This window comes from Pseudoflavonifractor sp. MCC625 (assembly GCF_018784545.1).
Classification (GTDB): Bacteria; Bacillota; Clostridia; order Oscillospirales; family Oscillospiraceae; genus Pseudoflavonifractor_A; species Pseudoflavonifractor_A gallinarum.
Map to the genome: position 1 here is coordinate 224,715 of NZ_WQOJ01000005.1, position 84,364 is coordinate 309,078.

General features: G+C 63.9%; 71 protein-coding genes, 1 tRNA gene and 1 other RNA gene (1 of these 73 running past the window's edge). 29 read left to right on the forward strand and 44 right to left on the reverse strand.

Annotation, left to right across the window (positions count from 1 at the left end; genetic code table 11):
• From GPK94_RS01605 to GPK94_RS01630, 6 genes are all read left to right on the forward strand, one after another.
• Positions 1-2,773: the 3' portion of an acyl-CoA dehydratase activase gene (locus GPK94_RS01605; RefSeq protein ID WP_215654096.1), read on the forward strand. It extends 164 nt beyond the left edge of the window; only the last 2,773 of its 2,937 coding nucleotides appear in the window; its start codon lies beyond the left edge, outside the window; it ends in the stop codon at positions 2,771-2,773.
• Between the two features lie 28 nt (positions 2,774-2,801).
• Positions 2,802-4,121 (forward strand): 2-hydroxyacyl-CoA dehydratase, encoded by a 1,320-nt coding sequence (locus GPK94_RS01610; protein ID WP_101692747.1) that lies wholly within the window; start codon positions 2,802-2,804, stop codon positions 4,119-4,121.
• Between the two features lies 1 nt (position 4,122).
• Positions 4,123-4,656, forward strand: coding sequence for a GNAT family N-acetyltransferase (locus tag GPK94_RS01615; RefSeq protein ID WP_101692746.1), 534 nt, complete (start codon positions 4,123-4,125; stop codon positions 4,654-4,656).
• Positions 4,657-4,844: 188 nt separating this feature from the next.
• Positions 4,845-6,203: an MATE family efflux transporter gene (locus GPK94_RS01620; RefSeq protein WP_235964289.1), complete on the forward strand. Its 1,359-nt coding sequence runs from the start codon at positions 4,845-4,847 to the stop codon at positions 6,201-6,203.
• Between the two features lie 37 nt (positions 6,204-6,240).
• Positions 6,241-7,056 carry a hypothetical protein gene (locus tag GPK94_RS01625; protein ID WP_215654098.1) on the forward strand — a complete coding sequence of 272 codons (816 nt, stop codon included), beginning with the start codon at positions 6,241-6,243 and terminating at the stop codon, positions 7,054-7,056.
• A 265-nt stretch (positions 7,057-7,321) separates the two neighbouring features.
• Entirely contained in the window at positions 7,322-9,703 is a 2,382-nt protein-coding gene (locus GPK94_RS01630) for a phosphoketolase family protein (RefSeq protein WP_215654185.1), read from the forward strand.
• A 74-nt stretch (positions 9,704-9,777) separates the two neighbouring features.
• Here the strand turns inward: GPK94_RS01630 and GPK94_RS01635 are convergent, their stop codons facing one another.
• Complete coding sequence (locus GPK94_RS01635; RefSeq protein ID WP_215654100.1) at positions 9,778-11,151, reverse strand: MATE family efflux transporter; 1,374 nt, start codon at positions 11,149-11,151, stop codon at positions 9,778-9,780.
• Positions 11,152-11,494: 343 nt separating this feature from the next.
• Here GPK94_RS01635 and GPK94_RS01640 point away from each other — a divergent pair, with 343 nt between their 5' ends.
• Positions 11,495-12,082 (forward strand): DUF3793 family protein, encoded by a 588-nt coding sequence (locus GPK94_RS01640; RefSeq protein WP_193538039.1) that lies wholly within the window; start codon positions 11,495-11,497, stop codon positions 12,080-12,082.
• 33 nt (positions 12,083-12,115) lie between these two features.
• A complete protein-coding gene (locus GPK94_RS01645; RefSeq protein WP_186963727.1) occupies positions 12,116-12,541 on the forward strand; it encodes a flavodoxin in 426 nt (141 codons plus the stop codon).
• 467 nt (positions 12,542-13,008) lie between these two features.
• On the opposite strand, the gene GPK94_RS01650 is transcribed toward GPK94_RS01645, so the two are convergent.
• From GPK94_RS01650 to GPK94_RS01730, 17 genes are all read right to left on the reverse strand, one after another.
• Complete coding sequence (locus GPK94_RS01650) at positions 13,009-14,169, reverse strand: MFS transporter (RefSeq protein WP_215654102.1); 1,161 nt, start codon at positions 14,167-14,169, stop codon at positions 13,009-13,011.
• 123 nt (positions 14,170-14,292) lie between these two features.
• Positions 14,293-14,448 carry a hypothetical protein gene (locus GPK94_RS01655; protein WP_180956920.1) on the reverse strand — a complete coding sequence of 52 codons (156 nt, stop codon included), beginning with the start codon at positions 14,446-14,448 and terminating at the stop codon, positions 14,293-14,295.
• Between the two features lie 16 nt (positions 14,449-14,464).
• Positions 14,465-17,221: a magnesium-translocating P-type ATPase gene (gene mgtA, locus GPK94_RS01660; RefSeq protein WP_215654104.1), complete on the reverse strand. Its 2,757-nt coding sequence runs from the start codon at positions 17,219-17,221 to the stop codon at positions 14,465-14,467.
• A gap of 297 nt (positions 17,222-17,518) precedes the next feature.
• Complete coding sequence (locus tag GPK94_RS01665; protein WP_193538045.1) at positions 17,519-18,010, reverse strand: winged helix-turn-helix domain-containing protein; 492 nt, start codon at positions 18,008-18,010, stop codon at positions 17,519-17,521.
• Positions 18,011-18,050: 40 nt separating this feature from the next.
• Positions 18,051-20,711: a magnesium-translocating P-type ATPase gene (gene mgtA, locus GPK94_RS01670; protein WP_215654106.1), complete on the reverse strand. Its 2,661-nt coding sequence runs from the start codon at positions 20,709-20,711 to the stop codon at positions 18,051-18,053.
• A gap of 129 nt (positions 20,712-20,840) precedes the next feature.
• Positions 20,841-21,794 carry a D-2-hydroxyacid dehydrogenase gene (locus tag GPK94_RS01675; protein ID WP_215654108.1) on the reverse strand — a complete coding sequence of 318 codons (954 nt, stop codon included), beginning with the start codon at positions 21,792-21,794 and terminating at the stop codon, positions 20,841-20,843.
• Between the two features lie 176 nt (positions 21,795-21,970).
• Positions 21,971-22,801, reverse strand: a complete 831-nt coding sequence (locus GPK94_RS01680; RefSeq protein ID WP_215654110.1) for a Cof-type HAD-IIB family hydrolase — start codon at positions 22,799-22,801, stop codon at positions 21,971-21,973.
• A complete protein-coding gene (locus GPK94_RS01685) occupies positions 22,802-23,749 on the reverse strand; it encodes a transketolase family protein (RefSeq protein ID WP_101692734.1) in 948 nt (315 codons plus the stop codon).
• Between the two features lie 3 nt (positions 23,750-23,752).
• The gene (locus GPK94_RS01690; protein ID WP_101692733.1) at positions 23,753-24,598 is read right to left on the reverse strand and encodes a transketolase; all 846 of its coding nucleotides are present in this window, start codon (positions 24,596-24,598) and stop codon (positions 23,753-23,755) included.
• Positions 24,599-24,779: 181 nt separating this feature from the next.
• Positions 24,780-25,376 (reverse strand): cytidylate kinase-like family protein, encoded by a 597-nt coding sequence (locus GPK94_RS01695; RefSeq protein WP_101692732.1) that lies wholly within the window; start codon positions 25,374-25,376, stop codon positions 24,780-24,782.
• Between the two features lie 116 nt (positions 25,377-25,492).
• Entirely contained in the window at positions 25,493-26,212 is a 720-nt protein-coding gene (gene sigE, locus GPK94_RS01700) for an RNA polymerase sporulation sigma factor SigE (protein WP_101692731.1), read from the reverse strand.
• Positions 26,213-26,249: 37 nt separating this feature from the next.
• Positions 26,250-27,098: a sigma-E processing peptidase SpoIIGA gene (locus GPK94_RS01705; protein ID WP_346727969.1), complete on the reverse strand. Its 849-nt coding sequence runs from the start codon at positions 27,096-27,098 to the stop codon at positions 26,250-26,252.
• A gap of 451 nt (positions 27,099-27,549) precedes the next feature.
• A complete protein-coding gene (gene dapF, locus GPK94_RS01710) occupies positions 27,550-28,347 on the reverse strand; it encodes a diaminopimelate epimerase (RefSeq protein ID WP_346727970.1) in 798 nt (265 codons plus the stop codon).
• Positions 28,348-28,359: 12 nt separating this feature from the next.
• Positions 28,360-28,908 (reverse strand): ANTAR domain-containing protein, encoded by a 549-nt coding sequence (locus GPK94_RS01715; RefSeq protein WP_101692728.1) that lies wholly within the window; start codon positions 28,906-28,908, stop codon positions 28,360-28,362.
• A gap of 31 nt (positions 28,909-28,939) precedes the next feature.
• Entirely contained in the window at positions 28,940-30,271 is a 1,332-nt protein-coding gene (gene glnA, locus GPK94_RS01720; RefSeq protein ID WP_101692727.1) for a type I glutamate--ammonia ligase, read from the reverse strand.
• A 135-nt stretch (positions 30,272-30,406) separates the two neighbouring features.
• The gene (locus GPK94_RS01725) at positions 30,407-31,009 is read right to left on the reverse strand and encodes a histidine phosphatase family protein (RefSeq protein WP_186963735.1); all 603 of its coding nucleotides are present in this window, start codon (positions 31,007-31,009) and stop codon (positions 30,407-30,409) included.
• Between the two features lie 10 nt (positions 31,010-31,019).
• Complete coding sequence (locus GPK94_RS01730; RefSeq protein ID WP_215654115.1) at positions 31,020-31,922, reverse strand: multidrug resistance efflux transporter family protein; 903 nt, start codon at positions 31,920-31,922, stop codon at positions 31,020-31,022.
• Between the two features lie 260 nt (positions 31,923-32,182).
• Here GPK94_RS01730 and GPK94_RS01735 point away from each other — a divergent pair, with 260 nt between their 5' ends.
• The 3 genes from GPK94_RS01735 (at position 32,183) to GPK94_RS01745 (ending at position 35,457) form a co-directional block, all read left to right on the forward strand.
• Positions 32,183-33,874: a glutamine--tRNA ligase/YqeY domain fusion protein gene (locus tag GPK94_RS01735; protein WP_101692724.1), complete on the forward strand. Its 1,692-nt coding sequence runs from the start codon at positions 32,183-32,185 to the stop codon at positions 33,872-33,874.
• A 69-nt stretch (positions 33,875-33,943) separates the two neighbouring features.
• Positions 33,944-34,972, forward strand: coding sequence for an aminotransferase class I/II-fold pyridoxal phosphate-dependent enzyme (locus tag GPK94_RS01740; RefSeq protein WP_215654117.1), 1,029 nt, complete (start codon positions 33,944-33,946; stop codon positions 34,970-34,972).
• A 20-nt stretch (positions 34,973-34,992) separates the two neighbouring features.
• Positions 34,993-35,457 carry a phosphate-starvation-inducible PsiE family protein gene (locus GPK94_RS01745; RefSeq protein WP_215654119.1) on the forward strand — a complete coding sequence of 155 codons (465 nt, stop codon included), beginning with the start codon at positions 34,993-34,995 and terminating at the stop codon, positions 35,455-35,457.
• Positions 35,458-35,501: 44 nt separating this feature from the next.
• On the opposite strand, the gene GPK94_RS01750 is transcribed toward GPK94_RS01745, so the two are convergent.
• Positions 35,502-36,599: a helix-turn-helix transcriptional regulator gene (locus tag GPK94_RS01750; RefSeq protein ID WP_215654121.1), complete on the reverse strand. Its 1,098-nt coding sequence runs from the start codon at positions 36,597-36,599 to the stop codon at positions 35,502-35,504.
• Positions 36,600-36,796: 197 nt separating this feature from the next.
• Between GPK94_RS01750 and GPK94_RS01755 the strand changes: the two genes are divergently transcribed.
• Both GPK94_RS01755 and GPK94_RS01760 read left to right on the forward strand, forming a co-directional pair.
• Positions 36,797-37,342, forward strand: a complete 546-nt coding sequence (locus GPK94_RS01755) for a sigma-70 family RNA polymerase sigma factor (protein ID WP_252192477.1) — start codon at positions 36,797-36,799, stop codon at positions 37,340-37,342.
• Positions 37,335-38,468: a hypothetical protein gene (locus tag GPK94_RS01760; protein WP_215654123.1), complete on the forward strand. Its 1,134-nt coding sequence runs from the start codon at positions 37,335-37,337 to the stop codon at positions 38,466-38,468. The genes GPK94_RS01755 and GPK94_RS01760 overlap by 8 nt, the downstream gene beginning before the upstream one ends.
• A gap of 70 nt (positions 38,469-38,538) precedes the next feature.
• Here the strand turns inward: GPK94_RS01760 and GPK94_RS01765 are convergent, their stop codons facing one another.
• Complete coding sequence (locus GPK94_RS01765; protein WP_215654125.1) at positions 38,539-40,530, reverse strand: fructose-1,6-bisphosphatase; 1,992 nt, start codon at positions 40,528-40,530, stop codon at positions 38,539-38,541.
• 239 nt (positions 40,531-40,769) lie between these two features.
• Between GPK94_RS01765 and hcp the strand changes: the two genes are divergently transcribed.
• The 3 genes from hcp (at position 40,770) to gltX (ending at position 44,358) form a co-directional block, all read left to right on the forward strand.
• Positions 40,770-42,410: a hydroxylamine reductase gene (gene hcp, locus GPK94_RS01770; protein ID WP_101692718.1), complete on the forward strand. Its 1,641-nt coding sequence runs from the start codon at positions 40,770-40,772 to the stop codon at positions 42,408-42,410.
• A gap of 48 nt (positions 42,411-42,458) precedes the next feature.
• Positions 42,459-42,731: a TIGR04076 family protein gene (locus GPK94_RS01775; protein WP_101692717.1), complete on the forward strand. Its 273-nt coding sequence runs from the start codon at positions 42,459-42,461 to the stop codon at positions 42,729-42,731.
• A gap of 136 nt (positions 42,732-42,867) precedes the next feature.
• The gene (gltX, locus tag GPK94_RS01780; protein WP_195278901.1) at positions 42,868-44,358 is read left to right on the forward strand and encodes a glutamate--tRNA ligase; all 1,491 of its coding nucleotides are present in this window, start codon (positions 42,868-42,870) and stop codon (positions 44,356-44,358) included.
• A 73-nt stretch (positions 44,359-44,431) separates the two neighbouring features.
• Here gltX and argF read toward each other — a convergent pair whose 3' ends face one another.
• The 9 genes from argF to GPK94_RS01825 form a co-directional block, all read right to left on the reverse strand.
• Positions 44,432-45,352, reverse strand: coding sequence for an ornithine carbamoyltransferase (argF, locus tag GPK94_RS01785; protein WP_101692715.1), 921 nt, complete (start codon positions 45,350-45,352; stop codon positions 44,432-44,434).
• A 47-nt stretch (positions 45,353-45,399) separates the two neighbouring features.
• Positions 45,400-46,578, reverse strand: a complete 1,179-nt coding sequence (locus GPK94_RS01790; RefSeq protein WP_186963739.1) for an aspartate aminotransferase family protein — start codon at positions 46,576-46,578, stop codon at positions 45,400-45,402.
• A 13-nt stretch (positions 46,579-46,591) separates the two neighbouring features.
• Positions 46,592-47,446, reverse strand: a complete 855-nt coding sequence (argB, locus tag GPK94_RS01795) for an acetylglutamate kinase (RefSeq protein WP_101692713.1) — start codon at positions 47,444-47,446, stop codon at positions 46,592-46,594.
• A 20-nt stretch (positions 47,447-47,466) separates the two neighbouring features.
• Positions 47,467-48,690, reverse strand: a complete 1,224-nt coding sequence (gene argJ / locus GPK94_RS01800) for a bifunctional ornithine acetyltransferase/N-acetylglutamate synthase (RefSeq protein WP_193538072.1) — start codon at positions 48,688-48,690, stop codon at positions 47,467-47,469.
• A 66-nt stretch (positions 48,691-48,756) separates the two neighbouring features.
• On the reverse strand, positions 48,757-49,698 hold the full coding sequence (argC, locus tag GPK94_RS01805) for an N-acetyl-gamma-glutamyl-phosphate reductase (protein ID WP_215654127.1): 942 nt from the start codon (positions 49,696-49,698) through the stop codon (positions 48,757-48,759).
• A gap of 96 nt (positions 49,699-49,794) precedes the next feature.
• Entirely contained in the window at positions 49,795-51,180 is a 1,386-nt protein-coding gene (argH, locus tag GPK94_RS01810; protein ID WP_101692709.1) for an argininosuccinate lyase, read from the reverse strand.
• Between the two features lie 97 nt (positions 51,181-51,277).
• Positions 51,278-52,495, reverse strand: coding sequence for an argininosuccinate synthase (locus GPK94_RS01815; protein ID WP_101692708.1), 1,218 nt, complete (start codon positions 52,493-52,495; stop codon positions 51,278-51,280).
• A gap of 266 nt (positions 52,496-52,761) precedes the next feature.
• Positions 52,762-53,466 carry a DUF6320 domain-containing protein gene (locus GPK94_RS01820; protein ID WP_101692707.1) on the reverse strand — a complete coding sequence of 235 codons (705 nt, stop codon included), beginning with the start codon at positions 53,464-53,466 and terminating at the stop codon, positions 52,762-52,764.
• Positions 53,467-53,496: 30 nt separating this feature from the next.
• A complete protein-coding gene (locus tag GPK94_RS01825) occupies positions 53,497-54,804 on the reverse strand; it encodes a hypothetical protein (protein ID WP_215654129.1) in 1,308 nt (435 codons plus the stop codon).
• Positions 54,805-54,998: 194 nt separating this feature from the next.
• Here GPK94_RS01825 and GPK94_RS01830 point away from each other — a divergent pair, with 194 nt between their 5' ends.
• Positions 54,999-55,964 (forward strand): alpha/beta hydrolase, encoded by a 966-nt coding sequence (locus GPK94_RS01830; RefSeq protein WP_215654130.1) that lies wholly within the window; start codon positions 54,999-55,001, stop codon positions 55,962-55,964.
• A 69-nt stretch (positions 55,965-56,033) separates the two neighbouring features.
• Here the strand turns inward: GPK94_RS01830 and GPK94_RS01835 are convergent, their stop codons facing one another.
• From GPK94_RS01835 to GPK94_RS01850, 4 genes are all read right to left on the reverse strand, one after another.
• Positions 56,034-57,452 carry an amidohydrolase gene (locus GPK94_RS01835; protein ID WP_215654131.1) on the reverse strand — a complete coding sequence of 473 codons (1,419 nt, stop codon included), beginning with the start codon at positions 57,450-57,452 and terminating at the stop codon, positions 56,034-56,036.
• A gap of 24 nt (positions 57,453-57,476) precedes the next feature.
• Positions 57,477-57,944 carry a hypothetical protein gene (locus GPK94_RS01840; RefSeq protein ID WP_186963744.1) on the reverse strand — a complete coding sequence of 156 codons (468 nt, stop codon included), beginning with the start codon at positions 57,942-57,944 and terminating at the stop codon, positions 57,477-57,479.
• Between the two features lie 18 nt (positions 57,945-57,962).
• The gene (gene brnQ, locus GPK94_RS01845) at positions 57,963-59,264 is read right to left on the reverse strand and encodes a branched-chain amino acid transport system II carrier protein (protein WP_101692702.1); all 1,302 of its coding nucleotides are present in this window, start codon (positions 59,262-59,264) and stop codon (positions 57,963-57,965) included.
• A gap of 157 nt (positions 59,265-59,421) precedes the next feature.
• On the reverse strand, positions 59,422-59,592 hold the full coding sequence (locus tag GPK94_RS01850) for a 4Fe-4S binding protein (protein ID WP_101692701.1): 171 nt from the start codon (positions 59,590-59,592) through the stop codon (positions 59,422-59,424).
• Positions 59,593-59,801: 209 nt separating this feature from the next.
• On the opposite strand from GPK94_RS01850, the gene GPK94_RS01855 reads away from it, so the two are divergent.
• The 3 genes from GPK94_RS01855 (at position 59,802) to malQ (ending at position 64,381) form a co-directional block, all read left to right on the forward strand.
• A complete protein-coding gene (locus GPK94_RS01855) occupies positions 59,802-62,288 on the forward strand; it encodes an ATP-dependent Clp protease ATP-binding subunit (protein WP_215654132.1) in 2,487 nt (828 codons plus the stop codon).
• Positions 62,285-62,821: a DUF4358 domain-containing protein gene (locus tag GPK94_RS01860; RefSeq protein ID WP_252192478.1), complete on the forward strand. Its 537-nt coding sequence runs from the start codon at positions 62,285-62,287 to the stop codon at positions 62,819-62,821. The genes GPK94_RS01855 and GPK94_RS01860 overlap by 4 nt, the downstream gene beginning before the upstream one ends.
• Positions 62,822-62,893: 72 nt before the next feature.
• On the forward strand, positions 62,894-64,381 hold the full coding sequence (gene malQ / locus GPK94_RS01865) for a 4-alpha-glucanotransferase (RefSeq protein WP_215654133.1): 1,488 nt from the start codon (positions 62,894-62,896) through the stop codon (positions 64,379-64,381).
• Positions 64,382-64,465: 84 nt separating this feature from the next.
• Here the strand turns inward: malQ and GPK94_RS01870 are convergent, their stop codons facing one another.
• The 3 genes from GPK94_RS01870 to GPK94_RS01880 form a co-directional block, all read right to left on the reverse strand.
• Positions 64,466-65,692, reverse strand: a complete 1,227-nt coding sequence (locus tag GPK94_RS01870) for an aspartate kinase (RefSeq protein WP_101692698.1) — start codon at positions 65,690-65,692, stop codon at positions 64,466-64,468.
• Positions 65,693-65,804: 112 nt separating this feature from the next.
• A complete protein-coding gene (locus GPK94_RS01875) occupies positions 65,805-67,007 on the reverse strand; it encodes a homoserine dehydrogenase (RefSeq protein ID WP_215654134.1) in 1,203 nt (400 codons plus the stop codon).
• A gap of 22 nt (positions 67,008-67,029) precedes the next feature.
• A complete protein-coding gene (locus tag GPK94_RS01880; protein ID WP_101692696.1) occupies positions 67,030-67,470 on the reverse strand; it encodes an ACT domain-containing protein in 441 nt (146 codons plus the stop codon).
• Positions 67,471-67,647: 177 nt separating this feature from the next.
• Between GPK94_RS01880 and ytvI the strand changes: the two genes are divergently transcribed.
• Entirely contained in the window at positions 67,648-68,718 is a 1,071-nt protein-coding gene (ytvI, locus tag GPK94_RS01885; protein ID WP_215654135.1) for a sporulation integral membrane protein YtvI, read from the forward strand.
• A 63-nt stretch (positions 68,719-68,781) separates the two neighbouring features.
• Here the strand turns inward: ytvI and GPK94_RS01890 are convergent, their stop codons facing one another.
• Positions 68,782-71,421 carry a transglycosylase domain-containing protein gene (locus GPK94_RS01890; RefSeq protein ID WP_215654136.1) on the reverse strand — a complete coding sequence of 880 codons (2,640 nt, stop codon included), beginning with the start codon at positions 71,419-71,421 and terminating at the stop codon, positions 68,782-68,784.
• 286 nt (positions 71,422-71,707) lie between these two features.
• On the opposite strand from GPK94_RS01890, the gene GPK94_RS01895 reads away from it, so the two are divergent.
• Positions 71,708-72,007: a DUF1292 domain-containing protein gene (locus GPK94_RS01895; RefSeq protein ID WP_101692693.1), complete on the forward strand. Its 300-nt coding sequence runs from the start codon at positions 71,708-71,710 to the stop codon at positions 72,005-72,007.
• A gap of 33 nt (positions 72,008-72,040) precedes the next feature.
• A non-coding RNA gene (ssrS, locus tag GPK94_RS01900) (6S RNA) lies at positions 72,041-72,242 on the forward strand.
• A 78-nt stretch (positions 72,243-72,320) separates the two neighbouring features.
• Here ssrS and GPK94_RS01905 read toward each other — a convergent pair.
• Both GPK94_RS01905 and GPK94_RS01910 read right to left on the reverse strand, forming a co-directional pair.
• Positions 72,321-72,875, reverse strand: a complete 555-nt coding sequence (locus GPK94_RS01905; RefSeq protein WP_215654139.1) for a phosphatase PAP2 family protein — start codon at positions 72,873-72,875, stop codon at positions 72,321-72,323.
• An 81-nt stretch (positions 72,876-72,956) separates the two neighbouring features.
• On the reverse strand, positions 72,957-73,478 hold the full coding sequence (locus GPK94_RS01910; protein WP_215654141.1) for a DUF4330 family protein: 522 nt from the start codon (positions 73,476-73,478) through the stop codon (positions 72,957-72,959).
• A gap of 157 nt (positions 73,479-73,635) precedes the next feature.
• Here GPK94_RS01910 and csaB point away from each other — a divergent pair, with 157 nt between their 5' ends.
• The 4 genes from csaB (at position 73,636) to GPK94_RS01930 (ending at position 78,813) form a co-directional block, all read left to right on the forward strand.
• On the forward strand, positions 73,636-75,888 hold the full coding sequence (csaB, locus tag GPK94_RS01915; RefSeq protein ID WP_215654143.1) for a polysaccharide pyruvyl transferase CsaB: 2,253 nt from the start codon (positions 73,636-73,638) through the stop codon (positions 75,886-75,888).
• Entirely contained in the window at positions 75,885-76,970 is a 1,086-nt protein-coding gene (locus GPK94_RS01920; RefSeq protein ID WP_346727971.1) for a glycosyltransferase, read from the forward strand. Before csaB ends, GPK94_RS01920 begins: the two co-directional genes overlap by 4 nt.
• Positions 76,971-77,036: 66 nt before the next feature.
• The gene (locus GPK94_RS01925) at positions 77,037-78,062 is read left to right on the forward strand and encodes an inorganic phosphate transporter (RefSeq protein ID WP_101692689.1); all 1,026 of its coding nucleotides are present in this window, start codon (positions 77,037-77,039) and stop codon (positions 78,060-78,062) included.
• A 91-nt stretch (positions 78,063-78,153) separates the two neighbouring features.
• On the forward strand, positions 78,154-78,813 hold the full coding sequence (locus tag GPK94_RS01930) for an HAD family hydrolase (RefSeq protein ID WP_215654200.1): 660 nt from the start codon (positions 78,154-78,156) through the stop codon (positions 78,811-78,813).
• A gap of 320 nt (positions 78,814-79,133) precedes the next feature.
• On the opposite strand, the gene GPK94_RS01935 is transcribed toward GPK94_RS01930, so the two are convergent.
• Positions 79,134-79,778 carry a flavodoxin family protein gene (locus GPK94_RS01935; RefSeq protein WP_101692688.1) on the reverse strand — a complete coding sequence of 215 codons (645 nt, stop codon included), beginning with the start codon at positions 79,776-79,778 and terminating at the stop codon, positions 79,134-79,136.
• A gap of 167 nt (positions 79,779-79,945) precedes the next feature.
• On the opposite strand from GPK94_RS01935, the gene ypeB reads away from it, so the two are divergent.
• Positions 79,946-81,316: a germination protein YpeB gene (gene ypeB / locus GPK94_RS01940; protein WP_252192479.1), complete on the forward strand. Its 1,371-nt coding sequence runs from the start codon at positions 79,946-79,948 to the stop codon at positions 81,314-81,316.
• Between the two features lie 6 nt (positions 81,317-81,322).
• Here ypeB and GPK94_RS01945 read toward each other — a convergent pair whose 3' ends face one another.
• The 4 genes from GPK94_RS01945 to GPK94_RS01960 all read right to left on the reverse strand — a co-directional run bounded on the left by GPK94_RS01945 (position 81,323) and on the right by GPK94_RS01960 (position 83,652).
• On the reverse strand, positions 81,323-82,600 hold the full coding sequence (locus GPK94_RS01945; protein WP_101692687.1) for a replication-associated recombination protein A: 1,278 nt from the start codon (positions 82,598-82,600) through the stop codon (positions 81,323-81,325).
• A 13-nt stretch (positions 82,601-82,613) separates the two neighbouring features.
• Positions 82,614-83,009 carry a DUF2500 domain-containing protein gene (locus tag GPK94_RS01950; protein WP_215654145.1) on the reverse strand — a complete coding sequence of 132 codons (396 nt, stop codon included), beginning with the start codon at positions 83,007-83,009 and terminating at the stop codon, positions 82,614-82,616.
• Between the two features lie 177 nt (positions 83,010-83,186).
• A tRNA-Gln gene (locus tag GPK94_RS01955) sits at positions 83,187-83,260 on the reverse strand.
• Between the two features lie 236 nt (positions 83,261-83,496).
• Positions 83,497-83,652 (reverse strand): hypothetical protein, encoded by a 156-nt coding sequence (locus tag GPK94_RS01960; RefSeq protein WP_180956830.1) that lies wholly within the window; start codon positions 83,650-83,652, stop codon positions 83,497-83,499.
• Between the two features lie 182 nt (positions 83,653-83,834).
• Between GPK94_RS01960 and nrdR the strand changes: the two genes are divergently transcribed.
• Positions 83,835-84,290: a transcriptional regulator NrdR gene (nrdR, locus tag GPK94_RS01965; protein ID WP_101692686.1), complete on the forward strand. Its 456-nt coding sequence runs from the start codon at positions 83,835-83,837 to the stop codon at positions 84,288-84,290.
• Positions 84,291-84,364 lie beyond the last annotated feature (74 nt).

Genomic DNA, 84,364 nt, shown 5'->3' on the forward strand with positions numbered 1-84,364 from the left:
GCAGGTCAAGCTGGTCATCACCGGCTCGGCCGGCCTGGGCGTGGCCAAGGCCAGCAACATCGATTTCGTGCAGGAGGTCTACGCCACCGCCGCCGCCGTCCGGGAGTACTACCCCGCCACCGACGCCGTCATCGAGCTGGGCGGCGAGGACGCCAAGATCATCTTCTTCGGCGGCGCCCTGGAGGAGCGCATGAACGGCTCCTGTGCCGGTGGAACGGGTGCCTTCATCGACCAGATGGCCACCCTGATGAACGTCACCGCAGACGAGCTGGACCGGCTCTCCCTCCAGCATGAGAAGATCTACCCCATCGCCTCCCGCTGCGGCGTGTTTGCCAAGACCGACATCCAGCCCATCCTCAACCAGGGCGGGCGGAAGGAGGACGTGGCCGCCTCCATCTTCCAGGCCGTCGTGGACCAGACCGTGGCCGGCCTGACCCAGGGCCGGGAGCTCAAGGGGACCATCGTCTTCCTGGGCGGCCCCCTGCACTTCCTCATGGGCCTGCGGGAGCGCTTTGTGGAGACCCTCCACCTGGACGGGGAGCACGCCATCTTCCCCGAGGACGGCGACTGCTTCGCCGCCATCGGCGCGGCCCTCTGTGCCGACGAGTACCGGGAGCGCCCCTTTGAGGAGGTCCTCAAGCTGCTGGAGGAGAGCGTGGACGCCAAGACCACCGTGGACACCATGCCCCCCCTCTTCACCAGTGAGGCCGACTACGCCGCCTTCCTGGAGCGCCACAACGCCAACCACCCGCCCAAGGCCGACCTGGAGACCTACGCCGGACCCGCGTGGCTGGGCATCGACGCCGGCTCCACCACCACCAAGATGACCCTCATCACGGCGGACGGCGGACTGCTCTACACCTACTACCACTCCAACCAGGGCAACCCCGTGGCCATCGTGCTGGAGCAGCTGCGCAAGCTCTACGAGCTGTGCGGGGACCGCATCCAGATCAAGGGCGCGGCGGTCACCGGCTACGGCGAGGCCCTCATCCAGAACGCCTTCCGCTGCGACCTGGGCCTGGTGGAGACGGTGGCCCACTACAAGGCCGCCGCCCACTTCAACCCCGACGTGGACTTCATCATCGACATCGGCGGCCAGGACATGAAGTGCTTCAAGATCCGCAACGGCGCGGTGGACTCCATCATGCTCAACGAGGCCTGCTCCTCCGGCTGCGGCTCCTTTATCGAGACCTTCGCCAAGGCCCTGGGGTATGACATCGCCTCCTTCTCCAAGCTGGGGCTCTTCTCCCCCCGGCCGGTGAACCTGGGCTCCCGGTGCACCGTGTTCATGAACTCCTCCGTGAAACAGGCACAGAAGGACGGCGCCAGCGTGGAGGACATCAGCGCGGGACTGTCCATCTCCATCGTGAAGAACGCGGTCTACAAGGTCATCCGGGCCGCCTCGGCCGACGACCTGGGCCGCCACATCGTGGTGCAGGGCGGTACCTTCCTGAACGACGCCGTGCTCCGGGCCTTTGAGCAGGAGCTGGGCCGGGACGTGACCCGTCCCACCATCGCGGGCCTCATGGGGGCCTTCGGCGCGGCCCTGGCCGCCCGGGACCTCCATCTGGAGCGCTCCACCCTCTTGACCCGGGAGGATCTGGAGTCCTTTACCCACACCGCCAAGCCCGTCACCTGCGGCCTGTGCACCAACCACTGCTCCCTCACCGTCAACCAGTTTGACGGCGGACGCAAGTTCATCTCGGGCAACCGCTGCTCCCGCCCCCTGGGCAAGGAGAAGACCCAGCTGCCCGACCTGATGAATTTCAAGTACAAGAAGCTCCGCTCCCTCCAGGGCATGGGCGAGGGGGACGGCTCCCGGGGCCGCATCGGCATCCCCTTCGGCCTGAATATGTACGAGAACCTCCCCTTCTGGTTCACCTTCTTCACCAAGCTGAACTTTGAGGTGGTCCTCTCCCCCGAGTCCTCCCGCAAGCTCTACCTGAAGGGCCAGCGCACCATCCCCTCGGACACGGTGTGCTACCCCGCCAAGCTCCTCCACGGCCATGTGGAGGCCCTGGTGGAGGAGGGGGTGGACGCCATCTGGTACCCCTGCATGTCCTACAACAACGACGAGGGCATCGGCGACAACCACTACAACTGCCCCGTGGTGGCCTACTACCCGGAGCTGCTGGCCGCCAACGTGCCCTCTCTGAAGAAGACCCGCTTCCTGGACCCCTATGTGGGCCTGTGGCGGCACAAGGACTTCATCAAGCGGATCTCCGCCCTCATGGAGCGGGAGTTCCAGATCCCCAAGCGGGAGACCCGCATGGCCGCCCAGGCGGCCTACACCGCCTACGAGAACTACCTGGACGTGGTGCGGGAGACCGGCAAGGAGTACATCGAGTACGCCCGGGCCCACGACATGCCCATCCTGGTCATGTGCGGCCGCCCCTACCACATCGACCCGGAGATCAACCACGGCATCAACGACCTCATCACCTCCTTCGGCTTCGTCCTGGTCACCGAGGACGCTCTGAGCTATCTGGAGGGCTACGCCCCCCGGAAGGTGCTCAACCAGTGGACCTTCCAGAGCCGGATGTACAACGCCGCCCGCTATGTGTGCACCCAGGACGACATGCAGGCCATCCAGCTGGTCTCCTTCGGCTGCGGCACCGACGCCATCACCACCGACGAGCTGCGGGACATCCTGGAGGAGGGCGGCAAGCTCTACACCCAGCTCAAGATCGACGACATCAGCAACCTGGGCGCTGTGACCATCCGCATCCGTTCCCTGATGGCCGCCATCGAGGCCCGGAAGGCCCGGCAGTGAACCTCACCCCATCGAAAGGAAGCAAGCTATGGCTGAATTAGTATACGATAAGACCGGGCGGCTCCTCTTCACCAAGGAGATGAAAGAGGAGTACACCCTCCTCATGCCCCAGATGCTCCCCGTCCACTTCGGCATGATGGCCCGCCTGCTGGAGCGGGAGGGCTTCAAGGTGGAGACCCTCAACACCTCCGGCAAGAGCATCGTGGACGCCGGACAGAAGTACGTCCACAACGACACCTGCTACCCCGCCCTCCTGGTCATCGGCCAGCTCATCGACGCCATCCAGAGCGGGCGGTACGACGTACACAAGGTGGCCCTCCTCATCACCCAGACGGGCGGCGGCTGCCGGGCCTCCAACTACATCCATCTGCTGCGCAAGGCCCTCAAGAAGGCGGGGCTGGAGTTCGTCCCCGTGGTGTCGGTCAACCTCTCCGGCCTGGAGAAGAACCCCGGCTTCCAGCTGACCCTCCCCTTCATCCGCAAGGCGGTGTTCGCCATGATGTACGGCGACATCATCGTGCAGACCTCCAACCAGGTCCGCCCCTACGAGGTCACCGCCGGGCAGACCGACGCGGCCATCGAGTCCTGTATGCAGCGCCTGCTGGACGGCATGGACCAGGGCAAGGGCCTCTCCTACCCCCAGATGTGCGAGAACTTCAAGTGGATCGTCCAGACCTTCCGGGACATCCCCGTCCAGGGGGAGCCCAAGGTCCGTGTGGGCGTGGTCGGCGAGATCTACATCAAGTACTCCCCCCTGGGCAACAACAATCTGGAGCAGTTCCTCCTCTCCGAGGGGGCCGAGCCTGTGGTGCCCGGCCTCACCGACTTCATCATCTTCAAGATCAACAACCGTGAGGTGGACGTGGACCTCTACGGCGGCAAGTGGATCAAGAAGAAGGTGTGCGAGCTCTTTGAGAACTATGTGAAGAAGTGCCAGCGGGCCATGATCGCCGCCATGAGCGCGGGCGGCTTCCGGGCGCCGGGCACCTTTGACGACCTGCGCCGCCTCATCCGGGGCTATCTGGGCGAGGGCAACAAGATGGGCGAGGGCTGGCTCCTCACCGCCGAGATGCTGGAGCTCATCCACTCCGGCACCCCCAACATCGTGTGCACCCAGCCCTTCGGATGCCTGCCCAACCACATCGTGGGCAAGGGCATGATCCGCAAGCTGAAGGACGACTATCCCCTGTCCAACATCGTGGCCATCGACTACGACCCGGGCGCCACCAAGATCAACCAGGAGAACCGCATCAAGCTCATGCTGGCCAACGCCCGGGCCCTGGCCAAGGAGGCCGATTCGGCTTCTCACGCCCCGGCCGGGGAAGAGCGGGTACCCGTGGAGGCCTAAGATGGATGAGCTGCACTTTGTGGACGCCTGCACGGAGGAGCACTTCCGTGCCATGAGCGCCATCCATGCCCGGGGCTGGCACGACACCTACCCCGGCTATGTCCCCGAGGACTACCTGCGGGACGTCATCACCGAGGACCACTGGGTCCCCATCTTTCGGGAGGACCACCGCACCGGGAAGTGCCACGGACTGCTCCTCTACCGGGGAGACACCCCGGTGGCCTGCTGCAATTACGGCCCCGCCCGGCTCTCTCTGCCCAGAGACGCGGCCTATTCCGGCTGGGGCGAGGTGTGCTCCTTCTATGCCGAGCCCGCCGAGATCGGCCGGGGCTACGGCTCCATGCTGATGGAGGAGACCCTCCGCCGCCTGAAGGCGGACGGTTTCGCCTCCTGCTTCGTGCTGGTGCTGGAGGAGAACGCCCGGGCCCGCCGGTTCTATGCCCGCCACGGCTTCGCCTGGGACGGCACCCACAAGGACATCCCCTTCCCCCACGACATGATCTGTGTGGACCTGCGGTATACCAGAACCCTGTAAGGGGCCTTCCCGGTTGACTTTTCCTTCCTTTTCCCTTATAATAAACGTGTAAGTTTAAATACTGGCTGTGCTGATTTTGCCCCGTCGTCCCCCCGCACAGCCTGTGACAGAAGCCGGACAGCGGGTTTTCCCATGGAAAGCCCGCTGTTTTTGTCCATCTGTCCCCCAATGGAAAGGAGGATTCCCCCTTGTCTCCCAGCGAAAACAAGATGGGCGTCATGCCCGTCCGTCCCCTGCTGCTCACCATGTCCTGGCCCATGATGCTCTCCATGCTGGTCCAGGCCCTCTACAACATGGTGGACAGCATGTTTGTGGCCCAGCTCAACAGCGATGCCTTCGTGGCCCTCTCCCTGGTCTTTCCGGTGCAGAGCCTGATCACCGCCATCCAGGCCGGTACCGGCGTGGGCGTGAACACCATGCTCTCCCGCCGTCTGGGCCAGAAGCGGCCCGAGGAGGCCAGCGCCGTGGCCTGCCACGGCTATTTCCTCTACTTCCTGTGCTGGGTGGTCTTTCTCACCCTGGGCATGCTCTTTGCCCGTCCCTTTATGGAGCTCTACTCCGATGTGCCCCGGGTCATCGAGTACGGCGTGACTTACCTGCGCATCGTGGTGCTGTTCTCCCTGGGTTCCTGCATGCAGTTTGCCGCCGAGCGGGTCCTCCAGGCCAGCGGCAACTCCATCGGCCCCATGGTGATCCAGGGCGTGGGGGCCATCGTCAATCTGATCCTGGACCCCATTTTGATCTTTGGCCTGCTGGGCTTCCCCCGTCTGGAGGTGGCCGGCGCGGCCATCGCCACCGGTCTGGGCCAGGTGGTGGGCATGGTCATCGGCCTGGTCATGGTGGCACGCAGCCCCATCGTCCACGTCTCCTTCCGGGGCTTCCGCCCCCAGGGGGCCATCGTGGCCGACATCTACCGCATCGGACTGCCCGCCATCGTGATGCAGTCCCTCTTCACCATCATGACCCTGGGAACCAACAAGATCCTGGCCCTCTTCTCGGATACCGGCGTCTTCATCATGGGGGCCTATTTCAAGGTGCAGTCCTTCGTGTTCATGCCCATCTTCGGCATGAACAACGGCCTCACCCCCATCGTCAGCTACAACTACGGGGCCAAGCGCCCCGACCGCATCCGGGAGGCCATCCATTTCGCCCTGCTGATCGGCGGAGGTATCATGCTGCTGGGAACGGCGGTCTTCCTCCTCTTCCCCGGGGCGCTGCTGGGCTTCTTTGACGCCGACGCCGCCACTCTGGCCGCCGGCATTCCCGCCCTGCGCATCCTGTGCCTCTCCTTCCTCCCCGCCGGGATCTCCATCCTGCTCAGCTCGGCCTTCCAGGCCCTGGGCGTGCCCTCCCTCAGCCTGGGCCTGAGCCTGCTGCGGCAGGTCATCCTGATCTTCCCCCTGGCCCTCCTGCTGGGCCTTGCGGCGGGCGCAGGGGCGGTCTGGTACGCCTTTGTCATCGCCGAGGCCCTCCCCTGTATCGGCGCGCTGGTGCTGTATCGCTGGTTTTCCAAGACCAAGATCGACGCGATCTCCTGCCAGCCGTAACACCTGTCTCTTCTTGGATTGTGAGGTTGATTTGTACTTGCGTCATTCCCTTCTCTGCCTGAGCGCCTCCCTGCTCCTGCTCACCTCCTGCGCCGCGCCCACCCCTCAGAGCAGCTTCCCGGCGGCGTCCTCTCCGTCCGCCCCAGCCCAGGACGCTCCCCTGACCGCGGAGACCCTGGACGGGTGCGCCGTCTCCGATCTGGAGACCTTTCTCGCCCTGGACGGCCCCGGCGCCCTCCTGCTGGGCCAGGTCCCCGAGGCCGGACTCACCCTCTACGGGCTCAACCCGGGCCTGGGGGGCGGGGTGATCCTCCGGCAGGAGGAGGACCTCTTCCCCTTTGACCAGCGCTTTCTCCCCGACGAATCGCCCCGCCTCCCCGATCTGTGGTGGGCGGACTTTGACGGGGACGGCTCCTCGGAGCTGGCCGTCAACTATCTGACCTTAAACACCACCGACCAGCACATCTTTGAGCTGCATCTCTACCGCCCGGAGGAGGACGGCTGGACCGACACCGCCCTCCGGGCCGAGGACTGGGTGTCCACCCTGGAGGACACCGTCGGCTATCAGTTCGACCCCATCTCGGGCGGGGTGTCCCTGACCGCGGAGGAGAGCTCCCTCCTCTACTATCTGGAGGATCTGCCCGACCCCGACCCGGCCCAGCCCCTTACCTTCCAGGGGCAGACCTATTTCCGGGAGGAGGACGGACGCATCACCGCGGTCTTCGGCATCGGCCTGCGCCTGTCCGGCGAGGAGGAGCCCTTCTACTTCGCCCGGCTCCTGGCCGACGTGACCTATGACGGTGCCTCCTTCTCCCTGTCCCGCTTCACGCTGGAACCCAGCTACGGCGTATAAGTCTGTACGATATCCATCCCCCTCTGCCCCTCCGGGCGGAGGGGGATATGTCTTTATATGACATTGGCGTTTTTCCCACTCTATGGGCACTTTTGCTGTCCTTTCTCCCGCATTCCCCTCTTTAAATCGTGAACTTTATCCATTTTTCTTGACTTTTTCTCAATTAAGCATATAATAACAGCGTAATAAGCGAAATAAGGAGGTCGTTATCTTGGCTCGAAAGGCAGCAACCACAGCAAAAGCTGTTGCTAAAACATCCACCCGCATGTCAAAGAAGGGGCCCCTCACCCCCGACATGCTGCGTAAGATCGACGCCTATTGGCGGGCCGCCAATTATCTGGCCGCCGGACAGCTCTATCTGCTGGATAACCCCCTGCTCCGGAAACCCCTGCAAAGCGAGCACCTCAAGAAGACCATTGTGGGCCACTGGGGTACGGTGCCTGGGCAGAACTTCATCTACACCCACCTGAACCGCATCATCACCAAGTATGACCTCAACATGATCTACCTCTCCGGCCCGGGCCACGGGGGCAACGCCATGGTGGCCCAGACCTATCTGGAGGGTACTTACAGCGAGATCTATCCCAACATCAGCCAGGATCTGGAGGGCATGAAGAAGCTCTTCAAGCAGTTCTCCTTCCCCGGCGGCATCGCCAGCCACGTGGCTCCCGAGACCCCCGGCTCCATCAACGAGGGAGGCGAGCTGGGCTATTCCCTGGCCCATGCCTTCGGCGCGGTGCTGGATAACCCCACCCTCATTGCCGCCTGCGTGGTGGGCGACGGCGAGGCCGAGACCGGCCCCCTGGCCACCGCCTGGCACTCCAACAAGTTCCTCAACCCCGTCATTGACGGCGCGGTGCTCCCCATCCTGCACCTCAACGGCTTCAAGATCTCCAACCCCACCATCTTCTCCCGCATCACCCATGAAGAGGTGGAGGATTTCTTCAAGGGCTGCGGCTGGACCCCCCGCTTTGTGGAGGGGGACGACCCGGTCAAGATGCACCAGCAGATGGCGGCCGCCCTGGACTGGGCCGTGCGGGAGATCGACCGCATCCAGCAGAGCGCCCGCACCACCGGCGACACCACCCGTCCCCGCTGGCCCATGATCGTCTTCCGCTCCCCCAATGGCTGGACCGGCCCCAAGGAGGTGGACGGCCTGCGGGTGGAGGGGACCTTCCGTGCCCATCAGGTGCCCATCTCCATCGGCGAGGACCACCCGGAGCACCTGAAGCTGCTGGAAAACTGGCTCAAGAGCTACCATCCCGAGGAGCTCTTCGACCGCAACGGCACCCTCATCCCCGAGCTCCAGGCTCTGGCCCCCAAGGGGGACCGGCGCATGGGCGCCAACCCCCACGCCAACGGCGGACTGCTCCTGCGGGACCTGCGCATCCCCGATTTCCGGGAGTACGCCGTGGACGTCCCCGCCCCCGGCGAGGTCAAGGGCGAGGACATGACCGAGCTGGGCAAATTCGTCCGGGACATCCTCAAGCTCAACGCCGAGGCCCGCAACTTCCGGGTCTTTGGCCCGGATGAGACCATGTCCAACCGGCTGGGCGCCGTGTTCCACGAGACCAACCGCTGCTGGAACGCCGAGCGCACCGACCGGGATGAGTACCTGGCCCCCGACGGGCGCATCATGGACTCCATGCTCTCCGAGCACATGTGCCAGGGCTGGCTGGAGGGCTACCTCCTCACCGGCCGCCACGGCATCTTTAACAGCTACGAGGCCTTCATCCGCATCGTGGACTCCATGTTCGCCCAGCACGCCAAGTGGCTCAAGGTCTGCGCCCAGCTCCCCTGGCGGCAGGACATCGCCTCCCTCAACTACGTCCTCTCCTCCAACGTCTGGCAGCAGGACCACAACGGCTTCACCCACCAGGACCCCGGCTTCCTGGACCACGTGGCCAACAAGAAGGCCGACGTGGTGCGCCTCTACCTCCCCCCGGACGGGAACTGCCTGCTCTCCTGCTTCGACCACTGCATCCGCAGCCGGAACTATGTGAACGTGCTGATCACCTCCAAGCACCCCCGTCCCCAGTGGCTCACCATGGACGAGGCCATCAAGCACTGCACCCACGGCATCGGCATCTGGCAGTGGGCCTCCAACGACCAGGGGTGCGAGCCCGACGTGGTCATGGCCTGCTGCGGCGAGACCCCCACGCTGGAGACCCTGGCCGCCGTCACCATCCTGCACAAGTATCTCCCGGAGCTCAAGATCCGGGTCATCAACGTGGTGGACCTGATGAAGCTCCAGCCCCATACGGAGCACCCCCACGGCCTGACCGCCGAGGACTACGACGCCCTCTTCACGGTGGACAAGCCCATCATCTTCGCCTTCCACGGCTACCCCACCCTCATCCACGAGCTCACCTACCGCCGCCACAACAAGCGCCTCCACGTGCGCGGCTACAAGGAGGAGGGCACCATCACCACGCCCTTTGACATGCGGGTCCAGAACGACATCGACCGCTTCCACCTGGTGGAGGACGTGGTCAAGCGTCTGCCCCAGCTGGGCAACCGGGGCTCCTTCCTCATCCAGCTCATGAAGGACAAGCTGGTGGAGCACAAGCAGTACATCATCACCAACGGCATCGACATGCCCGAGGTCCGGGACTGGAAGTGGAACGGCGGCAAGGGGATCTATTGATCTGGATGCCCGCCGGGACAAAATAACAGGCGGGGACGCTCTCCCAAACGGAAGAGCGTCCCCGCCTTTCTTTTTTAGTCGTTCGGCTCCAGCAGCTGCTTGCGGCACCAGCTCCTGCCGTGCCAGCGCCAGAGGAACAGCCCCGCCCGGATCAGCTCATCCAGCGCCATGGCGATCCAGAGCCCGGCCAGGCCCATCCCCCACACCACGCCGAAGAGGTAGCTTCCGCCCACCCCCACGATCCACGCGGCGATGATACAGATGGTGACCGGGAAGCGGATGTCTCCGCAGGCCTGGAGGGCCCGCACCATCACCATGTTGACCGCCCGGCCCACCTCCAGGGGGATCTCGATGAGCATGATGGTCTTGGCCAGGGCCAGGACCTGGGGGTCCGAGGTGAAGATGCGGTAGACCGGCTCGCACAGGACATAGAGCACCACCGAGACCGCCGTGGACACCCCCGTGGAGATGAGCACGGTGGTCTTGACCTGCCGGTCGGTCCGGGCGATCTCTCCCCCGCCCATCAGCCGGGCCACCACCACCTGGCAGGCCTGGGACATGGCTGAGCCGAAGAGGTAGGTCACGTTGGCGAACATGGTGGCGTACACCCGGGTATTGACCACGAAGGCCGGGAACACATTGCACACGGTCTGCACCCCGATCTGGGACAGGTTGTAAGAGACCGACTCGCCCCCGGTGGGGATGCCGATGCGCAGCAGCCGCCGCAGCTCCTCCCGGGGGAAGGGCCGCAGATATTCCAGCCGGAGCACCGGTCCGAAGCGGACGCGGAAGAGGGTGGCGATGATGATCACGCCCATGACCCGGGAAATGCCGCTGGAGATGGCCGCCCCCGCCACCCCCAGGGCGGGCAGCCCCACCGCCGGGATGCCGTTGATGAGGATCGCGTTGCCGCCGATGTTCAGACAGTTCATGACCACCGAGACGGCCATGGTCTCCTTCATCATCTGGCTGCTGCGGAAAAAGGCGGTAAAGGTCAGATAGACCGCCTGAAAGACCATGCCCAGGCCGATGATGCGCATATAGAGGCAGGCCTCTTCAAACATGACCGCCTGGACCCCCATCAGCCGGAAGACCCAGGGGCTGAAGAGCAGCAGGAAGAGGCTCACCGCCAGCCCGAAAACCAGATTGGCGGCCAGGGAGACCGCGTAGATCTGGTTGACCTTTCGGGTGTCCCGGGCGCCGATGTACTGGGAAATCAGGATCATGGAGGCGGTACACACCACGGAAAAGACCAGCAGCAGCAGATTGGTGATCTGGTTGGCGTTTCCGATGGCCCCCACCCCGTTGGGATCGTGCCAGCCCACCATCATCTGGTCGGCGTTGCCCACCATGAGCTGGAGGAGCAGTTCAATAAAAATCGGCCAGGTCAGGGCCAGGATCTGGCCGGCCCCGCCCCGCCCGGATGTACGTTGGGAATCGTGTTTCATAGGGTCATCCTCTCTCAAATCAGGTACCGGACAGAGTCTGGAGGGAGACCTTCGCCCGATGCAGCAGACACTATTATAGAGCCTGCCTTCTCCCCGGTGCAAGGCGGAGAACTGCACACAATTTGCACGCCCCCTCCCCCATCCTTGCACGAGATACACAGAATATCTTTTCTGCGATTTTTGCAGAAACTGAAAAATTACCCTTGACAGATCGCTTCCCCTGTGCTATTCTCATACACGTAGTTAGTCTTAGCTAACTAACAAGTTCCTGGACGGGGGCCATTCCCCCGCTTCTCTTTCCCTTTAAGTTAGCATTAACTAACTATCAAAAAGGAGTGTTACCATGCATCCTCAATCCGCTGCGTTTGAACGGGCCCTCGCCTTTCACTGTGCCCCCGCCCTCTCGGGCGCTGCGCCGGCCAACCTGGTCTCTCTGGCCCGGAGCGAGTATCCGGATCTGCCTGCCCTGCTCGCCCGCTACGGCCGGCGGCTGGAGCCCCTGGGCATCCGGCTCTTCCCCCTGTGCCAGTGTGACCGCCGGTGGCTGCTGCTGGTCTTTCGCCCGGCGCTGCTGCGCCAGGCCCTGGCTCCGGTCCAGGTGCGGGCGTGCCTGCTGCGCTGCGGCTACCCGGCCGGCGGAACCCTGGCGGAGCAGCTGGAGCTGCTGCGGGGCCGGGTCTCCCACGGCGCGGGCTTCCCCCACGAGATCGGGTTCTTCCTGGGCTATCCGCTGGCGGATGTGCTGGGCTTCCTGGCCCTGGGGGGCGAGTGCTGCCGCATGAGCGGATACTGGAAGGTCTACGGCGACGTGGCCTATGCCAGGGGCTGCTTTGCCCGCTTCGACCGGTGCCGGGACCGGCTGTGCCGGGGGCTGGCCGACGGGACCCCCCTGCTGGAGCTGCTGCAAACACAGCGAGCGCAGGCTGCATAAGGATACGCTTACATCAAAGGAGGTCGTTTTGACATGCAAATCGCGGTAATCTACTGGACCGGTTCGGGCAACACGGAGGCCATGGCCCAGGCAGTGGCCGAGGGCGCCCGGAATTCCGGTGCGGATGTATCCCTCTTCCAGGTCTCCGAGCTGACCGCCGCCGACGCCGCCAAGTATGAGCGTCTGGCCCTGGGCTGTCCCGCCATGGGGGCCGAGGTGCTGGAGGAGAGCGAATTTGAGCCCTTCTTCACCGAGCTGGAGTCCAAACTCAGCGGAAAAACAGTGGCCCTCTTCGGCTCCTATGGCTGGGGCGACGGGCAGTGGATGCGCGACTGGCAGGAACGCACCGACCAGTCGGGCGCACAGCTCTGTCAGGACGGCCTGATGGCCCACGAGACCCCCGACGAGGCTGCTCTGGCCCAGTGCCGCTCTCTGGGTGAGGCGCTGGCCAAGTCCTGATTTTCTTCTGTTTTCTCCCTACTCTCTCTTTTCTCCAAACTCTGCGCGGGAAACCCGGGCGGCGGTCTGAGACCTCCGCCGCCCGGGGCCTCCTCCCTCCCACCCAAGTGGGACGCCCGGAGCAGGCGAGCCTATGGGCTTCGGCTGGCCTGTTCCGCGCATCCTCCTTCGGTCTACACCTATTTCTCTCTTTTCTCCAAGCAGCAAACGACAGAAGCAGACTCCCCCCGGTGCTGGGCACACCGGGGGGAGTCTCAACGTGTCGAAAATTTCGACACGCTTCTCAAAAATGCAAGCATTTTTGAGAGGGGATGCAGGCCGCCGCATGCACTCGCTTTACGCTCGCACACTTGCGGCCTGAGAAGTGTTTTTTCCGACGTACACGCCGCCGGAAAAAAACGATTTCACCTTCTTCCGCCATCTACGGACGGCGGAACTCTGCGAGGCGTCAAATCAATCGGTTTCGGTCACTTGACCACTCTGGCGCTCCGACGCAGCTCCCCTACCGCGCACAGCACCACCGCACACAGGCAGAGTCCGCCCCCGGCCAGAAACTGTGCCGCGGCCCCCTCCCCCGGGAAGAGGGGCACAAAGGCCCCCACCAGGTAGGGAGAGAGAAAATAGCCCACGTTCAGCACCGTGAGCACCAGCGCGGTGGCCCCCGGCAGGGTCTTCTGGGGGGCGGTCTCGGTGAGCTCCAGCATCAGGCAGGGGTTGAAGAGGGCGATCCCCGCCGCCGGGGCGCACACCGCCAGGACCGCCGGGAGCAGGCCGATCTGGAGCCCGGCCAGCAGGTAGCCCCCGCCCATGATCCCAAGGGCCCAGGCAAAGGTATACCGCCCCGTCCGACGGTAGATGGGGCCGAACACAAAGGCCAGCAGCCCCGAGAGCACCGAGGCCACCGCCGTCACGATCCCCGTGAGCTGGGCGGTCCCCAGCCCGTACCCCTCGATGTAGAGGGAGGCCTGGGTCACATTCACATAGTAACACACCGCAAAGACAAAGCCGATGACACTCAGGCGCAGGATGGCGGGGACGTTCCACCCCTCGCATCCGCCGCCCGGCTGTCCCTCGCGCCGCCCTTCCACCGCATCGGTGGGCAGCAGGCGGATGGTCAGCACCAGGGGAATCAGATTCAGAGCGAAGAGGAGGTACACATTGTACCAGTGCAGGTCGGCCAGCACTCCTCCGGCCAGCACCACCGCGATGCGTCCCAGCTGCATGATCCCGGCGGTGGCCCCCATGATCCGGCGGCGCTCCTCCCCCTCGTAGTACATGCTCACCAGGAGCGGATAGAGGGTGGAGCCCATGCCGTAGGCAATGCCCATCATGGCACTCCCCACCAGCAGCACCGGCAGGCAGGCCCGCCCCACATAGCTCAGCGCGCCGCTGAACAGGTAGATGGAGAGTCCGGCCACGGCCAGGTGCTTGCGGGCAAAGAAGCGGGTCAGCAGCGGCACACCCAGGATCCCCGCAATGCCCATCAGGTTGGGCAGGGTCAGCAGGAGCTGGAGCACCGGCTCGGGCACCCCTGGAAAGGCGCTCAGCAGTCCGCTGACCGCCACCGAGGGGGCCAGATAAATCAAATTGACAAAGCAGATGGCATAGATGGGGAGCTTGCGTCTCATAGCAGTCGTCCTTTCTGACAGGTGAAGTGTTATTATATCCCACCCATCCAGGAAAGGCAAGGAAATCTTCCCCTTCTGCCCGCAAACATGCGCCTGCCGCAATCTTGCGGCAGGCGCATTCTTTTAATCTTCCTTCTTTTTTCTGGTCCAGAACAGCAGGTTCATGCCGATCACCACCAGGGCCGTGGCCGCCATGGCGGCCCAGAAGCCCAGGTTGATGCCTGCCCACTCGGTGGTCCCGAACAGGTCGAGCCAGAGCTTTGTCCAGTGGATGGTCATAGCGCTTCCTCCTTTTTCACAGCAGCTCGCCGTAATGGCGCACATAGGCTTTTTTCAGGCTGGTGGCCAGCATCATATAGAGCACGATGCAGGGGATCAGATAGGCAAAGTACGCCGCCGGAAGGGCCACCAGACCCAGCAGGGTACCCAGCTTCGTAAAGGGAATCACGGTCAGCACCGCGATCCCGGTAAAGGTCAGCAGCGTCACCCCGGCGGAGGCCCGGCTCTGGAGGAAGGGCAGCTTGGGGGTGCGGATCATGTGGATGACCAGGGTCTGGCTCCACATGGACTCCACGAACCAGCCGGCGTGGAACATGGCGGCATAGGTCTGCTGCATCCCGGCCAGCTCCGCGCCGCTGTAATAGGCGGGGAGGTCGTTGTACAGAATCCCGTGGGAGACAAAGAGCGGACAGAAGACAAAGTACAAAAAGGCGTAAGTGGTCCAGTCAAAGATGGAGCTGGTGGGCCCGATCCACAGCATGAACTTCCCGATGCTGGAGGCGTCCCACTTGCGGGGCTGAGCGATGAACTCCTCGTCCACATTGTCCCAGGGGATGGCGGTGCAGCTCAGGTCATAGATCAGGTTGAGCAGGATCAGATGGATGCTCTCCATAGGCAGGAAGGGCAGCAGGGCCGAGGCCGCCAGCACGGAAAACATGTTCCCGAAGTTGGAGGAGGCCGTCATCTTGATGTATTTGATCATGTTGGCGTAGGTCTTGCGGCCCTCCACGATCCCCCGCTCCAGCACCATCAGGTCCTTTTCCAGCAGGATGATGTCGGCCGACTCCTTGGCGATGTCTACCGCCGTATCCACCGAGATGCCGATGTCCGCTGCCTTCATGGCGGCCGCGTCGTTGATGCCGTCGCCCAGGAAGCCCACCGTGTGGCCCCCCTGCCGCAGGGCGGAGACCACCCGGGCCTTCTGGTCGGGGGAGAGCTTGGCGAAGATGTCAGTGTGCTCGGCCGCCCGGACCAGGGCCTCGTCGCTCATCCGCTCCACATCGGAGCCCAGCAGCATCTTGCTGCCTCGCAGGCCCACCTGCTTGCAGATGCAGCGGGTCACCCGCTCGTTGTCCCCGGTCAGGATCTTGGTGGTCACGCCGTGGTCCTTGAGGGCCCGGATGGCCTGGGCGGTGGACTCCTTGGGCGGGTCCAGGAAGGCCAGGTAGCCCATGAGGACCATGTCCCGCTCCTCCTCGGCGTGGTAGGTATCCACCCGCTCCACCATCTTCTGGGCCAGGGCGATGACCCGCATCCCGTCCTCGTTCAGGCGGTCCACGGTCTCCAGGATCTCCCGGCGGGTCTCCTCGGTGAGGGGGCGGATCTCCCCCCGGTACTCGGTCCAGGCGCAGACGGCGCACATCTCCTCCACCGCGCCCTTGGTGATCATCTGGCGCTTTCCGCTCAGATCCTCCACCACCACGGAGAGGCGGCGGCGGGTGAAGTCAAAGGGGATCTCATCCACCTTGCGGTACCGCTGGGACAGGTTGACCAGCTGGGGCTGGGAGGCCTCTTCCTCCTCGGTGCGCTCGATGATGGCCACGTCCATCAGGTTGCGGTAGCCCGTCTGGAAATAGCTGTTCAGATAGGCGTGGCGCAGCACTCTGGCGTCCTCCTTCCCGGACACGTCCATGTGGTATTCCAGCACCACCTTGTCCTGGGTCAGCGTCCCGGTCTTATCGGTGCAGAGCACATCCATGGCCCCGAAGTTCTGGATGGAGTTGAGGTTTTTCACGATGGTCTTTTCCTTGGACATGGAGACCGCCCCCTTGGCCAGGCAGGTGGTCACGATCATGGGGAGCATCTCAGGGGTCAATCCCACCGCCACCGAGATGGCAAACAGGAAGGCCTCCAGCCAGTCTCCCTTGGTCAGGCCATTGATGAAGAAGACCACCGGGACCATAACCAGCATGAAGCGGATCAGGACCCAGGAGACCGCGTTGACCCCCTTGGTGAAGTTGGTCTCCACCGCCTCTCCGGCTACCGAGACCGCCATGGAGCCAAAGAGGGTGTCGTCCCCCACGGCCAGGGCCACGGCGGTGGCGCTTCCGCTGATGACATTGCTCCCCAGGAAGGCGATGTTGGGAAGGTCGGTCACCGGCACATCCGCATCGGCGCAGCTCTCCGGCGTCTTCTCCACCGGGTCACTCTCCCCGGTCAGGGCGGCCTGGCTGATGAACAAGTCCTTGGCCGCCAGGATGCGCACATCCGCCGGGACCATGTCCCCCGCGGAGAGATGGATGATGTCCCCCGCCACCACCTCTTCCAGGGGGATCTCGCCCGTCCCCTGCTCCCGGCGGGTCACCGTGCAGGTGGTGGTGATCATGGCCAGCAGCCGCTCGGCCGCGTTCCCCGAGCGGGACTCCTGCACGAAGCGCAGGGTCCCGGACAGAAAGACCATGGTCAGAATGATGATCACCGTCAGGGGGGCCACCTCCTCCGGCTGGTGCTGATACAGCGGGATGAGGATGTCGGTAAACATGGACACCACGGCCAGACAGAAGAGAATGGCCGTGAAAGGGTTGATGAAAGAGCCCGCCACCCGAGCGGCCAGGGACTTCTTCTTCTCATGGGTCACCTGATTGCGCCCATAGAGGTTCCGGTGCAGGAGCACCGCGTGCTCTTCCAGTCCGCCCATGGCGGTGTCCCACCGCTCCAGTACGGTCTTGATGCCGCTGGTGGCGGCAAAGGTCAGTGCCTCGTGGTTCTTCTCCCGGGCGGCAGAGGCGGCTGCGCTGCGGGCCGGGACGTTCTGCTGTTTCTTGCGATGCATGGGGCTTGATCCTCCTTTTTCTCGGGCATCCAGCCGCCGCACACACCTCCGCAAGGGGTGGTTTTGGCGGCCTTCCCCTCAGTTTTCCGGCATAAAAGTGGGCCGGCATCCATCAAAACCACCTCCTGATGTCATTCAACTTGCCCGTTTCCCCGGGCGCAGGTTATAGTATAGCTTTTTTCTCCCCCAGATCCTATGTTCAAATCCTTGCGATTCTCTTGCCTTTACGCAAGAAACGGGCTGCCGCACTTTCTTGTGCGGCAGCCCGTTTTTCCAGAGCAGGCGCTGCGCGTCCGCTCACAGGTCGTCATTGAATTTGTACCCGATCCCCCAGATGGTGAGGATATACTCGGGCGCGTCCGGATTGGGCTCGATCTTTTTCCGCAGCTTGCGGATGAAGGCCATAATGTTGCTGTCGGTGGTGTAATAGTCCTCCTCCCACACCGCCTGGTAGATCTGCTCCTTGGTAAAAACGGTCCCCCGGTTCTGAGCCAGAAAATACAGGATGTCGAACTCCTTGGGGGTCAGGGCGATCTCCTTCCCGGCCCGGAGCACCCGTCTGCTCCGGGGGGATATGACCAGGTCTCCGCAGGTCATCCCGTCGGCCTCTGTCTCCCCGGCCGCACCGCCCACCTCGAGCATCAGGGCGTCGGAGGCCCCCGTCCCCAGGCTCTCGATCCCCCGGCGCAGCTCTCTTCCCCCCGGTGTATCGGGGGCCCCGCGCTCCAGCGCCTGCCGGAGCCATTGGAGGACGGCGGAGTCCAGGGAGGCAAAATAGATTTTTTTCACGCGGTCTCCTCCCCTTTCTCCCACACATGGAATGGATGTCTCACCACAGCGTATGATACCGCCTGAGATAGTATCGCTTGGCCAGTGTGACCAGCAGCATATAGCACAGCACCATCCCGGCCAGGAACAGGAAATAGACCCCCGGCAGCGGGGTCAGCCCCAGCCAGGCCGCCGCCGGTGTATACACCACCGCCGTCAGCGCCAGCAGTCCCCCGGAGGTCACCAGCCACACCACGCCGGACGCCCGGCTCTGGACAAAGGGGATGTGCCGGGTGCGGAGCATGTGCAGAATGAGCACCTGGGTCCACATGGACTCCAGAAACCACCCGGTGTGGAACAGCATGGCATACTGCTCCTGCATGGCCCCGGACAGGGCGGCGTATCCGCCCCCCAGCAGGGAGGGACAGAGGACCCAGTACAAAAAGGCGAAGGTCAGCAGGTCGAACAGAGAGCTCACCGGTCCGAAAAACCGCATGAACCGCCCCAGGGTATGGCCCGACCAGATGCTGGGCCTGCCGCAGTCCTCCCCGTCCACCCGGTCCCAGGGGAGGGTCATGCATAGCAGATCATAGAGCAGATTGAGGAGCAGCAGCTGGATGGAGGTCATGGGCAGGAAGGGCAGGAAGGCGCTGGCCAGCACGATGGAGAAGATGTTCCCGAAATTGGACGAGGCCGTGATGTGGATATACTTGCTCATGTTGGCAAAGGCCCTGCGCCCCTCCAGGATGCCCTGTTCCAGCACGTTGAGGTCTTTTTTCAGGAGGATGACGTCGGCGGCCTCCTTGGCGGCCGGCGCGGCCGTGTCCACGGAGATGCCCACGTCGGCACTGGTCATGGCGGCCAGGTCGTTCATCCCGTCCCCCAGGAAGCCCACGGTGTGTCCGTTCTCCCGCAGGAGGCGGATCAGCTCCGATTTCTGCCCCGGCGTCAGCTCGGCAAAGACGTCCGTCTGCTCCACCGCCGTGATGCGCGCATCCTCCGTCAGGGCCATCAGCGCCTCTCCGGTCAGGATCTGCTCCGCCGGGATGCCCAGACGCCGGCACACCGAACCGGCCACGCTCCGGTGGTCCCCGGTGAGCACCTTGACCCGGACATGGAGCTCCCGCAGGCGGCCCAGCGCCTGGGCGGCCGAGCGCTTGGGCGCGTCAAAAAAGACCAGATACCCCAGCAGCGTCAGCTCCCGCTCGTCCTCCGGACAGAGTTTTTGCTTTCCGGGCAGCCTGCGCCCGGCCACGGCCAGCACCTTCATGCCGTCCTCCAGCATCTCGTCCACCACGGCGTGGACCCCTCCGGCATCGGACGGGTCGATCTCCACGGTCTCTCCCCGGTGGAAGACCCGGCGGCAGCGGGCATAGACCTGCTCCACCGCCCCCTTGGTGATCAAAAAGGGCTCCCCCTCCCCGTCGGAGAGGAGGACGCTGGCGCATTTCCGGGTGTAGTCAAAGGGGAGCTCATCCCATTTCCGCACCCGCTGCCCCAGCGCCTGAAAATGCGCCTCCCGGCCCGGCATGCCGGAGCAGGCCAGGATAGCCCGGTCCAGATGGTTGGAGGGCCCCCCGTGGCAGAGGCTGTTCAGATAGGCGCAGTCCAGCACCGTGCCGCTCTCCTCCCCCAGGATGTCCACGTAGTACTCCAGATGGATCTCGTCCCCGGTCAGGGTGCCGGTCTTGTCCACGCACAGCACATCCATGCTGCCAAAGCTCTGCATGGCGTTGATGTTCTTGACGATGGTCTGCTTCCGCCCCATGGCGGCGCTCCCCCTGGCCAGGCAGGCGTTGATCACCACGGGGAGCATCTCGGGGGTGAGCCCCACCGCCACCGAGAGGGCAAAGAGAAAGGAGGTCCCCCAGTCCCCTCTGGTCAGGGCCGAGATCACAAAGACCACCGGCACCAGGGTGGCCATGAAGCGGATCAGCACCCAGGCGATGGAGTTGGCTCCCTGGTCAAAGCTCCGTCTGGTCTCCTGCAGCTCCCGGAGGTAGCTCCCGTATACGGTGTGGGGACCCACGGCCAGGACCACGCCCTCGCCACTGCCGCTGAGGACGCTGCTGCCGGTAAAGGCCAGATTGGAGCACGCGCTCAGGGCCGCCGAGCCCCCCGGCGGAAGGGGGGATACCGTCTTTTCCAGGACAGTGCTCTCCCCGGTCAGCAGCGACTGGGAGACAAAGAGGCCGTGCACGCCGGTCAGGCGCAGGTCGGCCGGGACCCGGTCTCCGGTGGAGAGGAGCAACACGTCCCCCACCACCAGCTCCTCCGCCGGAATGCGCAGCACCTGTCCTCCCCGCCGGACCGAGACGGTGATGGCGCGCTCTCCGATCAGCCGGTCGGCCGCCGAGCTCGCTCTCCGCTCCTGGAGGAGCCGGACGGCCCCTCCGGCCACCAGCATCAGGAGGATGAGGGCCACCGTGGTCCCGTTCCGGCTGAAATTGGAATCCAGCCAGACGTCGGTAACAAAGGACACCGCCGCCAGCACCAGCAGGATCACGCTGAAGGGGGTGATGAACGCCCGGCGGAGCCGCGCTCCCGGCCCCTCCTCCGTGCGGTACCCGATCCGGTTTTCTCCGTACTTCTCCCGCATCCGGGGGATCTGCTCCCGGCTCAGCCCCGCGGGGGTCACCCGGAGCTCCCGGTAAAGGGTCTCCACGTCCTCCCGCGCATAGCGGCGCAATCGCTCCTGCGGCGATGACGGTATCTGCTCCATGGCGCACACTCCCCTCCGGCCGTGCTCTCCGCACTTGTGTCCTGCCTATTGTACCATATTCTCTTCCCCTTGGGTGGGCTGAAATTCTTGCGATTTTCTTGCCCTTCCGGGTCTAGGGCGTCCCGCTTCTCAGGGATTCACCACGTTCACCGGCGTGCCGGCCAGGAAGCACTCCAGATTGTGCGCCGCGATCTCCATCAGGCGCACCCGGGTCTCCCGGGGACCCCAGGCCAGGTGGGGCGTGATGATGCAGTTGGGCGCGCCGATAAGGAGGTCTCCCGAGCGGGGCGGCTCCTCACACAGCACATCCAGGGCCGCGCCCCCCACCTGTCCGGAGCAGAGGGCCTCATAGAGGGCGGGCCCGTCGATGAGCGGCCCCCGGGCGGTGTTGAGAATCAGAACGCCCCGCTTCATGGCGGCCAGGCGCGCGCGGTTGAGGAAGCCCCTGCGCTCCTCGGTCAGGGGGCAGTGGAGGGAGAGGATATCCGAGCGGCGCAGGACCTCCTCCAGAGCGGCGGCGTGCAGTCCGGGCACCTCCTCGATCGTGTGGGAGGAGGAGACCAGCACCTCCATCCCGAAGGCCAGGGCGAGACGGGCCACCGCCTGGCCGATCCGGCCATAGCCCACGATGCCGAAGGTCTTGCCCTCCAGCTCCATCATGGGCTTCTCCCAGTAGCAGAAATCCTCGATCCGGGCCCAGTTCCCCGCCTTGACGCTCTCGCTGTGCAGACCCACGTGGTTGGTGAGCTCCAGCAGCAGCGCAAAGACGTGCTGGGCCACCGCATGGGTGCTGTACGCCGGGATGTTGGTCACGACGATCCCCCGCTCCCGGGCCGCCTCCAGGTCCACCACGTTGTACCCGGTGGCCAGGACGCTGATATAGCGCAGGTTGGGGCAGGCCTCCAGCACCGCGCGGTCCAGAACGGTCTTGTTGGTCATGGCCACCTGGGCCTCCCCGATGCGCTCGGCCACCAGCTCCGGCGGCGTGCGGTCATAGACCGTCAGCGTTCCAAACCGCTCCAGAGGGGCCCAGTCCAGATCGCCCGGATTGAGGGTGTACCCGTCCAAAATCACACAATTCATAAACATTCTCCCTTCTGCTTCCGGCTGCTCCCGGAGCAAGACACAAAAAGCGGCGCGGTCCCATTTCGAGACCGCGCCGCCGTATCGTTCCTTGGTACGCTTTGCATGCCGCCCCGCAAGCCGGGGCAGCCCATCCGTGACCCGAAACCGCTTCTTGTGGGATGAACCCCTGTCCGTTACGCCTCTGGGTGGAGCACATAGCGCTCCACCATCCGGCCCACGCCGTCCTCCTGATTGGAGGGGGCGATCTGACCGGCCGCTTCCCGGGCACAGTCCATCCCGTTTTCCATGGCAAAGGAGTACCCCGCCCAGCGGAGCATCTCCACATCGTTTCCGCCGTCCCCGAAGGCCATGACCTCCTCCCGGGCGATGCCCAGGTGGGCACACAGCTGCGCCAGGGCCCGGCCCTTGTCGGCGCCCGCCGAGCTGATCTCCAGGTTATGGGACAATCCGGAGGTCACATAGAGCCCCGGAATGGAGGCAAGCTCCTCCCGCAGCGGGGCGCGGACGGCCTCGGGGACGAAGAAGTTGTCGATCTTCTCCACCCGCCGTCCGGCCAGGGTCTCCTCCAGGGAGTCCACCAGGGTGATCACCCGCTCGGCGGTGCGCTGAAATTCCGGCGACAGGCAGAAATGCTGCCCCATCTCGGCCAGCACGGCCCGCTCCAGATAGGCCTCCCCGTCCGAGTAGGTCAGGAAGGGCACGCCCGCCCGGCGCAGCATCCCGAAGAGACGTCGCCAGACCGGCTCCTCCAGACCGTTCCGGTCCAGCCAGACATCCTCCGCCACGGCCCGGGTGCTCGTCCCGTTGCAGAGGATGGTGTAGTCCACGCACCCCAGCTTCTCCACGCTGTCCCGCACGAAGCACCAGGGCCGCCCGCTGGCCAGGACGATGTGCACCCCCCGCTCCGACGCCGCGCGCAGGGCCGCGCAGCTGCGGGGCGAGATGGTCACATGGTCCCGCTCCAGGAGGGTGCCGTCCATATCGGTGGCAATGAGACGGAACATTTACTTCTTCAGAGCCACCGCGGCGCGGGCCTGGGTCGCGATCCCCTCGGGGGTGAGACCGTAGTGCTCCAGCACCAGGGGAGCCTTGCCGGAGCGGCCGAACACGTCGTTGACGCCGTGGCGCACCACGGGCACGGGGCACACGCCGGAGAGATAACCAGCCACGGCCTCGCCCAGACCGCCCAGGATGTTGTGCTCCTCGGTGGTCACGATGGCGCCGGTCTCCCGGGCGGCGCGGAGCAGCAGCTCCTCGTCCAGGGGCTTGATGGTGTGCATGTCGATGACCCGGGCGTCGATGCCGTCAGCCTGGAGCATCTCGGCGGCCTTCAGGGCCATCTGCACCATCATGCCGGTGGCCACGATGGTCACATCGCTGCCGTCCTTCAGGGTGGTGCCCTTGCCCAGCTCGAAGGTGTAGCCGGGGATGGTGTCGGTGACGGTCTCCACCGCCAGGCGGCCCAGACGCAGGTAGGCGGGGCCCTCATAGTCCAGCAGGGCCTTGACTGCCAGCTTCATCTCGTGGCCGTCGCAGGGGCAGCACACCAGCATGCCGGGAATGGAGCGCATGGTGGCGAAGTCCTCGCAGCACTGATGGGTGGCGCCGTCCTCGCCCACGCTCAGACCGCCGTGGGAGCCCACCACCTTCACATTCAGGTGGGGGTAGGCCACGGAGTTGCGCACCTGCTCAAAGGCGCGGCCGGCGGCAAACATGGCGAAGGTGGCGGCAAAGGGCTTCTTGCCGCAGGTGGCAAGGCCGGCGGCCACGCCGACCATGTTGCTCTCGGCGATGCCCATGTTGAAAAAGCGCTCCGGATAGGCCTTGGAAAAATTCTTGGTCATGGTGGCGCCCGAGAGGTCGGCGTCCAGCACCACCAGCTCGGGATACTGCTCCGCCAGTTCTACGATAGCCTCGCCGAAGGCGGCGCGGGTTGCGATCTTATCAGCCATGGTTTACTTCCCCTCCAGTTCGTTCAGCTTGGCTTCCAGCTCGGCATGGGCCTTCTCATACTGCTCGTCGTTGGGAGCCTTGCCATGCCAGCCGGCGTCGTTCTCCATGAAGGAGACGCCCTTGCCCTTGACCGTGCGGGCCAGGATGACGGTGGGCTTGTCGGTGCAGGCGCGGGCCTGCTCCAGCGCGTCGGCGATGGCCGCATAGTCGTGGCCGTCCACCTGGAGCACGTTCCAGTTGAAGGCGGCAAACTTCTGATCCAGAGGCTCGGTGGGCATGACGTCGGCGGTCTTGCCGTCGATCTGAAGGCCGTTCACATCCACGAAGGCGCAGAGGTTGGACAGATGGTACTTGGCCGCGGCCATGGCAGCCTCCCAGATCTGGCCCTCAGCCACCTCACCGTCGCCCAGGACGGCATAGACCCGGTAGTCCTTCTTGTCCAGCTTGCCGGCCAGAGCCATGCCCACCGCGGTGGAGAGGCCCTGTCCCAGGGAGCCGGTGGACATGTCCACGCCGGGGACGTGCACCATGTCGGGATGGCCGGAGAGATGGCCCTCAATGGAGCGGAAGAGCTTGAGCTCCTCCACGGGGAAGAATCCCCGCAGCGCCAGCACGGAGTAGAGCGCGGGCGTGCAGTGGCCCTTGGAGAGCACGAAGCGGTCCCGATCGGGGGACTTGGGCTCCTTGGGGTCCACCTTCATCTCGTGAAAATAGAGCACCGTCAGGATGTCCATCGCGGACAGCGCGCCGCCGATGTGGCCGGAAGCCGCCGTATGGACCATATCCATGCCCAGCAGGCGCCCTTTTGCAGCGGTGACTGCCAGTTCATGTACCTTTGCCTGTTCCATTTGATTCACCTGTCCTTTGAACGATATTTTGAACCATTGCTTTCAGTATAGCCCACCGCGGCCCAGTTCGCAAGATAAAAAACGCCTTTCTTCGTGCGGAAAGCAAATTCCTCCCCCCGCCCCCGGTCCGGAACCCGAAAAACGGCCCGGAGATGGGGGTCTCCGGGCCGTCTCAGCTCTTTTATTTGCCGTTCTCATCCATGGCCAGCGCGGCGGCCTGAATGGCCTTCACCGACTCCTCAATGCCGATGCGGCTGTTGATGCACAGATCGTAGTTGTTCATATCGCCCCACTTTTTCCCCACAAAATGGTTGTAGTAGGAGGCGCGGTAGCGGTCCTGCCGGGTCACGTAGTTTTCGATATGGACGCTCTCCACCCCGTACTCCTCCCGGGCGCGGCGGGCCCGCTCCTCCAGCGGGGCCATCACAAAGACCCGCAGGCAGTTGGGGAACTCGTCCAGGATGTAGTCGGAGCAGCGGCCCACGATGACACAGGGGCCCTTCTGGGCCGCCTCCTTGATGATCTTGGACTGGGCGATGAACACCTGATCGGGCAGGGGCAGCATCTGCGTCATATTGTACAGATCGAACATAAAGCTGCCGGTGGGGCGGGTCTCCGCCTGGCGGATGTAGTTCTCCGTCAGACCGGTCCGCTCGGCCACCGCCTGAATGATCTCCTTGTCATAGTATGGAACCTCCAGCGCTTCCGACAGTCTCCGGGCGATGATGCGTCCGCCGGAACCGTATTGGCGGCTGATAGAAATGACGACCTGTTTCATAAAAGGCACCTCCCTGTTTCGGTCGTGTTCCGGATCTCCTCCGGTATAGTATTATTATACCATATTTTCTCCAAACAGAAAGGTAATTTTGACACTTTTTTCAAAAAAATTGTCGTTCAGATCATCCGCAGGATCTCCCGCTTGAGGCGGGAGATGATCCGCTTCTCCAGCCGGGAGATGTAGGACTGGGAGATCCCCAGCCGGTCGGCCACCTCTTTTTGGGTCTGCTCCGCTCCGCCGCTGAGCCCGAAGCGCAGGGTGATGATCTCCCGCTCCCGGGGCTCCAGCTTCTCCAGGGCGTCGAAGAGGAGCTGCCGGTCCACATCCTCCTCGATGGGGCGCATGACCAGGTCGCTCTCGGTCCCCAGCACGTCGGAGAGGAGCAGCTCGTTGCCGTCCCAGTCGGTGTTGAGGGGCTCGTCAAAGGAGACCTCGGTCTTCTGATTGGAGGTCTTGCGCAGGTGCATGAGGATCTCATTCTCAATGCACCGGGAGGCATAGGTGGCCAGCTTGATGTTCTTGGCCGGCTTGTAGGTGGACACGGCCTTGATGAGTCCGATGGTCCCGATGGAGATCAGGTCCTCCAGCCCCACGCCGGTGTTCTCAAATCGACGGGCGATGTAGACCACCAGGCGCAGGTTGTGCTCGATCAGGCGCTTTTTCGCCCACTCGTCCCCCTCCTCCAGCCGCTGGATGAGCTCCGCCTCCTCCTCCCGGGGAAGCGGGGCGGGCAGCGTGTCGCTGCCGCCGATGTACATGACCTTTCCCGGCAGCGACAGGCCAAGCCTCGTCAGGAGCCGCTGTATCCCCGTGTAGATGCGCAGGCGCAGATTCATACCCTTTCTCCTCCTCCCGGTCCTCACCGGGTCTGATTTACAGCGCGCCGATGAGCGCGGTGCAGTTTCCTCCGTCGGATACCGGCGTGGGCGAGAGGGCCACCAGCAGGTCGCCCAGCTCCTCTCCCCCCACCCGGACCGAGTCAGCCCGGACCGCCAGGAGAAAGCCGCACTCCACCCCCACCGCCCGGTAGGGCAGCAGGCGCAGGCGGCGTCCCAGCGCGCCCTGGCTCAGCTTCTCCATCCCCTCCACCGGGTGGGTGAGGGCCCAGGAATCGGGGCCGCTCCCGGGCGGAAAGAGGTCCTCCAGCTTCCGCCCCTCCGCCACCAGCACCATCCGCCCGCTCACCGGATCGGTGAGGGTGTGGCCGGTGTCCACCAGCGTGACCAGGGATACCGTCCGCTCCCCCAGCCGCACCACGGCAGTGCGCAGCTCCCGGGGCGTGTGGACCGCCCCCCGCCGGAAGACCAGGGTCAAAAGCGTATAGCACCCGGCCGCCGAGAGCAGGATGAGCCGCAGGTCCATCCCGGAGTAAAAGATCCCGTTTTTCAGGGTGAGCCCCCGCCCGCCCAGCAGCGCGATGGCGAACACGCCGCCCCCAAAGGCGGCCGACACGCCGAAGAAGACCAAGCTCACCCGCAGCAGGCGGGGACTGCGCCCGTAGGCCAGCAGGAGCATGGCCACCCCCACCGCCAGCTTGCAGAGGGGATGGAGCAGAAATCCCATCCCCGGAAAGCACACCGCGGCGGCATAGAGCCCGCCCAGCGCGGCCCCGGCCCCCAGCCAGAGGCGGCGCAGCCGTTCCCCCGCCAGCTTGCCCGCCGAGAGCAGGAGCAGATAGTTGACCGTCAGATTGAGCAGGAACAGCTCGTCTATGTAGACCACTGTCAACGGCCTCCCCCCTTTCCGTGCCCCCCATTATAAGCCCGTCCCGCCACAAAAAAGGTCATAAGCCGTTGCCCCCCATCTTCCTCACGTTTCCCCATGATACGACAAAACCGGCGCCCTTTGGGGGCGCCGGTCAGACTGTCGATGGCATCAGTCTGTGATTTTTGCGGTAACGCCTCGCAGAGTTCCGCCGTCCGCAGACGGCGGAATCAAGTCCAGTCGTGTTTTCCGACGGCGTGTACGTCGGAAAACACTCCCCTCAGGCCGCAAGTGTGCGAGTCGGGAACCCAAACGAAGCCCAGCTAAGCGGGTTCGTTTGGGAGAGGAGGGACAAGGGAGCAGAGTGAACCCTGGCCGTCAGGCCGGGGCGAACGGTACGGACTTTGACCCGACGAAGTGCGCGCAGCGGACTGCATCCTTCTCTCAAAAATGCTTGCATTTTTGAGAATCAGTCCTCGATAAGTTCTCCCTCAAAGACGGTGACGGCCCCACCGGTCATGAAGACGTGGCCGGTCTCCTCGTCCCAGCGGATGTGCAGGCGACCGCCCAGCAGGTCCACGTCGGCGCTGCGGCCGCACTTGCCGTTGAGCACCGTGGCCACCAGCACCGCGCAGGCGCCGGTGCCGCAGGCCATGGTCTCGCCGCTGCCCCGCTCCCACACCCGCATGCGCAGGTGGTCCGGGCCCAGGACCTGCACGAACTCGGTGTTCGTCCGGTTGGGGAAGCTGGGGTGGTGCTCAAAATCGGGGCCCAGCCGGGGCAGGTCCACCGCCCCCGGGTCGTCCACATAGAGCACCGCATGGGGGTTGCCCATGGAGACCGGCGTCACGGTGTAGTCCTCCCCCTGGATGGTGAGGACCCGGTTCTCCTCCCAGGTGGGGACCCCCATGTCCACCGTCACCGCGGACACGTTCCCGTGCTCCAGGTGGAGCTCCAGGTGCTTGATGCCGGCCAGGGTCTCCACCGTCAGGCTGGTCTTGCCCACCAGCCCCTTGTCGTAGGCAAACTTTCCCACGCAGCGGATGCCGTTGCCGCACATCTCGCTCTCCGAGCCGTCGGCATTGTACATCCGCATCCGCACGTCGGCACAGTCCGAGGGACAGATGCAGATCAGTCCGTCCGAGCCGATGCCGAAGTGCCGGTCAGACACCCGCCGGGCCAGGGCGGGCAGGTCCTCCGGCATTTCCCGGGTACAGTCCAGGTAGACATAGTCGTTGCCCAGACCCTGCATTTTGGTAAACTTCACGCCAATTCCTCCTTATCCATACAGCGCCAGTCCCGCCTCCCGCTCCAGGAGGAGCCGGGCGGTCTCCGCCAGCTTTCGTCCGCAGATCATGCTTCTCTGCTGGAGCAGGCGGTGGGCCTGCCCCTCATCCATCCCCCGCTGCTCCATGAGCCACTCCTTGGCCCGGCGGATGAGCTCCTCCTCCCCGGCCGGGCGGACACTCAGCCGGACGCTCTGGGCCAGGCCCAGCGCCCGCTCCACCCCCTCCAGCAGAACACTGCGGGAGAGCGGGGTGGAGAGGGTCACCAGCCCGTCGGAGCGCCCGCACAGGCTCAGCAGATTCTCCGGCGCCACCAGCACCATGGTGCGCCCGGCCGGCAGGTCAAAAAACAGCTCCTCCGCCGTGGCGTCGGGCAGCTTGTAGCCGCAGACCACCGTTGGGATCTGCTGCTGGCCCAGCAGGAGGCGGACCTCCGCCGCCGTGCGGCAGATCAGTCCCCGGGCCAGGCCCGCCCCTTCCAGCAGCGCGCGGACCTTCCGGCTGGTGTTCTCATTCTCAAAGGCAAGTACGACGCGCTCCAACCCCACTCAACTCCCTGTGCGCTGTGCTCCATCAATAGAGGGTGATGTACTTCTCCCGCTCCCAGGAGCTGACGCGGGTCTTATACTCGTACCACTCCTTCTTTTTGCCCTGGATGTAGTAGGAGGAGACATGATCCCCCAGGGCATCCATGAGCAGCTGGTCCTTCTGCAGCTCCTTGATGGCGCTGGAGAGGGAGTCGGGCAGGCTCTCGATCCCACGGGCGGCCCGGGCGGCGTCGTCCATGGCATAGATATTCTCGGTGATCTCCTCCGGCGGGGTGAGGCCCCGCTCGATGCCGTCCAGTCCGGCGGCCAGACACACGGCAAAGGCCAGATAGGGATTGCAGGACGGGTCGGGGGAGCGCAGCTCCACCCGGGTGGACTGCCCCCGGGCGGCCGGGATGCGGATGAGGGCCGAGCGGTTGGAGGCCGACCAGGCCAGGTAGCAGGGGGCCTCATAGCCCGGCACCAGGCGCTTGTAGGAGTTGACCAGGGGATTGGTGATGGCCGAGATCCCCTTCACATGGGCCAGAATGCCCGCGATGAAGCTGTACGCCTCCTTGGAGAGTCCCCGGCGGTCATTGGGATCGTAGAACACGTTCTTGCCGTCCCGGAAGAGGGACATGTTGGTGTGCATGCCCGATCCGGCCACGCCGAAGATGGGCTTGGGCATAAAGGTGGCGTGGAGGCCGTTCTTCTGGGCCAGGAGCTTGACCGCCAGTTTGAAGGTCATGATGTTGTCGGCGGCGGTGAGGGCGTCGGCGTATTTGAAGTCGATCTCATGCTGGCCCGCGGCGTTCTCGTGGTGGCTGGCCTCGATCTCAAAGCCCATCTCCTCCAGGTTGAGGCAGATCTCCCGCCGGGTGGTCTCCCCGTGGTCCAGGGGGCCCAGGTCAAAATAGCCCGCCTCGTCGTTGGTCTCGGTGGTGGGATTCCCGTGCTCGTCGGTCTTGAAGAGGAAGAACTCGCACTCGGGCCCCACATTGAAGGTGTCGTAGCCCATGGCCTTCATCTTCTCAGTCATGCGCTTGAGCACGTTCCGGGGGTCCCCCATGAAGGGGGAGCCGTCGGTGTTGTACACGTCGCAGATCATCCGGGCCGTCTTGCCGAACTGGGCCCGCCAGGGGAAGATGGTGAAGGTGTCCCGGTCCGGGTAGAGGCACTGGTCCGACTCGTCGATGCGGACAAAGCCCTCCACCGAGGAGCCGTCAAACATGATCTGATTGTTGACCGCCTTCTCCACCTGGGAGGCGGTGAGGGCCACATTCTTCAGCTGTCCAAAGATGTCGGCAAACTGCATGCGGACAAATTTGATGTCCTCCTCCCGCACGATGCGGATGATGTCTTCCTTACTCAGTGCCATGACGGGTAGTCCCCCTTTTAAATTATGTAATTCTGGCAAAAAGGGCGCTCCTCTCCCGTCCTTCGGGAGCCGGAACGCCCTTGTCCTCGACTCATGTACTTCCCTTCCCGCGCCGGAAGGGCCGTCTTGTCCATCCTACCATATCCGTCCCTCTTTGGCAAGGGGGAGGGGAAAGGAATCTCGCCCCTCCAGCACCGCCCACTGGGCGTTGTCCAGCCGGTAGCGGCGGTTCATCTCCGCAAAGCTGCCCCCCTCCAGCCAGCATAGGGTCCCCTTGATCACCGCGCTGTGGGCCACCACCAGGGCGGTCCCCTCCCCGGAGCGGCTGATCTGTTCCAGGGCGGGCAGGACCCGGCAGAGCATGGCCGCGAAGGACTCGCCCCCCAGGGGGGCCATGCGGAGGCGGTCGGCCTCATAGCGCCGGTACTCCTCCCGCCAGCGCTTCTGGATCTCGGTCCAGGCATGTCCCTCCCAGTGGCCGAAGGAGATCTCCCGCAGGCCCTCCACCGGCTCGGGCGTCAGGCCCAGCAGTCTGCCCGCGATCTGGGCGGTCTCCAGGGCCCGCTTCTGGGGGCTGGCATAGATCCGCTCCACCCGCTCCCCGGCCGCCAGCAGGCGGCGGGCCAGCTCGGCGGCCTGGGCCCTGCCCCGGTCGTTGAGGGTGGTGTCGCTCTGTCCCTGGATCTGTCCCCGGGCGTTCCAGTCGGTCTCTCCGTGCCGTGCCAGCAGCAGTCTCATAGCGTCCTCCTCACTTGGCCGCCGCCCGGCAGTTGAGCAGCAGTCCCGCAATGATGACCCCGATGCCCAGGAACTGGACCGGGGTGGGCATGGCGTCTCCCAGCAGCACCACCCCGCCGATCAGGGTAAAAATGATCTCGCCCGCGATGGTCCCCTCGGCCAGGGACAGGAGCTTGGGGTCCCCCCGTCCCAGATTGGTGGCCTGGAAAAAGAGGATGGTGGCGATGACCGCCGAGAAGATGGCCACCAGCAGCGCCTGGAAGCACTGGCTCCCGCTGGGCAGCCGTCCCTGGACCACCGCCACGGCCGAGAGGGCCAGGAAGAAGGGCAGACTGCAAATGGTCATGCCCAGCACCCGCTGGGGGGTGTCCAGCTCCTCCCCGCACAGGTCCATCATCTTGCGGTTGCCCAGGGGGTAGGCCACCGCCGCCACTGAGATGAGACCCAGGCAGGTCAGCACCCCGCCCCCGGCCTCCCCACTCAGGAGGCGCTCGCTCTGGATGAGGACCACCCCCAGCAGGATGACCGCCACCGCGCCCAGGCTCCGGCGGGGGATCTTCTTCCCCCACAGGGGATTGAGGAAGACCCCCGCCACAATGGTCAGCTGCCACAGGGACACCGTGAGCCAGGACTCCCCGAAGTCGGAGGCCCAGGTCAGCGGGGCGTAAAAGAGGCCGAAGCCCACCGTGCTCCAGAGCAGCCAGGGCCCCGGACTGCGCCGGATGGACTCCAGCACCGGGCCCAGCTTGTGCCGCACCCCCACCATCACCCACAAAAACGGCAGGGAGAACAGATAGCGCAGCGACGCGCTCCAGATCCAGTATCCGCCGGAGAGATTCATGCTCCGGTTGAGAATAAAGGTAAAGGCAAAGAAAAAGGAGGACAGGATACCCAGTCCTAAGATGCGTTTCATGACAAGCTCCTCTCTCCGGCGGCGGGCCCCCGGGATGGGGCGGAAACCGCACGGTCTGTCTCATTCTAGACGGCAAAACGCTCCCCTGTCAAGGTCTGCCCCGGCGGCGGGCGGGAAAATCCGCGGTTTTTTCCCGTTTCCCTCCCCTTCACGGGCACAGAAGTCTTGCAAACTTCGTATCCATCAGTATATAATAGGAAAAGTCACCTGTCCCTGCCCCGGCGGCGGGCGGGTGCCGATAATACAAAGGAGTGAATGATATGCCTGACGAACTGAATCCACCCGTAATGGCCCAGAACTTTATCCATGATTTCATTGACGAGGATATCGCGCAGGGCGGTCAGTTCCAAGGTATGACCGTCCACACCCGTTTTCCCCCCGAGCCCAACGGCTACCTGCACATCGGCCACGCCAAGGCCATCTTCGTGGACTTCGGCACCGCTGAGAAGTACGGCGGACTGTGCAACCTCCGCATGGACGACACCAACCCCACGAAAGAGGATGTGGAGTATGTGGAGGCCATCCAGGAGGACATCCACTGGCTGGGCTACGACTGGGGCGACCGGTTCTTCTTTGCCTCGGACTATTTTGAGCAGATGTACCAGTACGCCGTGGAGCTCATCAAGAAGGGCCTTGCCTATGTCTGTGAGCTCACCCCGGAGCAGTTTAAGGAATACCGCGGGGACGTGAACACCCCCGCCCGCTCCCCCTACCGGGACCGCCCGGTGGAGGAGTCCCTGGACCTCTTCGCCCGGATGCGCGCCGGCGAGTTCGAGAACGGCCGCATGACCCTGCGGGCCAAGATCGACCTCACCAGCGGCAACTTCAACATGCGCGACCCGGTCATCTACCGCATCAACCACATGCACCATCACCGCCAGGGGGACAAGTGGTGCATCTATCCCATGTACGACTTCGCCCATCCGCTGGAGGACGCTCTGGAGGGAATCACCCACTCCCTGTGCTCCCTGGAGTTTGAGGACCACCGTCCTCTCTACGACTGGGTCATCCAGCACTGCGATGTGCCCGCCAAGCCCCGCCAGATCGAGTTCGCCCGGCTGGGCATCAACTACACCGTCATGTCCAAGCGCAAGCTCCGCCAGCTGGTGGAGGAGGGCCGGGTCTCCGGCTGGGACGATCCCCGCATGCCCACCCTCTGCGGCCTGCGCCGCCGGGGCTACACCCCCCGCTCCATCCGCAACTTCTCCGAGCGCAACGGCGTGAGCAAGGCTGCCTCCACGGTGGAGTTTGCCTTCCTGGAGCACTGCCTGCGGGAGGACCTCAACGAGACTGCCCAGCGCGTCATGGCGGTCCTGCGCCCCGTGAAGCTGGTCATCACCAACTACCCCGAGGGTCAGAGCGAGACCTTCGAGGTGGAGAACAACCCCAACCGGCCCGAGGACGGCACCCGGACCGTCACCTTCTCCCGGGAGCTCTATGTGGAGGCTGAGGACTTCCTCCCCGAGCCCGTGCCCAAGTACAAGCGCCTCTATCCCGGCGGACCCGAGTGCCGCCTGAAGGGCGCCTACCTCATCAAGTGTGTGGGCTATGAAACCGACGATGCCGGCAACGTCATTGAGATCGCCGCCGAGTACGATCCCGACAGCCGGGGCGGCGATCCCGCCGACGGCCGCAAGGTGAAGGGCGCCACCATCCACTGGGTGGACGCCGCCACCGCCGTGGACGCCGAGGTCCGCCTCTACGACAACCTCTTCGCCGACGCCGAGCCCGATGCCGGCGACAAGAATTTCCTGGACTGCCTGAATCCCGGCTCTCTGGAGGTCCTCACCGGCTCCAAGGTGGAGGCCAGTCTGGCCGGCGCCCAGGCGCCCGCCTCCTACCAGTTCCTCCGCCAGGGCTATTTCTGCGTGGACAACAAGGATTCCCAGCCCGGCCACCTGGTCTTTAACCGCTCCGTCAGCCTGAAGGACAGCTTCAAGCCCGGCAAGTAATCCAGTCTGTCAAGCCTGTGGGCGGTATCCAATGGGATACCGCCCACGTTTTGAAATGAGGGAAATGTGATGTATCTGTTCCGCAATGACTACTCCTTCGGCGCCCATCCTAAGGTGCTGGAGGCCCTGTCCGCCAGCAATCTGGAGGGCAACCCCGGCTATGGCTTCGACCCCCACTGTGAGGCGGCCGCCGCCCGGATCAAGGAGCTCTGCCAGGCCCCCCAGGCCGATGTGCAGTTCCTGATCGGCGGCACCTCGGCCAACTTCACCGCCATCGCCGCCTTCCTCCGCCCCTGGGAGGGGGTGTTCTGCGCCCAGACCGGCCATGTCAACGGCCACGAGTCCGGCGCGGTGGAGGCCACCGGGCACAAGCTCCTCCCCCTGGAGGCCGGCCCCGACGGCAAGCTGACCCCCGCCCTCATCGAGGCGGCCCTCCCGGCCTATGAGGACATCCACCTGGTCAAGCCCCGGCTGGTCTACATCTCGGACGCCACCGAGACCGGCGGCGTCTACACCAAGGCTGAGCTGGAGGCCCTCTCCGCCTGCTGCCTTGCCCACGACCTGCTCCTCTTCCTGGACGGCGCCCGCCTGGGCTGTGCCCTCACCTCCCCCGCCAACGACCTGACCCTCCCCGATCTGGCCCGCCTGACCGACGCCTTCTACATCGGCGGCACCAAGAACGGCGCCCTCATGGGCGAGGCGCTGGTCCTGGTCAACCCCGCCCTTCAGGGGGATTTCTTCCGCATCAAGAAGCAGCGGGGCGCCGTCCTGGCCAAGGGCTGGCTGCTGGGTGCCCAGTTCGAGGCCCTGCTGAAGGACGACCTCTACTTCCAGCTGGCCCGCCACTCCAACGACATGGCCCGCAAGCTCCAGGACGGGCTGAAGACCAAGGGGTACTCCTTCCTCTTCGAGTCCCCCTCCAATCAGATCTTCCCCATCGTGCCCGACGCCATCCTCCCGGAGCTGGAGCGGATCTGTGCCTTTGAGGTATGGGGTGCAGCGCCTGAGGCCGGCCATACCGTCATCCGCCTGGTGGCCAGCTTTGCCACCGAGCCCTCCGATGTGGACGGGCTGCTGAACGAGTTCCCCCTGCCCTGATTTCAACCGGAGGGATTTTTATGGACAGTGAACTGCTGAAACTGCGCATCCCCTCGTACATCTACCGTGTGGCCCAACTGCTGGAGATCGTGGTGAGCCTCATTGTGATTGTCGCCATCACCTTGTCGGTCTGGTCGGTTCTCTTGGAGCTGAACATTATGACAAGCGGCCCCGGCAATACCGATCTGCTCCAGACTTTTCTGGCCGACGCTTTTACCGTGGTCATCGGCATTGAGTTCCTCAAGATGCTCAGCCGCCACAACATGAGCTCGGTGGTGGAGGTCCTCCTCTTCGCCATCGCCCGCCAGATGGTCATTGAGCACACCACCGCGGTAGAAAATCTGGTCATGGTGATCGCCATTGCCATTCTGTTCACCATCCGGAAATACCTGTTTATTCCCGGACTGGACGACAAAAAATACAGCCCCCACAGCAAGAAGCGCGCCGACACAGAGGATGCAGCTCACGAGCACATCCACTCCTGAGGCGATGAAAAGAGGGTGTACGGGAAACCGTACACCCTCTTTTGTCATATGGTATCCTCTTCCGGCTGCTTCTTCCGCACGGAACATCCGGCCAGGACCAGGTAGAGGACCAGCAGGATCACACCCAGCAGGAACACCCCCGCCGACGGCCTCCACTCCACGATAAAGCGGCTCAGATCGACCTCCGGCGTCCAGGAGTACTCCCGCCCGGTGGAAAGGCTCCAGATCTGTTCGGCGCTTCCCTTTGCAAAGAGCCACATGGGCCCGCACAGGGCGGTCAGCAGGAGGGCCGGAACCAGGCGCCTCCGGTCCCGCCGGAAGAGCCACAGATACCAGAGCTCCAGCAGGACCAGCAGTCCGGCAAAGAGCCCACCCTGATACCGGTAGCACCAGATGGGAAGGATGTCCAGGCAGTAGGCGCCCCAGAATCCCAGCACCACCAGGAATCCCGCCGCCGGGAGGAGTGCCCGGCCCCGGGGCAGGGACCACACCGACAGACGGAAGCCCCCTTTTTCCTGAAAATGCCGCCGGGCGAGGCCCATGGTCAGGGCGGTCAGCGCCGCTCCCAGCGCCAGCCAGAGGAAGAGCACCCCCAGCACAAGCCCCCTCTGCCGGCCCGACAGCCACAGCTGGAACCAGGTCGACAGGAGCGTGCTCCCTCCTCCCGCGATCAGGACGAGTCCGCCGGCCGCCGCGCCGGCGATCACGCTCAGGTTGACTGCCAGATTCATCCCGGCGTTCCCCAGCCAGAACCAGCGGGAGTGGTAGGCGTAGTACCGCTGGAGGTAGACTCCGTAGGCCATGCAGCCCAGATAGGCCAGGTAGCACACCAGCAGGGGCACAAAGAGCCGCAGGAGATAGAACAGGATGCCGCCCCCCAGGGCAAAGGCAAAGGAGAGCAGGCTCTGGACATCCGTCCGGGTCAGGGCGCGCACCGGCTTTTCCCCGTCCAGCAGATCGTCCACGCTCACCCCCAGGGCCCGGGCCAGGGGCACCAGCAGGGGGACGTCCGGGTATCCGCCCGCCGACTCCCAGCGGGAGATGCTCTTGTTGCTCACCCCCAGGGCGTCGGCCAGCTCCTGCTGGGTCATGTTTTTTTCCTTGCGATAGCGTTTCAGGCGTTCACTGAATTCCGCTTCCATGGTTCCGCCTCCTTTCTTTCTGGCCCCATTGTAGCAGGAAATCGCTCTCGCAGCCACCCCACAGGGCGGGAATTCCCTCCCGGGGGGCGAGAATCGCGCCGTCAGGTCTTTTTTTGTGTCACCTTTTCGCTCCTTCTGCGTCCAGAAGAGGGGAGCAAAAAAACACTCCCACACAGCCCCCTTAGGAGGTGTATGCTTTGAAGGAAGAAGCTCTGCTTCGGCACATCCAGGCGGGACGCCGCTGGGCACTCCACGCCGCCATCCGGCGCTACACCGGGTATGTGACCGCGGTCGCCGCCCGCACTCTGGGGCCCTCCCTGCTCCCCGAGGATCTGGAGGAGGTGGTCTCCGACGTGTTTGTGACCCTGTGGCTCCGCTCCGGTGACATCCAGAGCGGTCCGTCCCTGCGCCCCTGGCTGGCCGCCGTGGCCCGGAACAAAGCCGCCGACCGCCTGCGCCGCACCCGGGGTGTCCTCCCCCTCTCCGACACCCTGCCCGCAGTGGGTGATCTGCCCGAGGCCCTGGTGGAACGGCAGGAGTGTCACGCCCAGCTCCGCCGGGCCGTGGAGGCCATGGAGGAGCCCGACCGTACCCTGTTTCTCCTCTACTACTACGAGGACCAGCCCCTGAAAGAGGTGGCCCCCCGCCTGGGTCTGAGCCTGGCGGCCGCCAAGGCCCGTTTGAGCCGGGGCCGGAAACGCCTGAAAGAGGCGCTATTGAAAGGAGGAATCGACCATGCGTGATCACCTGCACGATCTATGGGAGGACCTGGACCTGCCCGAGGCCTACCCCACCGTGGACCCCCGCGCGGTCCGGCGCCGGGTGGACGCCGTATTGGACGGCGCAAAGGGACGAGGACCCCGCCGGCCCTTGCGGGTGGCCCTGGCTGGACTCCTGCTGGCCGCAGCCGGGATTACCGCCAGCATCTCCATCGCCCTCGCGGATACCGGACAGGCCCTTCCCCCCATCGTCTCCGACCCGCCCGCTGTCTCCGACCCGCCCGCCGTCTCTCCCACCCCCACGCTCCCCCCTGACGGCCACGGGTGGAGCATTATCATCACCCCGGAGGACTATGACAGCGGAAACCCCACCCGGGACCAGACCGATGAAATTTCCGCGCTGCCTGTCTACCCCTCCGGCCCCCTCTCCGCCGAGGCACAGCAGGCCGCCGCCGAGGATCTGGCCGACGCACTGGATACCACCCTCCGCGGCACGGACGGTCCCGGCGTCTTTCTCCTGGCCGACGGCACCCAGCTCTCCTTCTCCGCAGATGCCCCCGAGGTGGTCATCGAGCCCACCGATTGCTCCCCTGCCGACCTGCTCTCCCGCCTCACCGGGGGAGGCGCCATCGAAACGGCCAAGTCGGTCCACTATTCCTTCTCCGGGGAGCCCGACACCCAGTCCCGTTCCTTCCCCGCCGATACCGGGCAGCCGCTGGAGGAGCAGCTGCTGGACTACACCTTCTCCTCCGTCCGGTCGGACAGCGCCACCTCTCTGCGCCTCACCCTCACGCCGGTCCAGCAGGGGGTCTACCCCATCCGGAGCACGGAGGAGGCCCTCTCCCTCTTCCGCGCGGGAAACTACTTCGGCGTGGAGACCCGCCCGGAGGAGGCCCGCATCCTGTGGGTCCAGCTGATCTACCGTACCGACGGGATTGGCGCCTCCTTCCTCCAGCCCTTCTATGAGATCATCTATATGCAGGCCTACTGGGATCTCACTCCGGTGATGCACACGGAGAAGGTCCGCCGCTACTCCAGCATCAGCTCCGCCTATGTCCCAGCCGTGACCGACCCCTACCTGGACGAGCTCCGTCCCACCTGGTATATCAATGACACCGACACCGGGCACGGCATCTATGCCCCCTCCTGATTCCCCCAAAAAACAAACGCGGCCGCCGCAGAAGATTCGTTCTGCGGCGGCCGCGCCCTGTTCTCTTTGCTTATTTCTTGTGGTCCTCGGCAATCTCGCCGCTGCGGAAGGCCCAGAGCAGGGCCATCAGGTCGTCGATCTGCTCCTGGAGCTGGCGGCCCACATCGGTCCCGGCGATCTTCATGCGGGATTCCAGCCGCTCAAACACCACCGAGCTGGAGGCGATGTCCTGATTCTCCCGGATGGCGTTGCGCCGGCCCACAAAGGGCTCGTGGGAGACCAGGCGGAAGCAGCCCGAGTTGTAGATCAGGGTATAGCCCGCGATGCCGGTGGTCTTCTGGTAGGCCTTGCAGAAGCCGCCGTCGATGACCAGCAGCTTGCCCCCCGCCTTCATGGGGCTCTCGCCCTTCTTGGACTTGACCGGGATGTGGCCGTTGATGATGTGGCAGTGGGGGCCCTCCAGCCCGAACTCCCGCAGCAGCATATCGCACACGGCGGGGTCGTTGTAGAACTGGTAGTAGGGATTCTTGGGCTCGGTCCAGGTGGACTCGTCCACGATGAGCCGCCGCTCGAAGGTGGTCATCCGGTCCCGGCCGAAGATGGGGCTGTTGCGTCCCGCCCAGAGGAACCAGAGGAAGTCCATGCCGAACTGCCGCTCGGGGGAGCCGGGCTTATTGTAGTAGGCCCGCCGGGCAACCAGGTCGGCGTAGTCCAGGAAGGCCCGCCCCGAGAGGTTCTCGCAGCCGATGGAGAAGCGCATCAGCTCCCCCTCCGCCGTCATGGGGATGCAGCCGTGGAAGAGGAGGTTCCCGTTGAACACCTTGTAGAGGCTGCCCTTGGAGTAGAGGAAGCGGATGTGCCGCTGGAGCTTTTCGCTGTGGCGGAAGGAGGCGGTGAGCTGGTCGATGAGGACAGACTCCTCCTCCGTGAGGGCGTAGGGGTCGTTCCGGTCCACGGTGGGGAAGTCGGTGTCCTCCAGCGGATAGGTGGTGCCCCCCAGGGTAATGCACTTGTTCTCATAGTCGATCTTGTCCAGAAGCAGCCGGTCGTTCATGCCGAAGCAGGGATTGCGCAGGATCTTCTGCCCCTCCAGCTTGAAGAGGATGATGGTGATGGCCTTGTGCATCCGGGCGACCAGCATCTTGTCCTTCTCGGTGTAGTGGGCCTCGTCCTCATTGGTGAGCTTGACGGCGAACTGGTGGATGTCACAGTCCTTGTACACCTCGTTGGCAAAGACCGACAGGGGCCGCAGGGAGATGCCGTATCCGGTCTCGATGACCTCCAAGTTGTTGTAGCGCAGGGAGTTGGCCAGCACGGTGGCCACCAGGGTGCGGGAGCCGGAGGCCGCGCCCATCCACAGGATGTCGTGGTTGCCCCACTGGATGTCCACGCTGTGGTACTCCATCAGGGAGTCCAGGATGATGTCGGCCCGGGGGCCGCGGTCAAAGATATCGCCCACCAGGTGCAGGTGGTCCACGGCCAGGCGCTTGATGAGCTCGCACAGCTGCACCAGGAAGTTGGAGGCCCGGTCGATGTCGATGATGGTGGAGATGATGTTCTCGTAGTAGTCCCGCTTATCGCTGTCCTCATAGTGGGTGTGGATGAGCTCGTCGATGATATAGGCGTACTCCTTGGGCATGGCCTTACGGACCTTGGAGCGGGTATACTTGGAGCTGACCTCCCGGCAGACCTCGATGAGGCGGTGGAAGGTGATGCGGTACCACTCCCGCATGTCGTCGTTCTCCCGCTCGATCTCCTCCAGCTTCTCCTTGGGGTAGTAGATGAGGGTGGCCAGCTGGTCCAGCTCGGCCTTGGAGACGCTGGTGCCGAAGAGCTTGTCCAGCTTTTCCCGCACCACGCCGGAAGCGGAGTTGAGGATGTGCAGAAATGCCTCGTATTCGCCGTGCACATCGGAGATGAAGTGTTCCGTGCCCTTGGGCAGGTTCAGGATCGCCTGGAGATTGATGATCTCGGTACTGGCCGCCTGAACGGTGGGATACTGCCGGGCCAGCATTTTCAGATAGTGCAGATTCTCGGACCGGTAGGTTTTCGATGGCTTCATGCGGGGGCCTCCTTTTCTAATCTTTGGTAATCTTCATTATGTCACGTTCTCCCTCCGGTTGCAAGGGGAGGCGTGTCCTTTCCCTCTTCCACACCGGATTTTTCCATCCGGTTTCCCCGGTACATTCGTTTTTCTGTTGGAATTCCAACATACAAATGGGCCATTCTCCCCTATACTGATGCCATGATCCAGAAAACCACCGGCCGCAGCTTGCTCCGGCCATAAAAAGGAGTTAGACTATGGAAAACAAGATGTTCTGCTATCAGTGCCAGGAGACCGCCGGCTGCGCCGGATGCACCCGAGCCGGCGTGTGCGGCAAGACCGCCCAGGTGGCCAACACCCAGGACCTGCTGGTCTATGTGACCAAGGGGCTCTCCGCTGTTACCACCGCCCTGCGGGCCCAGGGCGAGGCCATCCCCGCTTCCCTCAACCAGCTCATCACCCTCAACCTCTTCACCACCATCACCAACGCCAACTTTGACCAGGAGGCCATCCTCCAGCGCATCCGGGACACCCTGGCGGCCAAGGCACCCCTGCTGGCCCAGGTCCAGGACCCCTCCGCCCTTCCCGCCGCCGCCCGGTGGGACGGCTCCGGCGACTGGGAGGAGAAGGCCGCCCAGGTGGGCGTGCTCTCCACCGAAAACGAGGACATCCGCTCTCTGCGGGAGCTCATCACCTACGGTCTGAAGGGCCTGTCCGCCTACTCCAAGCACGCCAACGCCCTGCTCCAGGCCGACGAGGAGATCGACGCCTTCCTCCAGCGGGCCCTGGCCGCCACCCTGGACGACACCCTCACCGCCGACGACCTGGTGGCCCTCACCCTGGAGACCGGTAAATACGGCGTATCCGGCATGGCCCTTCTGGACCAGGCCAACACCCAGGCCTACGGCAACCCCGAGATCACCCGGGTCCAGCTGGGCGTGGGCAAGAACCCCGGCATCCTGGTCTCCGGCCACGACCTGCGGGACCTGGAGATGCTGCTGGAGCAGACCAAGGACACCGGCGTGGACGTGTACACCCACTCCGAGATGCTCCCCGCCCACTACTACCCCGCCTTCAAGAAGTACCCCCACTTTGTGGGCAACTATGGCAACGCCTGGTGGAAGCAGAAGGAGGAGTTCGAGTCCTTCCACGGTCCCATCCTGATGACCACCAACTGCATCGTGCCCCCCAAGGACAGCTACAAGGACCGGCTCTACACCACCGGCGCCGCCGGATTCCCCGGCTGCAAGCACATTCCCGGTGCCATCGGGGAGGAGAAGGACTTCTCCGCTCTCATCGAGCACGCCAAGCGCTGCGCGCCCCCTGCCGAGCTGGAGCAGGGTGAGATCGTGGGCGGCTTTGCCCACGCCCAGGTGCTGGCCCTGGCCGACCAGGTGGTGGAGGCCGTCAAGAGCGGAGCCATCAAGAAGTTCGTGGTCATGGCCGGCTGTGACGGCCGTGCCAAGAGCCGCAGCTACTACACCGACTTTGCCAAGGCCCTGCCCCGGGACACCGTGATCCTCACCGCGGGCTGCGCCAAGTACAAGTACAACAAGCTGGACCTGGGCGACATCAACGGGATTCCCCGGGTGCTGGACGCCGGCCAGTGCAACGACTCCTACTCCCTGGCCGTCATCGCCCTCAAGCTCAAGGAGGTCTTTGGCCTCTCCGACATCAACGACCTGCCCATCATCTACAACATCGCCTGGTATGAGCAGAAGGCGGTCATCGTCCTGCTGGCCCTGCTCTATCTGGGGGTGAAGAACATCCACCTGGGCCCCACCCTGCCCGCCTTCCTCAGCCCCAACGTGGCCAAGGTCCTGGTGGAGAACTTCGGCATCGCCGGCATCCGCACCGTGGAGGAGGACATGGCCCTCTTCTTCGGCGAGCAGGCCTGAGCCACCCTTCGCCCTGCCGGGTTTCTGAGAGAAAGGAGCTGTCTTCCCATGAAAAAGCCGTCCGTCCGCATCACTCTGGTGGACCGTCTGGGCCCCTGCCGGTGTCACCGGGGGCACCAGATCGGCGATTCCTTCGACTTTGAGACCCAGCGGGGCGAGCTGTGCCCCATGGCGGCCCACGCGGCCTTCCCCTTCGTGGACATCCTCCGCTACGGCGGGACCTTGCCCAAGAGCCGCCACGGGGACTACCGCTTCTGCTGTCCGGACGCCGACGTGGTCAACGTCTTCCGCCTGGAGATCCTCCCTCCGGAGGAGCCCTGATCCCCCCTTTTCCGTCCATTTTGGAAGAGTTTTGCCCCCGCCCCCTTGCCATAGGCGGGAAAAGCCTCTATAATATTGTCTGCTTAATTCAGGCGCTCCCCCGTTCGGGCGGCGCCCAACCGTTGGAGGAATTCAAATGGCTCTGGATATGAATTGGTTTGACGAGATGGAGGCCCGCATTCCCAAGGGAGAGGTCCGCACTCGTTTTGCCCCCTCTCCCACGGGCTATATGCACGTGGGCAACCTGCGCACCGCCCTGTACACCTGGCTCATCGCCCGGCACAACGGCGGCAAGTTCCTGCTCCGCATCGAAGACACCGACCAGGGCCGCCTGGTGGAGGGCGCCGTGGACGTGATCTACAACACCCTGCGCAAGTGCGGTCTGGACTGGGACGAGGGTCCCGATCTGGGCGGTCCGGTGGGCCCCTATGTACAGACCGAGCGCCGCGGCTTTTACGGTAAGTACGCCGAGCTCCTGGTGGAGCGGGGCCACGCCTACTACTGCTTCTGCGAAAAGACCGAGTCCGAGGAGGATTCCGGCGAGTTTGACCGGGGCGACGATCCCTGCCGCTCCCTGAGCATGGAGGAGGCCCGGGCCAAGGTGGAAGCCGGCGTGCCCTATGTCATCCGCCAGAAGATCCCCAAGGAGGGCTCCACCACCTTCCACGACGTGGTGTTCGGCGACATCACGGTGGAGAACTCCACCCTGGACGACCAGATCCTCATGAAGTCGGACGGTCTGCCCACCTACAACTTCGCCAACGTCATCGACGACCACCTCATGGGCATCACCCACGTGGTCCGCGGCAGCGAGTACCTCTCCTCCGCCCCCAAGTACAACCTGCTCTATGAGGGCTTCGGCTGGGAGGTCCCCGCCTATATCCACTGCTCCCCCGTCATGCGCGACCAGCACAACAAGATGTCCAAGCGCAAGGGCGATCCCTCCTACGAGGACCTGCTGGCCATGGGCTTCCTCTCCGAGGCCGTGGTCAACTATGTCACCCTGCTGGGCTGGTCCCCCAAGGGCGAGGAGAGCGAGCGGGAGTTCTTCACCCTCTCCGAGCTGGCAGAGTCCTTCGACGTGGCGGGCATCTCCAAGTCCCCCGCCATCTTCGACCTGGAGAAGCTCAAGTACTTCAACGCCAAGTACCTGCGCGCCCTCTCCCCCGAGGCCTTCTATGAGGGGGCCCGGCCCTACCTGGAGCAGGCGGTCAAGACCCCCGGCATCGACCTCTCCCTCATCGCGCCCCTGGTGCAGCCCCGCTGCGACACCTGGCTGGACATCGCCCCCCAGGTGGACTTCTTTGACGCGCTGCCCGCCTACTCCAACGAGCTCTACTGCCACAAGAAGATGAAGACCAATGAGGAGAACTCTCTGGAGGCCCTCCAGATGGTCCTCCCCGTGCTGGAAGGCCTCTCCGACTGGACCTATGACGCCATCCACGACGCCCTCATCGACCTGGCCGCCAGCCACGAGCTCAAGAACGGCCGCATCATGTGGCCCGTGCGCACCGCAGTCTCCGGCAAGGCCGTCACCCCCGGCGGCGCTGTGGAGCTGTGCCACATCCTGGGCAAGGAGGAGACCCTCCGCCGTATCCGCCTGGGTATGGAGCAGCTGGCCCGCTGATTTTCTTCTCACAAGCGCATACAAAAACGCTCCCGGTTTCGATGAAACCGGGAGCGTTTCTTTTTGGTCTGATTTACTTCTTTTCCTCACCCATGAGCAGGTAGAGCACCGCTTTCTGGGCGTGGAGGCGGTTCTCAGCCTCGTCGAAGATCTCGCCGGCGTGGGCCTCAAAGACCTCGGCGGTGATCTCCTCGCCCCGGTGGGCGGGCAGGCAGTGCTGCACCATGCAGCCGGGGTTGGTGACCTTCATCAGCGCCTCGTTGACCTGGTAGCCCTGGAAGGCGGCCTTGCGCTTGGCGGTCTCCTCCTCCTGGCCCATGGAGGCCCACACGTCGGTAAAGACCACGTCGGCCCCCTTGGCGGCCTCCATGGGATCCCGGGTGAGGGTAAAGGTGGCGTCGGTCACGCTCTTGGCAAACTCCATCACGTCGGGATGGGGGTCATACCCCTCGGGGCAGGCCACGGACACGTTCATGCCCACCTTCAGGCAGCCCACGATGAGGGAGTTGACCATGTTGTTGCCGTCGCCGATGAAGCACATGTTCAGCCCTTCCAGCTTGCTCTGGTGCTCGCGAATGGTCATCAGGTCGGCCAGCACCTGACAGGGGTGGGCGAAATCGGTCAGGCCGTTGATGACCGGGATGTCGGCGTACTCGGCCAGCTTCTCCACCTCCTCCTGGGAGTAGGTGCGGATCATGATGCCGTCGCAGTAGCGGGAGAGCACCCGGGCGGTGTCCTCCACGGGCTCGCCGCGGCCGATCTGGCTCTCCTTGCTGGAGAGGAAGAGGGCGTGGCCGCCCAGCTGGTACATACCGGTCTCAAAGGAGACCCGGGTACGGGTGGAGTTCTTCTCGAAAATCATGGCCAGAGTCTTGCCCTGGAGATAGTTGTGGGTGAGACCATGCTTCTGGTTGTACTTCATCTGGTCGCCCACGTTCAGAATATGAATGATCTCTTCCTTGGAGAGATCCAGCAGCTTCAACAGATCCTTCATTTCCATGTCACCTCATCATCCGGCGGGAGCGGTGTCCCGCGCCGTTCTTATTCCAGGACCTGGGCCATGATCGCCAGGCCCTTGTCCATCTCTTCCTTCGTGATCGTCAGGGGGGGCAGCAGCCGCAGACCCGGCCCGGCGGTGAGGACCAAAAGGCCATTCTGCACCAGCTGGGCGGCCAGAGCCTTGTTGGTATAGCCCTCCTTGACCTCAATGCCGATCATCAGGCCCAGCCCGCGGGTGGAGCCGATGCTCTTCTTGTCCAGGGCCTCGATGCCGGCGCGCAGGTAGGCGCCCTTCTCCTTCACCGCTTCCAGCGCGTCCTCGTCCAGGATATCCAGGACGGTGAGGGCGGCCGAGGCGGCGATGGGGTTGCCGCCGAAGGTGGAGCCGTGCATGCCCGCTCCCAGCACATTCCGGCACTTCTCGTTCACCAGGAATCCGCCCATGGGGAGGCCGCCGGCGATGCCCTTGGCAAAGGAGGCCGCGTCGGGTTGGATGCCGTACTGCTGGTAGGCAAAGAGGGTGCCCGTCCGGCCGATGCCGGTCTGGACCTCGTCCACCAGCAGGAGCCAATCCCGCTCGGCGCACAGCTCCGCCAGACCCCGGACAAAGTCCGGCTCCATGGGGAGCACGCCGCCCTCGCCCTGGACCAGCTCCAGCATCACGGCGCACACGTCCTTCCCGCCTTCCGCCTTGACGCTCTCCAGATCGTTGGCGTCGGCGTAGCGGAAGCCCTCCATAAAGGGATAGAAGTACTGGTGGAACACATCCTGTCCGGTGGCGGTCAGGGTGGTGATGGTCCGTCCGTGGAAGGAGTTCTTCAGGGTCAGGATGGTGCTGCGGCCCTTGCCGTACTTGTCAAAGCTGTACTTGCGGGCCAGCTTGATGATGCCCTCATTGGCCTCGGCGCCGGAGTTTCCGAAGAAGGCCGCCGCCATCCCCGCCCGCCGGCACAGCACGTCGGCCAGCTTGGCGTAGGGCTGGGTATAAAAGAGGTTGGAGATATGCCCCAGAGCCAGGGCCTGCTCATAGATGGACCAGGCCCACTGCTCATTTCCGTAGCCCACCGAGTTCACGCCGATGCCGGAGGTGAAGTCGATGTACTCCTTCCCCTCCAGATCCCAGAGCGTGGCGCCCTTTCCGTGGGCAATGGCCACGTCAAAGCGCCCGTAGGTCTGAAGGGTGTGGGCGTGATCCAGGGCTTTCAGTTCTTCAAAGGTCATGGTTGCCGTCTCCTTACAGAATCATGGTACCGATGCCCTGGTCGGAGAGCATCTCGATGAGGATGGAGTGGGGGATGCGTCCGTCCAGGATGTGGGTGCGCTCCACGCCGGAGCGTACCGCCTCCACGCAGCACTCGATCTTGGGGATCATGCCGCCCTGGATCACGCCCTCCCGCACCAGCTGGGGCACGTCGGAGAGTCCCACCACCGGGATGAGGGTCCCCTCGTCCGCCGGGTCGCGCAGCAGCCCCCGGATGTCGGTGAGGAGGATGAGCTTCTCGGCCCCCAGGGCCACGGCCAGCTTGGCCGCGGCGGTGTCGGCGTTGATGTTGTAGGCGTTCTCCCCATCCACTCCCTGGGCCACGGTGGAGACCACCGGGATGTAGCCCTGCTGGAGGCAGTCCCGCACCGGGTCGGGATTGACCTTGACAATCTCGCCCACCAGGCCGTACTTCTCGTCCAGCTTCTGGGCCTGGAAGAGACCCGCGTCCATGCCGCACAGGCCGATGGCGTGGCCGCCCCGGCGGTTGAGGGTGGCCACCAGGTTCTTGTTCACCTTGCCGCAGAGCACCTGCTGGACGATGTCCATGGTCTCCTCGTCGGTGTAGCGCAGGCCGTCCACAAAGCGGGACTCCTTGCCGATCTTGCGGAGCATCTCCGAGATCTCGGGCCCGCCGCCGTGGACCACCACCACATGGATGCCCACCAGGTGGAGCAGGATGATGTCGCTGATGACGGCCCGGCGCAGCTCGTCGGAGATCATGGCGTTTCCGCCGTATTTGACCACGATGGTCTTGCCGTAAAATTTCTGGATATAGGGCAGAGCTTCGGCCAGCACCGTGGCTCTGGTCACAACAGGGTCAGACATTTGGAATCCTTCTTTCCCGATCAGGTGCGGTAATCGCCGTTGATCTTCACATAGTCATAGGTCAGGTCGCAGCCCCAGCAGGTGGCCTCGTGCTCTCCCTCGTGGAGGCAGATGTCGATGATCACCTCGTCCTGGGAGAGGATGCTCTTGGCGGCCTCCTCGTCGAAGTCCAAGCCCATGCCCTGCTGGCAGACCAGCACCTCGCCCACGGCGGAGGCAAATTTCACATCCACGTACTCGGGCCGGAAGGGGGCCTTGGAGTAGCCCATGGCGCACAGGACCCGGCCCCAGTTGGCGTCGGTGCCGAACATGGCGGCCTTCACCAGGGGGGAGCCCACCACCGCCTTGCTCAGGCGCTCGGCGCTCTCCTCGCTGCGGGCCTCATGGACGGTGCAGGTGATGAGGCGGCTGGCGCCCTCGCCGTCACCGGCGATGCAGCGGGCCAGATACTCGCAGACCTGGTGCAGGGCCTTGCGGAAGACGGTGTAGCTGTCATCCTTCCACTCGATGAGGGGATTTTCCGCCATGCCGTTGGCCAGCACCACGCACATGTCGTTGGTGGAGGTGTCCCCGTCCACCGTCACCCGGTTGAAGGTCTTGGGCACCACCTCGTGGAGGGCGTCGGAGAGCAGCTCGCCGGTGATGGCACAGTCGGTGGTGATGAAGCAGAGCATGGTTCCCATGTTGGGGTGGATCATGCCGGAGCCCTTGGCGATGGCGCCCATGGTCACGGTCTTGCCGCCCAGAGTGAAGGAGATGGCGATCTCCTTCTTGCTGGTGTCGGTGGTCATGATGGCGTGGGCCGCCGCGTCGGAGCCCTCGGGGCCGTCGGTGAGTCCGGCCGCCACCTCGGGCATTCCCCGCTCGATGGCGGCGATGTTGATGGTCTGGCCGATGACACCGGTGGAGGCCACCACAAAGTCCGAGGGCTTGTGGCCGGTGGCCTGGGCGGCGTACTGGCTCATAAGCTCGGCATTCTCATGGCTCTGGGGGCAGCAGGCGTTGGCGTTTCCGCTGTTGGCCACCACGCCCCAGGCCGTTCCGTCCTCCAGATGGTCCATGGTGACGTAGATGGGGGCCGCCTTGACGCGGTTCATGGTGTAGGTGGCCGCCGCCGCACACTCCCGCTCGGAGAGGATGATGGCCAGGTCCTTCTTTTCCAGCTTCTTGCTCTTGACGCCGCAGTGAACGCCCCAGGCCCGAAAGCCCTTGGCTGCGGTCACGCCGCCGTTGATCTGCTTCATAACCTTATGTCCTTCCCTTCTGTGGGGGAACGAAGGGTGCGCTGTCTCCAGCTTCCCTTCTTCCGCTCAGTCCAAATGGAGCCCGGTGGTCTCGTCCAGGCCCAACATGATATTCATATTCTGTACCGCCGCGCCCGATGCACCCTTGCCCAGGTTGTCGAAGAGGGCGGTGACGATGGTCTGCTCCTCATGGCCGCAGACCACCAGCTCCAGCCGGTCGCTTCCGGCCAGGGCGTTGGCGGGGAGCATTCCGCCCTCCTCCTCATAGCGCACCGAGATCAGCTTCTGTCCGGCGTAGTAGGCCATGAGGATGTGGTAGATCTCCTTGGCCGTGGGCTGCCCCAGCAGATACTTATTGTGGAGCATAATCGTGGTGGCCATGCCCTTGTAGTAGTCGTCCACCACCGGGCAGAAGACCGGAGGCTGGTCCAGCCCGGAGATCTTCCGCATCTCATTGAGATGCTTGTGGCGCAGGTTGGTGCCGTAGATCCGGGGGCTGTACAGGTCCTTCCCCTTCTCCCCGCTCTCGTACTCCGCGATCATCTTCTTGCCCCCGCCGGAGTAGCCGGTCAGGGAGTAGCAGGTGAGCGGGTAGTCCTTTGGCAGGATGTGGAGGGAGACCAGGGGCATGGTGGAGGAGAGAAAGCCCGTGGCATGGCACCCGGGATTGGCCACCCGGGTGGCCTGTCCGATGACCTCGCCGGGATAGCGGTAAAACTCCGGGAAGCCGTAGACCCATCCCTTGGCGGTGCGGTGGGCGGTGGAGGCGTCAATGACCCGGGTGTGGTCATTCTCGATGAGGGCCACCGCCTCCTTGGCCGCCGCGTCGGGCAGGCAGAGGAAAACCAGGTCGGCCGCGTTGAGGAGCTTCTTCCGCTCCTCAACGTCCTTGCGCTTTTCCTCGTCGATGAGCAGCAGCTCGATGTCCTCCCGCGCGCCCAGGCGCTCATAGATCTGAAGGCCGGTGGTGCCTTCCTTGCCGTCGATATATACCTTTGGTTTATTCATAGAAACACCCCATTTTCTCGGTTTGCCGCGTAGACAGTTTCATAGTACGGCAGCCGAGCGAGGATTTCAACCTCAAACCTGTTACAGTCTGGTTTCTCAGCCCTTCTTCCGCTGGGCCAGGAAGTCCTTGATGTGGTCGATCTGCTGCTGCACGCTCTCGGCGGAGGGACCGCCGTAAACCTGGCGTCCGTTGACGCAGGTGTTGAGCTCCAGGGCCTGGTAGACATCCTCCTCGAAGATGGGCGAGACCGCCTTGAAGTCCTTCAGGGGCAGGGTGTCCAGGGTCTCACCGGCCTTGATGCAGAAGTTGACCAGCTTGCCCACGATCATGTAGGCCTCCCGGAAGGGCATTCCCTTCTTGACCAGGTAGTCGGCGCAGTCGGTGGCGTTGATGAAGCCGCCGGAGGCCGCCGCGCGCATGTTCTTCTCCTTGACGGTGAGGGTGTCCAGCATGGCGGCAAAGACGGGGATGCACAGCTCCACCGTGTCGATGGCGTCGAAGACCGGCTCCTTGTCCTCCTGCATGTCCTTGTTGTAGGCCAGAGGCAGGCCCTTCATCACGGTCAGCAGGGTGATGAGGGAGCCGTACACCCGCCCGGTCTTGCCCCGGACCAGCTCGGCCACATCGGGGTTCTTCTTCTGGGGCATGATGGAGGAACCGGTGGAATAGGCGTCGTCCAGCTCCACATACTTGAACTCCCAGGAGCACCAGAGGATGATCTCTTCCGAGAAACGGGACAGGTGCATCATCAGAATGGAGCAGGCAGACAGGAACTCAATGGCAAAGTCCCGGTCGGACACCGAGTCCATGGAGTTGTCGGTGGGGCACCGGAAGCCCAGGGCCGCCGCGGTCTGGAACCGGTCCACCGGATAGGTGGAGGTGGCCAGGGCGCCCGCGCCCAGGGGGCACTCGTCCATCCGCTCCAGGCAGTCCTCCAGGCGGGTGATGTCCCGCTTGAGCATGTTGGCGTAGGCCATCATGTAGTGGGCGAAGGTGGTAGGCTGGGCCCGCTGGAGGTGGGTGTAGCCCGGCATGACGGTGTGGAGGTTGGCCTGGGCCTTTTTCACCAACACCTCCTCCAGGTCCTGGATCATGCCGATGATGACGGGGATCTCCTTCTTCACATAGAGCCGGAAGTCCACCGCCACCTGGTCGTTCCGGCTGCGGGCGGTGTGCAGCCGCTTGCCGGTCTGGCCGATGCGCTGGGTGAGGAGGGACTCGATGTTCATGTGGATGTCCTCGTTCTCCATGGAGAACTCCACCTGATCGGCCTCCACGTCGGCCAGGATGGCCTTGAGCCCGTCGATGATCTTCTCGGCCTCATGGGCCTCGATGATGCCGGTCTTTCCCAGCATGGCCGCGTGGGCCATGGAGCCTGCGATGTCCTCCTTGTAGAGACGGGCGTCGAAGGAAATGGACGAGTTAAAGTCATTTACCAGGGTATCGGTTTCCTTCTGGAACCGTCCTGCCCACAATTTCATGCTGGTTACCTCATTTCTCTTTCATCGGGTTAATGTTTCAATGCTCCGCCGCCCCCTGTCTGGCAAAGGGCGGCGGAATGGATGTCTTAACGGGCGCTTACTTCAGCTTTCCCTGGTCCCGCAGGGCCAGGATGGTGTCGGGCAGGCCCCAGAGGTTGATAAAGCCGGTGGCGTCGTTCTGGTTGTAGTCGCTCTCCTGGAAGGTGACGATATCCTCGGAGTAGAGGGTGTCGGGAGAGGTGACGCCGGAGGTGATGATGTTGCCCTTGTAGAGCTTGAGCTTCACCTGGCCGGTGACGTACTTCTGGGTCTCAGCGGCGAAGGCGGAGAGGGCCTCCCGCACAGGGGTGAACCACTTGCCGTTGTAGACCAGATCGGCGAAGTCCACCGCCAGCTTCTGCTTCATGTGCTTGGTGTCCTTGTCGATGGTGATCATCTCCAGCACCTCGTGGGCCCGGTAGAGGATGGCGCCGCCGGGAGTCTCGTACACGCCCCGGTCCTTCATGCCGGTCATCCGGTTCTCCACGATGTCCAGCAGGCCGATGCCGTTCTTGCCGCCCAGGTCGTTGAGCTTGCGGATGATGTCGGAGGCCTTCATCTTCTCACCGTCCACGGCCACGGGCCAGCCCTTCTCAAAGTCGATGGTCACATAGGTGGCCTCGTCGGGGGCCATGGCGGGAGAGACGCCCATCTCCAGGAAGCCGGGCTTGTCGTACTGGGGCTCGCTGGCGGGATCCTCCAGGTCCAGGCCCTCGTGGGAGAGGTGCCACAGGTTCTTGTCCTTGGAGTAGCTGGTCTCCCGGCTGATCTTCAGGGGCACGTTGTGGGCCTCGGCGTAGTCGATCTCTTCGTTGCGGCTCTTGATGTCCCACTCTCTCCAGGGGGCGATGATCTTCATCTCGGGGGCGAAGCGCTTGATGGCCAGCTCAAACCGGATCTGGTCGTTGCCCTTGCCGGTGCAGCCGTGGGCGATGGCGTCGGCCCCTTCCTTCTTGGCGATCTCCACCAGACCCTTGGCGATGATGGGCCGGGCAAAGGCGGTGCCCAGCAGATAGTCCTCATACTTGGCGCCCATCATCATGGAGGGGATAATGACATCGTCTACCATCTCATCCACCAGATCCAGCACATACAGCTTGGAAGCGCCGGTCTTGATGGCCTTCTCCTCCAGGCCCTCCAGCTCGTCATTCTGGCCCACGTCGCCGGCCACGGCGATGATCTCGGGGTTGTTGTAGTGCTCCTTCAGCCAGGGGATGATGATGGACGTATCCAGACCGCCGGAGTAGGCGAGGACAACTTTCTTGATCTCAGACATTGTAATGACCTCCTGTGAGGCGGCCGCTCCGGCCGTCTTTCTGATGTTGGCATCATTATACTCCCAGCAGAATAAAAATGCAACTGTCATTTTGCATAATTATTCTTATATCTCCCATTTTATTTGAATATAATTTTATATATTCATTTTATAGTGAATATCCTAGAATGTACTTCCCTGGCGCACACTCTGGAATATACGTTTTTATTCTGCATAAAACGAAAAAAGCGGCGCGGCTCTTCCAAGAGAGCCGCGCCGCCGCGCTGTCACATATGGAACCGCCGCCGGACCTCCTCCCGCAGGGAGGGGATCCGCCGTACGATGATGAGCGGAATGACCAGCGCCACGCAGATGGTGAAAACCACCAGGGACCAGCTGGGCCCCCAGGCCCCGTGGATAAACCGGTCGATGAGCAGCTCCGTGCCCACCAGGAAGGCCCCGATCGTGCCCACCAGCAGCGTGACCGTGGTCAGGATGGAGCGCCGTCCTCCCCCCAGTATCAGCCCCAGGAAGAGAACACAGGCCCCGCCCCACAGCACGATGGGCAGTGCCAGGCCCAGGTACCACACCATTCCGTCCAGGTCTATGGCGATGAGGAGCAAATACACCCCCACCGCCGCCACATCCAGCACCAGCCGGATCAGCAGCGGCATCCCCCGCAGCAGAAGCGGCGGGACAAACCACAGCCACAGCATGATGGCCGCCCCCACCACGTAGAGGGACCAGGTCCGCTCCGCCGGGAGGAAGATGTTCAAAATAGCACAGCACACCGACACCGACACCAGCATGGCTGAGATCAGCACGGCCAGCTCCCACTTGGAAACCGGGGCCACCTCGCCCCGCTCCGTGGGAAAGGGCTTGGGGGAGACGGTATCCACCGGCTGCTTCGGGTTGACCACCGGCGTATGGCACAGAGGGCAGAAGGAGGCCGTTCCATCCAGTTCTACCCCGCAGTTGACGCAATAGGACATAGCAGCTTACACCTCGTTTTCACGCAAAACTCAAAACAGCAGCTCGGATTGGACGTTCCGGTTGCTCTCCACCTTGACGTGGATGCCCTCCCGGACCAGAAAGCGGAAGAACTCCCGCTCGGTGTCGGTCTCCTGAAGGGTCCCGGCGAAGGTAATCTCCATGGTATTGCCGTAGCTGATGGAGGCACAGTGGACCCGCGGGTTGGTGGCCTGCCCAAGAATGACCTCCATCCGCCGGATGTGGGGGGCCATCTCCTCGGGCACGGTGAAGGCGCCGGGATTCGTATAAGTACCGGAATAGGGCCGGGTCCCCGCCAGGCGGTAGCTCAGGGCCATGACGGGATTTTTCAGCCAGATGGGGATGAGCTGAAGGGCCCGGTTGGTCTGGAAACGGACATTTCCCGTCAGCAGGGCCTGCATCTCCTGCCGGTTGATGTGCAGGCGCATATAGTGGTGGACCTGAGAGAGGATCTCCGGGAAGGTATACTCCCCCAGGGAGGGGTCGATACAGGGCCGCACCGTCAGAATGAAATTGCGCAGGGTCTCCGACGGGAACCAGGGCCGCAGATTGATGGGGATGGCCAGCGCCACCGGCTTGGGATGCCGGGGCTCCTCCCTGGCCTGATTTTCCAGAATGACCTTCAGCAGCGCGCCGGTCAGATACTCCGTGATGGACACGCCGTAGGACTTGGCCCGGGCCTTGAGCTGGTCCACCGGGACGAAGCCCATGGTCACATTCAGCGTATAGAAGTGCTCCGGCGTGCCGGTATTCTGGAAGGCCTTCTTCCCGATCCCGGCCCGCAGGGAACGGACCGTGGCATAGCGGGCATAGGCGTCCTCCAGCTCCTCCCGGTGGGGAGGCTCCTCCACGTCCAGAATGCCCGGACCGTTGGGGATGGCATGCCCCATCTCCCGCAGGTACACAGCCAGAAGGGTGCGGAAAAAGACCAGTGCGCCCGCCCCGTCCGAGAGGGCGTGGAAGACCTCCAGGGAGATCCGGTGCTCATAGTAGTAAAAGCGCACCAGCCAGCCGTTGTCCTCCCGGAAGCGGACCGGCTGGCATGGGTTGGAAATATCCCGTTTCACAAAGGGACCCGGGGCCGGATTGGGCTCAAAGTAGTACCAGAAGGCCCCTTTTTTGATGTGGACCGCAAAGCCCGGAAAGCGGGGCATGGTCTTATCCACCGCCCGCTGCAGGGCCTCAGGGTCCACCCGCTCCTCCATCACCGCGGAAAAGCGGTAGATGGCGGAATAGTTTTCCTTTTGGATCGCGGAGTAGAGCACGCCGGCATTGTCCAGCTTATACCACTGCTTCTCTCTGCGTTCTCTGGGAGCCATTCGGTCACCTCCTTTTGGATCAGATCGCTTCTTGCCTTCCATTTTATCACCCCCGTATGGAAACTACAAGGGGAATTGGACGAAGGGAGGTTTGGTACTGTTACGCCTCCCCCTTCTGTGGTATAATACCCGCAAAGCGTCTATTACCTCTTTTCTATATTACACGCTCCCACGTACAAGGAGGACCTGTGTCCATGAAACGAACCATGCTCTTCTCCAAATCCGACCGGGCCCGCTCCGAATCCCGGCGGGCTGAACAGCGGCGCCTGACCGGCATGATGAAGGCCCTCAAGGCTATCCACACCGCCACCTCTCCCGAGTCCATGGACCCGGAGGATCTGGAGCGCCAGCGCAAGGGGCAGGAGGTCTTGGGCCGCCTGGCCGCCCCCATGGCCGGGATGAGCTGGGAGCCCTTCTCCCTCTCCGGCATGAATGCGGCCTGGGTCCGGCCCAACCGGGGCCACGACCGCCGCCACGCCATCCTCTACTGCCACGGCGGAGGCTATACCAGCGGCAATCTGGGCTATTCCCGCCCCATCGCCTCCAAGCTGGCGGCGGTCACCGGGTATGAGGTCCTCTCCTTTGAATACCGCCTGGCTCCGGAGCACCCCTATCCCGCCGCGGTGGAGGACGCCATCCGGGCCTGGGACCACCTGATGTACCTGGGCTACGGTGCCCGGGATATCGTAGTGGCCGGGGACTCGGCGGGCGGGAATCTGGCCCTGGTGCTCACCCACCGGCTCAAGGCCATGGGGCGCAGGCTCCCCGCCTCTCTCATTCTCATGTCCCCCTGGACCGATATGACGGCCAGCGGGCGCTCCTATCAGGAGCGGGCCGAGCTGGACCCCTCCCTCACGCTGGAGTATATCCAGGCCGTCCGGGGGGCCTATGCCCGGGGGGAGGACTGGACCTCCCCCTACCTCTCCCCCCTGTTCGGGGATTTCTCCGGCTTTCCGCCCGTCCTCATCCAGGCGGGCACCCATGAGATTCTGCTCTCCGACTCGGTCCGCCTGCGGGACCGGCTGGTGGCGGCCGGCATCCCCTGCCGCCTGGAGGTGTGGAGCGGTATGTGGCACGTCTTTCAGATGTTCCCCATCAAGCGGGCCAACGAGGCCATGGAGAGCATCGGCCGCTTCCTGCTGGAACAGCTCTCCATCTGATCTTCTCTCTTGCAGCAAAATACCCCCAGACCCATGTAGGTCTGGGGGTATTTCTTTCTCTCAGAAGGATCAGTTCTCCTGGGCTCTGGTCTTGAAGCTCTCCCACTTGTGGCCCTCGCCCCGGTTGGTGATCTTGCCGCGGCGGCACAGGCCCTCGGCGGCGCGCTGGCCGTTGGCGATGATACTCTCGTCGCTGGCGGTGGTCAGATGGCCGCTCTCCAGCACCATGCGTCCATCCACCATCACATCGGTGATGTTCTGCATCCCGGAGGAGTACACCAGGGTGGAGACGGGGTTGTGCATGGGGGTGGACTTCTGGCTGGCCGCCGGGTCGAAGAAGACCAGATCGGCCTTCTTGCCCACCTCGATGGAGCCGATCTCCTCCTCCATGCCGATGGAGCGGGCGCCGTCGATGGTGGCCATCTCCAGCACCTTCTCGGCGGTGACCGCCATGGGGTCCAGGGTCTTGACCTTGTGCTGGAGGGCGGTGCACTTCATCAGCTCGATCATATCCTGGGAGTTGTTGCTGGCCGCGCCGTCCAGGCCCAGGCCCACGGTCAGGCCCTTGCGCAGCATCTCGGGCACCGGAGCCACGCCGTCGGCCAGGTACATGTTGGAGCAGACGTCGTGGGACACCTTCATGTCGTACTGCTTCATCAGCTCCATATCCTGCTCGTTGACCCAGCAGCAGTGGACCATGAGCACGTTGGGGCCCAGAATGTTCAGCTTCTTCAGCAGATCCACGTCGTTGCACCCGTGGACCCACTCGGTGGCCATGCGGGCATACTCCGTCTCGGACACATGGACGGTAAAGCCCGCGCCGTATTCATTGACCACGCGCCACTGCATCTTCAGCATCTCGTCCGAGTTGGACCACATGGAGGACGGAGCGGCCCAGATCTTCAGGCGGCCGTTTTCGGTATTGTGATAGGTGCGGAACAGCCGGTGGAGATCGGCCTCCACGTCGGCCACCTTCTCGCACAGGTCGGGGCAGGTGCCGTACTCCACGCCGGTGTCCATGGTGCCGCGGCCCACGATGCCGCACACGCCCAGGTCCTTCACCGCGCGGCAGATCCCGTCGGTCAGTCCGCCCTTGCTGTGGCAGTGCATGTAATCCACCGTGGTGGTCACGCCGCTGTGCAGGGCTTCAGACAGGCCCAGCATGGCGGCATGGTATGTGTCCTCCGCCTCCAGGTAGACCGCCGCGGGGAACATCATATGGGAGAGCCAGTCGCTCAGCTCCATGTCGTCTCCGATGCCCTTGAGCAGGGTCTGGAAGAGGTGGGTGTGGTTGTCGATAAAGCCAGGGAAGATCACCTTTCCTCCCGCGTCCACAACGCGGTCGGGGGCAGGGTATTTGGCGTTCAGCTCAGCGCTGGGACCAAGATCGGCGATGCGGTCATCCCGAACCAGGATGGCTCCGTCCCAGAGAATGCGGCGCTGCGGGTCCACCGTCACGATGACGGCATTGCGAATGAGCTGTTCCATGGAGTATCCTTCCTTCCAATCTGTTTATGTGGGAGCGATACTGCCCAGTTCCAGCACAGGTCGGTCACCCAGGAATCCGGCTCGTCCTGTTCCCTCCGCCACCGTCCGGCAGAAATAGGCATAAAGCTCAGATTCTTTATACTCTTTATATGAGTATCTGTCAAGAGGATAATCGTAATCCAGGGTGAGATAGCCCATCTTTTCCAGCTCCAGCAGCATGGCCGCCGTCTCTTTCACCGACTCCATGCTCTCGTCGGGCGCGCGGAGATAGACCGGGGCAAGGGCCACGGCGCAGAAATCCTCCTCCACGCTGCTCTCCACCAGAAAGCGGGCCACCGGAAGGAAGTGATGGTGGTGCAGATGGTGGAGAAAGTCCTCCATAGCGGGGGTCAGCTCCCCCTGTGCAGGTCCATGTTCGTGCCCGCACCCGCAGTCGTGGGTATGGGTATGGCTGTGGTCATGGCCGCAGCCGCAGTGACCGTCGTGATGCATTTCCGTTCTCCTCCTAAATTACGCTTCCGCTTTCTTGCCGGACAGGATCAGGCCCACAATCACGCCCACAGCGGCGGGCAGGATCCAGCCCAGATTCAGCTCGGCCAGCGGCATTCCGTTCAAGACCTCCAGCTTCAAAAGGCGCTGCACCTCAAAGAGGATGCTGGCCACCCCGGTGAAGAGGATGGTCATGGGGTATACCATCCGCCGCCCCTCCAGCCAGGGCTGGGCATAGGCCAGCAGGATGAGCATGATGACCACCGGATAGATCATGTTGAGCACCGGCCCGGAGACGGCCAGGATTTGGTTGAGTCCCGCGTTGGCCAGAACCATGCTCACCACCGCAAAGAGGACCGCCCAGGCCCGGTAGGAGAGCTTGGGGCAGATGCTGTTGAAATACTCGCCGCAGGAGCAGATCAGACCCACGCACACATTGAAGCAGGCGATGACGAAGATGGCCGCCAGCAGCACGTTGCCCAGCCGTCCGAACAGGGCGGCCACGATGTTGGTCAGCGCCTGGGCCCCGTTCTCCGGATTGGGGAAGGCGCCGCCCGAGAGGGCGCCGATGTGGGCCAGCATGGAGTAGATCACAAAGAGCAGCACACCCGCGATGATGCCTGCCCGGACCGCTCCGCGGACCACGGCGCGGTCCTCCTCCACGCCCCGGGCGCGGATGTTCAGGCTGATGATGATGCCGAAGACCAGCGCCGCGATGGTATCCATGGTGTTGTATCCCGCCAAAAAGCCGGTGGAGACGGCCTGGACCGGGGTCTCATAGCCCGCGCCGGCCGCGCCGTATCCCTCCAGCGGATTGATCACGCATCCCACAAAGGTGATGACGATCAGGGCGATGAGGATGGGACACATGATCTTGCCCAGCCGGTCGGTGAGCTTTTCCGGCCGCAGGGCCACGATGAGGGCCAGGACGAAAAACACCAGGGAGTAGATCAGCTGATAGACCGCAATGGGGGCGTCTCCGCCCACAAAGGGGGGCACCGCCATCTCAAAGGACGTGCTGGCGGTACGGGGAATGGCCAGACAGGGGCCGATGGCCAGGTAGGCGATCACCGTAAAGATCTTTGCAAACAGGGGGTGGACCCGGCCGCCCAGGACGTCCAGCCCCCCCGAGCGGGCCACCGCGATGATGCCCAATACCGGAAGGCCCACCGCGCTCAGGGTCATGCCCAGCATGGCAAACCAGGTCATGGTCCCGGCCTGAGCCGCAATATTGGGCGGAAAAATCAAATTTCCCGCCCCAAAAAACATGGAAAACAGGGTGAATCCTACCAGCAGCAGGTCCCTGCTCTTGAGCTGCTTCATGCTCGCTCCTCCTTTTTCTCTCTGGAATACGCATGAGTTTACATGATGGTAGTATACAGGATTTCCGCCCCGTTGTAAACAAATGTATTTCATGCAAACACAAAAACAGGGACCCGTCTAAGACGGGTCCCTGTTTTTCAGTTCTCAGATGAGACGATTAGCCCTGGGAGATCGCTCCGACGGGGCAGGTATCAGCGCAGGTACCGCAGTCGATGCAGGAACCGGCGTCGATCTCGTAGTGCTCGTCACCCTCGTGGATGGCGGACACGGGGCAGGCGCCAGCGCAGGAGCCGCAGCTCACGCAATCGCCGCTAATCACATATGCCATAGGTAACACCTCCAAACTTAAACTAACCACATTGTAACACGAATTTTTAAAATTGCAATGCTAAATTCACAGAATACTGGGTATATTTTTGGATGGCAGAATTTCCAGCTTTTGTGCGATCGAATTTTACTGAGGAAAGAGGCGTTACCATGGGGCCGATCCAAAAAAGAACCCGGAGATTCCGATTCTCCGCAAAACGAGGTGATCGTTTGAACGACGTGAATTTTACCCAGCGGGCCCAGACCGCTCTGCGTCTGGCCCAGGAGAGCGCCGCGGAGCTGGGGCACGGCTATGTGGGTACGGAGCATCTCCTGCTTGGACTGCTGCGGGAGGGCGGGGGCGTGGCCGCCCGGGTCCTCCAGAGCGCGGGACTGGAGGCCGAGACCATCCGCACCGCCATCCTGCGTGCGGTGGGCTCGGGGATACCGGGGGCCCTCCCCTCCCAGGGGCTCACCCCCCGCTTCCGGCACATCATCGAGCTGGCCCTGGCCCACGCCGGACGGCTGGGTCAGGACTACGTGGGCACGGAGCACCTCCTGCTGGGCCTGCTCCAGGAGGGAGAGGGCGTGGCCATCCGGGTCCTCTCGGCCTGCGGGCAGGACCCCCGGCGTCTGGCGGGAGATCTCTCCGCGGCCATGGGAGGAGAGCTCCCCCCGCCCTTCCGCAGCGGTGGAAAGGCCAAATCCGAGCCTGATTACACCGGCGCCGGGGACAGCAAACTCCTGGAGCAGTTCTCCCGGGACCTGACGCGCATGGCGGCCAGCGGCCTGCTGGACCCGGTGGTGGGCCGGGACGATGAAATCGACCGGGTGATCCAGATCCTCTCCCGCCGGCGCAAGAACAATCCCGCCCTGATCGGAGAGCCCGGCGTGGGCAAGACCGCCGTGGCCGAGGGCCTGGCCCGCCGCCTGGCCGCCGGGGAGGTCCCCGACGAGCTGCGCAGCAAGCGCCTGTTGGCCCTGGACCTCTCCTCCATGGTGGCGGGCACCAAGTACCGGGGCGAGTTTGAGGAGCGGGTCAAGCAGCTGCTGGGCGAGGTGGTGCGCCTGGGCAACATCATCCTCTTCATTGACGAGCTCCACACCATCGTGGGGGCCGGCTCCGCCGAGGGCGCCATCGACGCGGCCAACATCATCAAGCCCGCCCTGGGCCGGGGGGAGATCCAGGTCATCGGCGCCACCACCACCAGCGAGTACCGCCGCTATATCGAAAAGGACGCGGCGCTGGAGCGGCGCTTCCAGCCCGTTACCGTCTCCGAGCCCGACGAGGCCACCGCCCGCTCCATCCTGCTGGGGATCCGGGGCCGGTATGAGGCCCACCATAAGCTGCGCATCTCCGACGAGGCTCTGGACGCGGCCCTCTCCCTCTCCATCCGCTATCTGGCCGACCGCCGCCTGCCCGACAAGGCCATCGACCTGATGGACGAGGCGGCCGCCCTGGTGCGTCTGGAGCGGCTCTCCGCGCCCGCCGACCTGCGGGAGTTGGAGGAGCGGGTGGCCCAGGCCCGGCGGGAGAAGGAGGAGGCCATCCGCAGTCAGGATTTTGAAAAGGCCGCCATGCTCCGGGACGCCGAGAGCGATTTCCGCCGGGAGCTGGACCGGGAGCGCACCCTCTGGCACAGCGGACAGAACGTGGGGGAAGTCACCGCCGAGGATGTGGCCCAGGTGGTCTCCCGCTGGACGGGGGTCCCCGTCACCTCCCTCACCCAGAGTGAAAAGGACCGCCTCCTCGCCCTGGAGAGGGAGCTCCACCGCCGGGTGATCGGCCAGGACGAGGCGGTCCGGGCGGTGGCCCGGGCGGTGCGCCGGGGCCGGGTGGGGCTGAAGGAGCCCGGCCGTCCCATCGGGGTCTTTCTCTTTCTGGGACCCACCGGCGTGGGCAAGACAGAGCTCTGCAAGGCCCTGGCCGCCGCCCTCTTCGGCAGCGAAGAGGCCCTCCTCCGCTTCGACATGTCCGAGTATATGGAGCGGCACACGGTCTCCCGCCTGATCGGCTCCCCGCCGGGCTATATCGGCCACGACGAGGGGGGACAGCTCACCGAGGCGGTGCGCCGGCGTCCCTACTCGGTCCTCCTCTTTGACGAGCTGGAGAAGGCCCACGAGGACGTCTGGGGCCTCCTCCTCCAGATCACCGAGGACGGAGTGGTCACCGACACCCAGGGCCGGAAGGCGGATTTCCGCAACACGGTCATCGTCATGACCTCCAACGTGGGGGCCGCCCGCATCACCGCCAAGGGCGGCAAGCTGGGCTTCCAGTCGGCCCTCTCCTCCGGGGAGACCCGCCCCCTGACCGAGCTCAAAGAGGCCGTGATGGGCGACCTGAAGCGGGTCTTCCGGCCGGAATTCCTCAACCGGCTGGATGACACCATCGTGTTCCGCCAGCTGGAGCGGGAACAGATCCGCACCATCGCCCGCCGGATGCTGGACGGCGTGGGTGAGCGGCTGGGCCGCCTGGGGGTCTCCCTGCACGTGGAGGAGGACGCCCTGGAACAGCTGGCCCGGGAGGGCTTCGCCCCCGACTACGGTGCGCGCCCCCTCCGCCGGGCCATCCGCGCCCGGGTGGAGGACCCCGCCGCCGAGGCGCTGCTCTCCGGCGCCCTCCAGGCCGGAGGGGCCGTCCGGCTGGTCCTGCGGGAGGGCGCCCTCGCCCTGGAACCCCAATCCCCCGCCACAAACGAAAGGAGTCTGGAACCATGATACTGCGCCATACACGCCTGATCCCTGCGATCCTGCTGCTCACTGCCCTGCTCTGCTCCTGCTCGGCCTCCCCTGCCCCTTCCCTCTCCCCGGAGGAGCGTACCCAGCTCTACCGCTCCGCCATCGAGCGCGCCCGGGACCAGGAGACGAACGAGGCCCTCCCGGTCCTCAGCGACCCGGAGGACGAGCGGGCCGATCTGCTCCTCTCCCTTCTGGGGGTCACCCCGGAGGACCTGGAGTCCTTTGCCGTGGCGGTCTCCCCCATGAACATCAAGGCCTACGGCATCGCCCTGATCCTCCCCGCCGACGGGCGGGATGAGGCGGTCCGCGATGGGCTGGACTCCTTTGTGGAGACCCAGAAAAACAATTTTGAGTTCTATCTGGCCGACCAGTACGCCATCGCCGAGGATGCCCGGGTGGAGACCCTGGTCGACGGCACCTGCCTGCTGGTCATGTGTGAGGACGCCGACGGGGTCCTGGACGCCATCCGCAGCACGTTGGAGGAGGGCGGCATCCCCGCCGGGCTTTCTTGACAGCCTCCGCGCCGCCGCTCTATAATGGAGCAGAACCTGCGGCCCTCCGGCCGCACGATTGGAGGTCATACGATGCTCACTTACCGCTCCAGCGGCATCCTGCTCCCCATCTCGTCCCTTCCCGGCGATTACGGTATCGGGACCCTGGGGGCCAAGGCCCGCCGCTTTGTGGATTTTCTCTGTGACGCCGGACAGCATTACTGGCAGATCCTCCCTCTGGTCCCTCCGGGCGGAGGGGACTCCCCCTATATGTCCCCCTCCTCCTTTGCGGGCAACCCCTTTTTCCTGGATCTGGAGACTCTGGCCCAGGACGGCCTGCTCACCGCCCAGGAGCTGAGTGAATCCCAGTATCCCAATCCCGACCGTGTGGATTACCCCTGGCTCCACATGAACCGCCCTGCCCTGCTCCGCAAGGCGTGGGAACGGGGCCGGACCCGCTATGCCCAGGAGCTGGACCGCTTCCTGGAGGAGGAGGCCGACTGGCTGCCCGACTTTGCCTTCTTCCTGGCTCTGCGGGGCCATTTCGGCGGCGCCGAGCTGAAGGACTGGCCCCGGGAAGTACGTACCCGCCAGCCCGAGGCCCTCGCCCCCCTGCGGGAGGCCCTGGCCGAAGAGATCTCCTACCATGCGTTCCTGCAATTCCTCTTTTTCCGCCAGTGGGACGCCCTCAAGCGCTACGCCAACGAGCGGGGGATCTCCATCATCGGCGACCTGCCCATCTACGTTTCTCCCGACTCGGCGGAGGTCTGGGCCAACCCCTCCCTCTTCCAGCTGGATGAGGACTTCCACCCAACCGCCGTGGCGGGCGTGCCCCCGGATGCCTTCAGCGACGAGGGCCAGCATTGGGGCAATCCCCTCTACGACTGGGACTATCACCGCTCCACCGGCTATGCCTGGTGGCGCCGCCGGGGAGAGCAGATGGCCCGGCTCTACGACGTGGTGCGCATCGACCACTTCCGCGCCTTCCACACCTACTGGTCCATTCCCCTGGACGCGTCCACCGCCAAGGCCGGCCACTGGGAGCCCGGCCCCGGTCTGGAGCTGGTGGAGCTCCTCTCGGCCATCCCCGGGCTCCATCTCATCGCCGAGGACCTGGGCGACCTGGACGAGGAGGTCCGGGCCTTTATCGCCCAGAGCGGCCTGCCCGGCATGAAGATACTGATCTACGCCTTTGATCCGGTGGGGGAGAGCTCCTATCTGCCCCACAACTGTCCGCCCAATTCCATCATCTACACCGGCACCCACGACACCCCCACCTTTGTCCAGTGGCTCTTTGAGGAGTCCAGCGCCGCCGAGCGGGAGTATGCCTCCGACTACCTCCGCCTCCGGGGAGACGAGGGCTTCGGCTGGGGGGCCGTGTGCGGGGCCTGGGCCTCTCCCTCCCGCCTGGCCATGGTCCCCATGCAGGACCTGCTGGGCCTGGACTCCGACGCCCGGATGAACGCCCCCGGCACCATGGGGCCCCAGAACTGGAGCTGGCGGGTGCGGGAGGCCGCCTTCAACCCGGACGTGTCCACCCGCCTCCGGAAGATCACCCGCACCTACCGCCGCTGTCTGTGATCGTCACAGGTATCCAAACATTGCTCCGACACGCTGAGAGCCCGGACGGCTATGCCGTCCGGGCTCTTTTTCTGCTGTATCGATTTAGTTGTGGCTTCCGAACTGGGAGAAGAAGCGGTCGTGGATCGCCTGGACCGCCCGGTCGGCCTCGTTCTTGTTCACCAGCACCGAGATCTTGATCTCGGACGTGGAGATCATGTTGATGTTGACGCCCGCGCTGTACAGGGCCTCAAACATCTGGGAGGCCACGCCGGCGTTGTTTACCATACCAGCGCCCACAATGGAGATCTTGGCCACGGTGTCCACGATGTCCACGTGGTCGTAGTGGAGGGCGGACTTGCGCTCCTCCAGCAGCTCCCGGACCCGCTCCATGTCCCCATGGCCGACGGTGAAGCTGATATCCTTGGTCTGGTCGCGGCCGATGGACTGGAGAATGATATCGACGTTGATATTTTCCTTCCCCAGCATGGAGAAGATCTTAAAGGCAATACCCGGCTCATCGGCCAGGCCAATGATGGCCACACGGGCAATATCGGTATCCTTGGCAACGCCGCTGACATATACTTTTTCCATGTTTTTAGTAACCTCCTTGACTTTGGTGCCAGGCTGTCCGGAAAAGCTGGAGAGCACCTCCAGATTGACATTGTAGCGCTTGGCCATTTCCACCGAGCGGTTGTGGAGGACCTGGGCGCCCAGGCTGGCCAGCTCCAGCATCTCGTCATAGGTGATCTCATCCAGTTTGCGCGCGCCCTTGACCCGGCGGGGATCGGCGGTATAGACACCGTCCACGTCGGTGTAGATCTGACACAGATCCGCATGGAGGGCGGCGGCCAGAGCCACGGCAGAGGTATCCGACCCGCCCCGGCCCAGTGTGGTGATGTCGTCGTACTTGTTCACGCCCTGGAAGCCGGTGACGATCACGATGCTTCTGCGGTCCAGCTCGGCCAGGATGCGCTCGGGCCCGATGCGCTTGATGCGGGCGTTGCTGTAAGCGGAGTTGGTCTTCATCCCGGCCTGCCACCCGGTCAGAGAGACGACCGGATAGCCCATGGCCTCAATGGCCATGGCGCACAGGGAACAGGAGATCTGCTCTCCGGTGGAGAGGAGCATATCCATCTCCCGCTTGGAGGCCTTCGGGTTGATCTCCGCCGCCTTGGCGATCAGGTCGTCGGTGGTGTCCCCCTGGGCCGAGAGGACGGCCACCACATTGTGGCCCCGGCGGTAGGTCTCCGTGATGATACGCGCCACATTGCGGATCTTATCCGCATCGGCGACTGAGGAGCCGCCGAATTTCTGTACAATCAATCCCATGGTATCTATGTACCCCCTAAAACTTCAGAGTGGAGCGTTGTCCGCTCGGAAGGAACGGCGGCCGGAGCGGCCCCCTTCCTCTCACTATCTTATGTTCTGCTCCCCCGAGCCGTCAGTCCAGCACCCGCTGAGCCAGAACGACCCGTCCGAATCCGGACAGGCTCGCCCGCAGCTGCGCGCCGCTCATGGCGCCGGTGAGGAAGGCCCGCTCGCCTGCCGGGGCGTCCGGACGCGTGAGCTCCTGCACCCCTTCGGGGACGGCGGCGGCCTCCGCCAGACGGACATACCAGCGGCTCTCCAGCGCATCGGCCGGGGCCACCGTATCCTCGCCGCCGGGCGCCCAGGACAGCTCTCCCGGGCCCTTCCGGTGTTTGGCCACGTCCATCACGTCGGCCACCACCGCGGAGGCGGTAGGCCGCTTTCCGGCCCCACGGCCGTAGAACATCACATCGCCCACCGCGTTTCCCTTCACGGTGATGGCGTTGAACACATCCTCCACACCGGAGAGCGGGTTTTCCTCCTCCACCAGGTGGGGCGCCACATAGATGCACAGACGCCCGTCCGCCTGTCGGATGGCCCGGCCCAGCAGCTTCCAGCGGTATCCGGCGCTCCCGGCATAGGCCACGTCGGCCCCGGTCAGCTCTGTGATTCCCTGTGTGGGGACCTGCCGGGGGTAGATATGCCGTCCAAAGGCCAGGGAGGCGAGAATGCAGATCTTCCGGCAGGCGTCATGGCCCTGGATGTCGGCGGTGGGATCTGCCTCGGCATAGCCGTTGTCCTGGGCCTCTTTCAGGGCCGCTTCAAAGGAGAGCCCGCCCCGGATCATCCGGGTCAGGATATAGTTGGTGGTCCCGTTGAGGATGCCCGTGATCTCCTCGATCTCATTGGCCGCCAGGCACTGGCTCAGCGGTCGGATGATGGGGATGCCCCCGCCCACGCTGGCCTCAAAGAGATAGCGCGCGCCGTGCTCCCGGGCCAGCTGGAGCAGCTCATACCCGTGCTCGGCCACCAGCTCCTTGTTGGCGGTCACCACGCTCTTCCCGGCCCGCAGCGCCCGCTCCGTGTACTCCTTGGCCGCGCCGGTGCCGCCCATGACCTCGACCACCACTTCCACCTGGGGATCCTGCTCAATCAGGGAAAAGTCCCGGACCATCCGGTCCCGGAAGGGGCTGTCCGGATAATCTCGGCGCACCAGGATATATTTGACGCCGATCTCCTCTTCCGCCCGGCGGCCGATGGCCCCGGCGTTTTCGTGCAGGACCTCCGCCACGCCGGAACCCACCACGCCGTAGCCCAGAATTGCCACATGTATCATATTTCGTTCTCTTCCTCTCTGCTCAGCCGGCCAGAATCTCGCAGCGCACCACACCCTCCACGTTGAGCGCCTGCGCCAGCAGCTCCTCCAGAGAGAGCTGCAGGCCCGACGTCTCCGCGCCGATGGTCACGGCCGCGCAGCCGTTGACCGGGATCCCCTGATTGATGGTCAGAATATTCCCGCCGCTCTGGGCAAAGATATTGAGGACTGCCGAGAGTACGCCCGGCTCATCCTTCAGCAGGATCTGGAAGGTGACGATACGCCCGTGGAGCATATCGTTGAAGGGCCGTACCGCATCCTTATATTTATAAAACGCGCTGCGGCTGATCCCCACACGGCGGGTCGCGGCGTTGACAGTATCCACCTCGCCAGTCTCCAGAAGGCGCTTGGCTTCCGCCACCTTGAGGAAAATCTCCGGCAGCGCTCCGGCCTCCACGATAAAATAATTCGGTGTCTTGCTCAACGTCAATCCCTCCTCAATGTCCTTCTCCGAAAAGCAATTGTTCATCGAATTGTTATCATTTTAGCACAGTAAACTGCGACAATCAACCGCCGATTTCGCGTGAAAGCCAATAGTTTTACAGTCTATCATCCCCACTTTTTCGTCAAAATAACCACACCGTTGGAAAGGAGGACCCCCATGCACCCGCCGCCTTCGCCCCTGATTCCTGTCCGCGTCTTACAGGCCATCCTTGTGCTGGGAGGACTCTGGTTTCTGCTGCCCATCGTACTTCCCTGCCTGCTGCCCTTTTTGCTGGCCCTCCTCTGCGCCGCCCTGCTGGAAGGGCCTGTGGCCTTTCTCACCCGGCGCGGAAGGCTCCCCCGCTTCCTGGCCGCGGCGCTGTGTACCCTGGTCTTCTTCCTTCTGCTGGCCGGGGGCCTGGGCCTGCTGGTGTGGCGGCTGGGAATGGAGTGCGCCGTGCTCCTCCAAAAGACGCCCCAGCTCCTCTCGGCCTTTACCGGCTGGCTGGGCGGGGTCCGGCGCTGGGCGGAGCGCTTCCTCATCGCAGCCCCCATCCCCCTTCAGGAGACCCTGCGGGGCGGGATGGAGGCGCTGGAGGACCAGGGAATGCGTCTGCTGGGGGACGCCTCGGGCCTGCTGGGGACCTGGCTGGCCCACGGGGCCTCCGCCCTGCCCCAGTGTGGCCTCTTTCTCTTTACCACCGCCCTGGCCACCTGTCTCATCAGCGCCGACCGGTCCCGCCTGCACACGTTCTTCTGGCGTCAGGTCCCGGCTCGCTTCCGCACCCGCCTGCGGCATATGGTGGGTGCGGTGCGGGATGCCATGACCGGCTGGCTGCGGGCACAGGGGTGTCTCATGCTGGTCACGCTGTGTCTGCTCACGGTGGGCTTTCTGCTCCTGGGGGTGGATCTGGCCATTCTGGCCGCCGGCTTCACGGCACTGCTGGACGCCCTGCCGGTCTTCGGCGTGGGGATCGTCCTGCTGCCTTGGGCGCTGCTCTCCCTGCTGCGGGGGCAGACCTCCCTGGCGCTGGGACTGCTCCTCCTCTACGGCGTACTCTTTCTCACCCGCAGCATCCTGGAGCCCAAGCTGGTGGGAAAGGGCTCGGGTCTCCCCCCTCTGGCCGCGCTGCTCGCCATGTATACCGGCTTTATCCTGTGGGGGGCGGCGGGCATGATCTTCCTGCCCATGGCCGCCGTCATGCTCAAGGAGCTCCACGACCGGGGGCTGGTCCACCTCTGGAAATAACAAAGCCCTCCGCCTTCCGGCTGAAGCAGCCGGGCCGCGGAGGGCTTTTGTTGCACTATTCTATTACTGGGCGTCTGCCGGAGGGGCCACCTCTTCACTGGGCGGCGGAGAGGGTGTGGTTTCCGGCTCCTCCGTCTCCCCGCCCGGCTCAGTGGGCTCTGTACTGGGCTCGGGCGACGGCGTCACCACCGGCCACGTCTCCGGGTTATAGGGGTCAAAATCCGGATAGAGGTCCGCGGGCGGGTAGGTGCTGGGGTCCATGGGATCGAAGGTCGACGGATCGTATTCCGTCGGCTTCTCCTGCTCCTGGGTGTGGACGGTGCACGTCCCCTGGGCCTGTACGTTCTGCAGGCGATAGGCGTCGTCCCGGGCCCCTCTTCCGAAGGACTCCCGCTCGAAGCTGGGCAGAGAGATGGTGACGACCGTGGGTTCCACCCCGGCCTCATTCCCCTCCCGGGGACAGAACTCTCCGGCCACATGGTAGAGTCCGGTGCTCTCTCCGGAGGAATTGAGGATGGGGCTGTCCTTACAGACCTCAATGGTCTGCGTGTGGACGTCACAGTGCTCGGTGGGCTGGTCGCCGTTGAAGAAATAGGCGCCCTGCACCCGGTTCCCACGGGGATCCAGCGTACAGTTCGGACCGGCCAGCTTGCCGCTGTCGATACAGATGTTGACGGTCACCAGTCCCTCGGGCGTCTCAAAGTCCTTATTCTCCAGGCCCTGGTGGATGGGCTCCATCACCTTGCGCCACATCTGGGCCGCCGGGTTGGTGGAACCGTTGTTGATGCGCTCGGGATACTTGGCGTATCCGGTCCACACGGCCGCCGTATAATAGGGGGAGTAGCCCACGAACCAGCGGTCCTTGTAGTCGTTGGTAGAACCCGTCTTACCGGCGATGGTCATGCCGCTGAAGTAGGCCTCCCGGCCGGTCCCCACCCCGTTGGGGCTCTTGATGACGTTCTTGAGCATGCTGTTGATATACCACGCCGTGGTGGACTTGACCGCACTCTCTTCCTCCTGGGTGTTATCCAGAATGACCACTTCCTGGCCATCCTGCTCCCGGGTCACCTTGGTGTAGGTGCGGGGCTCCACATACACGCCGCTGCGGGGGAAGACCGAGTAGGCCGCAGCCATATCGATCACCCGGGCGCCGTCGGTCAGACCGCCCAGGGAGAGCTGGGCCAGGCCCTCGTCGTTGCTCTTCTTGTTCTCCGCGCTGTGGACCAGCGTGCTGATGTGGAAGTGGTCTTCCAGGTACTCCATGGACTGTCCGATGCCCATTTCCTGGATCACCCGGGCCGGGACCGTGTTGGCCGACTGCTCCACCGCCTTGCTCACCGTCTCGCGGCCCCAGTAGTAGCCGTAGGAGTTGGAGGGCCAGGCAGAGCCGCTCAGCTCCATCACCGGCGTGTCATCAAAGACCGAGTTGGGAGTAATGAGTCCCAGATCGATGGCCGGGGCGTAGGCGGAGAGGGGCTTGATGGAGGAGCCCGGCTGCCGCTTGCTCATGGTGGCCATATTCAGCACCTGATTGGCCGTTTTTTCGCCCATGGCGCCGGCCATGGCCACCACGTCTCCGTCGTGATCCAGCACCACGATGGCCGACTCCAGCTGCTCGCCCCGGGAAGAGGTCTGGGGAAGGTTGTCCCGGTTGAGGTAGACCTCATCCACCACCTCCTGGACGTCCGGATCGATGCAGGAGTAGATCTTGAGTCCGCCGCTGTAAACCATGTTGCTGGCCACTTCTCTCGAGTAGCCGCCCTCTTCCACCAGGTCGTCGATCACATCCCGCACCACCTGCTCGGCATACCAGCTGAGCACATTGGTGGTATTTTCGTTCTCCTCATCCTCCCCCTTGGTGAAGTTCAGTCCGGCCTTGACCTGGGCGGCCGCCTCGTCGTACTCGGCCTGGCTGATCTTCTCCTGCTCCAGCATGGCGTTGAGCACGTTCAGCGCCCGGTTGGCATTGTTTTCCGGATGCAGATAGGGGTTATACATGGAGGGGTTGTTGGTAATGCTGATGAGGCTGGCGCACTCGGCCAGGGAGAGCTCCCGCACATCCTTGCCGAAATAGTTCTCCGCGGCCGTGGACACACCGTAGCACTTCTGCCCCAGGTAGATATAGTTCAGATAGAGCTCCAGGATCTCTTCCTTGGTGTGGTATTTTTCAAAATCCAGCGCCCGGAAGATCTCCAGGATCTTTCGCTTGACGGTGACGTCGTCATAGTCGGTCATATTTTTGAGCAGCTGCTGGGTCAGGGTGGAGCCGCCCTGGATGTCCTCGCCGGTCATCATACTCAGCACCGCCCGGGCGGTACGCACCCAGTCCACGCCGTTGTGCTTGTAAAAGCGCCGGTCCTCAATGGCGATGGTGGCGTTGATCAGATCCTCCGGGATCTCCTCATAGGGGATCCACACCCGGTTTTCCGTCCCGTAGAGGGACTGGAGCTCCACCGGCTGTCCGGTCTCCTTGTCGGTGTAGTAGATCGTACTGGCCAGCGCCGTGGAATAGGCCTGTGCATCCACATGGGCGTTGGGCAGGATCTCCGTCGTGATATAAACCGCCGCAAAGCAGGCCAGGAACGCACAGGTCACGAGCCCGATCAGGAACAGCGTCCCGATCCCCTTGAGGACGGTTCGCGCCGTATGTCCTCCGCTCCCCCGCACGCGCCGGTCGTCGTTGGGATTCGTTGTTCTTGCCAAAGTGACACCTCCGGTATCGGTCGGCCAGCCCCGCCGCATCCTGCGGCCGGCTGCCATGGTATGGGTGACTTCGTCACAGGTACCCGAATATTATAGCATAGGTGCGCCAGTTGTCCACCCTATATTATCCCTTTATTTCCTATTTTTAGAATCTCAAAAAAATTTGCGGACTCCTATCTTGCAATTTATCCTGCTTCGGGTTACAATAGGTACGGCAGCAAATCGCTCTGGCGTTTTGTACGGCCTCCCCCTCCGGGGACCACAAACCATAGAAAGCGGTGAAGCCATGAGCGAGGAATTTGGCGGTGAGTTCATTACCCTGACCGATGAGGAGGGCAATGAGTTCGAACTGGAATACTGCACGACGATCGAGCACGAAGGCACGGTCTATATGGCCTTTTTGACGGTTACCGAGGCCGATGAGGACACGGAAGAGCCGGAAGAGAGCGAGGACGACGGTCTGGTCATCCTCAAGGTCATCAACGTGGACGGCGAGGATCAGCTGGCCACGCTGGACAGCCAGGAAGAGCTGGACGCCGTCTATGAATTGGTGATGCAGGAGCTCTTCGAGGACGAAGAGGAGTAACCTCCGCCTTACCAATTCTGAATTTTTTCTGAATTTTTCCTGCGGGGTGCGTGATGGGCTTTATTTAAACCCACATCTCTGAAACGGGATGTCGCCCTCACGGCGTGGATTGCAGGCCTCCCGGCCCCCTTTGTGGGTCACTGGAAGTTGGAAGCAAGGAAGCGCTGTGGAGACAACCCACCTGCCAATTACGTGCAGGTTTTAAAGGAGTCCACACGGCTTCTGCGGGACCCCCACAGGCTCTGCCTGTGGGGTTTTTTATATGCGAAGGGACAGAAAAGCGGGTACGATCTTAAAATCGTACCCGCTTTTTTCAGATGCGGTTTCTTCTCCGGTCTGCCACGCGCCGCCACAGGGCCAGGGCACACAGGGCGCACAGGGTGCCCACCACGGCGCCGGCCAGCACGTCACTGGGGAAATGGACCCCCACATACAGGCGGGAGCAGCCCATCAGCACCGCCAGCACCAGCGCACCCGCTCTTGTCCAGGGCCAGGGCAGGCTCTTCCACCACACCACACCCGCGGCAAAGGCCGCCGTGGTGTGCCCCGACGGGAAGGAATTGGGGTCTCCCTCTGCGATCAGAGGGACCAGCCCCTCCACCACCAGCCAGGGCCGGGTGCGTTCCACCAGGTGCTTGAGCACCACGTTGGTGCACAGCAGGCCCAGCAGAAGGGCTGTCAGCGCACAGAGTCCCGCTCTCCGGGTCCTGGGGATACACGCAAAGACCAGCGCCAGCGCGATCCACAGCATGCCCGCGTCCCCCAGATGGGTGAAAACGGAGAAAAACGCGTTCAGGATCGGATTGCGGACCCAATCCTGGACCCAGAGGAGGATCGCGCCGTCCAGTGCTACGAGCCACGTAAGCATAGCTATCTCCTTTTCTGATTCCGAATGATAAAAAAGCAGGACGGGAACGCTCCCGTCCTGCTCTCTTTCTGTCTCTTGCGATCAGGCCGCCTCGTCCCACTGGCAGTCCGTGATGATGCCGTTGGCAAATTCAAAGTGCGTGGTCTTGAGCGTATGGGCCTTGCCGATGCGGACCTCCTGGGTGCCCACTTCGTTGGTGGCGCTGTTGGCCACATGCACGGTCACCGTAAAGGTCAGGTCCAGCAGGTTATCCGCCAGAGGCAGCGTCAGCGCGCCAGTGGCGGAGTTGATGGTGGTGCTGTTGTCGTGGGGCTTGGCCACCACATCGGTCACATAGCCGTTGAGCTTGGTGCCGGAGGCCATGAGCTGATCGCCGCCCTCCTGCTCCACATACTCCACGATGGAGTCATATACCTCCGGGTATACGTTGTTGACCTGGACCGTATAGGTCAGGGTGGCCGCGCCGCCCTCCGCACCGGGGAGCACGCCGCCCTTGCCCAGCAGCTTCAGACCCACCACCGCGGCAAGCAATACCACCAGGATCAGGACCAGCAGGTCCACAATGTTGATCTTTCCAAACAGTCTGCCTTTTTCGTCTAACATCTTTTGCAGCCTCCGAGGTTGTAAATTGACCGGTTTATGGTGTAAAATAGGACTGTCCCTGTGTCCGGAAGCCTCCGGACTCACAGTGGAGCTTTTTATATTGTAGCATATTCCCAGTATGGGAACAAGTCTTTTTTCACCTGGAGGGTCTCATCCCATGAAAGTCATCCACCTCATCAGCGGCGGCGACAGCGGCGGCGCCAAGACCCATGTGCACTCCCTGCTTCAGAATCTCTCCCAGACCATCGACGTGACCATGGTCTGTTTTATGGACGGTCCCTTTGCCCAGGAGGCCCGGGAGCTGGGCATCCATACCGTCATCTTTTCCGGGCGGAACCTGCTCTCCACCTACCGGAAGCTCCGGCAGTTTATCCTGGACGGCGGCTACCAGATCATCCACTGCCACGGCGCCCGGGGCAACATGATGGGCGCTCTCCTGCGCCGCTCCACCGGACTTCCGGTGGTGAGCACCGTCCACTCCGACTACCGGCTGGACTATCTGGGCCGCCCCGCCGCCCGGCTGGTCTACGGGACCACCAACACCGTGGCCCTGCGCCTGCTGGATTACCGGATCGGCGTCTCCGATGCCATGACGGACCTGCTCATCTCCCGGGGCTTTGACCCGGACCGGCTCTTTACCATCTACAACGGCCTGGACTTCTCCCCCCGCCACCCCGCCATGGACCGGCAGGCCTATCTGCGCTCGGTGGGTCTGGAGGCGGACGACTCCTGCGTCATCGCCGGCATCGCCGCCCGGCTCAATCCGGTGAAGGATGTGGCCACCCTGATCCGCGGCTTTGCCAAGGCCTATGAGCACTGCCCCAACCTGCGCCTGCTCATCGCCGGCGACGGAGAGGAGCGCACCATGCTGGAGGGCCTGGCCCGGGAGCTGGGCGTGGAGCGGCAGGTCTGCTTTGCCGGCTGGATCTCGGACACCGACAGCTTCTATAACGCCATCGACATCAATACCCTCACCTCCCTGTCGGAGACCTTCCCCTACGCCCTCACCGAGGGGGCCCGGGCGGGACTGCCCACCGTGGCCAGCCGGGTGGGCGGCGTGCCCTACCTCATCGAAGACGGCGTGACCGGTCTGCTCTTCGAGGCCGGGGACCCGGACGGTCTGGCCCGCCAGCTCACCGCCCTCGCCCAGGACGCCACCCTGCGCGCCCACCTGGGCCGCCGGCTCTACCAGAAGGCCAAGGAGGATTTTTCTCTGGAGTCCACTCTCCAGCGCCAGCTACACATCTACGAGACCATTCTCCGCCGCCACAGCCGGAAAGGCGGCCAGCGGGACGGTGTGCTGGTCTGCGGGGCCTACGGCCGGGGCAACGCGGGAGACGACGCCATCCTGGAGGCCATCGTGGCCGAGCTGCGGGAGCTGGACCCCGACCTTCCCATCTGGGTCCTGTCCCGCAATCCGGACAGCACCCGGCTCACCTACCGGGTCAACTCCATCTATACCTTTAATTTCCCCCGCTTCCTGCGGCGGATGACCAAGACCCGCCTCTACATCAACGGCGGCGGCTCCCTGATGCAGGATGTGACCAGCCACCGCTCCCTGTGGTTCTACCTCTTTACCATCTCGGCGGGCAAGATTTTGGGCAACCGGGTGCTCATGTACGGCTGCGGTATTGGCCCCATCCACTCCGAGTCCAACCGCCGCCGGGCGGCCAAGGTGCTCCAGAAGCGGGTGGACGCCATCACCCTGCGGGACACCCACTCCCGGGAGGAGCTCAAGCGCATGGGCGTGGACCATCCGGAGATCATCCTATCCGCCGACCCCACCGTGATCCTCCCCGCCGCCGCGCCCCAGGTAGTGGACGGCATTCTGGAGCGGGAGGGCCTGGACCCCAACGGCTCCTATATCGGCTTCACCCTGCGTCCCTGGCCCGGCTTTAAGGAAAAGGCGGAGATCTTTGCCGCCGCCGCCGACTATGCCTACCGGAAATACGGCCTGACGCCGGTCTTCCTCCCCATTGAGCGCCGGCTGGACCTGGGCGCCATCCGGCAAGCCACCGCGTCCATGACCGCCCCCTTCCATATCATTGAGAATACCGGCAGCTCCGCCCACACCATCGGCCTCTTTGCCCGGATGAAGGTCGTGGTCTCCATGCGCCTGCACGCCCTGGTCTTTTCCGCCAGCCAGGGGGTCCCCCTGGTGGGCGTGGTCTATGACCAGAAGATCAGCTCCTTCCTCTCCTATATCGGACAGGACCTCTACACCGACCTGGGCGAGCTGACCCTGGAGCGGCTCACCGCCCACATCGACACCGCCTGCGCTCGCATCGACGACCACGCCTTCCTCACCGAGGGCGTGGACCGTCTGCGCCAGGTGGAGCACCGCAATTCGGCCACCGCCCGCCGCCTGCTGGGCCTCCCCGCCCCCGAGGAGGAGGGCGAGCGCCCGTGAAGCACCTGGTCTGTCTCTCCGACACCCCCTGGAGCAGCGTGCCCGCCCGGACCCAGCAGCTCATGACCCGGCTGAAGGATGTCCATATCCTCTACTTTGAGCCGCCCGCCCGCCGGAAGGGATGTCCCTGGAAGAAGCCCGCCCGCCGGGTCCGGCCCGGCCTTCTGGTCTACTCCCTCCCGCCCGTTCTGGACGGGGAGGGGGAGCATCCCCTGCTCTTCCGCCTGGGGCAGCGCAAGCTGGCCCGCTATGTGGAAAAAGCCATGCTCCGCCACCGGGTCCAGGATCCGGTGCTCTGGTGTGCCATCCCCACCGCCGTCCACCTGCTGGACGGCCTGCCCCGTCAGGGACTGGTCTACGACTGCGGCCGGGACTGGTCCTCCCTCCCCGACCAGTGGGAGAGCGAACTGGCCCTGGCGGCCGACGTGGTCTTTGCCGCCTCTCCGGAGCTGTGCGACCACATCGGCCCCTGCAATGACAATGTGGCCCTTCTCCCAAACGGAGCCAACTACACCATGTTTGCCCGGGAGGACCTGGAGACTCCGCCCGCTCTGCGGGACATCTCCGGCCCGGTCCTGGGCTATGAGGGCAACATCTGGCGAGATCTGGACCTGGAGCCCCTCCTCCGCGCCGCCCGGGAGCACCCCGCCGCCACCTTTGTGCTGGTGGGCCGGGTGGAGCGCAATCCCCACCTGCGCGCGCTGGAGCGGCTGCCCAACGTGCGCTTTCTGGGACGCAAGCCGCTGGTGGAGCTGCCCGAATACCTGAACCGGTTTGACGTGTGTCTCAATCTTCTGCGCACCGGCTCCATGGACGGGGACATCCTGCCGCCCCGCATCTTTGAATACTTCGCCACCGGAAAGCCGGTGGTCTCCATGCTCCAGCCCGGACAGGTGGAGCAGTTCCCGGATGTCATTTACGGCGCCCACACCAGCGCGGAGTTCTCCCAATTGTGCACCAGCGCCCTGGCCGAGCGCGGCTCCTGGGCCCGGGACCGGCGGCGCTCCTACGGACAGGTCGGCTCCTGGTCCAACCGGGCCCGGGAGGTGGAGCGCATTCTGGAGAGCATCGGGCTTTTCTGAGATGTGCCGCCTTCTTTCCGTGCTATTCGCCCCACCCCTGCCGTACAATACGGTGGGGGTGATCTTTTGTCCATATCCTGTTCCGACTTCCTCGCCCAGGCCCGTGGAAATCCCACGCTGGCCCTGGTCAGTCTCCTGCTTCTGGCCGTCCTGCTGGTCAACGGCTGGACCGACGCGCCCAACGCCATCGCCACCGCCGTGGCCTCGGGCGCCCTCTCCTTCCGCCGGGCCGTCCTGCTGGCCGCCGGGTGCAACCTGGCCGGTGTGGCGGCCACCTCCCTGTGCATGCCCGCCGTGGCGCAGACCGTCTGCGAGGCCGCCGATTTCGGCGGCGATCCCACCATCGCCTGCACCGCCCTGTGCGCCGCGCTGCTGGCAGTGGTCCTCTGGGCCACGCTGGCCTGGCGCTTCGGCATTCCCACCAGTGAAAGCCACGCCCTGCTCTCCGGTCTGGCCGGTGCGGCCCTCTCCCTGCCGGGTGGGTGGAAGAACCTGCGGCCGGAGGCCTGGGGCAAGGTGGGCCTGGGCCTTCTTCTCTCGGTCCTCCTGGGGTTTCTGCTGGGCCGGCGGGCGAGTGGGCTTCTCCAGCGCCTCCCCCTCTCCCCCCGCCGGTGCCGCTCCCTTCAGACGGCAGGGGCGGCGGCCATGGCCTTTCTCCACGGTGCCCAGGACGGACAGAAATTCCTGGGGGTCTTTCTGCTGGGAGCCGCCCTCTCCCAGGGCCGGTGGACCTCGGGCGCCCTCTCCGTCCCCCTGTGGCTGATGGCGGTGTGCGCCCTGTTTATGGCCCTGGGCACTCTGCTGGGCGGACGGCGCATCATCGACAAGATCGGCCGGGAGCTGGTGGTCCTCTCCCCCGCCGCCGGGCTCTCCGCCGATCTGGGCGGCGGATGCGCCCTGCTGGTATGTACCCTGCTGGGTCTGCCGGTCTCCACCACCCACACCAAGACCTCGGCCATTCTGGGGGCCGGAACGGCCCACGGAGGACGGGCCCGCCCGGGGACTGCCCTCTCCATTGCCCTGACCTGGCTGCTCACCTTCCCCGGCTGCGGAGCCCTCGGCTTCTTTCTGGCCCGGCAGCTGCTCGCCTGAGCTTGCATCCCAACCGCCGCTGGGGTATGATAAGAGAGGTCGGTCTCCCATGGGACCGACCCTATCACCAAGGAAGAAACGAGTGATTTTCATGCGCTATGACGCCGTGATCTTTGATCTGGACGGCACCCTGCTCAACACCCTGGACGATCTGGCCGCGGCGGTGAATGCCGCCCTCACCGCCTGCGGTTACCCCACCCGCACCCTGGACGAGGTCCGGGCTTTCGTGGGAAACGGCGTGGCCAAGCTGATCCACCGGGCGGTCCCCGCCGGAACCGCCCCGGAGGAGGAGGCGCGCTGTCTGGAGCGTTTCCGGGCCCACTATCTGGTCCATATGCGGGACCAGACCGCCCCCTATTCCGGCATTCTGCCCCTGTTGGACGCGCTCCAGCAGGCGGGGATCGCCGTGGCGGTGGTATCCAACAAATTTGACGCCGCGGTCAAGGAGCTCTGCCGGGACTATTTCGGTCCCCGCGTACCGGTGGCACTGGGCGAGTCCCCCTCCGTGCGGAAAAAACCCGCCCCCGACACCGTCTTTGCCGCGCTGCGCGCGCTGGATGTACCGGCCGACCGTGCGGTCTACGTGGGGGACTCCGATGTGGACATTGAGACCGCCCGCAACGCCGGCACGGCCTGTATCTCGGTCTCCTGGGGTTTCCGGGACAGTGCCTTCCTGCACGCCCACGGCGCCTCCTGCATCGCCGATACCCCCCAGGCCCTGGCCACCTTGCTCCTCGCGCCCGAAGCATAAAAAACGTCCTCTCCCATGTACGCTGTGGGAGAGGACGTTTCAGCGTGTCGAAAAATTTCGACACGCTTCTCAAAAATGCAAGCATTTTTTCGAGGGGATGCAGGCCGCCGCGCGCGTGCCCCTTTGGGGCACACACTAACGGCCTGAGCAGAGTGTTTTCCGACGTACACGCCGCCGGAAAACACGATTTTGACTCTGTTCCGCCGTCTGCGGACGGCGGAACTCTGCGAGGCTCTTGCTGCGAAAATCGTCGAAATACACTTTATCGAAAGTCTGAAATGTCCTCTCCCATGTACGCTGCGGGAGAGGACATTTTTTCTTTATGGATTGGTCGTTTCTTGCCGCTGGGCCCAGACCTGCTTGCCATAGGAGTAAATGAGGGTGGTCTCGGCCAGACGGCGTCCCAGGGAAACCGCCCCGGCCATGCCCAGGGTATCCCGCTGGGCCCCTTCCGCCCCGGCGTCGTCGGACCAGACCCGGCCGCCCATATACTCCCGGGGCTCGTTGGTGACCAGGTTCATGCCCCGGATGCCGAAAAGATTGTGGATGGCGGCCACCGTGGTCTCCTGCCCGCCGTTGCGGGTGCCGCCCACCGCCAGGGCTGCCAGGAATTTGCCCCGCAGCAGCCCCGGGAAGCAGTCCCGGATGGCCCGCAGGCGGGAACAAAAGGCGCTCAGCTGGGGCGTTGGCCCCATGCAGTAGACCGGCGAGGCCACCAGGATGCCGTCCGCCCGGTCCAGCTGCTCCACCAGAGTCCGCATGTCATCCGGGATCACGCACCAGGAATGGCTGCGGATACAGGCCTTGCAGTCGGTGCAGGGCGCGATGCGCTTCCCCGCCAGGGTCACCATGGAAGTCTCGATCTCTTCCGATACGCCCTGTGCCCCCTCCAGCGCCATGCGCAGGGCATAGTCCGTGGCGCCCTCCCGCCGCGGGCTGGCGCACAATCCCAAAATGTGAACCATATACACACCCTCCCATCTTCTCTGCGCAGATCCCTTTTGTCCGGATCCCACGTCCAATATTCGCTTTGCTTCCCGTCATTCTCTGATATTTACCATGCAATAATTCCGCTTTTCGGACGCACACTAAGCACAATCCAATGCCTGAGAGCATCCGAAAAGGGGCGTTTATGATGAAGCTCATTCCCACTTCCACCCGGGGAAAAGTCCGGGCCGCAACCTTTCTCACTGCGGGGCTGGCCGTACTGGGCGGCTTTGCCATCCAGGGGCAGGTCCGCGCCGCACAGTACCAGTACCTGCTCAACAAGACCTATGAATATGCCTTTGCAGAGCTGAGCACCTCGGTCTCCCAGCTGGATACCGCGCTGCAAAAGGGCATTTATGCCACCTCTCCCCAGCTCTTCTCCTCCCTGTGCACCGAGGCCTTCCGCAGCGCCCTGGCCGCCCAGACCGCGCTGGGCTCCCTGCCCTACGGAAATGTGGAGCTGGAGGAGACCGCCACCTTCCTGGCCAAGACGGGAGACTACACCATGTCCCTCTCCCGCGCCTCCTCCCAGGGGCTGAGTGAGGAGCAGCGCTCCACCCTCGCCGCCCTGGCCCAGCGCTCCTCGGCCCTGTGTCAGACCCTCCAGTCTCTGGAGAGCGACCTCTTTTCCGGTACCATGCGTCTGGAGGACCTGGCCCAGGTCCAGGAGCGGCTCTCCCAGGCCACACAGACCGGAGATCAGACCACCGCCGGCTCCTCCTTCCAGGAGATTGAGCAGGAGTGCTCCGAGCTTCCCACCCTGATCTACGACGGTCCCTTCTCCGACCATCTGGCCGACCGGACCCCCCGCATGCTGGAGGGACAGCCCCAGGTGAGCCGGGAGGATGCCCGCTCCGCCGCGGCCGGATGGCTGGGGCAGGAGCCGCAGCTCTTCACCCCCGTCTCCGACGGAGCGGGCGTTCTCCCCAGCTGGGGCTTCTCCGCCCAGGTGGACGGGGGCGAGCTCTATGTGGAGGTCACCAAACAGGGCGGACAGCTTCTGGAGATCCTCCATTCTCGCCCGGTGGGGCCTGCTCAGCTCACCCGGGAGCAGGCGGTGGAGCGGGCCCAGGCCTTCCTGAAGAAGCTGGGCTATCCGGACATGGCCGAGACCTATTTCATCGACCAGGGCAGCATCCTCACCATCAATTTTGCGGGCAAGGAGGGGGATGTGCTCTGTTACCCCGATCTGGTCAAGGTATCGGTGGCGCTGGATAACGGCGGCATCGTGGGTCTGGAGAGCCGCAACTATCTCATGAGCCACCAGAGCCGGACCTTCTCCACCCCGGCCGTATCGGCCGAAGAGGCCCGCAGTCAGGTCACCCAGGGGCTGGAAGTGCTCCGTCAGCAGCTGGCCCTCATCCCCACCCAGGGGGAGAACGAGGTCCTCTGCCACGAGTTCAAATGCCGCAATGAGAAGGGACAGCACTATATCCTCTATGTCAATGCTCAGACCGGGGAGCAGGAGCGCATCCTCCTCCTGCTGGAGGACGAAAACGGCACCCTGGTGCTGTAAGGCCCCTCAGCGGGAGCCGCCCTTGCCCTTGATCTCCTCCCAGTACCGCCGGGCGGCCTGCTCGGTCTTGTTCTCGCCGTAGGTGTAATACCGCGTTCCCACCAGGGCGTCGGGGAGGTACTGCTGCTCCACCCAGTGGTGGGGGAAGTCGTGGGGATAGAGATACCCCTGCTCCCGCTCCAGGCCGGCCGAGTCGGCATGCCGGTTCTGGAGGTGGCGGGGATAGTCCCCGGTCTTCCCCGCCCTCACGTCGGCCATGGCCAGGTCCAGGGCGATGTGCCCGGTGTTGGACTTGGGCGCGGTGGCCATGAGGACCGCCGCGTCCCCCAGGGGGATGCGGGCCTCGGGCAGCCCCAGCATATTGGCCGCGTCCACGCAGGCCTTGACGATGGGGATGATCTGGGGATAGGCCAGCCCCACATCCTCGCAGGCAATGACCATGAGCCTCCGGCAGGCCGACACCAGGTCTCCCGCCACCAGCAGGCGGGCCAGGTAGTGACAGGCCGCGTCCGGGTCCGAGCCCCGGATGGACTTCTGAAGGGCGGAGAGAATGTCATAGTGGTCGTCTCCCGCCCGGTCATACCGCATGGCGGAGCGCTGGGCCGCCATGCGGGCGTCCTCCAGGGTGATGCGCCGCCCCTCCTCTGTGACACGGGCCGCACCGGAGAGCAGCTCCACCGCGTTCATGGCCTTGCGCACATCCCCGCCGCAGGCCTGAGCGATGTGTTCCACCACTCCGTCCTCCCAGGTGAGGGGGGTCTCGCTCCGCCGGGCCATGTACTCCAGGCCCCGCAGGATGGCGGGCACCACGTCGGCCCCCTCCAGCGGCTTGAACTCAAAGACCGTGGAGCGGGAGAGCACCGCGTTGTACACGTAGAAATAGGGATTTTCCGTGGTGGAGGCGATAAGGGTGATCTTGCCGTTCTCCATGAACTCCAGCAGGCTCTGCTGCTGCTTCTTGTTGAAATACTGGATCTCGTCCAGATAGAGCAGCACCCCGTCGGGGGCCAGCATGGTGCCGATGTCGGCGATGATGTCCTTGATGTCGGAAATGGAGGCCGTAGTGGCGTTGAGCCTGTGGAGGGGCCGGTTGGTCCGCTTGGCGATCAGATTGGCCACCGTGGTCTTGCCGGTGCCGGAGGGCCCGTAGAAGATCAGATTGGGAATGCTGCCGCTCTCAATGATCCGGCGGAGCAGGCCGTTCTGCCCCAAAATATGGCTCTGCCCCACCACTTCATCCAGTGTGGTGGGGCGGATCTCGTCGGCCAGGGGACGGTAACTCATACGCTCTCCCCCCTTACTGCCGGACAAAGCCCAGGTAGCGGGTGCCCTGGAAGGTCAGTGTCCCCCGGTCCCCTTCCACCAGCATGCCGTACTCATGACTGGGGACCTGTAGCTCCATGCGGTCGCCGCTCTCCACCTCGAACGTGACGTAATAGGTCGTGCTGCTGTGGGTGTGCCCGATGCCGTTGTGATCGGCGTGGTGATGGCGGGTGACGTGGCCGCGCTTGGCCACCACCGCGGCGTTCACCGTCAGGCGGGGGCTGTGATTGTTCTTGTTCCACTGGGAAATCCCCCGTGCCGCGGTCACTACAAACATGACGATGATAATGCCAAAGACGATCATAAACAGAATGGGAAAGAGCCCAAACATCAAGTCAAATCCCATACCGAATCCCATACCGAATCCCATATCCGAAAACCTCGCTTTCCTGCCCGGCCTGTCTGGGCGCGGGCCGATTTTGTATTCTCATCATACCATGTTTCCAACACTTTTCAACTACATTTTCCGGCAGGAGACCGGATGCCCCGCGGAGGCAGACTGGTCTGGAAACAAAAAAAGAGATGCAACCAACGTTGCATCTCTTTTTGGCAGCGGGTGAAGGATTCGAACCCTCACATACAGAGTCAGAGTCTGCTGTGCTACCCTTACACAAACCCGCTATATCCGTTCCGTGTCGGAACAACAAAAAATATTATAGCCGATATTTCAGAAAAGTCAAGCCTTTTTTGACAAAATTTTTCCTCCCGGCAAAAAAGCTACTGCGGGAGGCCGTAAGTACCCCGAGAACAGCCCGGAAGGGCAGGGACTGCCGCGGAAACGGCACGCCCTTCCGGGCTGTTCTCACGCACTCAACCGTGCTGGGATTGCGCCGGAGCTCCGGTCAGATCAACGGATCTCAGTAGGAGGAGCTGGTCTCAGGGCCGCTCTTGGAAGAACTCTTCTTGTTCTCCGCGGTGGGGCCCTGCTTTTTGCTCTGGGCGCTGGAGGAAGAGGACTTGCTGTGGCTGCTGCGGTTGGCCTTGCGGATCTCGTCGTTATAGTTGTTCTGCATAACATTCACCTTCCTTTCGGCGAGCATAGTTTAACCGCTCCGGCAAGATTTCATTCCCGCAAAAAGAAAGGATACAAAATTGACGCAGGACATGATATAATAACGTAACGTGAAACGGTGCTCTCGGGAAGAGCCCCACATTTCAGCAAAAACGCCGTGTATCGTCAGGGAGGGATTCCGCCATGAGATGTCCGTATTGTGCCAACCCGGAGAGCAAGGTCGTGGATTCGCGCCCCTCGGATGAGGGTGCGAGTATCCGCCGCCGCCGCGAGTGCTTGGTGTGCCATAAACGGTTTACCACCTATGAGACCATGGAGAGCCTTCCACTGGTCGTGATCAAAAAGGATGGAAGCCGACAGACTTTTGATAAGAGCAAGCTCCTCAACGGGATGCTCCGGGCCTGTGAGAAGCGCCCGGTCTCCTTTGATACTCTGGAGGCCATTGCCAACGAGATCGAGCAGACCCTCCAGAACGCGCTGGACCGGGAGGTATCCTCCACCCACATCGGCGAGATGGTGATGGAGCGGCTGCGCGGGGTGGACGAGGTGGCCTATGTCCGCTTTGCCTCGGTCTACCGGGAATTCAAAGACATCAGTTCTTTTATGGACGAGCTGGACAAGCTCATCCGGGAAAAATAAACACTACGGGCGGCCGGGACACCATGGTGTCCCGGCCGCCCGTTTTCCATCTGACTTCAGTGAAATAGATCAGG

Bases quoted from the DNA above. Each gene is read 5' to 3' on its own strand.
- GPK94_RS01610 (WP_101692747.1), top strand. From the start codon at position 2,802: ATGGCTGAATTAGTATACGATAAGACCGGGCGGCTCCTCTTCACCAAG.
- GPK94_RS01615 (WP_101692746.1), top strand. From the start codon at position 4,123: ATGGATGAGCTGCACTTTGTGGACGCCTGCACGGAGGAGCACTTCCGT.
- GPK94_RS01630 (WP_215654185.1), top strand. From the start codon at position 7,322: ATGTCAAAGAAGGGGCCCCTCACCCCCGACATGCTGCGTAAGATCGAC.
- GPK94_RS01635 (WP_215654100.1), bottom strand. From the start codon at position 11,151: ATGAAACACGATTCCCAACGTACATCCGGGCGGGGCGGGGCCGGCCAG.
- GPK94_RS01640 (WP_193538039.1), top strand. From the start codon at position 11,495: ATGCATCCTCAATCCGCTGCGTTTGAACGGGCCCTCGCCTTTCACTGT.
- GPK94_RS01645 (WP_186963727.1), top strand. From the start codon at position 12,116: ATGCAAATCGCGGTAATCTACTGGACCGGTTCGGGCAACACGGAGGCC.
- GPK94_RS01650 (WP_215654102.1), bottom strand. From the start codon at position 14,169: ATGAGACGCAAGCTCCCCATCTATGCCATCTGCTTTGTCAATTTGATT.
- GPK94_RS01655 (WP_180956920.1), bottom strand. From the start codon at position 14,448: ATGACCATCCACTGGACAAAGCTCTGGCTCGACCTGTTCGGGACCACC.
- mgtA (WP_215654104.1), bottom strand. From the start codon at position 17,221: ATGCATCGCAAGAAACAGCAGAACGTCCCGGCCCGCAGCGCAGCCGCC.
- mgtA (WP_215654106.1), bottom strand. From the start codon at position 20,711: ATGGAGCAGATACCGTCATCGCCGCAGGAGCGATTGCGCCGCTATGCG.
- GPK94_RS01675 (WP_215654108.1), bottom strand. From the start codon at position 21,794: ATGAATTGTGTGATTTTGGACGGGTACACCCTCAATCCGGGCGATCTG.
- GPK94_RS01680 (WP_215654110.1), bottom strand. From the start codon at position 22,801: ATGTTCCGTCTCATTGCCACCGATATGGACGGCACCCTCCTGGAGCGG.
- GPK94_RS01685 (WP_101692734.1), bottom strand. From the start codon at position 23,749: ATGGCTGATAAGATCGCAACCCGCGCCGCCTTCGGCGAGGCTATCGTA.
- GPK94_RS01690 (WP_101692733.1), bottom strand. From the start codon at position 24,598: ATGGAACAGGCAAAGGTACATGAACTGGCAGTCACCGCTGCAAAAGGG.
- GPK94_RS01695 (WP_101692732.1), bottom strand. From the start codon at position 25,376: ATGAAACAGGTCGTCATTTCTATCAGCCGCCAATACGGTTCCGGCGGA.
- sigE (WP_101692731.1), bottom strand. From the start codon at position 26,212: ATGAATCTGCGCCTGCGCATCTACACGGGGATACAGCGGCTCCTGACG.
- glnA (WP_101692727.1), bottom strand. From the start codon at position 30,271: ATGGCACTGAGTAAGGAAGACATCATCCGCATCGTGCGGGAGGAGGAC.
- GPK94_RS01725 (WP_186963735.1), bottom strand. From the start codon at position 31,009: ATGAGACTGCTGCTGGCACGGCACGGAGAGACCGACTGGAACGCCCGG.
- GPK94_RS01730 (WP_215654115.1), bottom strand. From the start codon at position 31,922: ATGAAACGCATCTTAGGACTGGGTATCCTGTCCTCCTTTTTCTTTGCC.
- GPK94_RS01735 (WP_101692724.1), top strand. From the start codon at position 32,183: ATGCCTGACGAACTGAATCCACCCGTAATGGCCCAGAACTTTATCCAT.
- GPK94_RS01740 (WP_215654117.1), top strand. From the start codon at position 33,944: ATGTATCTGTTCCGCAATGACTACTCCTTCGGCGCCCATCCTAAGGTG.
- GPK94_RS01745 (WP_215654119.1), top strand. From the start codon at position 34,993: ATGGACAGTGAACTGCTGAAACTGCGCATCCCCTCGTACATCTACCGT.
- GPK94_RS01750 (WP_215654121.1), bottom strand. From the start codon at position 36,599: ATGGAAGCGGAATTCAGTGAACGCCTGAAACGCTATCGCAAGGAAAAA.
- GPK94_RS01760 (WP_215654123.1), top strand. From the start codon at position 37,335: ATGCGTGATCACCTGCACGATCTATGGGAGGACCTGGACCTGCCCGAG.
- GPK94_RS01765 (WP_215654125.1), bottom strand. From the start codon at position 40,530: ATGAAGCCATCGAAAACCTACCGGTCCGAGAATCTGCACTATCTGAAA.
- hcp (WP_101692718.1), top strand. From the start codon at position 40,770: ATGGAAAACAAGATGTTCTGCTATCAGTGCCAGGAGACCGCCGGCTGC.
- GPK94_RS01775 (WP_101692717.1), top strand. From the start codon at position 42,459: ATGAAAAAGCCGTCCGTCCGCATCACTCTGGTGGACCGTCTGGGCCCC.
- gltX (WP_195278901.1), top strand. From the start codon at position 42,868: ATGGCTCTGGATATGAATTGGTTTGACGAGATGGAGGCCCGCATTCCC.
- argF (WP_101692715.1), bottom strand. From the start codon at position 45,352: ATGAAGGATCTGTTGAAGCTGCTGGATCTCTCCAAGGAAGAGATCATT.
- GPK94_RS01790 (WP_186963739.1), bottom strand. From the start codon at position 46,578: ATGACCTTTGAAGAACTGAAAGCCCTGGATCACGCCCACACCCTTCAG.
- argB (WP_101692713.1), bottom strand. From the start codon at position 47,446: ATGTCTGACCCTGTTGTGACCAGAGCCACGGTGCTGGCCGAAGCTCTG.
- argJ (WP_193538072.1), bottom strand. From the start codon at position 48,690: ATGAAGCAGATCAACGGCGGCGTGACCGCAGCCAAGGGCTTTCGGGCC.
- argC (WP_215654127.1), bottom strand. From the start codon at position 49,698: ATGAATAAACCAAAGGTATATATCGACGGCAAGGAAGGCACCACCGGC.
- argH (WP_101692709.1), bottom strand. From the start codon at position 51,180: ATGAAATTGTGGGCAGGACGGTTCCAGAAGGAAACCGATACCCTGGTA.
- GPK94_RS01815 (WP_101692708.1), bottom strand. From the start codon at position 52,495: ATGTCTGAGATCAAGAAAGTTGTCCTCGCCTACTCCGGCGGTCTGGAT.
- GPK94_RS01820 (WP_101692707.1), bottom strand. From the start codon at position 53,466: ATGTCCTATTGCGTCAACTGCGGGGTAGAACTGGATGGAACGGCCTCC.
- GPK94_RS01825 (WP_215654129.1), bottom strand. From the start codon at position 54,804: ATGGCTCCCAGAGAACGCAGAGAGAAGCAGTGGTATAAGCTGGACAAT.
- GPK94_RS01830 (WP_215654130.1), top strand. From the start codon at position 54,999: ATGAAACGAACCATGCTCTTCTCCAAATCCGACCGGGCCCGCTCCGAA.
- GPK94_RS01835 (WP_215654131.1), bottom strand. From the start codon at position 57,452: ATGGAACAGCTCATTCGCAATGCCGTCATCGTGACGGTGGACCCGCAG.
- GPK94_RS01840 (WP_186963744.1), bottom strand. From the start codon at position 57,944: ATGCATCACGACGGTCACTGCGGCTGCGGCCATGACCACAGCCATACC.
- brnQ (WP_101692702.1), bottom strand. From the start codon at position 59,264: ATGAAGCAGCTCAAGAGCAGGGACCTGCTGCTGGTAGGATTCACCCTG.
- GPK94_RS01850 (WP_101692701.1), bottom strand. From the start codon at position 59,592: ATGGCATATGTGATTAGCGGCGATTGCGTGAGCTGCGGCTCCTGCGCT.
- GPK94_RS01860 (WP_252192478.1), top strand. From the start codon at position 62,285: ATGATACTGCGCCATACACGCCTGATCCCTGCGATCCTGCTGCTCACT.
- malQ (WP_215654133.1), top strand. From the start codon at position 62,894: ATGCTCACTTACCGCTCCAGCGGCATCCTGCTCCCCATCTCGTCCCTT.
- GPK94_RS01870 (WP_101692698.1), bottom strand. From the start codon at position 65,692: ATGGGATTGATTGTACAGAAATTCGGCGGCTCCTCAGTCGCCGATGCG.
- GPK94_RS01875 (WP_215654134.1), bottom strand. From the start codon at position 67,007: ATGATACATGTGGCAATTCTGGGCTACGGCGTGGTGGGTTCCGGCGTG.
- ytvI (WP_215654135.1), top strand. From the start codon at position 67,648: ATGCACCCGCCGCCTTCGCCCCTGATTCCTGTCCGCGTCTTACAGGCC.
- GPK94_RS01895 (WP_101692693.1), top strand. From the start codon at position 71,708: ATGAGCGAGGAATTTGGCGGTGAGTTCATTACCCTGACCGATGAGGAG.
- GPK94_RS01905 (WP_215654139.1), bottom strand. From the start codon at position 72,875: ATGCTTACGTGGCTCGTAGCACTGGACGGCGCGATCCTCCTCTGGGTC.
- GPK94_RS01910 (WP_215654141.1), bottom strand. From the start codon at position 73,478: ATGTTAGACGAAAAAGGCAGACTGTTTGGAAAGATCAACATTGTGGAC.
- csaB (WP_215654143.1), top strand. From the start codon at position 73,636: ATGAAAGTCATCCACCTCATCAGCGGCGGCGACAGCGGCGGCGCCAAG.
- GPK94_RS01930 (WP_215654200.1), top strand. From the start codon at position 78,154: ATGCGCTATGACGCCGTGATCTTTGATCTGGACGGCACCCTGCTCAAC.
- GPK94_RS01935 (WP_101692688.1), bottom strand. From the start codon at position 79,778: ATGGTTCACATTTTGGGATTGTGCGCCAGCCCGCGGCGGGAGGGCGCC.
- ypeB (WP_252192479.1), top strand. From the start codon at position 79,946: ATGATGAAGCTCATTCCCACTTCCACCCGGGGAAAAGTCCGGGCCGCA.
- GPK94_RS01945 (WP_101692687.1), bottom strand. From the start codon at position 82,600: ATGAGTTACCGTCCCCTGGCCGACGAGATCCGCCCCACCACACTGGAT.
- GPK94_RS01950 (WP_215654145.1), bottom strand. From the start codon at position 83,009: ATGGGATTCGGTATGGGATTCGGTATGGGATTTGACTTGATGTTTGGG.
- GPK94_RS01960 (WP_180956830.1), bottom strand. From the start codon at position 83,652: ATGCAGAACAACTATAACGACGAGATCCGCAAGGCCAACCGCAGCAGC.
- nrdR (WP_101692686.1), top strand. From the start codon at position 83,835: ATGAGATGTCCGTATTGTGCCAACCCGGAGAGCAAGGTCGTGGATTCG.